The organism is Pseudomonas sp. TE3-3-F2023 (assembly GCF_036784815.1).
In the GTDB taxonomy this organism is placed as follows: Bacteria; Pseudomonadota; Gammaproteobacteria; order Pseudomonadales; family Pseudomonadaceae; genus Aquipseudomonas; species Aquipseudomonas pudica.
Window position 1 is genome coordinate 5,177,166 of sequence record NZ_CP145113.1, and the last position, 115,343, is coordinate 5,292,508.

At 63.5% G+C, this 115,343-nt stretch carries 89 protein-coding genes, 4 tRNA genes and 3 rRNA genes (1 of these 96 only partly in view); 45 read left to right on the plus strand and 51 right to left on the minus strand.

Features of this window, described 5'->3' with window-relative positions; translation table 11 throughout:
- A protein-coding gene (locus V3314_RS23770) for a cold-shock protein (RefSeq protein WP_085600991.1) crosses the window boundary here: on the plus strand, positions 1 to 518 show its 3' portion. It extends 76 nt beyond the left edge of the window; the window shows 518 of its 594 coding nt (coding positions 77-594); its start codon lies off the left edge, out of view; it ends in the stop codon at positions 516 to 518.
- A 62-nt stretch (positions 519 to 580) separates the two neighbouring features.
- On the opposite strand, the gene V3314_RS23775 is transcribed toward V3314_RS23770, so the two are convergent.
- On the minus strand, positions 581 to 787 hold the full coding sequence (locus tag V3314_RS23775) for a SlyX family protein (protein ID WP_046616206.1): 207 nt from the start codon (positions 785 to 787) through the stop codon (positions 581 to 583).
- 1 nt (position 788) lies between these two features.
- Complete coding sequence (locus V3314_RS23780) at positions 789 to 1,208, minus strand: HIT domain-containing protein (protein WP_046616207.1); 420 nt, start codon at positions 1,206 to 1,208, stop codon at positions 789 to 791.
- A gap of 692 nt (positions 1,209 to 1,900) precedes the next feature.
- Between V3314_RS23780 and V3314_RS23785 the strand changes: the two genes are divergently transcribed.
- The 3 genes from V3314_RS23785 (at position 1,901) to V3314_RS23795 (ending at position 6,016) form a co-directional block, all read left to right on the plus strand.
- Entirely contained in the window at positions 1,901 to 3,166 is a 1,266-nt protein-coding gene (locus tag V3314_RS23785; RefSeq protein ID WP_046616208.1) for an OprD family porin, read from the plus strand.
- Between the two features lie 160 nt (positions 3,167 to 3,326).
- Positions 3,327 to 5,042 (plus strand): proline--tRNA ligase, encoded by a 1,716-nt coding sequence (locus tag V3314_RS23790; RefSeq protein WP_046616209.1) that lies wholly within the window; start codon positions 3,327 to 3,329, stop codon positions 5,040 to 5,042.
- A gap of 20 nt (positions 5,043 to 5,062) precedes the next feature.
- Positions 5,063 to 6,016, plus strand: a complete 954-nt coding sequence (locus tag V3314_RS23795; protein ID WP_046616210.1) for a lipoprotein — start codon at positions 5,063 to 5,065, stop codon at positions 6,014 to 6,016.
- A 163-nt stretch (positions 6,017 to 6,179) separates the two neighbouring features.
- On the opposite strand, the gene dinB is transcribed toward V3314_RS23795, so the two are convergent.
- Positions 6,180 to 7,235, minus strand: coding sequence for a DNA polymerase IV (gene dinB / locus V3314_RS23800; protein ID WP_161797636.1), 1,056 nt, complete (start codon positions 7,233 to 7,235; stop codon positions 6,180 to 6,182).
- A 220-nt stretch (positions 7,236 to 7,455) separates the two neighbouring features.
- Between dinB and V3314_RS23805 the strand changes: the two genes are divergently transcribed.
- The 4 genes from V3314_RS23805 to V3314_RS23820 all read left to right on the plus strand — a co-directional run bounded on the left by V3314_RS23805 (position 7,456) and on the right by V3314_RS23820 (position 11,937).
- Positions 7,456 to 7,532: transfer RNA gene (locus tag V3314_RS23805), tRNA-Met, on the plus strand.
- Between the two features lie 134 nt (positions 7,533 to 7,666).
- Positions 7,667 to 7,743, plus strand: a tRNA-Met gene (locus V3314_RS23810).
- A gap of 259 nt (positions 7,744 to 8,002) precedes the next feature.
- Entirely contained in the window at positions 8,003 to 10,645 is a 2,643-nt protein-coding gene (gene mprF / locus V3314_RS23815) for a bifunctional lysylphosphatidylglycerol flippase/synthetase MprF (RefSeq protein WP_153671179.1), read from the plus strand.
- Positions 10,645 to 11,937, plus strand: coding sequence for an AcvB/VirJ family lysyl-phosphatidylglycerol hydrolase (locus tag V3314_RS23820; RefSeq protein ID WP_338459716.1), 1,293 nt, complete (start codon positions 10,645 to 10,647; stop codon positions 11,935 to 11,937). The genes mprF and V3314_RS23820 overlap by 1 nt, the downstream gene beginning before the upstream one ends.
- A 177-nt stretch (positions 11,938 to 12,114) precedes the next feature.
- Here the strand turns inward: V3314_RS23820 and V3314_RS23825 are convergent, their stop codons facing one another.
- The gene (locus V3314_RS23825; protein ID WP_046616214.1) at positions 12,115 to 14,025 is read right to left on the minus strand and encodes a potassium transporter Kup; all 1,911 of its coding nucleotides are present in this window, start codon (positions 14,023 to 14,025) and stop codon (positions 12,115 to 12,117) included.
- Positions 14,026 to 14,261: 236 nt separating this feature from the next.
- On the opposite strand from V3314_RS23825, the gene rimO reads away from it, so the two are divergent.
- On the plus strand, positions 14,262 to 15,593 hold the full coding sequence (gene rimO, locus V3314_RS23830; protein WP_013973825.1) for a 30S ribosomal protein S12 methylthiotransferase RimO: 1,332 nt from the start codon (positions 14,262 to 14,264) through the stop codon (positions 15,591 to 15,593).
- A gap of 71 nt (positions 15,594 to 15,664) precedes the next feature.
- On the opposite strand, the gene V3314_RS23835 is transcribed toward rimO, so the two are convergent.
- The 4 genes from V3314_RS23835 to V3314_RS23850 form a co-directional block, all read right to left on the minus strand.
- Positions 15,665 to 16,414, minus strand: a complete 750-nt coding sequence (locus tag V3314_RS23835; protein WP_046616215.1) for a hypothetical protein — start codon at positions 16,412 to 16,414, stop codon at positions 15,665 to 15,667.
- Between the two features lie 56 nt (positions 16,415 to 16,470).
- Positions 16,471 to 18,144, minus strand: a complete 1,674-nt coding sequence (locus tag V3314_RS23840) for a DUF5666 domain-containing protein (RefSeq protein ID WP_338459717.1) — start codon at positions 18,142 to 18,144, stop codon at positions 16,471 to 16,473.
- Positions 18,141 to 18,986, minus strand: a complete 846-nt coding sequence (locus V3314_RS23845; protein WP_046616217.1) for a DUF6502 family protein — start codon at positions 18,984 to 18,986, stop codon at positions 18,141 to 18,143. Before V3314_RS23845 ends, V3314_RS23840 begins: the two co-directional genes overlap by 4 nt.
- 143 nt (positions 18,987 to 19,129) lie before the next feature.
- Entirely contained in the window at positions 19,130 to 19,852 is a 723-nt protein-coding gene (locus tag V3314_RS23850; RefSeq protein WP_235431430.1) for a hypothetical protein, read from the minus strand.
- Between the two features lie 199 nt (positions 19,853 to 20,051).
- Here V3314_RS23850 and V3314_RS23855 point away from each other — a divergent pair, with 199 nt between their 5' ends.
- The 4 genes from V3314_RS23855 to tsaA all read left to right on the plus strand — a co-directional run bounded on the left by V3314_RS23855 (position 20,052) and on the right by tsaA (position 22,501).
- Positions 20,052 to 20,504, plus strand: coding sequence for a GNAT family N-acetyltransferase (locus V3314_RS23855; protein ID WP_046616219.1), 453 nt, complete (start codon positions 20,052 to 20,054; stop codon positions 20,502 to 20,504).
- Positions 20,505 to 20,581: 77 nt separating this feature from the next.
- Positions 20,582 to 21,292 (plus strand): rRNA pseudouridine synthase, encoded by a 711-nt coding sequence (locus V3314_RS23860; protein WP_046616220.1) that lies wholly within the window; start codon positions 20,582 to 20,584, stop codon positions 21,290 to 21,292.
- A 48-nt stretch (positions 21,293 to 21,340) separates the two neighbouring features.
- On the plus strand, positions 21,341 to 21,802 hold the full coding sequence (locus tag V3314_RS23865) for a DUF1456 family protein (protein WP_013973832.1): 462 nt from the start codon (positions 21,341 to 21,343) through the stop codon (positions 21,800 to 21,802).
- Between the two features lie 6 nt (positions 21,803 to 21,808).
- Complete coding sequence (gene tsaA, locus V3314_RS23870) at positions 21,809 to 22,501, plus strand: tRNA (N6-threonylcarbamoyladenosine(37)-N6)-methyltransferase TrmO (protein ID WP_338459718.1); 693 nt, start codon at positions 21,809 to 21,811, stop codon at positions 22,499 to 22,501.
- Positions 22,502 to 22,735: 234 nt separating this feature from the next.
- Here tsaA and V3314_RS23875 read toward each other — a convergent pair whose 3' ends face one another.
- The 4 genes from V3314_RS23875 to V3314_RS23890 all read right to left on the minus strand — a co-directional run bounded on the left by V3314_RS23875 (position 22,736) and on the right by V3314_RS23890 (position 27,146).
- Entirely contained in the window at positions 22,736 to 24,058 is a 1,323-nt protein-coding gene (locus tag V3314_RS23875; protein WP_019098118.1) for a dicarboxylate/amino acid:cation symporter, read from the minus strand.
- A 311-nt stretch (positions 24,059 to 24,369) separates the two neighbouring features.
- Entirely contained in the window at positions 24,370 to 25,716 is a 1,347-nt protein-coding gene (locus V3314_RS23880; RefSeq protein ID WP_046616222.1) for an ATP-binding protein, read from the minus strand.
- Complete coding sequence (locus tag V3314_RS23885) at positions 25,713 to 26,390, minus strand: response regulator (RefSeq protein ID WP_025340281.1); 678 nt, start codon at positions 26,388 to 26,390, stop codon at positions 25,713 to 25,715. The genes V3314_RS23880 and V3314_RS23885 overlap by 4 nt, the downstream gene beginning before the upstream one ends.
- A gap of 150 nt (positions 26,391 to 26,540) precedes the next feature.
- Positions 26,541 to 27,146 (minus strand): outer membrane beta-barrel protein, encoded by a 606-nt coding sequence (locus tag V3314_RS23890; RefSeq protein ID WP_046616223.1) that lies wholly within the window; start codon positions 27,144 to 27,146, stop codon positions 26,541 to 26,543.
- Between the two features lie 129 nt (positions 27,147 to 27,275).
- On the opposite strand from V3314_RS23890, the gene V3314_RS23895 reads away from it, so the two are divergent.
- Together V3314_RS23895 and V3314_RS23900 are read left to right on the plus strand one after the other, a co-directional pair.
- Positions 27,276 to 28,067 carry a dienelactone hydrolase family protein gene (locus V3314_RS23895; protein WP_046616224.1) on the plus strand — a complete coding sequence of 264 codons (792 nt, stop codon included), beginning with the start codon at positions 27,276 to 27,278 and terminating at the stop codon, positions 28,065 to 28,067.
- Between the two features lie 75 nt (positions 28,068 to 28,142).
- Positions 28,143 to 28,844 carry a 4'-phosphopantetheinyl transferase superfamily protein gene (locus tag V3314_RS23900; RefSeq protein WP_338459720.1) on the plus strand — a complete coding sequence of 234 codons (702 nt, stop codon included), beginning with the start codon at positions 28,143 to 28,145 and terminating at the stop codon, positions 28,842 to 28,844.
- A 3-nt stretch (positions 28,845 to 28,847) separates the two neighbouring features.
- Here V3314_RS23900 and V3314_RS23905 read toward each other — a convergent pair whose 3' ends face one another.
- Together V3314_RS23905 and V3314_RS23910 are read right to left on the minus strand one after the other, a co-directional pair.
- Positions 28,848 to 30,455, minus strand: a complete 1,608-nt coding sequence (locus V3314_RS23905) for an ATP-binding protein (RefSeq protein ID WP_153671174.1) — start codon at positions 30,453 to 30,455, stop codon at positions 28,848 to 28,850.
- The gene (locus V3314_RS23910) at positions 30,452 to 31,150 is read right to left on the minus strand and encodes a response regulator transcription factor (protein WP_108481163.1); all 699 of its coding nucleotides are present in this window, start codon (positions 31,148 to 31,150) and stop codon (positions 30,452 to 30,454) included. The genes V3314_RS23905 and V3314_RS23910 overlap by 4 nt, the downstream gene beginning before the upstream one ends.
- Before the next feature lie 828 nt (positions 31,151 to 31,978).
- Between V3314_RS23910 and V3314_RS23915 the strand changes: the two genes are divergently transcribed.
- The 3 genes from V3314_RS23915 (at position 31,979) to V3314_RS23925 (ending at position 37,110) form a co-directional block, all read left to right on the plus strand.
- Complete coding sequence (locus tag V3314_RS23915; RefSeq protein WP_046616228.1) at positions 31,979 to 34,858, plus strand: ribonucleoside-diphosphate reductase subunit alpha; 2,880 nt, start codon at positions 31,979 to 31,981, stop codon at positions 34,856 to 34,858.
- A 267-nt stretch (positions 34,859 to 35,125) separates the two neighbouring features.
- Positions 35,126 to 36,376 (plus strand): ribonucleotide-diphosphate reductase subunit beta, encoded by a 1,251-nt coding sequence (locus V3314_RS23920; RefSeq protein WP_015271500.1) that lies wholly within the window; start codon positions 35,126 to 35,128, stop codon positions 36,374 to 36,376.
- 197 nt (positions 36,377 to 36,573) lie between these two features.
- Positions 36,574 to 37,110 carry a Bro-N domain-containing protein gene (locus V3314_RS23925; RefSeq protein ID WP_338459722.1) on the plus strand — a complete coding sequence of 179 codons (537 nt, stop codon included), beginning with the start codon at positions 36,574 to 36,576 and terminating at the stop codon, positions 37,108 to 37,110.
- 444 nt (positions 37,111 to 37,554) lie between these two features.
- Here V3314_RS23925 and V3314_RS23930 read toward each other — a convergent pair whose 3' ends face one another.
- The 15 genes from V3314_RS23930 to tagH all read right to left on the minus strand — a co-directional run bounded on the left by V3314_RS23930 (position 37,555) and on the right by tagH (position 56,662).
- The gene (locus tag V3314_RS23930; RefSeq protein WP_046616230.1) at positions 37,555 to 38,016 is read right to left on the minus strand and encodes a hypothetical protein; all 462 of its coding nucleotides are present in this window, start codon (positions 38,014 to 38,016) and stop codon (positions 37,555 to 37,557) included.
- A gap of 31 nt (positions 38,017 to 38,047) precedes the next feature.
- Positions 38,048 to 38,488, minus strand: a complete 441-nt coding sequence (locus tag V3314_RS23935) for a hypothetical protein (RefSeq protein WP_046616231.1) — start codon at positions 38,486 to 38,488, stop codon at positions 38,048 to 38,050.
- Complete coding sequence (locus V3314_RS23940; RefSeq protein WP_046616259.1) at positions 38,485 to 39,378, minus strand: hypothetical protein; 894 nt, start codon at positions 39,376 to 39,378, stop codon at positions 38,485 to 38,487. Before V3314_RS23940 ends, V3314_RS23935 begins: the two co-directional genes overlap by 4 nt.
- Positions 39,379 to 39,504: 126 nt before the next feature.
- The gene (gene tagQ / locus V3314_RS23945) at positions 39,505 to 40,410 is read right to left on the minus strand and encodes a type VI secretion system-associated lipoprotein TagQ (protein WP_046616232.1); all 906 of its coding nucleotides are present in this window, start codon (positions 40,408 to 40,410) and stop codon (positions 39,505 to 39,507) included.
- 72 nt (positions 40,411 to 40,482) lie between these two features.
- Entirely contained in the window at positions 40,483 to 42,279 is a 1,797-nt protein-coding gene (locus V3314_RS23950; RefSeq protein ID WP_338459723.1) for an SUMF1/EgtB/PvdO family nonheme iron enzyme, read from the minus strand.
- The gene (locus V3314_RS23955) at positions 42,272 to 43,474 is read right to left on the minus strand and encodes an FtsX-like permease family protein (protein ID WP_085600969.1); all 1,203 of its coding nucleotides are present in this window, start codon (positions 43,472 to 43,474) and stop codon (positions 42,272 to 42,274) included. Before V3314_RS23955 ends, V3314_RS23950 begins: the two co-directional genes overlap by 8 nt.
- Positions 43,474 to 44,178, minus strand: coding sequence for an ATP-binding cassette domain-containing protein (locus tag V3314_RS23960; protein ID WP_085600968.1), 705 nt, complete (start codon positions 44,176 to 44,178; stop codon positions 43,474 to 43,476). Before V3314_RS23960 ends, V3314_RS23955 begins: the two co-directional genes overlap by 1 nt.
- The gene (locus V3314_RS23965) at positions 44,178 to 47,177 is read right to left on the minus strand and encodes a serine/threonine-protein kinase (protein ID WP_196188648.1); all 3,000 of its coding nucleotides are present in this window, start codon (positions 47,175 to 47,177) and stop codon (positions 44,178 to 44,180) included. The genes V3314_RS23960 and V3314_RS23965 overlap by 1 nt, the downstream gene beginning before the upstream one ends.
- A 14-nt stretch (positions 47,178 to 47,191) precedes the next feature.
- Positions 47,192 to 47,911 (minus strand): protein phosphatase 2C domain-containing protein, encoded by a 720-nt coding sequence (locus tag V3314_RS23970; RefSeq protein ID WP_046616237.1) that lies wholly within the window; start codon positions 47,909 to 47,911, stop codon positions 47,192 to 47,194.
- Entirely contained in the window at positions 47,908 to 48,564 is a 657-nt protein-coding gene (gene tagF, locus V3314_RS23975) for a type VI secretion system-associated protein TagF (RefSeq protein WP_046616238.1), read from the minus strand. Before tagF ends, V3314_RS23970 begins: the two co-directional genes overlap by 4 nt.
- Entirely contained in the window at positions 48,561 to 52,070 is a 3,510-nt protein-coding gene (gene tssM / locus V3314_RS23980; RefSeq protein WP_338459724.1) for a type VI secretion system membrane subunit TssM, read from the minus strand. Before tssM ends, tagF begins: the two co-directional genes overlap by 4 nt.
- Positions 52,067 to 53,374: a DotU family type VI secretion system protein gene (locus tag V3314_RS23985; protein WP_046616240.1), complete on the minus strand. Its 1,308-nt coding sequence runs from the start codon at positions 53,372 to 53,374 to the stop codon at positions 52,067 to 52,069. The genes tssM and V3314_RS23985 overlap by 4 nt, the downstream gene beginning before the upstream one ends.
- 6 nt (positions 53,375 to 53,380) lie before the next feature.
- The gene (gene tssK / locus V3314_RS23990; RefSeq protein WP_338459725.1) at positions 53,381 to 54,715 is read right to left on the minus strand and encodes a type VI secretion system baseplate subunit TssK; all 1,335 of its coding nucleotides are present in this window, start codon (positions 54,713 to 54,715) and stop codon (positions 53,381 to 53,383) included.
- Positions 54,716 to 54,730: 15 nt separating this feature from the next.
- A complete protein-coding gene (gene tssJ, locus V3314_RS23995) occupies positions 54,731 to 55,228 on the minus strand; it encodes a type VI secretion system lipoprotein TssJ (protein ID WP_196174295.1) in 498 nt (165 codons plus the stop codon).
- Between the two features lie 39 nt (positions 55,229 to 55,267).
- A complete protein-coding gene (gene tagH, locus V3314_RS24000; RefSeq protein WP_338459726.1) occupies positions 55,268 to 56,662 on the minus strand; it encodes a type VI secretion system-associated FHA domain protein TagH in 1,395 nt (464 codons plus the stop codon).
- A 395-nt stretch (positions 56,663 to 57,057) separates the two neighbouring features.
- Here tagH and tssA point away from each other — a divergent pair, with 395 nt between their 5' ends.
- The 14 genes from tssA to V3314_RS24070 all read left to right on the plus strand — a co-directional run bounded on the left by tssA (position 57,058) and on the right by V3314_RS24070 (position 75,145).
- Positions 57,058 to 58,095 (plus strand): type VI secretion system protein TssA, encoded by a 1,038-nt coding sequence (gene tssA / locus V3314_RS24005; protein WP_046616244.1) that lies wholly within the window; start codon positions 57,058 to 57,060, stop codon positions 58,093 to 58,095.
- Positions 58,096 to 58,167: 72 nt separating this feature from the next.
- Positions 58,168 to 58,683 carry a type VI secretion system contractile sheath small subunit gene (tssB, locus tag V3314_RS24010; protein WP_025340314.1) on the plus strand — a complete coding sequence of 172 codons (516 nt, stop codon included), beginning with the start codon at positions 58,168 to 58,170 and terminating at the stop codon, positions 58,681 to 58,683.
- 11 nt (positions 58,684 to 58,694) lie between these two features.
- On the plus strand, positions 58,695 to 60,191 hold the full coding sequence (gene tssC, locus V3314_RS24015; protein WP_046616246.1) for a type VI secretion system contractile sheath large subunit: 1,497 nt from the start codon (positions 58,695 to 58,697) through the stop codon (positions 60,189 to 60,191).
- A gap of 71 nt (positions 60,192 to 60,262) precedes the next feature.
- Entirely contained in the window at positions 60,263 to 60,751 is a 489-nt protein-coding gene (locus V3314_RS24020) for a type VI secretion system tube protein Hcp (protein ID WP_046616247.1), read from the plus strand.
- A 70-nt stretch (positions 60,752 to 60,821) separates the two neighbouring features.
- Positions 60,822 to 61,262 carry a type VI secretion system amidase effector protein Tae4 gene (locus tag V3314_RS24025; protein ID WP_025340317.1) on the plus strand — a complete coding sequence of 147 codons (441 nt, stop codon included), beginning with the start codon at positions 60,822 to 60,824 and terminating at the stop codon, positions 61,260 to 61,262.
- Positions 61,259 to 61,699, plus strand: a complete 441-nt coding sequence (locus tag V3314_RS24030; protein ID WP_196183446.1) for a hypothetical protein — start codon at positions 61,259 to 61,261, stop codon at positions 61,697 to 61,699. The genes V3314_RS24025 and V3314_RS24030 overlap by 4 nt, the downstream gene beginning before the upstream one ends.
- The gene (gene tssE, locus V3314_RS24035) at positions 61,693 to 62,208 is read left to right on the plus strand and encodes a type VI secretion system baseplate subunit TssE (protein WP_025340319.1); all 516 of its coding nucleotides are present in this window, start codon (positions 61,693 to 61,695) and stop codon (positions 62,206 to 62,208) included. The genes V3314_RS24030 and tssE overlap by 7 nt, the downstream gene beginning before the upstream one ends.
- A complete protein-coding gene (gene tssF / locus V3314_RS24040) occupies positions 62,205 to 64,067 on the plus strand; it encodes a type VI secretion system baseplate subunit TssF (RefSeq protein WP_085600961.1) in 1,863 nt (620 codons plus the stop codon). Before tssE ends, tssF begins: the two co-directional genes overlap by 4 nt.
- Positions 64,064 to 65,080 carry a type VI secretion system baseplate subunit TssG gene (gene tssG / locus V3314_RS24045; RefSeq protein WP_338459727.1) on the plus strand — a complete coding sequence of 339 codons (1,017 nt, stop codon included), beginning with the start codon at positions 64,064 to 64,066 and terminating at the stop codon, positions 65,078 to 65,080. The genes tssF and tssG overlap by 4 nt, the downstream gene beginning before the upstream one ends.
- Positions 65,073 to 67,748 carry a type VI secretion system ATPase TssH gene (gene tssH, locus V3314_RS24050; RefSeq protein ID WP_196183444.1) on the plus strand — a complete coding sequence of 892 codons (2,676 nt, stop codon included), beginning with the start codon at positions 65,073 to 65,075 and terminating at the stop codon, positions 67,746 to 67,748. The genes tssG and tssH overlap by 8 nt, the downstream gene beginning before the upstream one ends.
- Before the next feature lie 11 nt (positions 67,749 to 67,759).
- Positions 67,760 to 69,697, plus strand: a complete 1,938-nt coding sequence (locus tag V3314_RS24055; protein WP_046616252.1) for a type VI secretion system tip protein VgrG — start codon at positions 67,760 to 67,762, stop codon at positions 69,695 to 69,697.
- 11 nt (positions 69,698 to 69,708) lie between these two features.
- Positions 69,709 to 70,143: a DcrB-related protein gene (locus tag V3314_RS24060; RefSeq protein WP_046616253.1), complete on the plus strand. Its 435-nt coding sequence runs from the start codon at positions 69,709 to 69,711 to the stop codon at positions 70,141 to 70,143.
- Positions 70,144 to 70,152: 9 nt separating this feature from the next.
- On the plus strand, positions 70,153 to 74,553 hold the full coding sequence (locus V3314_RS24065; protein ID WP_135002617.1) for an RHS repeat-associated core domain-containing protein: 4,401 nt from the start codon (positions 70,153 to 70,155) through the stop codon (positions 74,551 to 74,553).
- A gap of 1 nt (position 74,554) precedes the next feature.
- Positions 74,555 to 75,145 (plus strand): hypothetical protein, encoded by a 591-nt coding sequence (locus V3314_RS24070; protein WP_196183442.1) that lies wholly within the window; start codon positions 74,555 to 74,557, stop codon positions 75,143 to 75,145.
- A 1-nt stretch (position 75,146) separates the two neighbouring features.
- On the opposite strand, the gene V3314_RS24075 is transcribed toward V3314_RS24070, so the two are convergent.
- From V3314_RS24075 to V3314_RS24120, 10 genes are all read right to left on the minus strand, one after another.
- On the minus strand, positions 75,147 to 76,043 hold the full coding sequence (locus tag V3314_RS24075) for a LysR family transcriptional regulator (protein ID WP_338459728.1): 897 nt from the start codon (positions 76,041 to 76,043) through the stop codon (positions 75,147 to 75,149).
- Between the two features lie 72 nt (positions 76,044 to 76,115).
- Positions 76,116 to 78,152: a pyridoxamine 5'-phosphate oxidase family protein gene (locus V3314_RS24080; RefSeq protein WP_338459729.1), complete on the minus strand. Its 2,037-nt coding sequence runs from the start codon at positions 78,150 to 78,152 to the stop codon at positions 76,116 to 76,118.
- A gap of 27 nt (positions 78,153 to 78,179) precedes the next feature.
- Complete coding sequence (locus tag V3314_RS24085) at positions 78,180 to 78,809, minus strand: glutathione S-transferase (RefSeq protein WP_046616256.1); 630 nt, start codon at positions 78,807 to 78,809, stop codon at positions 78,180 to 78,182.
- 174 nt (positions 78,810 to 78,983) lie between these two features.
- Entirely contained in the window at positions 78,984 to 79,532 is a 549-nt protein-coding gene (locus V3314_RS24090) for a UPF0149 family protein (RefSeq protein ID WP_046616257.1), read from the minus strand.
- Between the two features lie 184 nt (positions 79,533 to 79,716).
- Positions 79,717 to 81,360 carry an acetolactate synthase large subunit gene (locus V3314_RS24095; RefSeq protein ID WP_338459730.1) on the minus strand — a complete coding sequence of 548 codons (1,644 nt, stop codon included), beginning with the start codon at positions 81,358 to 81,360 and terminating at the stop codon, positions 79,717 to 79,719.
- Between the two features lie 348 nt (positions 81,361 to 81,708).
- Positions 81,709 to 81,824, minus strand: a 5S ribosomal RNA gene (rrf, locus tag V3314_RS24100).
- 131 nt (positions 81,825 to 81,955) lie between these two features.
- Positions 81,956 to 84,847, minus strand: a 23S ribosomal RNA gene (locus V3314_RS24105).
- Positions 84,848 to 85,085: 238 nt separating this feature from the next.
- Positions 85,086 to 85,161: transfer RNA gene (locus V3314_RS24110), tRNA-Ala, on the minus strand.
- Between the two features lie 6 nt (positions 85,162 to 85,167).
- Positions 85,168 to 85,244, minus strand: a tRNA-Ile gene (locus tag V3314_RS24115).
- A gap of 77 nt (positions 85,245 to 85,321) precedes the next feature.
- A 16S ribosomal RNA gene (locus V3314_RS24120) occupies positions 85,322 to 86,858 on the minus strand.
- Together the 16S, 23S and 5S rRNA genes with 2 tRNA genes alongside form the textbook arrangement of a ribosomal RNA operon.
- A gap of 459 nt (positions 86,859 to 87,317) precedes the next feature.
- On the opposite strand from V3314_RS24120, the gene V3314_RS24125 reads away from it, so the two are divergent.
- Positions 87,318 to 88,214 (plus strand): formate/nitrite transporter family protein, encoded by an 897-nt coding sequence (locus V3314_RS24125; RefSeq protein ID WP_196188568.1) that lies wholly within the window; start codon positions 87,318 to 87,320, stop codon positions 88,212 to 88,214.
- A gap of 3 nt (positions 88,215 to 88,217) precedes the next feature.
- On the opposite strand, the gene V3314_RS24130 is transcribed toward V3314_RS24125, so the two are convergent.
- Positions 88,218 to 89,309, minus strand: coding sequence for an MBL fold metallo-hydrolase (locus V3314_RS24130; RefSeq protein WP_135001618.1), 1,092 nt, complete (start codon positions 89,307 to 89,309; stop codon positions 88,218 to 88,220).
- Between the two features lie 130 nt (positions 89,310 to 89,439).
- Between V3314_RS24130 and V3314_RS24135 the strand changes: the two genes are divergently transcribed.
- Positions 89,440 to 90,513, plus strand: a complete 1,074-nt coding sequence (locus V3314_RS24135) for a diguanylate cyclase (RefSeq protein WP_196188578.1) — start codon at positions 89,440 to 89,442, stop codon at positions 90,511 to 90,513.
- A 51-nt stretch (positions 90,514 to 90,564) separates the two neighbouring features.
- Positions 90,565 to 93,150, plus strand: coding sequence for an EAL domain-containing protein (locus V3314_RS24140; protein ID WP_338459731.1), 2,586 nt, complete (start codon positions 90,565 to 90,567; stop codon positions 93,148 to 93,150).
- A gap of 179 nt (positions 93,151 to 93,329) precedes the next feature.
- On the opposite strand, the gene V3314_RS24145 is transcribed toward V3314_RS24140, so the two are convergent.
- Complete coding sequence (locus V3314_RS24145; protein ID WP_085601528.1) at positions 93,330 to 93,665, minus strand: DUF2025 family protein; 336 nt, start codon at positions 93,663 to 93,665, stop codon at positions 93,330 to 93,332.
- A gap of 123 nt (positions 93,666 to 93,788) precedes the next feature.
- On the minus strand, positions 93,789 to 94,697 hold the full coding sequence (locus tag V3314_RS24150) for a LysR family transcriptional regulator (protein WP_108481881.1): 909 nt from the start codon (positions 94,695 to 94,697) through the stop codon (positions 93,789 to 93,791).
- A 111-nt stretch (positions 94,698 to 94,808) separates the two neighbouring features.
- Between V3314_RS24150 and V3314_RS24155 the strand changes: the two genes are divergently transcribed.
- Positions 94,809 to 95,567 (plus strand): SDR family oxidoreductase, encoded by a 759-nt coding sequence (locus V3314_RS24155; RefSeq protein ID WP_046614710.1) that lies wholly within the window; start codon positions 94,809 to 94,811, stop codon positions 95,565 to 95,567.
- A 142-nt stretch (positions 95,568 to 95,709) separates the two neighbouring features.
- Here the strand turns inward: V3314_RS24155 and V3314_RS24160 are convergent, their stop codons facing one another.
- The 7 genes from V3314_RS24160 to V3314_RS24190 form a co-directional block, all read right to left on the minus strand.
- Complete coding sequence (locus V3314_RS24160) at positions 95,710 to 96,579, minus strand: HlyD family secretion protein (protein WP_085601530.1); 870 nt, start codon at positions 96,577 to 96,579, stop codon at positions 95,710 to 95,712.
- A gap of 12 nt (positions 96,580 to 96,591) precedes the next feature.
- Positions 96,592 to 96,798: a DUF1656 domain-containing protein gene (locus V3314_RS24165; RefSeq protein ID WP_046614712.1), complete on the minus strand. Its 207-nt coding sequence runs from the start codon at positions 96,796 to 96,798 to the stop codon at positions 96,592 to 96,594.
- Positions 96,785 to 98,773, minus strand: coding sequence for an FUSC family protein (locus tag V3314_RS24170; RefSeq protein ID WP_338459732.1), 1,989 nt, complete (start codon positions 98,771 to 98,773; stop codon positions 96,785 to 96,787). The genes V3314_RS24165 and V3314_RS24170 overlap by 14 nt, the downstream gene beginning before the upstream one ends.
- A gap of 203 nt (positions 98,774 to 98,976) precedes the next feature.
- The gene (gene ccoM / locus V3314_RS24175; protein ID WP_025340347.1) at positions 98,977 to 99,093 is read right to left on the minus strand and encodes a cytochrome c oxidase subunit CcoM; all 117 of its coding nucleotides are present in this window, start codon (positions 99,091 to 99,093) and stop codon (positions 98,977 to 98,979) included.
- Positions 99,094 to 99,228: 135 nt separating this feature from the next.
- A complete protein-coding gene (locus V3314_RS24180) occupies positions 99,229 to 99,390 on the minus strand; it encodes a hypothetical protein (protein ID WP_178081805.1) in 162 nt (53 codons plus the stop codon).
- A 67-nt stretch (positions 99,391 to 99,457) separates the two neighbouring features.
- Positions 99,458 to 99,787, minus strand: coding sequence for an aspartate-semialdehyde dehydrogenase (locus V3314_RS24185; protein ID WP_085601531.1), 330 nt, complete (start codon positions 99,785 to 99,787; stop codon positions 99,458 to 99,460).
- A gap of 63 nt (positions 99,788 to 99,850) precedes the next feature.
- A complete protein-coding gene (locus tag V3314_RS24190; protein WP_338459733.1) occupies positions 99,851 to 100,546 on the minus strand; it encodes a hypothetical protein in 696 nt (231 codons plus the stop codon).
- Between the two features lie 161 nt (positions 100,547 to 100,707).
- Between V3314_RS24190 and rapA the strand changes: the two genes are divergently transcribed.
- Positions 100,708 to 103,554, plus strand: coding sequence for an RNA polymerase-associated protein RapA (gene rapA, locus V3314_RS24195; RefSeq protein ID WP_046614716.1), 2,847 nt, complete (start codon positions 100,708 to 100,710; stop codon positions 103,552 to 103,554).
- 297 nt (positions 103,555 to 103,851) lie between these two features.
- Positions 103,852 to 106,116: a bifunctional diguanylate cyclase/phosphodiesterase gene (locus tag V3314_RS24200; protein WP_196188579.1), complete on the plus strand. Its 2,265-nt coding sequence runs from the start codon at positions 103,852 to 103,854 to the stop codon at positions 106,114 to 106,116.
- Here the strand turns inward: V3314_RS24200 and V3314_RS24205 are convergent.
- Positions 106,016 to 106,903 (minus strand): NAD(P)-dependent oxidoreductase, encoded by an 888-nt coding sequence (locus V3314_RS24205; RefSeq protein WP_196173680.1) that lies wholly within the window; start codon positions 106,901 to 106,903, stop codon positions 106,016 to 106,018. The genes V3314_RS24200 and V3314_RS24205 overlap by 101 nt on opposite strands.
- A 162-nt stretch (positions 106,904 to 107,065) precedes the next feature.
- A complete protein-coding gene (locus V3314_RS24210; protein ID WP_046614718.1) occupies positions 107,066 to 107,377 on the minus strand; it encodes a DUF2288 domain-containing protein in 312 nt (103 codons plus the stop codon).
- A gap of 359 nt (positions 107,378 to 107,736) precedes the next feature.
- Here V3314_RS24210 and V3314_RS24215 point away from each other — a divergent pair, with 359 nt between their 5' ends.
- From V3314_RS24215 to V3314_RS24245, 7 genes are all read left to right on the plus strand, one after another.
- Positions 107,737 to 108,852: a branched-chain amino acid ABC transporter substrate-binding protein gene (locus tag V3314_RS24215; protein ID WP_024087643.1), complete on the plus strand. Its 1,116-nt coding sequence runs from the start codon at positions 107,737 to 107,739 to the stop codon at positions 108,850 to 108,852.
- 184 nt (positions 108,853 to 109,036) lie between these two features.
- The gene (gene livH, locus V3314_RS24220) at positions 109,037 to 109,960 is read left to right on the plus strand and encodes a high-affinity branched-chain amino acid ABC transporter permease LivH (RefSeq protein ID WP_025340356.1); all 924 of its coding nucleotides are present in this window, start codon (positions 109,037 to 109,039) and stop codon (positions 109,958 to 109,960) included.
- Positions 109,957 to 111,213: a high-affinity branched-chain amino acid ABC transporter permease LivM gene (locus tag V3314_RS24225; protein WP_025340357.1), complete on the plus strand. Its 1,257-nt coding sequence runs from the start codon at positions 109,957 to 109,959 to the stop codon at positions 111,211 to 111,213. The genes livH and V3314_RS24225 overlap by 4 nt, the downstream gene beginning before the upstream one ends.
- Positions 111,210 to 111,977, plus strand: a complete 768-nt coding sequence (gene livG, locus V3314_RS24230; protein ID WP_013973920.1) for a high-affinity branched-chain amino acid ABC transporter ATP-binding protein LivG — start codon at positions 111,210 to 111,212, stop codon at positions 111,975 to 111,977. Before V3314_RS24225 ends, livG begins: the two co-directional genes overlap by 4 nt.
- Positions 111,978 to 112,679, plus strand: a complete 702-nt coding sequence (locus V3314_RS24235; protein ID WP_013973921.1) for an ATP-binding cassette domain-containing protein — start codon at positions 111,978 to 111,980, stop codon at positions 112,677 to 112,679.
- A gap of 239 nt (positions 112,680 to 112,918) precedes the next feature.
- Entirely contained in the window at positions 112,919 to 113,593 is a 675-nt protein-coding gene (locus V3314_RS24240; RefSeq protein WP_108481821.1) for a hypothetical protein, read from the plus strand.
- Positions 113,594 to 113,696: 103 nt separating this feature from the next.
- Positions 113,697 to 115,304, plus strand: a complete 1,608-nt coding sequence (locus V3314_RS24245) for an NAD(P)/FAD-dependent oxidoreductase (RefSeq protein ID WP_046614721.1) — start codon at positions 113,697 to 113,699, stop codon at positions 115,302 to 115,304.
- Positions 115,305 to 115,343: the final 39 nt, after the last annotated feature.

The window sequence follows — 115,343 nt, forward strand, 5'->3', positions numbered from 1 at the left end:
CTTCACCCTTCCTGCAACAACCCGACGCGGTTTACCTGAGCCTGCTCGGCCTGCTCAACCTGGTGCTGGCCCCGGTCGTGCCACTGTACTACCGCGGCGCGCGGCAGCAGTTGCAGCATTTGGCCTGCGCCCTGCTGGTAGTGGCGGTGGTACTGCAGACCCTGACATTGCTGGCCCGCCCGGAAATGGGCAACCTGGCCGCACTGGTCTGCGCGGCGCTGGCCGTGGCCGTGCACCTGGCCGTGGGCTTCGCCCGCAGCCCGCGCAAGGCCCGCGCCAGCCAACATGCTGCGCAGGATACCGGCAATCGTGATACCGGTACCGTGAAGTGGTTCAACACATCCAAGGGCTTCGGCTTCATCTCCCGCGACTCGGGCGATGATATCTTCGTGCACTTTCGCGCCATTCGCGGCGAAGGCCACCGCATCCTGGTGGAAGGCCAGCGCGTGGAGTTTTCCGTTATGCACCGCGACAAAGGCCTGCAGGCCGAGGATGTGGTTGCGGTAACCCGCCGCTGATCTGACTGCAGAAACCATCCCCTGCAGGAGCGGGCATTCCCGCTCCTGCAGGGTTTCAGGTATCAATAATGAGGCGGTGGCGCCTCGTCCCCTTCGCTGCCGTACTGACCAACCATCTCTTCGTAACGCTTGATCAGCTCGGCCATCTGCAACTGCAGCCGCTCGATCACCCGCCCTTGCTCGACCACCACGTCATTCAGCGCCTGGATGGCGTCATCCTGGAACGCCTGGCGGGTTTCCAGTTCGACCACTCGCGATTCAAGCGACATGTCAGGCCTCCTGGTAGCCGGCGAGCTGCAGCCCGCGCAAGCGCTGGCGAATGGCTTGCACTTGATCGTCGGTGTAGGCCACTGCCGGGCACTTGCCCCACACCGGTGCCGGCCAGGCCGCGTCGTCGCGCTGGCGCACGATCACGTGCATGTGCAACTGGCTGACCACATTGCCCAAGGTGGCCACGTTCATCTTGTCGGCGCTGTAGCTGGCTTTCAGCGCTTCGGCCAGGTTGGTGGTTTCCTGCCACAACTGCTGCTGCTCCGCAGCATCGAGCTCGAACAGTTCGCTGATGCCGGCGCGCTTGGGCACCAGGATGAACCATGGGTAGTTGGCATCCTTGCTCAGCAGCAACTGGCACAACGCAAATTCCCCCAGCACCAGCGAATCCTGCTGCAAACGCGAATCGAGGACGAACACGGCAAATCTCCTTCAGGCAGAACCAACCCGCGTCACGCGGAAAACAGACCTGCAAGGATACCGTGCACGCTCCCGGTAACACAGCGCTACTTTTCGCACCAAAATGAGGCTGCCGGCACACCTCGCACCACACTTGCCACCCCACAGGTGACGCTGCATGAACAAGTTGCGGTAACACATTGACTTTCATGACAGCTTTTCAAATTTTAATGATTCTTGACTGTAATACCCTGCCAGGCGGCTCTCGCCCCGTGTTTACGGCACTTTCCGACCCCCGGTAGCAGATTTTGTGAAAATTTCATGAAGCGTTGCGAATTTTGAGCACGCTTGTTGCATTCCTTTCACGCCAAGTCGGCACGACATCTGCATCGGCAGGTGTACGCGACAAATAACAACAGCGGCATTGGTTACCAGGGAGTTTCCGCAACCGGAATCGGTAGTTACAGCTTCGTTACGGTGAAAGAAACAGCGCTGGAGTTGTACGGCCCTTAAACCGGGGCGTGATTTGCGACATGGAAATACCTAAAAGCGACATGGTGAAAAAGTTCCGAAAAGGATGTTTATACCCATATCGCCAACAACAGTCTGCGTGCTATACATTTTCGCCGACATAACAAGAAAGAGCTGCCCCATATAACTAGAAAACTTGGACGCAGCGGTACTCTTCCTAAAAACCAAAGGAGCAAATCACGATGCGCGTGATGAAGTGGAGCATGATCGCCCTGGCCGTTGCGGCAGGGACCTCGCAGTTGGCAGTGGCCTCTTCCCAGGACGAGTCCAAAGGTTTCATCGAAGACAGCAAGCTGAACGTCAAGACCCGCATGCTGTACTTCAGCCGTGACTTCCGTAACAACGAAGGCGGCCAGAGCCGTCGCGAAGAAACCGGCCTGGGCTTCCTCGGCACCTTCGAGTCCGGCTTCACCCAGGGCACCGTGGGTGTGGGTGTCGATGCCATCGGCATGCTCGGCCTGAAACTGGACAGCGGCAAGGGCCGCGCCGGTACCGGCCTGTTCCCGACCGGCTCCGACGGCCGTTCGCAGGATGATTACTCCAAGGGCGGTGGTGCGGTTAAGTTCCGTATCTCCGACACCGTGCTGAAAGTGGGTGACCAGTTCACCGCACTGCCGGTCTTCGCTACCGACGACAGCCGCCTGCTGCCAGAAATCGCTCAGGGCACCCTGATCACCAGCAACGAGATCGAGGGCCTGACCCTGCATGCTGGTCACTTCACCAGCCTGACCGCCCAGGAGCAGACCAACCGCGACAGCTTCGGCCTGAAGGAAGCCAACGTGGTCGGCGGTACCTACGCCTTCACCGACAACCTCAGCACCAGCCTGTACTACTCGAAGGTCGAAGACTACTGGCGCAAGTACTACGCCAACGTCAACTGGGCGCTGCCGATCTCGGACAAACAAGGCCTGGTGTTCGACTTCAACATCTATGACACCAAGAGCGAAGGCTCGGCCGAGTACCGCGCGTTCGACGGCGACAAGCTGGACAACCGCGCGTTCAGCCTGTCGGGCGCTTACAACATCGGCGCGCACACCTTCACCCTGGCCTACCAGAAAGTCACCGGCGACGGCGACTATGGCTATGGCATCGACGGTGGCGGCACCATCTTCCTGGCCAACTCCGTGGCCCGTTCCGACTTCAACGCCGAAGACGAGAAATCCTGGCAGGCTCGCTACGACCTGAACTTCGCCGAATACGGCATCCCGGGCCTGACCTTCATGACCCGTTATGTACGCGGTACCGACGCCAACGTCGCCGGCACCAGCAACGGCAAGGAATGGGAACGCGACGTCGATATCAAGTACGTACTGCAGAGCGGCCCGGCGAAAGACCTGAGCTTCCGCGTACGTCAGGCCACCTACCGCTCTTCCGATGGCGTTTACTACGATTCCCCATCGATCGACGAACTGCGCCTGATCGTGGAGTACCCGCTGAGCATCCTGTAAGCCTGGCTTGCAGTGCCCCGCACCTGAAAAAGCCCGGCGATCACGCCGGGCTTTTTCTTGGCTGACAAGTGTCACGCCCTGGGGCATCCTGTACGCCTTCGTTTCGCCCCCGTACAATGCGGGGTCATTTCAATGTCTTAGGCAATCGACACGGCTCACCATGCGCACCAGTCAATATTTGCTCGCCACCCAGAAAGAAACCCCTGCCGACGCAGTGGTCATCAGCCATCAGCTCATGCTGCGTGCCGGCATGATCCGCAAACTGGCCTCCGGCCTGTACACCTGGCTGCCGATGGGCTTGCGGGTGATGCGCAAGGTCGAGGCCGTGGTGCGTGAGGAAATGAACGCCGCCGGCGCCCTGGAAGTGCTGATGCCCAGCATCCAGCCCGCCGAGCTGTGGCAGGAATCCGGCCGCTGGGAACAGTACGGCCCCGAGCTGCTGCGCCTGAAGGACCGCCACCAGCGCGACTTCTGCGTTGGCCCGACCCACGAAGAAGTCATCACCGACCTGGCCCGCAACGAGCTGTCCAGCTATAAACAGCTGCCGCTCAACATGTACCAGATCCAGACCAAGTTCCGTGACGAGATCCGCCCGCGCTTCGGCCTGATGCGCGGCCGCGAGTTCATCATGAAGGACGCCTACTCGTTCCATGCCGACCAGGCTTCCCTGCAGGAAACCTACGACCGCATGCACCAGGCGTACAGCAACGTGTTCACCCGCCTGGGCCTGGACTTCCGCCCAGTGCAAGCCGACACCGGTTCCATCGGTGGCAGCTATTCGCACGAATTCCACGTACTGGCCGAGTCCGGCGAAGACGACGTGATCTTCAGCGACAGCTCCGACTACGCCGCCAACATCGAGAAGGCCGAGGCCATCCCGCGTGAAACCGTGCGCCCGGCTCCTACCGAGGAGCTGCGCCTGGTCGACACGCCGAACGCCAAGACCATCGCCCAACTGGTGGAAAACTTCGGCCTGCCGATCGAGAAAACCGTCAAGACCCTGATCGTGCGCGGTGCCGAGGAAGGCAAGCTGGTCGCCCTGATCGTACGGGGCGACCACGAACTGAACGAAATCAAGGCGGCCAAGCTGGAACAGGTTGCCGACCCGCTGGTCATGGCTACCGATGCCGAACTGCGCGAGGCCATCGGTGCCGGCGCCGGCTCGCTCGGCCCGCTGAACCTGCCGCTGGAAATCGTCATTGACCGCTCGGTTGCCCTGATGAGCGACTTCGGCATTGGCGCCAACATCGACGACAAGCACTACTTCGGCGTGAACTGGGAGCGCGACCTGCCGGTTCCACAGGTCGCCGACCTGCGAAACGTGGTCGAAGGCGACCCGAGCCCGGACGGCCAGGGCACCCTGGTGATCAAGCGCGGTATCGAAGTGGGCCACATCTTCCAGCTCGGCACCAAGTACAGCGAGGCACTGAAGTGCCAGGTACTGGGCGAGAACGGCAAACCGGTAACCCTTTCCATGGGCTGCTACGGCATCGGTGTGTCCCGCGTGGTCGCCGCTGCCATCGAGCAGAGCTATGACGACAAGGGCATCATCTGGAACGACGCCCTGGCCCCGTTCCAGATCGCCCTGGTACCGCTGCGCTACGAAACCGAGGTGGTTCGCGAGGCGACCGACAAGCTGTACGCCGAGCTGACTGCTGCCGGTTACGAAGTGCTGCTGGACGACCGTGACAAGAAGACCAGCCCAGGCATCAAGTTTGCCGACATGGAGCTGATCGGCATCCCGCACCGCATCGTTGTCAGCGATCGCGGCCTGGCCGAAGGCAACCTGGAGTACAAGCACCGCACCGAGCAGGACGCCCAGGCGTTGCCGCTCAATGAAGTGCTGACCTTCCTGCAGGCCCGCGTTCGCCGCTGATAACCAATGCACGAGTGATCATGTTCAAGCGAAGTACCTTTCCCCTGGGGGGCGCCGCACTGTGCGGCGCCCTGCTCGTCAGCGGCTGCGCCAACCAGATGTCCCAGCGCAGCGACCATGAGGAGCGCGTCGAGCGCAAACTGCTCGAGCACACCCTGCAGATCGATGTCGGCGAGCCGAAGGTGATGGAGCTTCCGCAACGACGTGTGCGCGTGCATGAGCAGAAACGCTTCGAAGTCACCGAGTACGAAGTCACCCGCAGCTATGACCGCTACACGCCTTACCAACCCTGGCGGGAGATCTACGAGATCCCGCTGGGTGCGGTGGCCGTGGTGGCGGGCGTGGGTGCCAACGTGGTCAATGTCTTCGCCCTGGGCAACCTGCCGGAAAGCATCACCCACGACTGGCTCAGCTACGGCGTGGACGGGCTCAACCCGTTCATGAACGTGCCGTCCAACGGCCGTGCCCAGCAGAACCTGGCCGGGATCAGCGAAGTGCAGAAAGGCAAGCGCGAGGAATCTACCAGCGTGCCCTGGAGCGAGCGCCTGGTCGAGGTCAAGGCCGGCAAGATGACTCACGAGCTGACCACCGACAGGAACGGCGTGCTGCGCCTGAACCTGCTCGACAGCCCGTTCTCCGAGCAGAACCTCAACCACATCGGTACCCTGCATCTGCAGGTGCTGGACGAGGACAACGCGGTACGTGGCAATGCCAGCCTGCTGGTCAGTGCCACCCTGCGCAGCAAGCTGCTCGAAGCCCATGAACTGATCTTCGATGACCTCGAAGATGACGATGTCGGCCAATGGGTACACCGGGTCAAGCGCTTGTCCGAACTGGGCCTGGAAGAGGAAGCCAGTGAAATGGAACAGAGCCTGATCGAACTGACGCGCAACGACCCGGAGTTGCAGCAGGAGTTTCTGCAGTCGCTGACCAAGGCCACTGGCCGGTTGGTGGCCGACCCAGGCGCGCAGTAACCTGCATCACGCAATACCTTGTAGGAGCGGCCTTGTGTCGCGATGGGCTGCGAAGCAGCCCCATGATTTCAACCTTGATGCATGAATTGCCGGGGCTGCTTCGCAGCCCATCGCGACACAAGGCCGCTCCTACAGGGACCGCGTTAAATTGGCGGGCCATTTATTAAGGCGGGAACAGCTCCAGCTGCTCATGCGCCCCGCGCAAGTCGCGCAACCTCACGCCTACACCCAGCAAGCGCACCGGCTTGCCACCACGGGCAAACGCCTGCCCCAGCAATTGTCGATAACTCTCCAGGTCCCTGCCCGCCCCCGCCTGCTCCATGGTGGTCTGGCTGAAGTCATGGAACTTGACCTTGACGAAGGGTTTTTCTGGCCGGTAACTGCTGTCCATGCGGGCGATACGCTCGTTCAGGCTTTCCAGCAGCTCGGGCAGCCGTGCCAGGCAACTGGCCAGGTCCGGCAGGTCGGTGTCGTAGGTGTTTTCCACGCTGACCGACTGCCGGCGGCTATCATTGTGCACCGCACGCTCATCGATACCCCGCGCCAGCCCCCACAAACGCTCGCCAAAGCTGCCGAACTCGCGCACCAGCGCCAGGCGCGACCATTCGCGCAGGTCCAGGCAGGTCTCGATACCCAACCGCGCCAGCTTGTCTGCCGTTACCTTGCCCACCCCATGCAACCTGGCTACCGGAAGGGCGGCGACGAATGCCTCCACGTCGCCCGGGGTAATCACGAACAGGCCATTGGGCTTGCGCCAGTCACTGGCGATCTTGGCCAGGAACTTGTTCGGCGCCACACCGGCCGAGACAGTGATATGCAGGGTGCGTGCGACCCGGCGACGGATATCCTCGGCAATGCGCGTGGCGCTGCCCGAGTACCACTGGCTGTCGCTCACATCCAGGTAGGCCTCGTCCAGCGACAGCGGCTCGATCAGCTCGGTGTAGTCGCGGAAGATCGTGTGGATTTCCCGCGAGGCCTCACGGTAGGCCTCGAAGCGCGGCTTGACGATAAGCAGGTCCGGGCACAGCTTCAGCGCGTGCCGCGACGACATGGCCGAACGCACGCCATAGGCACGCGCTTCATAGTTGCAGGTGGCGATCACCCCACGGTGGTCGGCCGAGCCCCCCACCGCCATGGGCCGCCCGGCCAGGCGCGGGTCGTCGCGCATCTCGATCGCGGCATAAAAGCAATCGCAGTCGACGTGGATGATCTTGCGCAAGGACATGAATGACCGTCAGCACTGTAAATTCATACAGATAGTATCGCATGCGCCTTCGGGGTATGCAGCCTGTGCGCGGCACTGGTCGATAATCGGCCTGAAAGCCCCGTCGCGCCTGAGCTGCGCGCCATATTCAAACGCTAAGAGTTTGAACAGGAAAGGTTTTTTCAGAAAAAAGCTTGACACTCACGGGTAAATCCGTAGAATTCGATCTCACAGGCGCGGGATGGAGCAGCCTGGTAGCTCGTCGGGCTCATAACCCGAAGGTCGTCGGTTCAAATCCGGCTCCCGCAACCAGATTCGAGAAAAGGCCACTGTTCACACAGTGGCCTTTTTCTTTTGCATCAAATAATGCGCTGAAAGAAATTTCAAAAAAATCAACGACTAGCGCTTGACATCCATTCTGGAAACTGTAGAATTCGCCCCACTGACGCGGGATGGAGCAGCCTGGTAGCTCGTCGGGCTCATAACCCGAAGGTCGTCGGTTCAAATCCGGCTCCCGCAACCATATTCGTCAGAACGAACCCCGCCTGTGTAACAGCAGCGCGGGGTTTGTTGCTTTTCCCCTCCCGACTTTCGTCGTCCCCATTTCTCCGCCTTTAAGCCAACCTACAGGCTTGAAAGGTCGCTCCCAGGATGAACTATCTTTAACCCTGCCAAGTGGCTGAAAACGCTTGAGGCCGGAGTAACATTGGATACGTTTACCTAAGGGACTTTCACTTGGCCACACTTTTCCCTCACCTCGCGCTGCAAGGCCGGGGCAATCCATGACTTCGCACAACCCCGAACCACCGGTGCCGCTTGCCTCGGCGCTGCCCGGTGCTGTGCAACGCCTGCCCTTGCTGGAACGCTTGAGCCGCTACCGCCAGCCGATCGGCCTGGTAGTGACCCTGGTGTTGTTCACCATGGCCTTGATCGCCTGCCGCCACCTGTTGAGTGAATTGGACATCTATGCCTTGCACGATGCCATGCTCAGCGTACCGACCCGGTCGTTACTTGGCGCCTTGCTGGCTACCGTGCTCGGTTTCGTTGTCCTGCTGGGCTACGAGTGGTCGGCCAGCCGCTATGCCGGCGTGAAGCTGCCGGTGAGCAGCCTGGTGCTGGGCGGCTTCAGCGCCTTTGCCATCGGCAACGCCATTGGCCTGTCGATGCTTTCGGGCGGTTCGGTGCGCTATCGCCTGTATGCACGCCAGGGGGTTGGCGCAGGTGAAGTTGCACGGATGACCGTTTTTGCCAGCCTGTCATTGGGCTGCGCGCTGCCGCCCCTGGCCGCCTTGGCGACCTTGAGCGACCTGCCGGCGGCGTCTGCCGCACTGGGTTTGGCGCCTGGCTTGCTGGCGGGTGCCTCGATAGCCGTGCTGCTGGCATGCAGCGTGCTGGTGTTCGGGTTGTACCGCCGGCGCCTGGCTGAGCAACCACTGGCCAACAGCCTGCTGGTACAACTGGGCCGCCGCACGCTGCGCCTGCCGGGCGCACGCCTGGCAGCCCTGCAATTACTGATCACCGCACTGGATGTCGCCGCTGCCGCCACCGTGCTGTATCTGATGCTGCCCGAAGCACCACCGTTCGGTGCCTTTGTCCTGGTGTACCTGCTGGCCTTGGCTGCAGGTGTGCTCAGCCACGTACCGGGCGGCGTCGGGGTATTCGAAGCGATCCTGCTGGCGGCTTTTGCCGACCAACTCGGCGCGGCACCACTGGCAGCGGCCCTGCTGCTGTATCGGCTGATCTACGTGGTGCTGCCGCTGCTGCTGGCCTGCGTGCTGCTGCTGGCCAACGAGGCCCGACGGCTGCTGTTCGCGCAACAGGCAATCAAGGCCGCTTCCGGGCTGGCCGCGCCGATCCTGTCTATCCTGGTGTTCCTGTCCGGGGTGGTGCTGCTGTTCTCCGGGGCCACGCCCGAGATCGACACCCGCCTGGAGCACATGGGTTTCCTGGTGCCGCACCGCCTTATCGATGCCTCGCATTTCGGCGCCAGCCTGATCGGCGTGCTTTGCCTGCTGCTGGCCCAGGGCCTGCGCCGGCGCCTGTCCGCCGCCTGGCTGCTGACCACCGTGCTGTTGCTGGTCGGCGCCCTGCTGTCGCTGCTCAAGGGCTTCGATTGGGAAGAGGCCTGCCTGCTGACTTTTACTGCCGCCCTGCTCGCTCTGTTCCGCCGTTCCTTCTACCGCCCCAGCCGTTTGCTCGAGTTGCCGTTCTCGCCGGTGTTTCTGGTGGCCAGCGCCTGTGTGGTCGGCGCATCGGTGTGGTTGTTGCTGTTCGCCTACCAGGATGTGCCCTACAGCCATCAGCTGTGGTGGCAGTTCACCCTCGACGCCGATGCCCCGCGCGGCCTGCGCGCCGCCATGGGCAGCGCAGTGCTGCTGGCGGCTGTGGCCCTGACCTGGCTGCTGCGCACCGCACCACCGGTGATCCACCTGCCAGACGAAGAGGAGTTGCTGCGTGCCAACCGTATTCTGCTGGCCTCCGACCAGCCCGATGGCGGCCTGGCCCTGACCGGCGACAAGGCGCTGCTGTTCCACCCTCGCGACAACGCATTCCTGATGTACGCCCGTCGCGGTCGCAGCCTGGTAGCCCTGTACGACCCGATCGGCCCGGCCCAGGAGCGTGCCGAGATGATCTGGCAGTTCCGCGACCTGTGCGACCTGCACCATGCCCGCCCGGTGTTCTATCAGGTGCGGGCCGAGAACCTGCCGTTCTACATGGACATCGGCCTGACCGCACTGAAGCTGGGCGAAGAAGCCCGGGTCGACTTGCGCCGCTTCGACCTCGAAGCCAAGGGCAAGGAAATGAAGGACCTGCGCTACACCTGGAACCGCGGCGGCCGTGACGGCCTGAGCCTGGAAATTCACGAACCCGGGCATGCCCCGCTGGCAGAGCTGAAGGAAATCTCCGACGCCTGGCTTGGCGGCAAGAATGTGCGCGAGAAAGGCTTCTCGCTGGGGCGCTTCAGCCCTGAATATCTGCAGCACTTCCGCATTGCCCTGATCCGCTTCCAGGGCCGCCCGGTGGCTTTCGCCAACCTGCTGGAAACCCATGGCAACGAACTGGCCAGCCTCGACCTGATGCGTGCACACCCCGAGGCGCCGAAGCTGACCATGGAGTTCATGATGATCGGCCTGATCCTGCACTACAAAAGCCATGACTATGCCCGCTTCAGCCTGGGCATGGTGCCGCTTTCCGGCCTGCAGCCGCGGCGTGGCGCGCCCTTGACTCAGCGCCTTGGCTCGATGGTGTTCCGCCGTGGCGAGCAGTTGTACAACTTCCAGGGGCTTCGACGCTTCAAGGACAAGTTCCAACCGGACTGGGAACCCCGCTACATGGCCGTGCCGGCCGGGCTCGACCCGCTGGTGGCACTGGCCGACACCGCCGCCCTGATCGCAGGCGGCCTGACTGGATTGGTGAAACGTTGATGACCCGACGCTTTTGGCTGTACCTGCTGGTGCCCCTGCTTTTATCCGCCCTGGGAGGCGCGCTGGCGTTCTGGCTATGGACGCGCCCGGCCCCCGAGGCGCACCTGGAACAATTGAGCATCAATGACACCCACATCACCCGTGTGACCCCTGGGGTACACCCCAAGGCTCGAGTGGCCATCGGTGTACCCCAGGACCAGGCGCTGACCGACAGGCAACTGCTGGACCTGGCCCAGGCTGGCGAAGCGCAACTGGTGCAGGTGATCCTGCCGCCCAACGACTGCAGCAAGCAACAACAGGCCATGGACCAGGCCATGGGCCAGTTGCCAGAGAAACCGACCCTGGTCGCCGGTATCGGCCCTGGTGCCGCCCAGGCCTGGCGCTGGCTGGCCAGCCAGAACAACGACAAGGCGCGGGCAATTTCCGTGGACTTCAGCCTGGAACAACCCGGCTGCCAGGCAGCGCTGCCGAAATCGGCCGCCCACGGCCACTGGAACGTCGCCTGGAACGACAATCCGGATGACGCCAGCGCCGCCTTCGTACGCGACCAGGCCAATGCCGAAACCAGTATCAGCGACTATGACATCCACCTGCCACAAGTGCTCAAGGCCCAGCTGACCCAGGCACTGGTCGGCCACGACGGCAACGCCCTCGCCATCCCGGTGGTCGAGGTACCAGCCGGGCAGACCACCGACACGGTCACCCTGTTCCTTTCCGGTGACGGCGGCTGGCGGGACCTGGACCGCGACGTGGCCGGCGAAATGGCCAAGCTTGGCTACCCGGTGGTCGGCATTGATACGCTGCGCTACTACTGGCAGCACAAGACCCCGGAACAAAGCGCCGCCGACCTGTCCGAGCTGATGCAGCACTACCGGCAGAAGTGGGGCACCAAGCGCTTCGTGCTGACCGGCTATTCATTCGGTGCCGACGTGCTGCCGGCGATCTACAACCGCCTGCCGGCCGAGGACCAGCAACGTATCGACGCGGTGATGTTGCTGGCCTTTGCCCGCAGCGGCAGCTTCGAGATCGAAGTCGAAGGCTGGCTGGGCAAGGAAGGCCAGGAAGCGCCAACCGGGCCGGAAATGGCCAGGCTGCCTGCTTCCAAGGTGGTGTGCGTGTATGGTGTGGAAGAAACCGACGAGAGCGGTTGCACCGACAAGACTGCGGTGGGTGAACGCCTGAAGCTACCGGGGGGGCACCACTTCGACGAAAACTACCCGGCACTGGCCAAGCGCTTGATTGGCGAGATCGAGACGCGCCAGGGCAAGTCGAGTGTGGCGGCACAGAACTGATAGCCTTGGGTAAACCCGCTCCTGCAGGCTACGCGATCGATGTAGGAGCGGCCTTGTGTCGCGATAGGGCCGCAAAGCGGCCCCAGCTATACTGCGTCGTTGCACAAATCGAGGGGGCGCTTCGCACCCCATCGCGACACAAGGCCGCTCCTACAGGGACCGCGCCTTGGCGCAGGTTCAAATCTCGACCTGGGTCCCCAGCTCGATTACCCGGTTCAGCGGCAGGTTGAAGAAGCGCAAATTGCCGTTGGCATTCTTCAGCAGAAACGCGAACAGGTTGCCCCGCCAGCGCGACATGCCCTCCAGCCGTGAGGCGATCACGGTCTCGCGGCTGAGGAAGAAGGTGGTGCGCATCGGGCTGAAGTCCAGGTCTTCCAGGTGGCACAGCTTCAACGCCGCCGGCACGTCCGGTTCGTCCATGAAGCCGAAGTGCAGCAACACGCGGAAGAACCCGTCGCCATAGGCCTCCACTTCAAAGCGTTCCTGCTCCGGTACCCGTGGCCGGTCCTCGCTGACCACCGTCAACAGCACCACCTGGCTGTGCAGCACCTGGTTATGCAGCATGTTGTGCAACAGCGCATGGGGCACCGCATCGGAGCGCGCCGTCAGAAACACCGCAGTGCCTTCGACCCGGTGCGGCGGCTGAATGCGGATACTGCTGATGAACAGCTGCAGCGGCAGCGCGCCTTCGTCGATGCGCTCCATCAGGATCTGCTTGCCGCGCTTCCAGGTGCTCATCAACAGGAACAGCACAGCGCCGGCCAAGACCGGGAAGGCCCCGCCCTGGATGATCTTCGGCACGTTGGCGGCAAAGAACAGCCCATCCACAAACAGGAAACCCAGCAGGATCGGCACCGCCAGCACCGGTGGCCACTTCCACAGCAGCAACATCACCGCAGAGACCAGGAGGGTGGTCATCAGCATGGTACCGGTCACCGCCACGCCGTAGGCTGCCGCCAGGGCGCCGGACGACCCGAAGCCGATCACCAGCAGCACCACGCCAACCATCAGCGCCCAGTTCACCGCACCGATGTAGATCTGCCCCTGCTCGTCGCTTGAGGTGTGCTGGATCTGCATGCGTGGTATGTAGCCCAGCTGGATGGCCTGGCGGGTCAGGGAGAAGGCCCCCGAGATCACCGCCTGCGAGGCGATCACTGTGGCCATGGTGGCCAACGCGACCAACGGCAGCAGTGCCCAGCCCGGCGCCAGCAGGTAGAAGGGGTTACGTGCCGCCTCCGGGTTCTGCAGCAGTATCGCGCCCTGGCCAAAGTAGTTGAGCACCAGCGCCGGCAGCACCAGAAGGAACCAGGCGCGGGCGATCGGCTTGCGGCCAAAGTGGCCCATGTCGGCGTAAAGCGCCTCGGCACCGGTCAGCGCCAGCACCACCGCGCCGAGGATGGCCACACCCATGCCGGGGTGAACCACGAAGAAGTTCACCGCCCAGACCGGGTTGAATGCCTTGAGTACCTCCGGGCTCTGCGAGATGCCATGCACACCCAGCACGCCCAGCGCCACGAACCAGGTGACCATGATCGGGCCGAACAGCTTGCCGATCTTCTCGGTGCCGTGCTTCTGCACCAGGAACAGCGCCACCAGCACCACCAGCGAAATCGGCACCACCCAGTGGTCGATACCTTCGAAGGCCAGCCCCATGCCCTCCACCGCCGACAGCACCGACACCGCCGGGGTGATCATGCTGTCGCCATAGAACAGCGAAGCGCCGATCAACCCGCACACCACCATCAGCGTACGCAACCTCGGATAGGCCGCCGTCGCCCGCCGCGCCAGTGCAGTCAGTGCCATGGTGCCGCCCTCGCCCTGGTTGTCGGCGCGCAGGATGAACATCACGTACTTGAACGACACCACCCACAACAGCGACCACAGGATCAGCGACAGGATCCCCAGCACGCCGTCATGGTTGACCGGTACTCCGTACCCGCCGCTGAAGACCTCCTTGAGGGTATACAACGGGCTGGTGCCGATATCGCCATAAACCACCCCGACCGCCGCCACGAGCAGGCTCACCGACCGCGTCGCGCCCTGCTTCCCCTCGTGCCCGCCCTCGGCGTGACTGCTTGCCTGAACCATCGACCACTCCCGCAGACGGCCTTGCACGGCCAGTAGAATTCCCCATGCGCCGGATGATACTGATACCCCCCGACGCAATGGCGCGAAGCATAGCGCAGCGTTCGTCGCATTTCTGCTGGTCAAGCGACCCTGCGCTCGCTAGAATTGCGCACTTTTTGATCAGAGGCGCCAAAAGCGCCCGTCAAGATCGCCCCCGATTCCGGTCGGGCGACCTGCATTCAATACCGAGGTTAGTCATGTCCACCACGCCCGCCACCCCCAAGGTAGGTTTCGTAAGCCTGGGTTGCCCAAAAGCCCTGGTCGATTCCGAGCGCATCCTGACCCAGCTGCGCATGGAAGGCTATGAAGTCGTGCCCACCTACGAGGACGCCGACGTGGTGGTGGTCAACACCTGCGGCTTCATCGACAGCGCCAAGGCCGAGTCGCTGGAAGTGATCGGCGAAGCGATCAAGGAAAACGGCAAGGTCATCGTCACCGGCTGCATGGGTGTCGAGGAAGGCAGCATTCGTGACGTGCACCCGAGCGTGCTGTCGGTGACCGGCCCGCAGCAGTACGAGCAGGTGGTCAATGCCGTGCACGAAGTAGTGCCGCCACGCCAGGACCACAACCCGCTGATCGACCTGGTGCCGCCGCAAGGCGTCAAGCTGACCCCGCGCCACTATGCGTACCTGAAGATTTCCGAAGGCTGCAACCACAGCTGCAGCTTCTGCATCATCCCGTCGATGCGCGGCAAGCTGGTCAGCCGCCCGGTCGGCGAAGTGCTGAGCGAGGCCGAGCGCCTGGTCAAGGCCGGGGTCAAGGAAATCCTGGTGATTTCCCAGGACACCAGCGCCTACGGCGTCGACGTCAAGTACAAGACCGACTTCTGGAACGGCCGCCCGGTCAAGACCCGCATGCTCGAGCTGTGCGAAGCCCTGAGCAGCCTGGGTGCCTGGGTACGCCTGCACTACGTGTACCCGTACCCGAACGTCGACGACGTGATCCCGCTGATGGCCGCCGGCAAGATCCTGCCGTACCTGGACATCCCGTTCCAGCACGCCAGCCCGAAAGTGCTCAAGGCCATGAAGCGCCCGGCCTTCGAAGACCGCACCCTGGCACGTATCAAGAACTGGCGCGAGCAGTGCCCGGAGCTGGTGATTCGCTCCACCTTCATCGTCGGCTTCCCGGGCGAGACCGAGGAAGACTTCCAGTACCTGCTGGACTGGCTGACCGAAGCCCAGCTGGACCGCGTGGGCTGCTTCCAGTACTCGCCGGTGGAGGGCGCCCCGGCCAACGATCTGGGCCTGGAAGAAGTGCCGGACGACGTCAAGCAAGACCGTTGGGACCGCTTCATGGCCCATCAGCAAGCCATCAGCGCCGCCCGGCTGCAACTGCGCATCGGCAAGGAAATCGACGTGCTGATCGATGAAGTGGAAGAGCAAGGTTCGGTTGGCCGCAGCTTCTTCGATGCCCCGGAAATCGACGGCAGCGTGTTCATCGATGGCGACCACGGCTTCAAGCCGGGTGACAAGGTGCGTTGCCGCGTGGTGGATGCCGACGAATACGACATGTGGGCTGAACCCATCTAAGGCAGCTGCATACTGAAAAGCCCCTGCCCCGCCATTCCCCACAAGGAACTGCCGGGCCAGGGGCTTTTTCGTCAGAACGCGTGAAAAAGCATCAGGCCGCCTTCTGCATCCGGGCTGGCATCCGAGAAGCCTTTGACTGCATAGAGTTGCACTTTCCACTGCTGGTTGAGCTTGTGTGTCAGGAACAGGGTAAGTTCCTTGATCTGCGCGCCCGTCGAGACGACCTTCTGCCGCCAGTCATAGGAGGCACCCGCGGAAGTGCCTGCAGCCACGGGCATGGCGAAGCCGAGACTGGCAAATATCGGGTCGTCGAAATCGCTGTCGGGCGGATCGCCGAACTTCTTCCAGCCCAGGGTCGCGAAGCCGGTCACCGGGCCAAGGGCCTTGGCGATGTCTACCTGGCCGGTGTAGTCGTATTCACCGGTGCCCAGGCACTGGTCTTCATCGGCAGTGGGGAATTTGACCTTGCCGATCAGGTCCAGCATCAGGCCGCCGTCACTGCCATCGAGCAGGGCATAACCGGCGCTGGCAACCGTGTCCCCCAGCCCGCTTTCCACATCCCGGCAGCCACCGGGCAAGGGGTCACCATTCGGGCCCACTTCAGGGTTGGTGATGCGCAGCCAGGGCACTGTGACCTTGTAGGTCATTGGGCCGGTTTCATACTTGCCGACCACGGGGATGTACCAGATTTCCGAGGTTGTACCCGTGCCATAGTCGCCACTTGAATAGTCCATGCCTATTGCGGCGCTGAAGGTATCGCCCAGCACCGACGCGCTGGCGCAAGACAGCAAACAGGCAAAAAGAGGGAGCGTGGGTTTCATCTGCACCTCGATATCCCCGGACGGGAAAGGTGATGGCACTTACCCAGCCTAGTTGCCTAATGCCCGGATCGCTCTGGATGCTCCACTTTTTCGACTTTCTCTACTGTCTCAGGCCTTTCGACCTTCTCGACTTTTTCTACTTTTTCGATTTTCTCAGGCTTTTCGATCTTCTCAACCTTTTCGGGCCTCTCGGCTTTCTCGATCTTCTCGACCTTTTCGGGCTTGTCGGCTTTCTCGATCTTCTCGACTTTTTCTACTTTCTCTACCTTTTCAAGCTTCTCTGCTTTTTCAATCTTTTCCACCTTTTCAAGCTCGACCTTCTCTACCCGGTCAGAGCTTCCACTATTGCTGCTCTCGGGTTGCTCCACGGTGTCGACATGCTCCGACTTTCCGGACTTGTCCACGCTTTCAGCACTGTCCCGACCACTGGAATCGTCAACACCGCCGTGTCCGCTGTGATCATCGCTGCTTTCGATGCGATCACTGGTCGCATCGCGGCCGCCATGCCCGCTATCGCCGGAACCCTCAGCGTCACGGGTACCGTGTTCGCTGCCACGCCCCGAACGCCCTCTGTCCGGGTTGTCGGCACGGTCGTCGTGGAACTCCACGCGGGTTGCCCGCAGCTCGTGCTTGCCACTGAACACCCCGCTCACCCGCACACGTTGATCGAGCGCCAATGCCGCGGGCTGCTTGCCGACGATCACGGTGCCCTGCCCCAGCGTCACCTTGATACCTGCCACCACCAGTTGCTGAGCGTGGCTGCGCTGCACCAGCCCCTCGATCACCGCCGTCTGCACACGGCCAGCGAAAGGCAGGCTCGGGTCTGGGCGGGTTTGCGCCACTTCCAGCTGGCGTCCGGTCCACTGCCCACGTACCAGCACTTCCCGTGCGGGTGCCACACGGGTCCCCAGCTTCAGCCCCTGTAGGCTGCCGGCACGGTCAACCGCACCGATGGCACTGGCTTCCCTGAGCCCCGGCGCCCGTTCGATACGGCTGGCTATCACTTCGCCCCTGGCATCGCGCAGGCCACTGACCCTGACCGGCTCGCCCGGGCGCAACCCTTCAGCCACCCGCGCCCCTGCAGCAAGCCGCACAGGTTGGCCCATGACCCGCAGAGGGGCCGAAGCATTGGGCAGTGCCGTCAGCGGCCCTTCGTAAACGTTGAGGATCGAGATGCGCCCTGCTTGCAGGCCGCGTTTGCCGGCAAATGCCTCCACCGCGACAACCTGGCCGATTGCCAGGTGAGCGCTACTGGCAGGCGCACCGTTTTCACTCACCGGCACGTCCTTGCCAAAGTGCACTTCCAGGCCATTGACGCAGATCGAGGCAAACCCGGTGATGGTGCCGACAATGCCGGTGCCACCGGTACCGCCCGGGCGCAGGATCGGTGCACCGGTACCGCCTGCCCCGCCGTGATCGATGAAGGTGCCGTCCACACCGTCGGCCACCGCGCCGGTCCCGCCCGTGCCGCCGGGACGCTGCGGCAGCGGCGCACCGGTGCCACCCACTCCGCCGTTTTCGCTGCGTACGCCGGTACCACCGACACCGCCCGTCCTGGCCCCGGTACCACCAATACCGCCTGGGAACTGCAAGCCCGCCGCCCCCGCCATACCCACTTCGTCACGGCTGACACATACCGGTGCTGCGGCCACTTCAGCAGGCGCCACCAGGTTCAACCCGAAACCCAGGACCAGTGTGACGACACTGAGGCAGCGCGCGAGGGAAGTCATGGGTCTGGAGTATTCGACAAATCGGGGTCGGTAGTTTCAGTGTAGAAATAAAGCCCGACCGTGATGCGCTGACGTTCCTCGGCGCTGGGCACATCGGCATCTTCCAGCTCTGCTGCGAGCCGGCTGAAGGCAAGGAGCATCTGCATGCCGTCCTTGTCCACCGTTGCACGCAAATGGTCGACGCTGGCCGGGCTCAAGGCGTCATAGTGCACACTGCGCTCAAAGAACGGCTGGCCGTCCCCACTCAGGTTGTGCACTGCTGCGCAGGCATGGTCATGCAGGTTGTGGCCAAAGTACGCGGCCTTTTCGTCGAAGCCTTTCTGCGGCACGAATGCCTGGGCCTGCAGGTGAACACAGTCCTGGTCGTCGAGCCGGACGATACCCAGGCGCAACCACTCATCCAGCACAACCCGCCCGCGGATGTCGGTGCTGATCTTCGCCACCAGGGCATCGAAGGAACAATCGCCGCCAACGCTCGCCAGGCGCGGCAACGGCAGCGCCTGGCCAGGCGCCGAGCAGAACGGCTTGCCGGTGGTCCACATATTGACCAACTGTGCACCTAACGTGATGTTTTCCGGCAGCGCTGCGAGCGATGTGCCCCCTTCGCTGCGCAAACGCCGGACATCCTTGCGATGCACGCCTGTGAGCAGGCTGATGCGGCTGTCGGTCGGTACCGTACCGTCCAGGCGAAACTCGCGGTGGGCCACATCGACGAACACTTCCTTGAGCAGGTCGGCGAACATCGTGTAGGTGACCCCTTTGCGCAGCATCAGGCGCACCAGAGGACGCATGACACGCCGCAGTGCGCTTAACATCGAAGGGGGGATGGTAGGCGATTGCATTGAGCGCATTCCTTGACAGATGAACCCAGTATACGACGCGGGAAAAGATCCCACACCAACTGTGACAATATCCCGGACGAGATGAGGGATAGTCGTCGGCGCTCATTGCATTCGCGTTGAGTGGGGCTGCCGTTCAGCGCCAGTCAGCTCCTGCTGTTGTCATCACCCGGTTCGCCTGCGGCATGCTCACCGCGGTCATCACCCGGTTCGCCACCCAGATGATCGCCACGATCATCACCAGGTTCACCACCAACGTGATTGCCGTGGTCATCGCCAGGCTCACCGCCAACATGATTGCCATGATCGTCCCCGGCCTCACCGCCAACGTGATTGCCATGATCGTCACCGGGCTCGCCGCCAACGTGATTGCCGTGATCGTCCCCAGGCTCACCGCCAACGTGATTGCCATGATCATCACCCGCCTCAGCGTGGTTGCCGCTGCGCCCAGAGTTCGAGGAGCCGTCATGGCCGCGCCCACTGTTGCCGGCATGGCCATCTCCATCTCCGCCAGCGCCGTGGCCACCGCCTTCACCGCCATGGCCACCACCGCTACCACCGTGACCACCGCCGCCACCGCCATGGCCACCACCGCCGCCACCGTGACCACCGCCACCGCCACCACCATGGCCACCACCGCCGCCACCGTGACCACCGCCACCGCCATGACCACCACCGCCGCCACCGTGACCACCACCGCCACCATGGCCTCCGCCACCGCCTCCGTGACCACCTCCGCCGCCACCATCCTTGGCATAGGCGCTGGAACCACTGGATATCGAGTCTGGGATCAGAACAATGGAAGTCGATAGCACGCCAGCAACGGCAACCGCCAATAGCGCCTTTTTGAACAGCACATGGATTTGCATATTTCGTCTCCAGGTCGTCGCCATGAGAAACGCCAGATCGAACCGGAATCTTGTGTTCGGTTCCTGCTTTTTCTTCTGTGGGAATTTTTCCCACGACAAAGTAATAGACTGCGGCCCCCCGACCTTCAAGCAGCGCCCGGAGAAGCCGACCGGCGGTTGCCCTGCTATGTTTGCCTTACCGTCATGGAGGAACACCGGCATGCATTCGGTACTGACGCTGCAAACCCCGCGCTTTAGTGACTACGGCGAACTGGTACAGGTGTGGGAGGACTCGGTACGCGCCACCCACGACTTCCTGCCGGATTGCTACATCGTCTTGCTGCGCGACCAGGTGCTGCGTCGCTACCTCGATGCAGTGATGTTGATCTGCTGCAAGGACCACCAGCGCATCTGCGGCTTCGCCGGGGTCGCCAACGGGCGCGTGGACATGCTGTTCGTCGCACCGGATTACCGTGGAAAAGGGGTCGGCAAGCGCCTGCTGCACTATGCGATCGACGAACTCAATGCCGAGCGCCTGGACGTCAATGAACAGAACCAACAAGCCTTGGGCTTCTATCTGCATGAGGGCTTCGAGGTGATCGGCCGTTCGGAAACCGACGGCCTGGGGCAACCCTACCCGCTGCTGCACCTGCGCCTGCGCAAAACGGCGTAAATGGAACAGATTCCCAGCCCCTCTGCCGCGCGGGCAGGTACAATGCAGGTCTTTCCCTGCCTTTGCGAATCGCCGTCATGTCCGAACCCGTCCGCCTGTCCAAACGCCTTATCGAGCAGCTTGGCTGCTCCCGCCGCGAGGCCGAGTTGTACATTGAAGGCGGCTGGGTCACGGTCGATGGCGTGGTGGTCGAGCAACCGCAGTTCAAGGTCGAGCAGCAGCGCGTCGAACTGCTACCTGGTGCCCGTGCCGAAACGCTGGAACCGGTAACCCTGCTGCTGAACCAGCCGGCCAGCCTGGACAGCGAAACCGCCCGCGCAAGCATGAACATGGGCAGCCTCAGCGAAGCCCACCGCGAAGGTGTTCGCGCACTGCACGGGCATTTTGCCCGGCAGGCTTGCGTGGCGCCGCTGGAGCGCGGTGCCAGCGGCCTGCAGGTATTCACCCAGGACTGGCGGGTAACCCGCAAGATCGACGCCGACCTGCGCCGCCTGGAACAGGAATTCATCGTTGAAGTACGCGGCGAGACCACGCCCCAGGCGCTGGAACGCCTGGCGCGCGGTGCCACCCGCAATGACCGCGAGCTGCCCAAAGCCAAGGCCAGCTGGCAGAACGAGACCCACCTGCGCATGGCCCTGAAAAATCCGCAGCCAGGGCAGATCGCCGAGCTGTGCGCCTATCTGCGCCTGGAGCTGGTGGGCATGCGCCGCATTCGCCTGGGTGGCGTGTCGATGGGCAAGTTGCCCCTGGGCCAGTGGCGCTACCTGGCCGCTACCGAACGTTTCTAAGCAATACGCCGCGCCGCAGGTGCGGCACCTGAACAGGATTCTGCAACAATGAACCACAACGACGTCCTGCGCAGCCTGCGCTACATGCTCAAGGTGAATGACGCCAAGATGGCCGAAATCATCGGGCTATCCGGCCTCGACGTGCATCCCCTGGTGCTGGCCACCTACCTGAAGAAGGAAGACGAGGAAGGCTTCGTGCGTTGCCCTGAACGGGTCATGGCGCACTTTCTCGACGGCCTGGTGATCCACCGTCGCGGCAAGGATGACAGCCGCCCGCCGCAGCCGATCGAGCTGCCGGTGACCAACAACCTCATCCTCAAGAAGCTGCGGGTAGCCTTCGAGCTCAAGGAAGACGACCTGCATGCGATCCTCAAGTCGGTCAACTTCCCGGTCAGCAAGCCCGAGCTCAGCGCGCTGTTCCGCAAGGCCGGCCATGACAACTACCGCCCGTGCGGCGACCAGCTGCTGCGCAACTTCCTCAAGGGCCTGACCCTGCGCGTGCGCGGCTGATTGGCCATGCAGCATACAGTTACCCCGGTCGGCATCATCCGCTCCTGTTTCAAGGAGAAGTTCGCCATCCCGCGCCAGCCGCAACTGGCGCCCGCTGCACGCGGCGTGCTCGAGCTGCTGCCGCCGTTCGACCAGGGCGATGCGGTCGAGGGGCTGGAGCAGGTCAGCCATGTCTGGCTGCTGTTCCTGTTCCACCAGGCACTGGAAGACAAACCCCGCCTGAAGGTGCGGCCACCACGCCTGGGGGGCAACAAGAGCATCGGGGTGTTCGCCACCCGCGCCACTCACCGGCCCAATGGCATCGGCCAGTCAGTGGTACGCCTGGAAGGCGTCGAGCCAGGGCGCCTGCTGTTGTCTGGCATCGACCTGCTCGACGGTACGCCGGTGCTGGACATCAAGCCGTATGTGCCGTACGCCGACAGCATCGCTGGCGCCAGCAACCAGATGGCCAACCAAGCACCTGCCGCGATCGCCGTGCAGTGGGGCGACAACGCCCTGCCCCAGGCCCGCGAACATGCACTGCGCCTGAGTGAACCGCTGGTCGAGCTGATCGAGCAATGCCTGGCGCAGGACCCACGGCCTGCCTACCAGGTGCCACCGGCCGAGCGGGTGTATGGGGTGAAGTTCTGGGATGTACAGGTGCGCTGGCACTACCCGCAACCGGAGGTTATCCGGGTGCTGGAGGTGGTGCTGGCCTGACCTCTGGACTGTGCGCGGTCTTCGCGCCTGTACGCGGTCCCTTGTAGGAGCGGCCTTGTGTCGCGAAAGGGGCGCGTAGCGGCCCCAGAATCTCGGCCATCCTGCAAGGTTGCCGGGGCTGCTACGCAGCCCTTTCGCGACACAAGGCCGCTCCTACAGAGGACCGCGCACAGGTATGAAGGCACATGAAAAAGGCGACCCTCAGGTCGCCTTTTTCGTTTTACCGCAACGCTATCAGCGAGCCGGGCCTTCAGCCACGCCCAGGTCGTCGGTCGGACGGGTATCGACCAGCGGCGCACCACCGGAGGCCAGCTCCGATGCCAGCTTGTCGTTGTCCATTTCCTTCACCCACTTGGCTACAACCACGGTGGCAACGGCGTTGCCAACCAGGTTGGTCAGGGCGCGGGCTTCGGACATGAAGCGGTCGATGCCAAGGATCAGCGCCAGGCCGGCAACCGGCAGGTGGCCAACGGCCGACAAGGTGGCAGCCAGGACGATGAAGCCCGAACCGGTAACACCGGCAGCGCCCTTGGAAGCCACCAGCAGCACCAGCAGCAAGGTGATCTGGTGAGTGATGTCCATGGTGGTGTCGGTGGCTTGTGCGATGAACACCGCAGCCATGGTCAGGTAGATCGAGGTGCCGTCGAGGTTGAACGAGTAACCGGTCGGGATGACCAGGCCAACCACCGACTTCTTAGCACCCAGGCGCTCCATCTTGGCCAGCATGCGTGGCAGGGCCGACTCAGAGGAGGAAGTGCCCAGCACGATCAGCAGTTCTTCACGGATGTAGCGGATCAGCTTGAGGACACTGAAGCCGTGGGCGCGGCAGATACCACCCAGCACCACCAGCACGAACAGCAGGCAGGTGATGTAGAAGCAGGCCATCAGGTAGCCCAGTTGCACCAGCGAGCCAACGCCGTACTGGCCGATGGTGAAGGCCATCGCACCAAAGGCACCGATCGGGGCCAGTTTCATGATCATGTTGATGATGTTGAACATGACATGGGCGAAGCGGTCGATCATGTCCAGCACCGGCTTGCCGTAGCTGCCCAGGCGGTGCAGGGCGAAGCCGAACAGCACGGAGAACATCAGCACTTGCAGGATGTCGCCGTTGGCGAAGGCGCCGACCACGGTGTTGGGGATGACGTTGAGCAGGAAGCCGACGGTGGTCTGCTGCGCGCCGGCGGCGGCGTAGGCAGCCACGCTGCTGGCGTTCAGGGTGCTGACGTCGATGTGCATGCCAGCGCCCGGCTTGACCACGTTGACGACGACGAGGCCGATGATCAGCGCGATGGTGGAGACGATTTCAAAGTACAGCAGCGCGTAGCCGCCGGTCTTGCCGACCGACTTCATGCTCTGCATGCCGGCGATGCCGCTGACCACGGTACAGAAGATGATCGGAGCGATGACCATCTTGATCAGTTTGACGAAGCCGTCACCCAAGGGTTTGAGGGCGACGCCCGTCTCCGGGTAGTAGTGGCCGAGCAGGATGCCGATCGTGATGGCGACCAACACCTGGACATACAGGGATTTGTACAGCGGCTGACGTGTCGTCATGGCTAATTTTCCTCAAGTGTGCCGGCTCACCCTTCCCAGGGCGATGGGGCACCTGAATCGCTAACCCTCCTGCACCCGGAGGGATTTGTCGTTGTGTTCGAGCTGCCTGGGCAGGCCTCTGCGAGGATCAATAGCAAGGGTGGTGCCAAAATGCCCATCAAGGGTGCAAAGGCTGTATTTGTGAGGGATAAACGCCCAACGACGGGGCGATTTTCCTGAGGAAGGCTGGCGGATTTCCGCCCGGTGGCGGGATTTGTACAGGGGCATTGGCGGGAATCCGCCCATTGCGGTTTGCCGGTACAGGCTACAAATCAATCCAGGTGGAAAGTGATTTTGAACGCCGCGCCGCCCAGGGGCGAATCCCCCAGGCTTAGCTCGGCGTCATAGCTGTCGACGATATCCTTGACCACCGCCAGCCCGATCCCCTGCCCCGGGTGCTGGCTGTCCAGCCGCTCCCCACGCTCCAGAATCCGCTCACGCTGGTCCGCCGGCACCCCCGGCCCGTCGTCCTCGATGCACAAGGTCAACCGCCCAGGCGCCTGCTCCAGGCTCACGCGCACCTGGCCCAGGCTCAGGCGGTAGGCGTTCTCCAGCAGGTTGCCCAGCAGCTCCAGCAACGCGCCCTGCTCCATCGGCACCTGCGCCTCATCGGGCAGTTGCAGCGTCACGTCCACCCGCTTGTCTCGGTACACCTTGGCCAAGGTGCTGCACAGGCTGTCGAGCAACGGCCGCAGCAACACACTATGGCGTACCAGGCCGCTCTTGCGCAGGCTGGCGCGCTGCAGCTGGTAGTCGATCTGCTGGCTCATGCGCTCGATCTGGCTCTGCAGCACACGTGCCTGCTCGCGCTCGCCGCTACGCTGCTGCAGACTTTCGCCCACCCCCTGCAATACCGCCAGCGGCGTCTTCAGGCTGTGCGCCAGGTCATCGAGCGAATCACGGTAGCGCTGACGCTGCTCGCGCTCGCTGCGTAACAGGCGGTTCAGCGAACCGGTCAGGCGCAGCAGCTCCCGTGGGTGTTCGCGGCTCAGGCCGTCGCGCACACCCGACTCCACGTCGTCCAGCTCGCGGCTGAGCCGGCGCAACGAACGCAGGCCCCAGGTCAAACCGGCCCACAGCAGCACCAGCAGCGCCAGCAAGGCCGCGCCAAAGCCCAGATAGAGCTTTTCGCGCAGGCCATCGAGGGTGTGCTGGTATTCGCGCACAGGTTGCAGGGCAACGATGCTGTAGGCGGCGCTCTGGCCACCCAGCAGCTTTATCTCGACGTCATAGACGAAGAACTCTTCGCCATCGGCCTGATGAATGCGGGCGAATTCGTTGCCACGGCCGTCGTAGCGCGGGCGGTAGTTGATGTTCTGCGCGGCGGTGGCACGCGACTGCCAGACCAGCTTGCCGTCGCGGTCGAAGATATAGCCGAGCAGGCCGGTGTACGGCAGGTTGTAACGCTCGTCCGGCAGCAGCGTCGGCATCTGCAGTTGGCCGTGTTCGATGCGCGCAGCGGAAATCAGCGTGGTCACATCCGAGGCCAGGCGTTGTTCGATCGACTCCTGCAGGGCCAGGCTGAAGGCTTTCTGCAAGGCCGGTAGCAGCGCCAGCATGAACAGCAGCGCCAGCACTGCGGCCGCCAGCATCAGGCGCACCCGCAGCGAACGGATCATCGACAGCGCTCGGTGAACAGGTAGCCCAGGCCGCGCACGGTGTCGATCGGCTTGAAGCCGTGCTCGCCCTCGAGCTTGCGCCGCAGGCGGCCGACCAGCACTTCGATGACATTGGGGTCGCGTTCCTCGTCACCCGGGTACAGCTGCTCCATCAGGCGGTCCTTGGCCACCACCTGCTGGTGATGGCGCATGAGGTATTCGAGGATGCGGTATTCGTAGGCAGTCAGGGCCAGGGGCTGCTCGTCCAGCGTCGCCTGCTTGCGATTCAGGTCCAGCACCAGCGGGCCGGCGGCGATGGTCGACTGGGTGAAGCCGCTGGAGCGGCGCAGCAGGGCGTTCAGGCGTGCCTCGAGTTCTTCGAACTGGAACGGCTTCACCAGATAGTCGTCGGCACCGGCGGCCAGGCCCTCGACCTTGTCCTGCCAGTTGCCGCGAGCGGTGAGGATGAGAATGGGGAAGGTCTTGTCCTGGCTGCGCAGGCGCGTGATCAGTTCCAGCCCGCTGATGCCGGGCAGGCCCAGGTCGATGATGGCCAGGTCGAAGTGGTACTGCCCGGCCTGGTACAGCGCCTCCTCGGCATCGGCGACCGCCTCGACCACATGGCCGCTTTCGCCCAGGCGGGTGTAGAGGTGATGGCGAAGCAGGGCTTCGTCCTCGACCACCAGCAGTTTCATGTGCAGCTCCTTGATATGTATTGCCTGTACCGGCCTCTTCGCGGGCACGCCCGCTCCTACAGGGATCGCACAGGTTCCAAGGCTCGTGCAGTCCCTGTGGGAGCGGGCGTGCCCGCGAAAGGGCCGGTACAGGATAACCCGGCTCGCCCGTCAGAACCTGTAGCTTGCAGCCAGGTAGGTCTGCGCGCTGCTGGTCAGGCGCAGGGTGCCGTCCTTCGGCCCGCCGTGCGCCCCCACTTCGGTGGCGGCGTTGGTACGCAGGTAACGGTAGCCCAGTTCCACCGAAGCCTTGTCGGTGATGTCCTGGATCACACCGGCCTGCAGGCCATACGCGTAACCGTAGTCGGTATCCCGGCTGGCACCCGGCGAGTCCTGGGTAAGCTTGGTCACGCCCAGGCTGCCACCGCCAAACAGCTTGGTGGTGTCACCTACCGGCAGGAACAGGTCGTAGCTGCCCAGCAGGTTCTCCTGGCGCAGCTTCAGGCCGCTGTGGTCGCCCGAGACGTTGTCGTAAGTCATGTAGTAGCGGCCCTGATCATTGATCTTGCCCACGCGCACGCCCCAGGTGTCGTCCTTGCCGATGATGCCATCGGCGTTGAGGTGGTCGGTGTTGCGCTGCAGCAGGCCGGACTTGCGAACCTTGTCGCTGGTCTGGCCGTAGGTCAGGCTGGCAAAGTTGTCGTCAGCGGCCTGGGCGGTGGTGATGCCAGCGGCGCAGACGGCCATGGCGGCAAGCAGGGTGTTGAAGGTTTTCATGGCTGGATACTCCAGTTGAGTGCGCTGTTTCGGTCTGGAAGCTAGAGTAAGCAGGGCACCCTGAACCGCGACTGAACCCTGGCTGAACCCCGGCTGAACGAACCGTTTGCAGAACAAGGAGTAGTGACCATGCGTGCCCTGCTGGCCTTGACCCTGATGTGCTGCGCCGCCCTCGCCCAAGCGGCGGTACAAACCCGCGAGATCCCCTACCAGGACGCCGACGGCAACCGCCTGGTCGGCTACTACGCCTATGACGATGCTATCGAAGGCAAGCGCCCCGGCATTGTCGTGGTGCATGAGTGGTGGGGGTTGAACGACTACGTCAAGCGCCGCGCCCGCGAGCTTGCGGCGCTGGGCTACAACGCGCTGGCCATCGACATGTATGGCGACGGCAAGCAAACCGAACACCCTGCCGACGCCAAGGCGTTCATGGCAGAGGCGATGAAAGACCCCAAGGCCGCGGAGCGGCGCTTCGATGCTGGCCTGGAGCTGCTGAAGCTGCAGCCGAACACCAACAAGCATCAGTTGGGCGCGGTGGGTTATTGCTTCGGCGGCAAGGTGGTGCTGGATGCCGCACGCCGCGGCGAAAAGCTCGATGGCGTGGTGAGCTTCCATGGCGCACTGGCCACCCAGACCCCGGCCAGGCCTGGGGTGGTACGCGCGGAGATCCTGGTCGAGCACGGCGCGGCAGACAGCATGATTACCTCGCAGCAAGTGGAGGCGTTCAAGGCCGAGATGGATGCAGCCAAGGTCAACTATGAGTTGGTCAGTATCGAAGGAGCCAAGCATGGTTTTACCAACCCGGATGCAGACCGGCTGAGCCATGGCGAGCATGGTGGGCCGGATATCGGCTACAACAAGGCGGCGGACGAGAGTTCCTGGGCGGACATGCAGGCGTTCTTCAAGAAGGTGTTCAAGTAAACAACGCGAGGGGCCGCTTTGCGGCCCCTGCGATCCGATCTCCCACAGCGTCGCCTCGGCTGGCACAATAGCCCCATGAACACACTTCCCGCCTGCTGCGCCCCGCTCCAGCATCACTGGCCCCTGCCCCGCCCACTGCCCGGCGCGGTGCTGGTCAGTTGCAACTTCGACCATGCCCGCCTGGCACCCGACGACTTCCAGCGCGCCAGCGTCGTGCCGGGCGCCAGCCTGCAGCGTTCGGTGCCCAAGCGCCAGGCCGAGTACCTTGCTGGCCGGGTGTGTGCCCGGGCCGCGTTGCAGCGCCTGGACGGCCGTGACTACGTGCCCGGCACCCACGAGGACCGTTCACCCATCTGGCCCGCCGGCATCCACGGCTCGATCACCCACGGCAAAGGCTGGGCCGCCGCCGTGGTCGCCGCCGAGGGTAGTTGCCAGGGCCTGGGCCTGGATCAGGAAGCATTGCTGGATGACCAGCGTGCCGAGCGGCTGATGGGTGAAATCCTCACCCCACCCGAACTCGAGCGCCTGGACCGCCGCCAGCTCGGCCTTGCCGTCACCCTGACCTTCTCGCTGAAGGAAAGCCTGTTCAAGACGCTCTACCCGCTGACGCGCCAGCGCTTCTACTTCGAGCACGCCGAAGTGCTGGGCTGGTCTGCCGAAGGCCTGGCCCGCCTGCGCCTGCTCACCGACCTGTCGCCGCAGTGGCGGCATGGCGCCGAACTGCAGGGCCAGTTCTGCCTGCAGGACGGCCACTTGCTCAGCCTGGTCAGCGTCTGACCGTCACAACGGTGCCTGCTGCCGCGGCCAGTTCAGGCTGAAGCAGGCACCACCCAGCGCGACGCTGCGCCCCACCGTGGCCCGGCCCGCGTGCCAGTAGATGATCCGCCGCACGATAGACAAGCCCAGGCCATGCCCGCCCGAGGCGCGGGTACGGCTGTCGTCGAGGCGGGTGAACGGTGTGAAGATTCGATCCCAGACACCCTCGGGAATGCCCGGGCCGTCATCCTCTACATCGATGCGGCAGCGTTGTTGCCCCAACTGGTAGCTCAGGCGCACCTCGGCCTCGGCGTGGCGCATGGCGTTGCCTACCAGGTTCTGCAGGGCCCGGTGCAGGTAGCGCGGCTCGGCTTCGACCCAGGCGCCTTCGCCCTCGGCACCCTGGCACTCACCGCGCACCACCCGTACCTCGGCACGCAGCGGCGCAAGCTCTTCGATCACCCGGTCGAGCAAGGCATCCAGGTCGATCCGCTCGAACTTCAGCGCCGGTGCGCCCTGCTCCAGGCGGGCATAGGTGAGCATCTCGTCGACCAGCTTGTCGAGGTCCTGGATATCCCCGTCCATACCCGCCAGGTGCTTGGCCCGGGCCTGCTCGGTGGTGGCACTTTCGATCATCTCCAGGCCAAAGCGCAGGCGTGCCACCGGCGTGCGCAGCTCGTGGGAAACCGCCCGCACCAGCTCGCGTTGCATGGTCAGCGAGCGCTGCAGGTGTTCGGCCATGCCGTTGAAGGCCGCGGCCAGGCGCCCCACCGAGTCGGCATCGCCAGCCGGCACGCGGGTGTCCAGGCTGCCCTGGGCGATGCGCGTTGCAGCAATCTCCAGGCCCGACACGCGTCGCTCCAGTTGGCGCACCAGCAGGTAGACCACCAGGCCGATCAGGCACAGGCCAAGAAAGGTGATCAGAATCAGCAACTGCGGCGGATACGGGTTGAGCTGGTACAGCGGGCCGATTTCCAGCACCCAGGGCGAACCAGCCAGCCCGGCGAACACGCGGATCGAGTCACCATCCTTGCCCAGGGCCATGACCGTGTCGCCCTCCTCGACCCGGCGCCGCTGGTCATCGTCCAGGCTCACCCGCTCGATGCGCTGCAGGGCCACACCAAAGCCAAAGCCCTTTTCTTTCTTGATCTGCGCCAGGCGCTGCTGTTGTTCAGTCACCGGGTAGCGCACCAGTTCGTCAGCCAGCAGATAGAGCGTGGCCCGCGCCAGTTGCTCGCTGATCTGTTTGATCTGCGCTACCAGCATCAGGTCTTCCTGGCCGACCTTGCGCAGCACCTGGGCCGCATGGGGGCCGGTCTTCTCGACCACCACCAGGCCGCGGTACAGGCGCGCCCGCTGGCCGCCATCGAGCGTGCGCGCGGTCATCGGTTGCAACGCCAGCGGCACGCCAAGCAGGCGCTCCCAGATCAGCAGAGAGCGCTTGCGCTCGGTGTCGTTCTGCAGCGCCAGGTTGTCGGCCATCAGGCTGAAGGTACCCTGGGCCAGGCCCTCGCGGTGCTGGGCGGCACGCACTTCGTTGACCAGGTGCAGGCTGAGCCCGCCAAGCAGGGCCACCAGCACCAGCACGGCCAGCATGCCGCCATAGATGCGCAGGAAGATCGAGTTGTTCATGGGGCCTCGCCGACGAACAGATAGCCCTTGCTGCGCAGGGTCTTGATCAGCCTTGGCTGGAGCGGGTCGTCGCCGATCTTGGGGCGGATCCTGGAGATGCGTATGTCGATGGAGCGGTCCTGGCCGTCGTAGCCGACGCCACGCAGAGCAGTGAAGATCTGCTCGCGCGTCAGCACCCGCCCGGCGTTGCTGGCCAACAGCCAGAGCAGGTCGAATTCGGCGCCGGTCAGCTCGATCAGCTGTTCACCCAGATGCGCCTCGCGCAGGCGATTGTCGATGCGCAGCGCGCCGAAGGCCAGGTCCTGGCGCTTGCTGTCTGGTGCTTCGCTGCGGCGCAGCAGGGCGTGGATGCGTGCCAGCAGCAGGCGTGGGCGTACGGGTTTGCAGACGTAGTCGTCGGCGCCCAGGTCCAGGCCCTGGACCTGGTCGAGTTCATCGCTGCGGGCGGTCAGCATGAGGATCGGGCCGGGGTACTGGCTGCGCACCCGGCGGCAGATGCTCAGGCCGTCCTCGCCGGGCAGCATCAGGTCGAGAATGACCAGGTCGGGCTGGCTGTCGACGATGCGCCGCGCGGCGCGGGCGCCATCGGCCTCGACGCTGACTTCGTAGCCGTTGGCCTGCAGGTACTCGGCGGTGAGCTCGGCCAGGCGCTGGTCGTCTTCGACGATGAGGATGCGAGGTGCGAGGTGGTCCATGGCTTTGCCTATGTTTGTTGTTTTTCTATGGCCTGCGCCGGCCTTTTCGCGGGTGAACCCGCTCCCACAAGGACCGCACCGCTTTCTACCCCTGTGCAGTACCTGTGGGAGCGGGTTCACCCGCGAAAGGGCCAGCACAGGCAACATAACCCTTTAACCAAAAAGCAACATCCCCTCGGAATACTACGGCTGCTATCCGGCACTGCCAACCTGCCAGCAGCCCCTCGACTGAACCGTTTTTTGTGATAGGGTTCGCGCCCGAAAAATTCTGCCCCGGGGCAGCAAGGCGCAGAAAAATACTGCAAACCACTTGGCACAAGGCCTACAGCGAATACCCACCATTCACTCACAAAGTACGCACAAGTTATCCACAGGCGCTCGCCTTGCAAAGCCCCCGATACCGCATTATCTTGTATCCCGATCGCAGCGAACCACTAGATATAGGGGTTCGTGCAAAATCACACATAAAAGTCAACCCGCAAAATCAAGCGATTTTTTCGGGTGAACTTCAAGTGATTCCAGCAGCCAAACCGCTCCTGCGGAGGCGACCGAGGCAAGCCCTTGCAGGGCCTTGTTCGGGTATGGGTGTTACAGGCCAGGCCTGGTACCCATCAGCAACAGTTTTTGGGCCCGGCCCAGAACCTTTGACTTCGGCCAGGGAGCGGCGAGCCAATTGCCCTTATTCCTGAGTCTGTCCCGAAGTTGGTACGCCCGCGCGGGCGGATGCGCATGCATTGCCCATCCCCGCCAGGCCATCGAGCAAGTGGACGGAACGGTGGGCGCCCAAAAGGCGCCTGAACAATATAGAAACTGTGGAGACACCCACTCATGCAAACCGACACAACTCGCGAGAACCCGCAGGCCAAGGTGCCGCAGGCCGCCGATTCCAACCAGGATCTGGCCGCCACCGCTCCCGGCCAACTGCGTGTGATCAAGCGTAACGGCACTGTCGTCCCCTACACCGACGACAAGATCACCGTGGCCATCACCAAGGCGTTCCTCGCAGTTGAAGGCGGCACCGCCGCCGCTTCGTCGCGCATCCACGACACCGTCGCGCGCCTGACCGAGCAGGTCACCGCCACGTTCAAGCGTCGCATGCCATCGGGTGGCACCATCCACATCGAAGAAATCCAGGACCAGGTCGAACTGGCCCTGATGCGCGCCGGCGAGCAGAAGGTCGCCCGTGACTACGTGATCTACCGCGAGCAGCGCGCCAAGGAGCGTGCCACCCGCGTCAACACCGAGTCCGTGGTCGAGCCGCACCCAAGCATCCGCATCACCCTGGCCGACGGCAGCCTGGCGCCGCTCGACATGGCCCGCCTGAACACCATCATCAGCGAAGCCTGCGAAGGCCTGGCCGAGGTCGATGGCGACCTGATCCAGCGCGACACCCTGAAGAACCTGTACGACGGCGTGGCCATCAAGGACGTCAACACCGCCCTGGTGATGACCGCCCGTACCCTGGTCGAGCGCGAGCCGAACTACTCGTTCGTGACCGCCCGCCTGCTGATGGACACCCTGCGCGCCGAAGGCCTGGGCTTCCTGAACGTGGCCGAGAGCGCCACCCACCACGAAATGGCCGACCTGTACGCCAAGGCCCTGCCGGCCTACATCGACAAAGGCGTCGAGTTCGAGCTGCTGGACCCGGCCCTGAAAGGCTACGACCTGGACCGCCTGGGCAAGGCCATCGACCACGAGCGTGACCAGCAATTCACCTACCTGGGCCTGCAGACCCTGTACGACCGCTACTTCATCCACAAGGATGGCGTGCGCTTCGAGCTGCCACAGGTGTTCTTCATGCGTGTGGCCATGGGCCTGGCACTGGCAGAAAAAGACAAGGAAGCCCGCGCGATCGAGTTCTACAACCTGTTGTCGTCCTTCGACTACATGGCCTCGACCCCGACCCTGTTCAACGCCGGCACCCTGCGCCCGCAGCTGTCCAGCTGCTACCTGACCACCGTGCCGGACGACCTGTCGGGCATCTACCACGCGATCCACGACAACGCCATGCTGTCGAAATTCGCCGGTGGCCTGGGCAACGACTGGACCCCTGTGCGTGCACTGGGCTCCTACATCAAGGGCACCAACGGCAAGTCGCAGGGCGTGGTTCCGTTCCTGAAAGTGGTCAACGACACCGCCGTTGCCGTCAACCAGGGTGGCAAGCGCAAGGGCGCCGTGTGTGCCTACCTGGAAACCTGGCACCTGGACATCGAAGAATTCATCGAGCTGCGCAAGAACACCGGTGATGACCGTCGTCGTACCCACGACATGAACACCGCCAACTGGATCCCTGACCTGTTCATGAAGCGTGTCTTCGATGACGGCAAGTGGACCCTGTTCTCGCCTTCGGAAGTGCCAGACCTGCACGACCTGACCGGCAAGGCCTTCGAAGAGCGCTACGAGTACTACGAAGCCCTGACCGAGTACAACAAGATCAAGGTGTTCAAGACCATCCAGGCCAAAGACCTGTGGCGCAAGATGCTGTCGATGCTGTTCGAGACCGGCCACCCGTGGCTGACCTTCAAGGACCCGTGCAACCTGCGTTCGCCGCAGCAGCACGTGGGCGTGGTCCACAGCTCGAACCTGTGCACCGAGATCACCCTGAACACCAACAAGGACGAGATCGCGGTCTGCAACCTGGGCTCGATCAACCTGCCGAACCACATCGTCGACGGCAAGCTGGACACCGCCAAGCTGCAACGCACCGTGAACACCGCCGTGCGCATGCTCGACAACGTGATCGACATCAACTACTACTCGGTGCCGCAAGCGCGTAACTCGAACTTCAAGCACCGCCCGGTCGGCCTGGGCATCATGGGCTTCCAGGATGCGCTGTACCTGCAGCACATTCCGTACGGCTCCGATGCTGCCGTCGAGTTCGCCGACAAGTCGATGGAAGCGGTCAGCTTCTACGCCATCCAGGCGTCCTGCGACCTGGCCGACGAGCGCGGTGCGTACGAGACCTTCCAGGGTTCGCTGTGGTCCAAGGGCATCCTGCCGCTGGATTCGCAACAGATCCTGATCGAGGCCCGTGGCGCCAAGTACATCGACGTCAACCTGGAAGAGTCCCTGGACTGGGCCCCGGTGCGCGAACGCGTCAAGAAAGGTATTCGTAACTCGAACATCATGGCCATCGCGCCGACCGCGACCATCGCCAATATCACCGGCGTGTCGCAGTCCATCGAGCCGACCTACCAGAACCTGTACGTGAAATCGAACCTGTCGGGCGAGTTCACCGTGATCAACCCGTACCTGGTCCGCGACCTGAAGGCCCGTGGCCTGTGGGACTCGGTAATGATCAACGACCTGAAGTACTACGACGGTTCGGTGCAGCAGATCGAGCGTATTCCGCAAGAGCTGAAGGACCTGTACGCCACCGCGTTCGAAGTCGAGACCAAGTGGATCGTCGATGCCGCCTCGCGTCGCCAGAAGTGGATCGACCAGGCCCAGTCGCTGAACCTGTACATCGCCGGCGCCTCGGGCAAGAAGCTGGACGTCACCTACCGCATGGCCTGGTACCGTGGTCTGAAGACCACCTACTACCTCCGTGCCCTGGCCGCGACCAGCACCGAGAAGTCGACCATCAACACCGGCAAGCTCAACGCCGTTTCCAGCGGTGGCGACAGCGCCCCGGTCCAGGCAGCGGGCCCAGCGCCAGTGCCGAAGGCCTGCGCGATCGACGAGCCGGATTGCGAAGCCTGCCAGTAAGGCTTGGCTGAGGCTTCCCCCGGGAAGCCTCTTTTCCGTGTAGCCACACGGAACCCTGTGGGAGCGGGTTTACCCGCGAAGAGGCCGGCACTGCCGCCTCCCGCCCCACAGCCAAACACAATAGGCCCGGGCGCCAAAGCCCAGGCCAGCCCCTCAAAGGGCACTCAGATTTGCGTGCACTGCTGTACCCCATCCGGGGCCAAAGCAACGCAACCAAGATCCACCGGCCATACTTCACAGATGGCCCTCAAGCAGGAGAATCTCACCATGCTGAGCTGGGACGAATTCGATAAAGAAGACGGCGAAGTAGCCGCCAAAGGCAACACCCCTGCGCAGGCCGCTGCCGCCGCCACCCTCGACAAGCTCGACAGCGCCGGTGGTGCCGCCGCCCTGGAAGCCCGTGCCGCCACCGCCGACGACTCCGACGCCGTCAAGCGCGCCAAGGCTGCCCTGAACGACCTCGACATCGCCGAAGGCCTGGCCGAGCTGGAAGGCTCCAGCGCCCGCGTGCGTGTTGACGAAAAGCGCATGATCAACTGCCGCGCCGACCTCAACCAGCTGGTACCGTTCAAGTACGACTGGGCCTGGCAGAAGTACCTGGACGGCTGCGCCAACCACTGGATGCCGCAAGAGGTCAACATGACCGCCGACATCGCCCTGTGGAAGAGCATGGACGGCCTGACCGAAGACGAGCGCCGTATCGTCATGCGCAACCTCGGCTTCTTCTCCACCGCCGACTCGCTGGTAGCCAACAACCTGGCCCTGGCCGTGTACCGCCTGATCACCAACCCGGAGTGCCGCCAGTACATCCTGCGCCAGGCCTTCGAAGAGGCGATCCACACCCACGCCTACCAGTACTGCATCGAGTCGCTGGGCATGGATGAAGGCGAGATCTTCAACATGTACCACGAGATCCCGTCGGTAGCGAAGAAAGCCGCCTGGGGCCTGAAGTACACCCGCGCCATCTCCGACCCGGAATTCAACACCGGCACCGTCGAAACCGACAAAGAGCTGCTGCGCAACCTGATCGCCTACTACTGCGTACTGGAAGGCATCTTCTTCTACTGCGGCTTCACCCAGATCCTGTCCATGGGCCGCCGCAACAAGATGACCGGCGTGGCCGAGCAGTTCCAGTACATCCTGCGTGACGAGTCGATGCACCTGAACTTCGGTATCGACGTGATCAACCAGATCAAGATCGAGAACCCGCACCTGTGGGACGCGGCGATGAAGGAAGAAGCGACCCAGATGATCCTGCAAGGGACCCAGCTGGAGATCGAATACGCCCGTGACACCATGCCACGCGGCGTGCTGGGCATGAACGCAGCGATGATGGAAGACTACCTCAAGTTTATCGCCAACCGTCGCCTGACCCAGATTGGCCTGAAGGAAGAGTACCCAGGGACTACCAATCCGTTCCCTTGGATGAGCGAGATCATGGACTTGAAGAAAGAGAAAAACTTCTTCGAGACCCGCGTGATCGAGTATCAGACTGGTGGGGCGTTGAGCTGGGATTGATATCCGAGCGAGCATAGAGAAGGCTGCCGATTGGCAGCCTTTTTTATTGGCAGGAAAAAAGCCGAAGAGGAAGCTTCCTACAAGGTTCTCATTGTGACTTTTGTATCGTCGCCATAACGTCTGTCGGCGCTTAAGAACGCTCACGCAGCGGTATTCCGTTCCCGTTAGCAGCGGCTTTCCAAATCAGGATGGCCAAGATGGACAGTTTCAATACACCTACCCTCTTCACCCGCCACAACCGCCCCCTCCACACCCTCTGGCTCGAATCCCAAGCCTGGTTCTGCGCCCACGAACTTGGCCGGCTGAGTGGTCACTTCTATGACGAACACCGCATGCGCAAGCTCGACCCGGATCAGTACCGCTCCGTGCAGTTGCTGCGCTATGGCAAGTACCAGGAAACCACGATGGTCAGCGAATCCGGGGCCTATACCTTGTTGGCGCATCACCATGTACCGGAGAACCGGCATTTGCGCTGGTGGCTGACGCATGAGGTAGTGGCGGTGCTGCGTGATCGGCAGGCGGACGGGGTGGAGGATGTTCCGCGACTGGGGCAGATGTGCTGGCCTGGGGGGCGGAGCACGACGTTGTTGTATTGGCAGAGTGAGCCTTGGGTGAGGATGAGGGATATGCCGGTGGTGCTGGCTGGGGAAGTGCAACAGCTGCCGCCAGTAGAGAAGCCGAAGTTGAGTTGGCGGGAGTGTGCGCAGCGGGCGCTGCGGTTGCATGGGGTTTAAGCGGCGGGTTTGCCTGGGCGGGCCTCTTCGCGGGTGAACCCGCTCCCACAGGTACTGCGCTGGCTTCGGGTTAACGCTGCACCTGTGGGAGCGGCCATGGCCGCGAACACCGGCGCAGCCGGTGCCAGGCACCGCGTCGCCTGATTCGCGGGCTTGCCCGCTCCCACAGGTACTGCGCTGGCTTCGGATTAACGCTGTACCTGTGGGAGCGGTCGTGGCCGCGAACACCGGCGCAGCCGGTGCCATGCACCGCGTCGCCTGCTTCGCGGGCTTGCCCGCTCCCACAGGTACTGCGCTGGCTTCGGGATCACGCTGTACCTGTGGGAGCGGCTTTAGCCGCGAACACCGGCGCAGCCGGTGCCATACACCGCGTTGCCCGCTCCCCACAAATGCCGGTGACATCCACAGCTAGTTCATTTGCTTGCTACAACCACCACTGCCCTGCTACTTCCCCTCCCCAACCGGCTCCACCCGCTGCACCACGATCTGCATATGGGTCGCCATGTCAGTCAGTATCACTTCCCCCTCCTTGTACTCCGGGGTGATCATCAGCGAGCGGATAAAATGCTCGTTGCCGCCCTCGCGCTTTTGCACGTTCTCGAACGCCACGATGATCGTGTCGTTGCGCCAGTTGCTGATGTCGAAACCGCCCGCAGCAACGAACTCACTAATGTCGCGCTCGTCGTCGAAGACATTGGCAGGCAGGATCAGCAAGCGGTCCTTGAGAAACACTTCATAGTACTGACGTGGCCCCACCGGCCAGTTGTGCGCCACCACGTGCTCGATGCGCCAGTGATGGACATTGTTCTCATAAACCACCACGCGCTCGACCTTGTGCCCGTTGCACGCAGCAAGCAATGGCAACAGCAAACCAGCGAACCCGATACGCATGCAGCGCAAATTCATCCAGAAGCCTCGTCACATCAGCGAAAACACATTACTTGGCAGCTTTCGCCGCCTGGCGGTTGGCCCTGCGCGTCTCCCGGTAGCCGAGCAGGCGCGCGCGCATTTCCCGGTAGCGCTGGGTATTGATGACCAGCAAGGCCAGCAGCCCGAACAGCAGAACCGAGACGTAACCGCCCATGTGCGGCCGGTAGCCGTAGCTGGGCAACGCGGCCAATACCGCCAGCCCGTTCAGCCCGATCAGCCCCCACAGGCCCCAAGCGTAGCCACGCACCAGGGCGATATGCGAAGCAGCGCTCACCATCCCTGCCAGCGCCAACGCCAGTACCGACAGCGACCGGTCCGGGCTGCGCAGATAAGTGGAGAACACCAGCGAAACACAGCCGCCAATGGCAAAGCAGGACAGCATGAACTCGGCGATGAATATGCCGAAATAGCGGGAAAGAAATGCTTGCAGCTCCTGGCCATGGGTCATTCGTCAATTTCCTCGTAAAGCCCCACGGCAACCGATTGCACGAAGCTACTGCTGCCAAAGCCCGACAAGCCGCCTATCGAGTCTTTGATCAAGGTACGCGTGGCATGCTGAATTTCGGTAGGGGTAAAGCGTTTGATCGCAGTACCCGCCGCTTGCTTCAACTTGAGCTGCTTGGCGGTGAGCGACGGATGCTTGATGAGCAGAAGCTCCTCGGCCAGCGCCTTGCGTTGCTGCCGCGACAGGCTATGGAACAGCTCCCTCCAGCCCTTGCCGGTCGCCGCTTTGCGAGCCTGCAGGAACCGCACGGTGTTCAGGCTCGATGCGCCCACACCTGCCAGCGCGACGCCGTCCAGTATGCTCATCACGGTCTGGACCGTGTCGTTACTGTCGAGCCAGTCGTTCTGCCCTGGGTCGAACACTTCGTTGAACACTCGGTACCCGCCCATCATGCACTGCCCGGTACCCGCAGCCGCGGCGGCATAACCGACCGCCGTCAACACCATGCTGGCGCCGCCAGTGAACGGTACGGCAATGGTGCCACTGAACATGACGACCCAACCAAGGTAGGCCGAGAGGCAACCCAAACTGGCGTTCACGGCCTCTGCCATCACCTTGCGCTCACGCGCGCCGGTTTGCAGCTGGGTCATGAACTGTTCAGGCGACTTGTAAGGTGCTGCCTCCTGCAGAATCACACGCTTGGGCGCAATGCTGCAGATAGGCTTGAATTCGCGCAGGACGATCACGTTGTACTCGGCATCGATATAGACAACACCAGCACCCACGATACCCGGGTCGGCATCGATGGCCCTGAACAGCTTCTGCTGGTCGACGGTCAACAACAGCCGCTGACGGGCCATTTGCTGCCGATAGCCGCCCAGGGCGCCGGACATCAGATCAGTCACGACAACTCTCCTTGAATCGTAAAGCCGCTGCGCCGGCTCACGCACGGCCCAGGCAGGTCAGGCGACCTGCGCGAGGGCTGCACGTGCACCAGCGCGAGCGCAACGGTGCGTGGATTACACGTTCGGGCAAGGCACCGGCGCCCAGTCACCCATGTCGGGGCTGCGGCACATCTTGTTGACCTGGTCGACGCCGGCATTGGCCACCTGTTGGGCCTCGGCTTTCTTGGTAGTAGCCTTCTGCAGGGTCTTCTCGGTGGCGACAGCCTCTTGCGGCACGTTCTTGTTCACCTTGACGGCCTGGGTCTTCTTCTTGCCAGTGGTGGTCTTCGGCGGCTCAGCCACGGTTGCCACATCGGTACGAGCCACACCGACCTGCTTGAGGTCCTGCTCGTAGGCCTGGGTGTAATTGTCGAGGTTTTCCGCAACACGGCCATTGACGGTGGCCAACAGCTTGTTCGACTCCTGCAGGCCCGAGACGATCTCGGCCAGGCGCTTGCGCCCTTCGGTGTCGTTGATGCGGTTGGCCTTGCGGCCGTCGATCAGGCTGGTGAACTCACGCTGGTAGCAGCTCTGCGAAGCCTTGGCATAGGCCGTGGTGCGGTCCAGGTCGGCAGCGCTCTTGTCGATGTCGGTGGCGTACGAGGCAATGCGCTGCTTGTCGTCACTGATCTGCTTCTGGCGCTCGGTGTAGTAACCGGCCGCACCGCCCACCAGGGCACCACCCGCCGCACCGATGGCGGCGTTGCGGCCGCGGTTGTCGCCATCGACCAGGGCGCCGGTCAAGGCACCGCCGAGGGCCCCGATGACGGCGCCTGTGGCAACCGAGCGGGTCATGTCACCGTCGGTGGAGCGCAGGTGCTGCACAGGCTCGTAGCAGCTCGGGTAGTACTCGACCTTGGTCGTGGCACCAACCTTGGATACCGGGGAGCTGGAGCAGCCCGCCAGCAGCACGGTGCTGAAACCGGCAGCGAGCAGCAGGGCGGAACGGGCATGGGTAGCCGTGAAGATGGTCTTGGACATGTCACTTTCTCACGTGGGGTGGTTAAAACGGGGGGCTTCATGCCGCCCCGCGGTTGCGTCAGGCAGAAGCCACTACGAAGGCCGCGCGGCGGCCGATGCCAGGAGCTCCTTGAGGATCGTCGCCGGGTCGGCCCGCCGGTTCTGGCGGTACTCCCCAACGTGGCGAACGAACAGGGTCGCGCGGCTTACCAGGCTCTTGCCCAGGACCGGCTTGCGGTTGAGTTCTTCCTTTACCCGCTGGAACTGCGCCTGGATCACCGCGTCGGTGTAGCGCGTACCACTGGCCAGGTTGTCGATGTAGATCGCCACGGCGCCATCGAGGGCGGCGCGGCCGTTGGCGATGGCTGCGGCATACATGCTCACGGTGGTCTGGTCGCCACGCGCCTTCGCCTCGGCCTGGGTGTTGCGCAGGTTGGTCAGGCGAATGTTGTAGTTGTTGATGGTCTCGGCCACCAGCGCGGCAGACTGGATCAGGTTGCCGGCAGCTTCTTCGCGCTGGCGGCCGATCAGCGAAACGCTGCGCTTGAGTTCTTCGTTGACCAGCCCCAGCTCGGCCTGCTGGCGCGGGTCGGCGGTGGCGGCGATGATGCTGTCCAGGCGCTTGGTCGGGTCCTGTACGGCGTCGATATCGTCGGTCAGGCTGGCCAGGCGCCCTTCCTTCTGCCACTGCTCGAACAGTTCCTGGTAACGCGAACGGGGTGCCGACAAGGCGCCGATGGCCACCCGGAAGCCCGTGGTCTCGTTGCGCTGCTCGGTACCGTCAGCGCCGAACAACGGGTACTCGCGGCGCATGCCGGTAAACAGCGTGCCCTCGCCTTCCAGGTAGTTGCCGCCCTTGACCACAAAGCCGCCATAGGCGCCTTGCAAGCGGCCGGCATGCACCAGCTGGAACGACTCCTGAACCATTTCGGCGGCATTGCCGATCACATCGAACAGCCCCAGCGGGTTCGGCAGCCGGGTACCGATCGGCATCAGGCGTGCGGCCTGCCCGGTGCCGCCAGCCACCTGGTTGAACACCGCCCAGTCGCCGAGCGGCCCGTCGCTGTCACTGCCCTGGACCTTGCGCGGGAACAGCCGCCCTTCCAGCTCCTGTCGGCTGACCGCAGAGCCACCACGGGCAGCGAACTCCCACTCCACTTCAGTGGGCAGGCGCACGAAACCGACCCCGCCGTCCTCGGCCTTGCTGCCCCGGCCACTGACCGGCAGCAGGTCGCGGTGATGCTTGAGCAACCAGGCGCTATACACCGCGGCAAAGCGCTCGGCCTCGAAGCGCGACAGCTTGACCTTGGGCAGGCGCCCGGCCGCCGTGGTATCGGGCTGGCAGGCCGGCGGCGCCTCGCTGCTGGCCAGCGACTGGGCCTGAGCCATCACCTGGGCGTACTGCCGGGCGCTGACCTCGTACTTGCCAATGAAATACATCATCGGCTTGAGCGGGCCAGCTTGGTCGAGTTCGGGCAGGTTGGGGGCGACGGCCTTCTGCCAGGCGGGCGAAAGGTCCTGGAGGCTGAACTGGCCATTGATGAAGTCACGCCGATAACCGGAAATGAACGACTGCTGGTAGCCGGCCTCACCCTCGCTGAACGGGTAGCCGAGGTTGACCTCGCGGTCGTCCAGGCTGCCCTGGGCCAGCACATAGACGCTACGCAGCACCAGTTCGCCGCCGCATGGCAGCGGCAGGCTGACGTCGCCTGGCAAAGGCTTGGGGTTGTCCAGCTTGCTGGTGTCGACCGGCTGTGCCGGGGCGCTGGCGGCAGCGGCGTTGGCCGGCTTGGCCGACTTGGCAGGCGGCTCGTCGGTACCCGGCGAACAGGCCGCCAGGCCCAGCGTTGTCAGAAGCAGGGCCGCAGCCCCGAGGCGAAGTTCAGACATCACGGATTCCTTGACTGGCATCGATGCGCGTCACCCGCCAGCCGCCCAGGGCAGCAGCGGCTGTGCTGGCCAGCAGCACCGCAGACAACGCAACGAAGTAATGCATGGGCAACAGATGGCTGGCGTATTCGCCTGGCACCTGCGTGAAAATCCGGTTAAGGCCCTGCTCGGCCAGCAGGTACAGAGCGGCGGCAACTGCGGCCGCCAGCACGCCGCTGTACAGCGCCTGCAGCACCACGAACAGCAGCAGCGCGGCCGTGCCGAACCCCAGCAGGCGCAGCACCGCCAGCTCACGCTGCTTGCGCTGTACCGCCGCCACCGCGCCAGCGGCGACGGCTGCCACGGCACCGGCCACGGCCAGGCTGGTGATGATCCAGAACAGCAGGTCCAGGTTGCGGCTCAGGGCCTGCACCTGGGCGATCTGCGCAGCCTGGGTCGATACCAGCCACCTGCGTTCGGCAAAATAGGTGCGCAACGTCTCGACATCAGCCAGCCCACGGGCATACAGGCGAAACGCCGGGTATATCCGCTGCGCATCAGTGCCTGCGCCCTCACCCGGCCAGCCCAGCGCCGGCACGCCGCGCCCGTCGCGGTAGTCTTCGACCGCTTCGAGCAGGGCCAGGGAAGCAAACAGGCCATCGCGCTCGAACGCCGTCAACGGCAGCACGGCGGCTACCTGCAGGCGCGTCTGGCGCCATTGCACCTGGCCGGCCTGCTGCCGGCTGAAGCTGGCCTGCAGCTCATCACCGGCAGCGGCACCGAGCTTCTCGGCAGCGGTAAAGCTCAGTACCACCTGCTGCAAGCCCTGCGGCGGTGGCACCTGTTGCAACAAAGGGTCACCGGCAGCGGTCGGCAGCATCTCGACGGTTACCGCACGCCCCTTGGCAGGCAGCAGCAGCTCTGCAGTGGCGGCGATCTGCCGGGTCCGCGCGATGGCGAAGGCGACGTCCGGGCGCTGCCCCAGGGCATCGATGAAATCGGCACGGAAACGGCCACCGCCCAAGGGAATGATCTCGCGTACGCTCGGGTCGCGTTGCAGGCGCTCGGTCAGGCTGCCGACCAGGCCGAACTTGAGCCCGAACAGCACCAGCAACGGCGCGATCACCGCGACCAGCGCCAGCACGCTGCACGCCGACAGCCGCGCATCGTTGCGGTAGTCCTGCCAGGCCAGGCCGGCGATCAGCCACGGGCGCATCAGACGGCCTGCGCCAAGGTGGCGGTGACGCCGCCGTCGGCATCGCGCCGGCAGGCCATGCGCAGCACGCTCAACCCGGCCCGGCGCGCCAGCGCTTCGTCATGGGTGGCGAGCACACAGGTCACCTGGCGCGCCTGTGCTTCGCGCAGCAGCAACTGCATGACCCGCTCGGCGTTCACCGGGTCCAGCGCCGCGGTAGGCTCGTCGGCCAGCAACAAGGCCGGCGCATGCGCCAGAGCCCGGGCGCAGCTGACCCGCTGACGTTGCCCCAGCGACAACGCGGCGGGCTTCTTGGCCAGCTGGTCATGCACATCCAGCGCCTCGGCCAGGCGTTCGACGCTGCCGTCCTCGCCCAGCCCCAACAGCTGCCGTGGCAGGCGGATATTGCCACGCACATCGAGGAAACCGAGCAACCCACCGGCCTGCAGCACATAGCCCAGCTGGCGGCTGCGCAGCGCCGCCAACTGATCGAGGCGGCGCTGGCGCCACAGGCCAGCCACATCGGTGCCGGCGAAGACGAAGCCCTCGGCGGCATCCGGCGCCAGCACCAGCGCCAGCAGGTCGAGCAAGGTACTCTTGCCGCAGCCGCTGGGGCCGACCAGCGCCACCCGTGCCCCTGCAGCCAGCTGCAGCCGGTCGATCTGCAGGCTGTAGCGCTGGGCCCCCTGGCCGCGCGTCTTGCGCACCGCGTGCAGGCTGATCATCACGGCAACGTCGACAGCGGTACACGGTACAGGGCATCGCCCGGCTCGGCCTTGCCGAAGCGCACCCAGTTGGCCATGTCGTTGTGGAAGGTTTCGTACAGGCGGATCTTCGAGTCCAGTTCGTCGATGAAATCCTCCTGTTCGGCCACCGACAGCGACAGCCACAGGTCCTCGGTCATGCTCAGGGACTTGCTGCGGTACGGCAGGCCTTCGAGGTATTCGCCCAGTACCCCGCCCTGGGCCAGGTTTGCGCCCTTGCGCAGGGCGCCCGGGTCGCGGCTCATGTAGGCGCTCGCGCTGGCGATCTCGTTGAAGAAATCACCCGGCGAACTGCGGGTCTTGCGCGCGGCGTCGACGATCAGCTTCAGCGACTGCTGCAGGTCATTGAGTTGCAGCTTGGTCAGCATCACGCACACCTGCAGGCTCGGCAACGCCGGGTTGGCCAGGTCATGGTCGGCGGCCCAGGCGCTGACCAGTTGCGGCGCCTGGCTGGCGCCGTTACGGCCGAGGAAGTCCATGTGCATGGCATAACCGATTGCCTGGGACTTCGCCGCCAGGCTCGCGCCCGAACCCAATTGGGGCAACGGCTGTGGCTGTTGTTCACGCACCTGGTGCACCAGTTCGGCGAACGTCGAGCCGATCTCGCGCACGCGCTCGCCAAAGGCGCCCACATCGCCGCCCGGCACCCCCACGTACAGGTCACCGATCTGTGGGTTGCTGTCGGCAGTGAGTACGCGGTACTGGCTTTCCGCAGCGCCATGGTTTTTCGCGCCGGCCGGGGTACGCAGGTGCAGGGCGTAGATCCTGATCTGCTTGCTCAACGCAGCCTGGCGAACCTCGGCCTCGTTCATCTGTGTGCTGCTGTAAGGGTCGTTCTTGCGCAGGGCACCGGCATCGCTGACCAGCAGGACGATGCGCCCGCCATAGCCCGACCAGTCCATGCCCTCCACGGCCTGCATCACGCCGGCAAAGGCATCTTCGTTGAACGAATGGCTGGAGACGCTGGTGGCTTTGACCTGCGCGGCAGCCTTGAGGAAGCGCGCCGGATCGCGGCCCTCCTCCAGGCTGACCAGGGTCTTGCTCAGGTAGTCCAGGCCCGGGGTGCGCTTGACGCTGTTGCGAAAGCCCACCAGGCCGAAGCTGACGTTGTCCAGCTCGCCCTGGGCAGCCAGTTGCGCCTGCAGTTCGCTGACCACCTGGCGCACGCGGTCGATGTAGGGCTGCATCGACACGGACGTGTCGACCACCAGGACGATGCCGGTACGGAAGCGGTTGTCCGTCGCCACGGCCGCACCAGCAGCCGTGGCCGCCTGGCCGCGAACGCTGCTGCCGGGGTCGATGGAGGCGACGTTGAGCAACTGCACCGGCTGGCCGTCGGCGCCGAAGCTTTCGCGGTAGTCGAAGATCGGCATCAGGTAGAACTGGTTCTGCGGCACCGCGCTGGCGGCCGGCTCCAGGGCCAGCACCTGAGGCACCTGATCGGGCTCGTTCTGCGCCTTGAGCAGGTCGGCACGGGCCTTGCCGGTGTCATCGAGCAGCTGCTGCAGGTCGTCGGCCTGGCGCATGAACATCACCGGTGAACGGCCGGAACGCTCGGTGAACTTCAGTACCAGGCTTTGCTTCCAGTCGCTGGTCTGTGCAGCCGGCAACCAGCCGTCGCGCTGGCCGCTGCTGGAGGCGCCCACTTCCAGCCATGGCTGGCCATCGATGTCCTTGCGCTGGTACACGTACAGTACCGAGAACGCCGGCAGTGGCTCACCCGCGCTGTCACCGGGCCGTGCCCGCAATTGCGCTTCGGGCTTGGTCAGCACGCGTTGGAACAGGGTTTTCTTGCCCGGCATCAGCAAAGGCCGGCCGTCTTCGCTGGCAGCTGGCGGCGGAGTGGTTGCCGTAAGCGGATCGCTCGCGGTTTGCACCACCGGTGGCTGCGCAGCCGGTTGGTCGCTGCCACTACGCAACCAGAAGAAGGTCGCGCCCAGGCCCAGCGCCGCGGCGATGGCCACGGCCAGCAAGGCCTTGGCCGGCATGCCCGAGGCTGGTTTCGGCGGCGCAGCAGGCCCGGACCGCGACGGCTGCGTTGCAGGCGCGGGTGAGGCGACCGGCTCGGCCGCGACCTGCGGAATATCGATGGATACCGGCGTCAGCCCGCCAAGGTCGGCCTTGCCCGGCATCGCGACCGGCAAAGGCCGGATCACCGTGGTGTCCTGGTCATCGGCAGGCAAGCGGTCGAGTGCAGCCAGCAACGCGTCGGCATCGGCAAAGCGGTGATCAGGGTCCTTGGCCAGCAGCTTGCGCAGGATGTCCTGGTAGCGCCCGTGCTCGATGGGCAGCTCCGGCAGGGGCTCGGTCAGGTGGGCCAGTGCGGTCGACAACGCATCGGTGCCACGGTAGGGCAGCTCGCCGACAAGGATCTCGTACAGCACCACCCCAAGCGCATACAGGTCGGCGCGGCCATCGATGTCCATGCCCCGCGCCTGCTCCGGGCTCATGTAGCTCGGGGTGCCGACGGCGAAGCCAGCCTGGGTGAACTGGGTGCGGTCATCCAGCGACTTGGCGATGCCGAAGTCCGAGAGCACTGCCGTGCCGTCGGCGCGGAACAGGATGTTGGCCGGTTTCACGTCGCGGTGCACCAACCCCTGGCCGTGGGCATAACCCAGCGCCTGGGCGATCTGCCGCACGTACAGCAAGCCCTGCTCGGGGGCAAGCCCGGCGGCGATGCGCTCCTTGAGGGTCCCGCTGGGCAGGTACTCCATGGCCATGTAGTACAGCTCGCCGACGTTGCCGATGTCATGGATGGTGGCGATGTGCGGGTGCGCCAGCCGCGCCAAGGTGCGCCCTTCGCGCAGGAAGCGCTCGCAGAAGGTGGGGTCGGCGGCAAGGCTCGCGGCCATCACCTTCAGCGCCACCTTGCGCTGCAGCGAGCGCTGGGTGGCCAGATAGACACTGGCCATGGCGCCCTGGCCAATCTCGCTGTCGATGTCGAATCCGGGAATCTGCATGTTCGGTGTGCTCTTCAATTCGCCTTCACCACCACGGCGGTGATGTTGTCAGGGGCGCCACGGGTCAGCCCCAGGTGCACCAGGCTGCGAACCACTTGATAGGGGTCGGCGTGGCCGAGCACGTCGGCGATCTCGTGGTCTTCGGCGGTCTTGTTCAAGCCGTCGCTGCACAGCAGATAGGTGTCGCCGGGCTTTACCTGCACATCCACCGCCTGCAGCTCAAGCTGGTCCTCGACGCCGATGGCGCGGGTGACGATGTTGCCGCGCGGGTGCACGCGGGCTTCGGCCTCGTTGAGCAGGCCGCTGTCCTGCAGTTCCTGGACGTAGCTGTGGTCATGCGACAGGCGCTCGATGCAGCCATCGCGCAGCCGATACAGCCGGCTGTCCCCGGCCCACAGGCCTACGGCGCGGTCCCCACGGGCCGCCAGGACCACCACCGTGCTGCCCATCATCGCCACGCCCCGGCGCAAGGTCTCCTCGCGCACGGCGCGGTTTACCCGTGCCAGGGTGTCACGCAGGGCCTGGGTGAAATCCTCCAGCCCATCGACGAGCGGCAACTGGCGCAGGCTGTCCACGGCCAGGCTGCTCACATAGTCACCGGCGGCATGCCCACCCATGCCGTCGGCAACGGCCCACAGGCCATCCCAGGTCAGCTCCAGGCAGGCGTCTTCGTTGATCTTGCGGACCATGCCTACATGGCTGTAACTGGCCGCGCTGTAGTGCACCCGGCTCATGCTGGTATTGCCTCGCTGCCCAGCAGGAACGCGGCGAACTGGTCGCTGCGCGGCAGGCCCTGGCTACGCAGCAGGCCAGGTGCGATCCGCTCGCTGCCCAGCCCCCACCACAGGCTCATGCCCTCGCAGGCGCATTCGGCCAGTGCCAACGCCCTGCCCTGCGGTGTGATGCCGTCCAGCCGCTGCAACCCGCCCACGGCCACACGTGCCCCCTGCAGCAGCGGCCGGGGTTGGTCGAAAGGCTGCAAGGCTGCCTCGAAGTGCTCGAAGGCTGCATCCGCTTCAAGCGTGCCCAGCAACGCCGCCTCGACACCTTCGAACCACTCATCGGCCCCGCCAACGATGCCTGCGATCGCCACCCCGGGCTCCAGCACCTGCGCCACGCTCAGCGGAAAATACCGCCCCACCCGGTCAATGCTCGGCATCAGCACGCCAACCACCGCATCCGGGCCACACACACCAGGCGCCAGGGCAAAGCGCCACAACGGGCTGACCAGGTAGGCCTGCAGCCAGGCCTCGCCAAGCGCCTGCTGGCTGGCCTGGATACCGGCGGCCAGCCACTGGTCCCAGGGCTGGATGAAGGTCTGCGGCAAGCCACGGCTGACGAAGTCGCCGCGGCAGGCCAGTTTTCCGTAGAAACCCACGTCGTTCACAGATGCTCCGGCAGGCTGAAACCGCTGACCACTCGGCTGCGGAACGGGTTGAAAGCGCTGCTGGCACGCAGCTCGTACGACACGCTGGCGCCATCCACGCGCAAACGCAGGTTGAAACGCTCCGGCGAGCTGCCAGCCACCAGGTCGGCCTGGTCGAGCAGGCGGAACCACGCCCATGGGCCCTCCACGGTCAGCCCCGAACGGCCACTGGCCGATGGCGGCGCGATCGACAGGCGAACCACGCCGATGCTGTTCGGGTTGGGCCACTGCAACGCCACCGGGCGGCTCGGGCCGTGGTCGTAGCTGACCTGCTGACCGTCCAGATCAAGCAGGAACTGGGTGATGCTGGCGTCCATCGCCACCGGCTTGAGCTCGAAACGCACGCTTGGCTGCAGGCCGTTACCGCTGCGGAAGAACGCATCGCGGATGGTCGCCGCGCGCTGGAAGGTGTACAGCACATTGCCGCTGATCCCGAGTTTCTGCGCAGCGCCCGGCTGCCAGCTCCAGGGCGTGCTGGAAGTATTGACGTAGGGCTGCAGGTACTTGCGGAAGTAGTTGTCCATCACCCCGCCGACCCCGAAGAACTGGCCGAAGTCTTCCAGGGTGGCGTCACGCGAACTGCCGGCCACCAGCGGGTAGCGGCCGCTGAGCGACTGGCGGTAGACATTCAGCACTTCGCTGGCCCAGGCGGCATTGAGCTGGTTACGCACCCCGCCCATGACGATGCCATGGGTCGAGCCGAGTACCGAACTGACCAGGTTCTGCACCACCCTGGGCTGGCGCGCCGCACCCAGGGCTACCCGTTGCGCCGCAGCCTGGGCCTGGTTCTTGGCTTCGCCGAGCAAGGCATCGCCGCTGGCACCGACCATGGCGCTGACCTGCACGTACAGCGCATTGAGGTCGGTGAGCAAGCCGTCGATGGCGGCGGGCTGGCCTTCGCCGCTGCCAACCAGCGCGGCCAGTTCGGCGAAGTGCGCGGTCACCGGGTCCTGCGTACGGGCTGCTGGGCTGTCAACGGGTAGCGGCGCGTCGCCGAGCAGCCCGCCAAGGCGCTGGCGCAACTGGTCGACACCGGCCTGCTCGGCCTTGTCCTGGGCCTTGTCGAGCGTGGTCGGCTGCGCCAGGTTGGTTTCACGGGCCACCGCCTGCAGCAGCTGCTTCAGCGGCGAGGTCGGCCCGGACAGCACCCGCAACACATCGGCGGCTTGGCCAACGCTGGTGACAGGCACGACGTCCAGGTCGTCGAGCAGGGCATCCCAGTGACGGATGTAATCCTGGTAGTAGAGTTGTTGCACATCATCGGCCAGGCGTTTGGCATCGCCCGCTTCGCCCGGCGTGCGGCCCAGCACCCAGCGCTCCTCGGCCAGCGTGGTGCTCTGCGCCAGGCTGGCGGCGAGAAATGCCTGCCGGTAGCCCTGAACGGTGAACAGCCCCGGCAGCGGCTCGCTCAGCGGCTTGCCGCTCTTGAAGCGAAACACCAGGGCTGCATCGCGCCCGGCGGCGTCGCTGACGCGGAAGTCTTCGACCCCGCCTGGCAGCTTCTGGCGCTTGACCCGGTCGTAAACACGCTGGGCCACCGGCAACTGCTGCAGCTGGCGACGGGTGTCGTCGATCAGGCGCTGGTCCAGGCGTGCGTTCGGCGGACGTTTCTCGAACAGCGCCGCCAGGTGCTGCCCCAGGGCTTGACGCAGGTCAGGCGCAAGGTCGCGGGGTAACTGGCGCTCCCAGTCGAGGGTGATCCAGGCCTTGATGAAGTCTGGGTCGTAATGCTCGGCATCGGCCAGCATCAGGTAGGCCTTGAGCCCTTCGTAGAGGTAGTCGGACGGCCCCCCGGCATACAGCTGTTCCTCGATGCGGGTGACCAGGCGAGGGGCGAAAATGGCGATCAGCAGCTTGCGGTAAAGGCTCAGCGATTCGCTTTCGAGCATGTCGCCCTGATACAGGCCCAGACCCTCGGCCCAGCTGGGAGGGTTGTCGGCCAAGTGGCGGACGGCGTTGAGCAGCGGCAGCACGTCGACCACGTTGCGCTGCGCAGGGCTCAGGCCTTGCACGCTCTTGCCCAGTGGCTGAAGGCGGCTGTCGACCTCGGCGATGTATTGCTGGTTGGCCCGGTAACTGAGGGCCCACAAGGTCCCGACCAGCAGCACCAGGGCTACGCTCAGGGCCAGCGCACCACGGGCGATCCAACGGCGCCGCCGCTCCACCTTGGGGTTGCTGCCGACCAGGCCGCGCTCGGCGAAGGCCACGGCAGTGAACAGCCGCTCGATGAAATAGCTGCGCCCGCTACCGCTCTGGCGTGCCAGGTGCGCACGGTCAAGGCCCATGCTCTGGGCCATGCTGCCGATCAGTCGGTCGATGGGGCTGCCTTCCTGGGTACCGCTGGTGAAATACACACCGCGCAGCAACGCCCGTGCCTCGAAGGCGTTGGGCTTGAAGATGCCGTCGAGGAAAGCGTGGAGGTTGCCACGCAAGGCGGCGAACTGTTGCACGAAACCGTAGATAAGGTCGCGTCGGGCCGGGTCGCGTTCCTGTTGCAGGCGCTCGACCAGGCGCTCGCCGAGCCGCCGTTCGAGCAATGCGAACTCGTTGTCGAACTGCGCCAACGGGCCGTCAGCGCCCTGCTCGACGGTATCCAGCGGGAAGGTCATGCCCCATACCTGGGCGCGCTCGTCCTTGCCCAGGTTGTCGAAGAACTCCATGAAGCCCGGCACCAGGTCGAGCTTGGTCAGCATCAGGTACACCGGGAAGCGCACGCCCAGCTGGCTGTACAGCTCCTGGATGCGCGCACGGATCGCCACGGCATGGGCGCCGCGCTCGGCGTCGCTGCCCAGCAGCAGGTCGGACAGGCTGATGGCGATGAATGCACCGTCGATGGGGCGGCGCGAGCGCTGGGTCTTGAGCAGGTCGAGAAAACCCAGCCAGGCCGCCTTGTCGACCTGGGCGTGGCTGTCCTGGGTGGTGTAGCGGCCGGCAGTGTCGAGCAGCACCGCCTGGTCGGTGAACCACCAGTCGCAGTTGCGCGTGCCGCCCACACCGCGGATGGCGCCCTCACCCAGTTGCGCCGCCAGCGGGAAGTGCAGGCCGGAGTTGACCAGCGCGGTGGTCTTGCCCGAGCCGGGCGGGCCGATGATCACGTACCACGGCAGCTCGTAAAGGTTGCGACGCTCGTCACCGCCCAGGCGGGCCTTCTTCAACAGGGCCAGGGCCTCGTCCATGCGCTGGCGCAGCGCCGCCAGCTCTTCGGTGGTGGCCACGCTGGCAGGGTCCGGGGCGGTTTCTGCGGCCAGGCTCTGCATGACCTTGGCCGCCTGCCGGCGCGCCTGCACGATGCGCCAGGCGCGGTAGCCGCCCCACAGGGCGAACAACAGGACGATCAGCAGCCAGCGTGGCGTGGGCGACGCCAGCATGTCCAGCAATGGCCCGACGAACCAGATGATCAGGCTCAGGGCGATCAGGCCCAGCAGCGGGATAACCCAGCGAATGACAAAACTGAAAAACGCCTTCACTCGACGCCCTCCGCCAGAACGGTGATTTCAACCCGGCGATTCTTCGCCCGGCCCTGCGCGGTGTCGTTCGACGCCAGGGGTTCGGTGTCGCTCAGCCCTTGCGCGCTGAAGCGCTCGGGTTGCCCGGTGCGCGCGGCGAGGATGCCCTTGACCTCTTCGGCGCGCGCCTGGGACAACGCCCAGTTGGATGGGAAGCGCAACGTCGCGATGCGCTGGTTGTCGCTGTGCCCGGTGACCCGAACATTGCCCTTGACCTTGGCCACAGCCTCGGCGATGCGCAGCATCAGCGGCTGGAAATCGCCCTTGATGCTGGCGCTGGCGCTGGCGAACAGCTCGTCGCCGCGAATGGTCACCACCGAACGGTCGACCGCGTCTTCGACGGAAACCCGGCCGGCCTTGATGTCATCGGCGAGGAACCCGGCCAGGCGCGGGCGCTCAACTGGCTTGGGCTGCAGCACCGGGCGGTCCATGGCTTGTACCGGGATTTCGCCCAGTGCGTGGATACCCCGGAACACCGGCTCGGCATCGGCGGCCAGCTTCAGGCGCAGGCCGAACAGCAGCAGCAACAGCAATGCCACGGCCACCGCCAGGCCCACCCATGGCGGCACGAACTGGGCCAGGCGGTCACGGCTGACGGCCACCCCACGCCAGTGTGGCGAGAGTTCGCGCTCACGCTCGCCACGGGCGCTGCGAATTGCCGCAGCGGTGCGCTCGCGCAGCGCTTCGAGCTGGGCGCGGCCATCGTTCATGACCCGGTAGCGGCCCTCGAAGCCTAGGCTGGTGCACAGGTACAACAGCTCCAGCAGGTTGAGGCGTTCGCGCGGGCTCTGCAGGCAATGCTCCATCAGCTGGAACACCTTCTCACCGCCCCAGGCCTCGTTGTGCACCGTGATCAGCAAGCTCTGGCGGCTCCAGTCGCTGGCACTGCCCCACGGCGTGCTGAGCACCGCCTCGTCCAGCGCGGTGCACAGCGCATAGCGCGCCAGCAGCACTTCGTTGCGCACCACCCCGGCGGCTTCGGCACGGGTCTCGAACTGGCGCAGATACGCCAGCAACTGCGCTCGCAGGCTGGCCGGCGCCGAATGAGCGATGGTGTTGCGCAGGCGGGTAAGCAAGGCCAGCAACGGCCCGGCCGCCTGCTCGAGTGGGTTGAGACCCACGCCCTGGCCAGGCGCCAGGGGCTCGGCCGGTACCTGCAACGGTGGCGGCTGCGGCGCTGGCGCGGCGGGTTGCGGGGCAGCACGGCCACCGGGGCGCGGCATGAACTGGGTACGGTCGTTGGCCTGCGGATCGTCCGGGTGCATCACGGGTTATCCTCGAATGGCCCAGAAGGCCAGGCTCAGGCCGGGGAACTCGCCGGCGACGTAGAAGGCAAAGCCACCGGAGTGTTGCAACTGCTTCCAATGCTCGCTGCCGCGGTCGAGCTCGAAGTAGGTGGAACCGGCATGGAACGGGATCTGGCGGGGCGCCACCGGCAATGGCAACAGGCCGATGCCCGGCAGTTGCAGGTTGACCAGGTCGCGGATGTGCTCCACCGAGCCGATCTTGCTCTGCTGGCCAAAGCGGCTGCGCAGCGTCTCGCTGGGCACATCGGCACGCACCACCAGGACGAAACTGGCGCTGTCGAGCAAACTGCGGTCGGCAAGCATGCCAACGTGGATGCCGTAAGCCTTCTCGACGATGGGGATGGCCACCGCCTTGCTGTCGATCAGCGTCGACAGGGCCTCGCGCAAGGCGGCCATCACTGGCGCGAAGGTCGCCGCCAGGTCGTCGTGCTGATAGACCGGGAAGCTGCGCGGTCGGCGGCCATCGCGGGTGAAGGTGGCGAACTCGCCAGCCAGGGCCACCAGCTCGCTGTACAGCCGCTCGGGGTGCAGCGGGCTCAGCTGGTTGAGGTGCTCGACCAGCGGCTGGGCGCGGTTGACCAGTTGCAGCAGCATGAAGTCGGCAATCTCCGACGCCCCGCCATTGGCCGAGGCGACCACCCTGCCCGCCAGCGCTTCGCCACGCTGGTGCAACAGGCCCAGCAGCTCGCCGCAGAAACCGGACAGTTGTTGGCTGGCCGCCACGTCGAGTACCGGCGGGATGTAGCTGTCATCCACCACCAGCGCGCGGTCGGCGCGCTTTTCGCGGATGCGCAGCATGCCGAGGGCGGCGTAGTCGCTCAGGCCGTCCTCGCTGCGCAGCAGGCGCAGGGCGCGGCTGCCGAGGGCCAGTGGGGCACGGTTCTCGAACGGCGCGTTGTCGTCACGCACTTCGCTGACTCGGCTGATGTAACGGGCGCCAGCGAGGGCTTCGCCCTCGTCGACGGTGTCGCGGGCCCCTGCTCGCTTGAGTGGCAGCCCCAGGTGGACAACGCCATCGCGCAGATCGTCGGGCACTTCCAGCGGCGCGGGTGGCAGGTCGTCGCGGGGAATGTCGAACGGCGTGCCATCGGGCAGCAAGCCGCGGGCACTGATAATCGCCACCTTGCCCTGGGCAAGCAGGCCCTGATCGAGCAGCAGCTCGGAGAACCCCCAGGCGGCCGCGTTCAGCGGCCGGTTGCGGGCGTCGACCAAGTGTTCGAGGTAGCGATCATGCTGTTGGAAATGCTGGGTCGTGATGAACATGCCTTCCGACCACACCACGCGATTGTTCCAGGACATGGGGACTCCGATTGCCTAGCGGGCAGGTTCAGGTTGTGGGGTGGCCACGGCGCTGCGCACGGCACGCACATCGAGGCTGATCTGATAGTCCCGCGGCGGCACCGGCAGCACGCTGCGCCACTGGGCCTGGTCGATCTCGCGGTAACCGACCACCAGGCCGATGTGGCGAGTGGCAGGGTCGAGCGGACGCTCCACGCGCAACTGCCCGCCGGGTTGCAACAGCACTTCGTCCTGGTCGATCAGGTCGGCGCCGAGGGTGGCCTGGGCGCGCTCGGCCAGGGCGAAGTAGTCGGCGCGGGCAAATGCCGCGCTGTTCTTCAACTCGTACAGGCGCACCCGTACCGGCGCAGGCGTGCCGCCAGGGCCTGGGTTCAGCCCCTCGGCGGCACTGAAATACAGGGTCACGGCGGCGCTGTCCGGTGCACTGTCGGCAGCGGGGGCAACCGGCGAGTCCTTGCTGCAGGCGGCCAGCAGCACCAGGCTCAGGGCTGCGACCAGTCTTATTGCTTTCATCCTTGTCCTCTTGACGTACCGTGGTCTTCCTGGGTGCGCTCAACTACGTTGCAAACGGTTGCTGTGGGCCTCGTAGGCGCGGCTGAATTCGCGGCCGAACAGTTCCTGGAAATCGTCTTCGGCTTCACGGGAGATCTGCCCGTAAAGCTCGGTGAACTGCTGCCAGCAGTGGGCCTGGCGCGAGCCACCGAACAACTTGGCCAGCCCAGCCGCAGGTGCCAGGCGCTGCTCCAGGCGCGCCGGCTGGAAACACGCAAGCAGGTGCTTGATGGCGGCCTGCACGCCCGCCATCACCGCCAGTTGGTGGGCGCGCACATCATCGAAGCTTTCACGCACGGCCTGGTCCGGCGCCATGAACGCCTGGTTGCCGTGACGCAGCAACAGCAGCAACGCCTCGTCGGCATTTGGGGCGAACTTCAGCGGGTTGTTCTGCACCGGGGCGATGGTGGTCTGCTGCATGCGGAACTCGCCCTTCAGGCTGCTGCGTGCACGCAACACGTCGATCAGGCCCTCCACCATCAAGCGGTAGCTTTGGCCGATGGCCTCCATCTGCGCGGCGGCGTCGGCGGCGTCGATGCGCAAGTGCTCGACACCGGCGCCGCGCAGGAACGCCTGCAGCAACGCATCGCTGCTTGCAGCTGGCGCAGGCGCAGCGGTGGGTGCTGCGACCGGAGCGCTCGCAGCCGGCTGTGCAGGCACTGCCGGAATGGCTGGCGCAGGCGGCGCAGTCGGGGTCTGTGTCTGTGCGGGTGCGGGTGCGGGTGCCGGTGCCGGTGCCGGTGCCGGTGCCGAGCCGAACAGGTTCCAGTCTTCCGGGATCATCCCCGGCGCAGCCGGTTCGACGGTCGGGGCAGGCACCGCCACGGGGGTTGGCGGGCGAAAGTCGTGCTGCTGAGCCGGCACATGGTCGGGCTGGCTGACCGGCGGCACACTCGAGGGGCCAAGGAAGTCGAACAGGTCAGGCAGCGTGTCGTGGTTCGAAGCGCCTTGCAGGAACGCAGCCGGCGCACCGGAAATCGGCGGGGCGGGAATGGCCGGGGCCGCCACCTGGTTGGCCATCAGCGCCTCGAAACTGTGTGCCTGGGGTTCGCCATCCAGGGTGCCGGGCAGGTTCGCGTCGATGCGCGCCTGTATCTCGTATTCCCCAATACGGATAACTTCGCCATCCAGCAACGGCTCACTGTTACCGCGACGCAAGCGAATACCAGCACGAACTAATTCCACACCGTTCGTACTGTCATCGGTCAAAAAATATCGCCCGTCCTTGAACTGGATCACACAATGCCGGGCCGATACCAACCGCTCGGGGTCCGGAAGTACCCAGTCATTATCCGCCGCACGGCCAAGCGTGATGGCACCGGTTTCCAGCCGCATCTCCGGGCATTGCCCGGGAGTAATCTTGTGGTAACTAGTGATAGTTAGGCAAAGTGCCATCACGCCTCCATGCATCCATTTAAAACACCGATCCATCCATTTGAGTTATTTTTCAACAGCCACTCAAATATGGCTGAACCCCTTGATTTACGGGGCTTCACGCCTGCAACCGAACATACGACGGCTATTCAACGCTAACGCCGAGGTTAACTGAATGGAATCGGACGAGCGGTGCCCGGTTACTGCCAACGAATTCACAGCTGGCACTCGAGGGCGCGTAGCTTACCTTGACACGCGCGAATAAATAAACCATAAATGCGCAACTTCGAAGTGCCAAAATAATATCACCATGATATCACCCCGGCACTCTTTGGAAAGTTTGTGCGCCAGTTCACATTTGCAACTTCGCACAACAACACGCCCTCACCAAGGGCCGATATGGAGATCGAATTCTGGTGAATGCATCGCCGCTGCTCGCCGCTGTTTCCGCTGACTTCCCCTGCGGCGATGACCTGGAATATGACGCCGAGTTTCTGCAACTGGAACGTGACGCCCAGGGCCGCCCCGAGCGCGTCATGGGCGACGCCGTCCAGCCTGCCGAGCCACCGCAGTGGCGCGATATCGAGCAGGCAAGCACGGCCTTGCTGCAACGCAGCAAAGACCTGCGCATCACCCATTTTCTGCTTCAGGCCAACCTGGCCCTGCACGGCCTCCCAGGGCTTGCCGCCAGCCTGGAACTGATCCGCGATCTGCTCGGCGAGTACTGGCTGCACCTGCACCCGCAACTGGACGCCGCCGACGACAATGACCCCACGGTACGGGTCAACGCCCTGGCCGGCCTGGCCTGCGACACCAACATCGCGCTGCTGCGTGACGCGGTGCTGGTGCGCTCGCGTGCCTTCGGCCCGGTTACCCTGCGCGCGGCGCTGCACGCCGCAGGTGTTCAGCATTTCGCCAGCGAACAGCTCAGCGCCGAGGAACTGGCCGCCGCCCTGCGTGATGCCGACCCCGACCAGCTGCAGCAATGCCAAGAAGCGCTACAGCTGGCCCGCGAGGCCGTGGACGCCATCGAGAGCCGAGTCAACGACCAGGTCGGGTCGGCCAGCGGTATCGACTTGTCAGCCTTGCGCCAGCCGCTGCGCCTGGTGCAGCAGGTACTGGCTGACTACTGCCCCGACGGTGCGGGCCCTGCCCCGCAAGCCGGTGACACACCGGCTGCGGAGCGCGATGACGAACAGCAGGCGACCGCCAGCGCCGGCCCCGGCACACGGCCGGCTGCCCGCCCCGGCGAAGTCAACAGCCGCGAAGACGTGCAGCAGAGCCTTGACCGCCTGTTGCAGTACTACGCCCGCCACGAACCATCAAGCCCACTGCCGGTACTGCTACACCGGGCGAAGAAGCTGGTCCATGCCGATTTCGCAACCATTGTGCGCGACCTGATCCCCGATGGCTGGTCGCAATTCGAGAACCTGCGCGGCCCCGAGGACAACTGACGTCCTCGGCCCGCATCAACACCGACGCCCGCAACGAACAGCGCCGCCGTACCGGCGACCAGGAGGAACAACGTGGCGAAAGACAGCTCCCAGAAATTCATCGCGCGCAACCGTGCGCCGCGGGTGCAGATCGAATATGACGTCGAGCTCTACGGCGCCGAGAAGAAAGTCCAGTTGCCGTTCGTCATGGGCGTGCTGTCGGACCTTGCCGGCAAGCCGGCCGAGCCGCTGCCAGCGGTGGCCGAGCGCAAGTTCCTGGAAATCGACGTCGACAACTTCGACTCGCGCCTGAAGGCGATGAAGCCACGCGTGGCCTTCAACGTGCCCAACGAACTGACCGGCGAAGGCAACCTGAGCCTGGACATCACCTTCGAGAGCATGGACGACTTCAGCCCGGCCGCCGTGGCACGCAAGGTCGACGCCCTCAACCAGCTGCTCGAGGCCCGCACCCAACTGGCCAACCTGCTGACCTACATGGACGGCAAGACCGGTGCCGAGGACATCATCCTCAAGGCCATCAAGGACCCGGCCCTGCTGCAAGCCCTGGCCAGCGCACCGAAACCCGTCGACAACGAGCCCAAGGCCTGAGGAGACAGCCCATGAACGATCCATTGCGCGACGCCCAGGCCCAGCCGGAAGCTGCCACCCAGGACCCGAGCGAGTTCGCCGCCCTGCTGCTGCAGGAATTCAAGCCCAAGACCGAACGTGCCAAGGAAGCGGTGGAAAGCGCCGTGCGTACCTTGGCCGAGCAGGCCCTGGCGCAGACCAGCCTGGTGTCCAACGATGCCATTGGCTCGATCGAGCAGATCATTGCCGCCATCGACGCCAAGCTGACCGCACAGGTCAACCAGATCATCCATCACAACGACTTCCAGCAGCTGGAAAGCGCCTGGCGTGGCCTGCACTACCTGGTCAACAACACCGAGAGCGACGAGCAGCTGAAGATCCGCGTGCTCAACGTCTCGAAGACCGAGCTGCACAAGACCTTGAAGAAATTCAAGGGCACCGCCTGGGACCAGAGCCCGGTGTTCAAGAAGCTGTACGAAGAAGAGTACGGCCAGTTCGGCGGCGAACCTTATGGCTGCCTGGTCGGCGACTACTACTTCGACCAGTCGCCACCCGACGTCGAGCTGCTGGGCGAGATGTCGAAGATCTGCGCCTCGATGCACGCGCCGTTCATTGCCGCCGCTTCGCCGACCGTGATGGGCATGGGCTCCTGGCAGGAACTGAGCAACCCGCGCGACCTGACCAAGATTTTCACCACCCCGGAATACGCTGGCTGGCGCTCGCTGCGTGAGTCCGAAGACTCGCGCTACATCGGCCTGACCATGCCGCGCTTCCTGGCGCGTCTGCCTTATGGCGCAAAGACCGACCCGGTCGAGGCGTTTGCCTTCGAAGAAGACACCGACGGCGCCGACAGCAGCAAGTACACCTGGGCCAACGCCGCCTATGCCATGGCCGTGAACATCAACCGCTCGTTCAAGTACTACGGCTGGTGCTCGCGCATTCGTGGCGTTGAGTCGGGTGGCGAAGTACAGGGCCTGCCGGCGCACACTTTCCCCACCGACGACGGTGGCGTGGACATGAAGTGCCCGACCGAAATCGCCATTTCCGACCGCCGCGAAGCGGAACTGGCCAAGAACGGGTTCATGCCGCTGTTGCACAAGAAGAACACCGACTTCGCTGCCTTCATTGGTGCCCAGTCGCTGCAGAAGCCGGCCGAGTACGACGACCCGGACGCCACCGCCAACGCCAACCTGGCCGCGCGCCTGCCGTACCTGTTCGCCACCTGCCGCTTCGCTCACTACCTCAAGTGCATCGTTCGCGACAAGATCGGCTCGTTCAAGGAGAAGGACGAGATGCAGCGCTGGCTGCAGGACTGGATCCTCAACTACGTCGACGGCGACCCGGCGCACTCCACCGAGACCACCAAGGCCCAGCACCCGCTGGCAGCGGCCGAGGTTGTGGTCGAGGACGTCGAAGGCAACCCGGGTTACTACAACTCGCGCTTCTACCTGCGCCCGCACTATCAGCTCGAAGGGCTGACCGTGTCGCTGCGCCTGGTATCGAAGCTGCCTTCGGCCAAAGGGGCCTGACAGCCCTGGGGGCTGCCTGACAGCCCCAACTGCACCCAACCGCCAACCTGACATGTAATACCGAGGACACCATGGCTGTAGATATTTTCATCAAGATCGGCGACATCAAGGGCGAGTCCCACGACAAGGCCCACAAGGACGAAATCGACGTGCTCAACTGGAGCTGGGGCATGTCCCAGTCCGGCAACATGCACATGGGCAGCGGCGGCGGCTCGGGCAAGGTCAACATCCAGGACCTGTCGATCACCAAGTACATCGACAAGTCCAGCCCTAACCTGATGGCCCACTGCTCCAGCGGCAAGCACATCGACAAGGTCAAGCTGACCGTGCGCAAGGCCGGGGGCGAGAGCCAGGTCGAGTACCTGATCATCAACCTCGAAGAAGTCATCATCAGCTCGCTGAGCACCGGTGGCTCGGGCAGCGACGACCGCTTGACCGAGCACGTGACCCTGAACTTCGCCAAGGTCACCGTCGACTATCAGCCGCAGAAAGCCGACGGCACCAAGGAAGGCGGCCCGATCAAGTACGGCTGGAACATCCGCTCCAACGTCAAGATCTGACCGACCGCGCCCGCGCCGCCTTGGCTGGCGCGGGCGCCTTCCCCCACCTCACCCGCTCACGGTGAACCCCATGGCCAAGCCTTCTTTCATCAACCTCTGGAATGCCTACCCGACCGACTCCTCGCCTTGCGACGGCGGCTGGGACAACCAGTGCGCCATTCGCATGAGCATCGCGCTCAACGGCGAGCACACCATCAAGGTGAACGCCGGTACCTACAGCGAACCACGTTGTGCCCATGGCCATGCGCGGGGTGCCGAATCGCTGGCCAACTGGCTGTGGAAGCACCATCTCGGCGCCCCGCTGCAACTGAGCGGCAGCGCAAGCGACCGCCTCAAGCTCGGCGAAAAGCGCGGCATCATCTTCTTCAAGGACTGCTTCGCCCGTGCCGGGCAGGCATTCGAAAACCGTACCGGCGATCACATCGACCTGTGGGACAGAGGCCGGGTCACGGGCTATTTCGCCGACCAGGCCCATCGTTCGAAGGCCGTCTGGTTCTGGGAGCTGAAATGAAACGTGCGCCCAAAGCCATGCCCGCCCTGCTGGTCGCGTTCGCCCTGAATGCCTGTGCACAGCCACCCGCTCCTTCATCGAACGCGGCGCCGGAGGTCTACCTTGCCGGGAAAAAGCTTGTACTGGTGAACCACGAAGGCCGCTGCGCGTTGCGCAAGGCCGATGCCTCGCTGTTGCAACTGGAGATGCCCTGGCCCTGCCAGCTCAGCCCGGAGCGAGATGGCGGCAAGCCTCGCGTGGAGCAGTTCAATGGCGCGCAGATCATCATTGTCAGCCATGTGCAGCCAGACCCGTCACAACCCGGCCGTTGCGAGAGCCAGTACCAGGCTGTTCGACAGCTGGGCGAACGCCTGGAGCCTTCCATCCTGGCACGTGGCGCCAGCTGTTCGAACGGCCCTGTAGACCAGAAGAACTTCGTGGGGCTGTTCGAGTGGTAGCCGAAATCGCCGCCCGCGACCGTCTGCAGCCCTCGCTGCTGGACCGCCTGACCGACGACGACCCGGGCAACCCGCAGGAAGCACCGGACAAGCGCGTGCTCAGCCTGCACCAGCTCAAGGCCTCGGTACTGCGCGACCTCGCCTGGTTGCTCAACACCACTTCGCTGCTCGACAGCGCCGCCACCCTGGGCACCCCCGCCGGGGCTTCGGTGATCAACTACGGCCTGCCGGCCCTGGCCGGCAACAGCGCCTCGAACATCGACCTGGCCGCCCTGGAGCGCATCATCCACCAGGCCATCGCCACCTACGAGCCACGTATCCTCGCCCATACCCTGAAGGTGCGTGCCCAGGCCGCACCCGGCGAGATGAATGCCAACGCCCTGAGTTTCGAAATCGAAGGCGACCTGTGGGCCCAGCCAGCGGCCTTGCCGTTGCTGCTGCAGACCGAGGTGGACCTTGAGTCCGGCCATGTGCGCGTGGCCCCTGCCGAGCGCCGGAGGCGTGCATGAACCCACGCCTGCTCGAGCTGTACAACCAGGAGCTGCAGCACATCCGCGAGAGTGCGGCGGAGTTCGCCCGGGAATACCCGAAGATCGCCGGGCGCCTGACGCTGTCCGGCATCGAGTGTGCCGACCCCTATGTCGAGCGCCTGCTCGAAGGCTTCGCCTACCTCACCGCGCGGGTGCAGCTGAAGCTGGATGCCGAGTACCCGACCTTCACCCACAACCTGCTGGAGATTGCCTACCCGCACTACCTGGCGCCGACCCCGTCGATGACCGTGGTGCAACTGCAGACCGACCCCGACGAGGGGTCCCTGGCCGCCGGGTTCCGCCTGCCGCGCGACAGCGTGCTGCGCGCCAACCTGGGGCGCAACTCGCAGACCCCGTGCGAGTTCCGCAGTACCCAGGACGTCACCCTGTGGCCCTTGCAGGTAGCCCGCGCCGAGTACTTCGGCAACCCCGGCGCGGTGCTCGGGCGCCTGGCCAGCAGCGTGCCGCAAGCCCGCGCCGGCCTGCGCCTGACCCTGCGCAGTGGCGCCGAGTTGCCGTTCGCCAGCTTGCCGCTCAGCCATCTGCCGTTGTACCTCAACGGCGCCGACGAGACTCCGTTCCGTCTCTACGAGCAACTGCTGGGCAGTGCCTGTGCGGTGTTCGTGCGCCAACCCGGCGCCGATTGGGTGGAACGTATTCCGGTCGAACAGGCCCTGCGCCCGTGTGGCTTCGATGACCGTGAAGCGGCGTTGCCGGTGGTGCCCCAGGCCTTCCAGGGCTACCGCCTGCTGCAGGAGTACTTCGCCCTGCCGCAGCGCTTCCTGTTCGTCGATTTTGCCGGGCTGGAGCAGGCCGTACAGCGCTGCACCGGCCAGACGCTGGAAGTGCTGGTATTGTTCGAACGCTTCGACCAGAGCCTGGAGAGCAGCGTCGGCGCGAGCCAGTTCGTGCCGTTCTGCACCCCGGCGATCAACCTGTTCCCGCGCCGTGTCGACCGCCTGCACCTTTCCGATCGGGTGCATGAACACCACGTGATCGCCGACCGCACCCGGCCCACCGATTTCGAGATCCATTCCCTGCAGCGGGTCACCGGCCACGGCACCGGGCCGGATCAGGAATTCCTGCCGTTCTACGCGGTGCGCGACCCGTCGCGCTACGGCCGCGACCAGGCCTACTACATAGTGCGCCGGGAGCCGCGGGTGTTGTCCAGCGACCAGCGTCGCAATGGCACCCGCTCCAGCTACATGGGCAGCGAAACGTTCATCAGCCTGGTCGACGGCCAGCAGGCCCCCTACCGCCACGACCTGCGCCAGCTGGGTATCAGCGCCCTGTGCAGCAACCGCGACCTGCCTCTGTTCATGAGTGTTGGCGACGGGCGCAGCGACTTCAGCCTGGCCGACAGCGCACCGGTCGCCGGCGTGCGTTGCCTGGCCGGCCCAAGCCGGCCCAAGGCCAGCCATGCCCATGACAACCGCGCCTGGCGCCTGATCAGCCAGCTGTCGCTGAACTACCTGTCGTTGGCCGAGCACGGCCAGGGCGCCGCCGCCCTGCGCGAATTGCTGCGCCTGTATGGCGACCCGCAGGACAGCGCCCTGAACCTGCAGATCGACGGCCTGCGCGACGTCAGCAGCAAGCCCTGCACCCGACGCCTGCCGATGCCCGGGCCGATCGTTTTCGGGCGTGGCCTGGAGATAACCCTGACCTTCGACGAAAACGCCTTCCGCGGCACCGGCGTGTTCCTGCTCGGCGCGGTGTTCGAGCGTTTCCTGACCCGCTACGTGTCGATCAACAGCTTCACCGAAACGGTACTGCGCACCAGCGAACGCGGCGAGATCATGCGCTGGTCGGCCAAACCGGGGCGCAGGCCGACCCTATGAACACCTTGCAGGCCATGCAGGACGAGCCCTGGGCGTACGATTTCTTCCAGGCGCTGCGCCGCCTCGAAGCGCAATACCCCGAGCTGCCACGCTTCGGTCATTCCCTGCGCCTGGCCGACGAGCCTGTGCGCCTGGGCCAGCGCCTGGACTGCGGGTTCGCCCCGTCGACCCTGGCCTCGGTCAGCGCCGACGGCAACCAGCCGGCGCGCCTGGAGCAGTTCTTCTTCGGCCTCGGTGGCCCCAACGGGCCGCTGCCACTGCACCTGACCGAATACATGCGCGAGCGCCAGCGCAACCATGCCGATTCGACCAGCAAGGCGTTCCTGGACGTCTTCCATCACCGCCTGCTGAGCCTGTTCTACCGTGCCTGGGCCGAAGCCCGGCCGACCGTCAGCCACGATCGCCCGGGGGATGACTACTGGGCCGCGCGCCTGGCGGCGCTCAGTGGCCGTGGCCAACCCGAACTGCAAGGCCAGGGCGCACTGGCCGACACCGCCAAACTGCACTGGTCCGGCCACCTGAGCGCGCAAACACGCTACCCGGACGGCCTGTGCAGCATACTGAGCGGCTATTTCGGCGTACCTGTGACGCTGGAAGAATACGTCGGCCAGTGGCTTGAGCTGCCCGAACGCAGCCAGCTCGGCGTGCGCGCCAACCGCCTGGGCGTGGACCTGTGCCTGGGCCGCTACGCCTGGGACCGCCAGCACAAGTTCCGGTTGTGCCTCGGCCCGCTCAGCCTCGACCAGTACCACGCCCTGCTGCCCGGCGGGCAGGCCTTCGTCGAACTGGCGGCATGGGTCGCCGAATACCTGGGCCAGGAACTGGACTGGGACCTCAACCTGATCCTCGCGCAGGACCAGGTGCCTGCGCTGCACCTCAATGCCGGCCAACGCCTGGGCTTCGATACCTGGCTTGGCCGCCCTCCGCACGATGCACGCGACCTGAAGCTGGCCCGGTATTACGCCGACCAGCCGGCCGCCGCCCACCATACAAGGAACCAGGACCATGGGTGAAATCAGCCGCGCCGCGCTGTTCGGCAAACTCAACAGCATCGCCTACAAGGCCATCGAGGCCGCAACGGTGTTCTGCAAGCTGCGGGGCAACCCCTATGTCGAACTGGTGCACTGGCTGCACCAGTTGCTGCAACTGCAGGACAGCGACCTGCACCGTATCGTGCGCCAGTTCGATATCGAGCCGGCGCGCCTGGCCCGCGACCTGACCGATGCGCTGGACCGGCTGCCGCGCGGTTCGACCTCGATCACCGACCTTTCCTCGCAGGTGGAAGAAGCCGTCGAGCGCGGCTGGGTATACGGCAGCCTGATGTTCGGCGAGAGCCAGGTGCGCAGCGGCTACCTGCTGGTCGGCATCCTCAAGACACCTGGCCTGCGTCATGCCCTGCTGGGCCTGTCGAGCGAGTTCGCCAAGCTGAAGGTCGAGGCGTTGAGCGAACGCTTCGACGAGTACGTGGGAGACTCACCGGAGAACCACCTGGCCGCCACCGACGGTTTCAGCGCTGCGCAGCCTGGCGAGGCCAGCGGCGCCGTGGCGCCTGCGGCGATGGGCAAGCAGGAGGCGCTCAAGCGCTTTACCGTCGACCTTACCGAACAGGCCCGAAGCGGCAAGCTCGACCCTATCGTCGGCCGTGACGAAGAGATCCGCCAGCTGGTCGATATCCTCATGCGGCGCCGGCAAAACAATCCGATCCTTACCGGTGAAGCTGGTGTCGGCAAGACCGCCGTGGTCGAAGGGTTCGCCTTGCGCATCGTCGCTGGCGACGTGCCGCCGGCGCTCAAGGACGTTGAGCTGCGCAGCCTGGACGTTGGCCTGCTGCAGGCTGGCGCCAGCATGAAAGGCGAGTTCGAACAACGCCTGCGCCAGGTGATCGAGGATGTGCAGGCCTCGCCCAAACCGATCATCCTGTTCATCGATGAAGCCCATACCCTGGTCGGTGCCGGTGGCGCCGCCGGCACCGGCGATGCGGCCAACCTGCTCAAGCCGGCACTGGCCCGTGGCAGCCTGCGCACGGTGGCGGCTACCACCTGGGCCGAGTACAAGAAGCACATCGAGAAGGACCCGGCCCTGACCCGTCGCTTCCAGGTGGTGCAGGTGGACGAGCCGAGCGAAGCCAAGGCGCTGCTGATGATGCGTGGGGTGGCATCGACCATGGAGCAGCACCACCAGGTGCAGATCCTCGACGAAGCACTCGAAGCCGCAGTCAAGCTGTCGCACCGCTACATCCCGGCGCGCCAGCTGCCGGACAAGTCGGTGAGCCTGCTCGATACCGCCTGCGCGCGCGTGGCCATCAGCCTGCACGCGGTGCCGGCCGAGGTCGACGACAGCCGCCGGCGTATCGAGGCGCTGGAGGTCGAGCAAGCGATCATCGCTCGTGAAGCCGCCATCGGCGTGCCTACCGGGCAGCGCCAGGCCCAGGCCGACACCCTGCTGGCCGAAGAGCGCCAACGCCTGGCCACGCTGGAAAGCCGCTGGGCTGAGGAGAAAGCTTTGGTCGACCAGTTGCTGGCCACCCGCGCCCAGCTGCGCGACCAGGCCGGGGTGGTCGACCAGGACGCGCAGGTGCCAGGCAACCCTGAACTGCGCGAAACGCTGGCCGACCTGCAACGGCGCCTGAGCGCCCTGCAGGGCGAGAGCCCGTTGATCCTGCCGACCGTGGATTACCAGGCAGTCGCCTCGGTGGTGGCCGACTGGACCGGGATTCCGGTGGGACGCATGGCGCGCAACGAGATCGAGACCGTGCTCAACCTCGACAGCCTGCTGGCCAGGCGCATCATTGGCCAGGACCACGCGCTCGAAATGATCGCCAAGCGCATCCAGACCTCCCGCGCCGGCCTCGACAACCCGAACAAGCCGATTGGCGTGTTCATGCTCGCCGGCACCTCTGGCGTGGGCAAGACCGAGACCGCACTGGCCCTGGCCGAGGCGCTGTACGGCGGTGAACAGAACCTGATCACCATCAACATGAGCGAGTTCCAGGAGGCCCATACCGTCTCGACCCTCAAGGGCGCCCCACCTGGCTACGTCGGCTACGGCGAAGGCGGGGTGCTGACCGAGGCCGTGCGCCGCCGGCCGTACAGCGTGGTGCTGCTGGACGAGGTGGAAAAGGCTCACCCGGATGTGCACGAGATCTTCTTCCAGGTGTTCGACAAGGGCGTGATGGAGGACGGCGAAGGCCGCCAGATCGACTTCCGCAACACACTGATTCTGCTCACCACCAACGCCGGTACCGAGCTCATTGCGCGCACCTGCAGCGACCCGCAGGCCCTGCCCGACCCAGACGCGGTGGCCAGCCAGCTGCGCAAGCCGCTGCTGGAAATCTTCCCGCCGGCGCTGCTCGGCCGCCTGGTGACAATCCCCTACTACCCGCTCAGCGACGCCATGCTCAAGGCCATCACCCGCCTGCAACTGGAGCGCATCCGCAAGCGCGTGGAAGGCACGCACAAGGTCGGCTTCGCCTACGACGAAGGGGTGGTGGAACTGATCGTTTCGCGCTGTACCGAAACAGAAAGCGGTGGCCGCATGATCGACGCCATCCTCACCAACGGCCTGCTGCCGGACATGAGCCGCGAGTTCCTTACCCGCATGCTCGAAGGCAAGCCGCTGGCCAGCGTGCGCATCAGCCGCCGCGAAAACGACTTGCACTATGACTTCGGCGCAGCCGACTGACAGGACGGACCATGCTGTTCACGCAGTTCACGCGCCTGGCGCAGATCAACAGCCCGTTGGGGCCGGACAAGCTGATCCTGGCCGAAATGGGTGGCAGCGACGAGCTCGGCCGCCTGTTCGACTATGAGCTGCAGCTGACCAGCGACGACCCGGCCATCGACCTCAATGCCCTGCTGGGCAAGCCGATGAGCTTGAGCGTGCAGCAGGGCCTGGGCACCTCACGCTACTTCCATGGCATCGTCGCCCGCTGCAGCCAGTCGGTGGACCAGGGCCAGTTCGCCAGCTACCGGGTCACCCTGCGCCCCTGGCTGTGGCTGCTGACCCGCACCAGCGACTGCCGCATCTTCCAGCACCTGAGCGCGCCGCAGATCATCAAGCAGGTGTTTCGCGACCTGGGCTTTTCCGACTTCGAGGATGCCCTGAGCCGCAGCTACCGCGAACGCGAATACTGCGTGCAGTACCGCGAGACCAGCTTCGACTTCGTCAGCCGGCTGATGGAAGAAGAAGGCATCTACTATTTCTTCCGCCACGAAGCGCAGCGCCACGTGCTGGTGCTGGCCGACGCCTATGGCGCTCACCCGCAGGTGCCTGGTTACGAAAGCGTGCCCTACTACCCGCCGGACGGGCAGCACCGCGAGCGTGACCACATCAACGACTGGCACCTGGCCCAGGAAGTCCAGCCTGGTTCGCTGGAGCTCAACGACTACGACTTCCAGCGCCCCAGCGCACGCATCGACGTGCGCTCGGCCATGCCACGCCCGCACCAGGCCGGTGACTACCCACTGTACGACTACCCCGGCGCCTACCAGCAAAGCCAGGATGGCGAACACTATGCGCGTACCCGCCTGGAATCGCTGCAGAGCCTGCACGAGCGGGTCGAGCTGCGCGGCAACGCCCGCGGCCTGGGCAGTGGCCACCTGTTCAGCCTCAGCGGTTTCACCCGCCAGGACCAGAACCGCGAGTACCTGATCGTCGGCGCACGCTACTACGTGCATCAGGAGCGCCTGGAAAGCGGCACCGGCAGCAGCGCAGCGCAATTCGAAAGCAACCTCAGCTGCATCGACGCACAACAGAGCTTCCGCCCGCAGGGCAGCACCGTGCGGCCGATCGTGAAGGGCCCGCAGACCGCCGTGGTGGTCGGCCCCGCTGGCGAGGAGATCTGGACCGACCAGTATGGCCGGGTGAAAGTGCACTTTCACTGGGACCGCCACGACCAGTCCAACGAGAACAGTTCCTGCTGGATCCGCGTATCGCAGGCCTGGGCCGGCAAGAACTGGGGCTCGATGCAGATCCCGCGCATCGGCCAGGAGGTGATTGTCAGCTTCCTCGAAGGCGACCCCGACCGGCCCATCATCACTGGCCGCGTCTACAACGCCGAACAGAGCGTGCCCTACGACTTGCCCGCCAATGCTACGCAAAGCGGCATGAAGAGCCGCTCGAGCAAAGGTGGCAGCCCGGCCAACTTCAATGAAATCCGCATGGAGGACAAAAAGGGCGCCGAGCAGATCTACGTACATGCCGAACGCAACATGGACACCGTGGTCGAGCAGAGCGAGACGCTGGCCGTCGGCATCAACCGTACCCAGACGGTGGGCATGCTGGAAACCATCACCATAGGCCAGGACCGCATCCGCGCCGTGCGCCGCGACGACATGTTGCTGGTCGGCGCCAGCAAGACCGATAGCGTCAGCACCAGCTACCTGATCGAAGTGGGCGAAAACCTGCGCCTGGTGTGCGGCAAGAGCGTGATCGAGCTCAACGCCAGCGGCCAGATCAATATCAGCTGCGAGCAGTTCAGCTTCCATGCCAGGCAGAACGGCGAGATCAATACCGACGGCACCCTCGACCTGAACGTCGGCAGTGGTGCGCAGACCGCGCCCGACAACCAGGGCGTGAAAAAGACCATCGACGACTCGGTGAAGGCGATCTTCTCCGGCTCCGACCAGTAACGAGACCTGTCATGAGTTATCGCGTCAACGAATTCCGCCTGGCCTTGCCCGATGCCGCCGTGCAGGACAGCAGTATCAACATCCTGCGCTTCGAGGCGCTGGCTACCTCGCTGATCATCAGCCGCAGCCTGCTGGCCGAAGGCGAAACCTTGCAGAGCAATTTCGATGGCCAATTGCAGCGCCTGCAGCAGCAGGTCAAGGACCTGCGCATGCAACCCGCCCAGGCGGTGCAGGTAGGCGCCGGGCAGGCGATCGCCGCCATCGAGCTGAGCAGCCAGTTCAGCAAGGGCCAGGAGAAGGTCTATCAGTACCAGCTGGCCCTGGTGCTGCCTGGCACGCGCAAGATGTTTGCCCTGAGCTACGTCAAGGCCAGCCCGCTGGGTGCGACCGAAGCGGCGCACTGGGCAAGCATCAAGCAGTCGCTCGACTTCGACAACCTGGGCTGATCGCGCACCATGTCCGACGCTCTGTGGGCCGCCCGCGAAGGCGACGCGCTGATGCACACCTCGATGCTGGCCGACATCGTCGGGGGTGTGCTGGAAATCGCCGCCACGGTGGCCATCGGCGCCCTGGCCACCGCTGCCGTGGCGGCGGCATTCGGCCTGACCGTGGCCACCGGTGGCCTGGGTTGCTTCGTGCTGGGCGCAGTGGTCGGCCTGGTGGTCGGTGTGGTCATGGCCAAGACCGGCGCCGATACGGGCCTGAGCCGATTATGCGAGGGCATCGGCAATTTCCTGTTCCCGCCGTCGGTGCAGGCCAACATCATCAGTGGCTCGCCTAACACTCGCACCAACGGCAAGCGCGCGGCCCGTGCCGCCGGCGTCGTCACCGGCCCGCCGGCACCGCTGGAGCAGGCCGGCGCCGAGGCTGGCGAGGCGAAGGAAGAAACCTTCCTCGACATGGCAAAGGGCTTCTTCTCGCAGATGTGGCGGCCGACCGTAGCCACGCCCGCTGCCAATACCTTGCCAGCCCCGGACGACAAGGTACTGTGCAGCAAGCACCCGCCGATGCCACCGCAGTACCTGGCCGAGGGGTCCAGCAAAGTGCTGATCAATGGCCACCCGGCCTGCCGCAGCGGCGACCGCAGCACCTGCGAAGCGGTGATCGTCGATGGCGGCCTGGTGTCGAACAACGTGCGCATCGGTGGCGAGCCGATCGTGGTGCGCGAGATTCGCAGCGGCAAGACGCCGGGCATTGGCCTGGCAGTGACCGCGTTGATGCTGCTGCGCGGGCGTGGCGGCAAGTTCTACAGCAAGTTCGGCTGCATGCTGCTGGGTGGGGTGAGCAGTTTCGTCTCCGGGCAGGTTACCAATGCCATCGTTCAGGCAACGTCCGGCTCACCCAACCCGGTGCACGCGTCTACCGGGGCAAAGATCCTGTGCGGGCCCGACGAGCTGGATTTCAGCCTGCAGGCGCTGCTGCCCCTGGACTGGCAACGGCTCTACAACAGCCGCGACGAGCGCCGTGAAGGGCTGTTCGGCGCAGGTTGGAGCATCGAGTACGAGGTGTTCGTGCAACTGCACCTGGACGCCGATGGCAGCGAGCGCTTGTCGTTTACCGATGAACAGGCTCGGGTCATCGACATGGGCTACATTGCCCGCGCCGATGCCGTGTTCAGCGCCGGTGAAGGATTGAGCGTACGCCGCTCGCAACAGGACGAAATCCTGATCGAGGATATCGACAAAGGGCTGTACCGCCTGTTCCAGCCCTCCCCTGGAAAACCGGGCCACTGGCGCCTGAGCGCCATGGGTGACCGCAACGACAACCGCATCTATCTGGACTATGACGAAAGCGGGCGCCTGATCCGGCTGCGTGACACGTTCGACCTTGTACAGGTCGAGTTGCACTATGCGCCACAGTGGCCACAACGGGTCGCCCGCCTGGAACGTCGCCATGCCGATGGCGACCTGCAGTTGCTGGTCAGTTACCAGTACGACGCCTGTGGCGACCTGGCGGCAGTGTACGACAGCCAGGGCAGGCTGCGCCGCCGCTTTGTCTACGACGAACAACGGCGCCTGGTCGAGCATGAGAACGCTGCTGGTCTGCGCTGCTTCTACGAATGGGCATTGACCGAAGACGACTGGCGGGTGGTGCATTACAGGAGCAGTGGCGGTGATGAGTACCAGTTCGAGTACGACATCCCTGCGCGCACGACCCGGATCACCGATGGCTTGCAACGTGTCAGCACGCGACGCTGGAATGCCCAGTACCAGATCACCGAATACATTGATGCAGTCGGCGCGACCTGGCGGTTTGAATGGGACGACGAGCGTCAGTTGCTCGCAGCGGTCGATCCGATGGAAGGGCGCTGGCAGTACTTTTACGATGCTTCGGGCAACCTGACCCAGACCGTCGACCCGCTGGGGCGCAGCGAATCGACGCAGTGGCTGGAGCATTGGTCGCTGCCGCGCTCGACGATGGACCCGGCCGGCAACAGCTGGCAGTACCGCTATGATCCGCGCGGCAACTGTATCGGCGAAACCGACCCGCAAGGTAACGTCACGCAGTACCGCTACGACCACCGTGGCCAGCCGACCGAGATCATCGACCCCGCAGGGCATTCGCGAACCCTGCGCTGGAGCGACCTGGGACTGCTGCTGCAGGAAACCGACTGCTCCGGCCACATCACACGCTATCGTTATGACCGCAACGGCCATTTGCTGTCAGTGACCGATGCGTTGAGCGAACGTACCGAGTTCGAGTACGACAGCGATGGCCTTCTGCTTGGCGTGACACGGCCAGACGGTACCCGCGAAGGTTATCGCTACGATGAGGCAGGAAGACTGACGCAAGCGATCGACCCCGCTGGTGGTATCACCGCGTACCGCTTCGATGCCCGTGGTGTCCTGCTCCAGTCCATCGACCCGCAAGGACGCACGCTTGACTACCAGGTCGACCCCTACGGTCGACTGCTGTCGCTGACCAACGAAAACGGCGAGCACTTTTACTTCCGGTGGGATGCCGCCAATCGCCTGGTCCGCGAGCAGTTTCTCGATGGAACCGCCAGGGAGTACCGTCACGACCCGTTGCACAATGTGGTGCAGGTGGCCTACACCCCGACGCCCGGCAACAGCTCGGTCGAGCCGATCGTCCACCGCCTGGAACGTGATGCCCTGGGTCGTCTGATTACCAAGACGACCGCGGATGGCGTTACCACCTATGGCTACGATGAGCTCGACAACCTTACCGAGGTTCATTTCGACGATGCTGCCGGCAACAGCGAAACCCTGCAATTGTGCTTTGACGCGCTGGGACAACTGGTCGAGGAGCACAGTGGCAACGGCGTACTGCGCCATCGCTACGATGAGTTGGGCAACCTGTGCCGCACCCAGTTGTTCGATGGCCGCTGGATCAACCGCATGTACTACGGAAGCGGTCACCTGCACCAGATCAACCTGGACGGACATGTCATCAACGACTACGAACGCGATCGCCTGCACCGGGAAGTGCAGCGTACCCAGGGCGCGCTGCTCACACATCAGGAGTATGACCGCAACGGACGTTTGCGCACCCGCAGATGCAGGCCCGCCAGCCAACCCGTGCAATTACCCGCACCTTTCCAGCAACGCTTCGAATACGACCCGCGCGATGACCTGAACCGGCGCGTGCGGCAGGTAGCCGGCCAGGTGCAGCATGACCAGATCATCCAGCTTGATGCTGGTGGGCGCCTGATGGGCAGTCATGACATTGCCAACGGCAATCATGAAACCTACCGCTACGATGCCGCCGGCAACCTGCTGGATGCCACGGCCAATGCGCCAGTTCTGCACGACAGGTTGCTGGCGTACCAGGACAAGCGCTACCGCTACGACGCCTTTGGCCGCCTGGTGGAAAAGCGCAGCAGCCGGCGCGGCATACAGCATTTCAGCTACGACGCAGAGCACCGCCTGGTAGAGGTACGCACTCGCCAGGCAGGGCGGGAACGCAGTGTACGCATGCGTTACGATCCGCTCGGGCGGCGGGTGGAAAAAAGCGAACATGATGGTGCCGGGCAGCTGCTCGATCAGACGCGCTTTGCCTGGGACGGATTACGCCTGTTGCAGGAACAGCGCCATGGCCAGGTAAGCCTGTACCTGTACGAGGGTGACGGCTATGAGCCGCTGGCACGCATCGACGGCAGCGGGCCGAACCAGCAGGTGCTGCACTTCCATAATGACCTCGGGGGGCTCCCGGAGTGGCTGACCGATGAACAGGGACGCGTGGTATGGCAGGCCAGCTATCTGGGCTGGGGTTCTACCCTCGATGAGTCCCGCCAGGCCAGTTGCCTGCAGGAACAGAATCTGCGCTTCCAGGGGCAATACCTGGATCGGGAGACCGGGTTGCATTACAACACCTTCAGGTTCTATGACCCGGAGGTAGGCCGCTTTACCCAGCCTGACCCGATTGGCCTGTCTGGTGGTCACCAACTGTACCGGTATGCGCCAAACCCGGTGACATGGGTCGATCCATTAGGTTGGCTGACCTTGACCGGTTATACCAAGGGCGGTATCAAGCGAACCACCGAAGCCTGGCGCAGCAGGCATGGTCCGGCGTCAATGCGTGACCACCACATGATCCCGCAAGAAATGTGGCGAGAAGACCGCGATTTCCGTAACCAGATGAAAGCTGCCGGAATTCGCAACCCCAAACGCTACATCGACCAGCAGATCTCGCGCATTCCGAACGCATTCCACGCCGACATTCACGCCAAAGGTTGGAACGAGGACTGGAAGAAGTGGTTCAACAACAACGCGAACTTCACCAAGAAGGACCTGCAAAAGCAGATCAAGGTGATGATGCGCCAATACAATGTACCCAAGGCGACGAGGAACCATGTGCGTCGCTACGGCAAGAATGGCAAGGGCTGCGGAGGCTGACATGAACATCTATCACTTGGACAACGCGCCGACTCCCTGGGGAGACTGGGGCGCGGTACTGCTCCAGGGCATGATCGCCTGGGACGAAGATACCGATGTAGACAGCATCGAGCGGGCCGGCCCGTACACCCCGGCCGCCTACATACGTTCGGGTTCGCTGGTGCTCACCCAGCCGGTCAAGGAAGCCCTGGAAAAAAGCGGCCTGAAGGGGATCGGGCGTTACGAGCACCTGGAGAAGACCCATATCGTTCACATCGACTGGCTGCACTGGGATACCAGCAAGCCCATTACCGATTACCTCGATCTGGAAGGCGGGCCGAGCTCGATCATCGACTCCCTGCCGCATGACCCTGAGCTTGCCAAGCGCATGCCGGAGTACTGGCAGGTATTCGTGGTGGGCAAGCTCAACCTGCTCAAGGACCCACAGCATGAACCTGCCGACCTCGGCCAGTATCTCAAGGTGCTCAAGGCCGACGAGCAAGCCGATTTCTTCAAAGGGGATGTCTATCGTGGGTACTTCCTGAGCGAACGAGCCAAGGAGTGGCTGGAACATCAGTGCCCAGGTTGCTTTACATTCACCCTGCTCGGTTGAATCAGTCCAGCTGCCGAGCCCTCAGTTCCTGCGCCAGCATGTCAATGAAGGCGCGGACCTTGGCCGAACCGTACTTGCTCTCCCGGTGCAGTATATGGATTGGCCACGGCGCCTCTTCGTATTCGGCAAGGATCACCTGCAACTGCCCACTGGCCATCTCTTCCGCGACCTGATACGACAGCAGGCGGGCAATGCCCAACCCGCCGCTGGCAGCGGCGATTGCCCCGTCATTGCTGGTCACTGTCAAGCGAGGCTTCATGCGCACCAGAGTCGGCTCATCGGTTACTCCGAAACGCCAGCCGGCTCGCGGCGACAGGTTGGTGGTACCGATCACCGCATGCTCCGCCAGGTCGGACGGGTGCTTCGGCACCCCGTGGCGCGCCAGGTACTCGGGAGAGGCGCACAGCATGCGCCGGACCCTGCCCACCCGCAGTGCTTTGAGCCCGGAGTCAGGCAAGGGGCCGATACGAACAGCCACATCCATGCCCTCTTCGACCATGTTGACGATGCGGTCGAGGAAGTAGGCGGAAACGTCAACCTCGGGGTACTGCTGCAGGTAGTGGACGATGCACGGCATGACGAACTTCTTGCCGAACAGGATGGGCGCAGTGACGGCCAGGTCGCCCTTGGGCGTGGCGTTGATGCCGGCGGCGGCTTCGTTGGCCTCGTTGATGCTGGCGAGGATATGCCGGGTGTCTTCCAGGTAGCGGCCCCCGGCTTCGGTCAGGCGTACGCTACGGGTGGTGCGCAGCAGCAGCTTGACCCCCAGCTGATCTTCCAGGGCGCTGACGGCACGGGTGACCGCGGCTGGGGAGATGTCCAGGCGGCGGGCAGCGGCGGCGAAGCTTTCCAGCTCGCCTACGGCGACGAACACCTTCATCAGGTGGATCTGGTCCATGCGGGCTCCTGGGGCTATGAAGTACCGGAATTATCTTTCATCTGAGCGTTTTGGACAGGGGACCGAGCACGATCAGATATCCAGCACCAACGCCTGCCCCCCCTCCTCGACCCGGGCCGGCACGGCACAGCAGATCAGCACCGAGCCCGCCTCCGGCAGCTCGGCCGGCGGGGTCGGGTAATGCACCTGGCCACTGACCAACCGGGTCTTGCAGGTACCACACGACCCACCTCGGCAACTGAACTCCGGCGACAATCCGCGAGCCTCGGCCAGTTCCAGCAGCGTCCCGCTACCCGGCGCCCAGCGCGCCTCCTTGGCTGAAGCCGCAAAGTACACCGGTACCGGCTCGCTGGCAGCAGGTGGTTGCTGCAGGGTGGGCTGGTCATCGTCGGTGTGCCGCCGGAGCGTCGACGGGCCAAAGGCTTCGGCATGGATCCGCGCATCCGGCACATGCACCCCGCGCAGCCCTTCATACAGGTCCTGAGTAAAACTGCCCGGGCCGCACAGGTAGAAATCGTAGTCGTCCAGCGCCAGCGTCGCCTTAACCTGCTCGATACCCAGCCGACCGGCAAACTCGTAATCACGCCCCGCCAGTGCATCCTCTTCCGGCTGGCTCAGGGCGCGGTGCACGTGCAGCAGGCCGCCGGCCTGTTGCCGCAAGCTTGCCAGCTCCTCACGGAACGGCAGGTCGGCCAGGCTGCGTGCACCATGGAACAGATGAATGCGCCGTGCCTGACCCTTGCTCAACTGCTCGCGCAGCATGGCCAGTAACGGCGTGATACCCACACCCGCGCCAATCAGCACCAGCGGCCGTGTGCTCTGCTGGTCCAGTGTGAAGCTGCCCATCGGCGGGCGCACGTTCAGCACATCGCCTGCCACGACGCGCTCATGCAGGTGCCGCGAGGCCGGGCCCTGCGCTTTGACGCTGATGCGCAGATAACCGTCGGAAGGCGCGCTGGACAGGCTGTAGGTGCGGATCAGCGCCGCTTCGCCGTCGAGCTGGACTTGCACCGGAACATGCTGCCCCGGCGCAAAGGCCATTGCACTGCCAGCAGGAGGCTCAAGGTAGAACGAGCGGATATCACGGCTTTCCTGCTCCACCCGCAGCACACGCCAGGCCTGCCATTGGCGCTGCCGCTGGCGTTGCTGCAGGCGTATGTCGGCCTCGGCCCAGGTGCCGGTCATCAGGCTGGTCGGCGCGTACTCCTTGAAGGCCCAACGCAAGGAAACGGCAGCCGGGCGGCACACCACCTGCTCGATCTCCAGCGTCCACAAGCGCTCGGCACCTTCGAATGCCTGGATGGCGGGGCTGTCCAGCAGCAACTCGGCATGCCCGTATAGCTGCAACACGTTGCCGTTGCTGAAATCGATGAACAGCAACCCTGCTTGCGGGTTCACCAGCAGGTTGCCCAAGGTGTTGAAGTGCAGGTTGCCAGCATAGTCGGGAATGGTCAGGCGGTTGCCTTCGACCTTGATGAACCCGGGCCGCCCGCCACGGTGGGAGACATCCACCGAGCGCTGGCCGTCGTCATGCTCGACATAGCTGGCGACAAAGAAGGTGTCGGCTGCCTGGATCATGCTGACAGCCGAGGCATCGAGTGTCGTCGCATCGACACGCCCTTGGGCGGGTTCCGCGACACGGGTGTAGTCACGCAGCTGGATGTACTGCGGGCAGTTGCCAAAGGATTGCTCCACAGTCACCTGCAGTTGCCCATCGCCGGCCTGGCGGATCTGCCCGTTGAGGCGGTTGCGCCGGCGGGTGTGCAGTTCGATCCCCAGCAGGCCGACCGCCTGCCCGGCAGCCAGCCCCTGGGTAGCGGGATCGTCTGCTGGCAGTTGAGTGTCGATCGTCAGCTGGCGCGGGTCCGGCGAGCTGACGAAACCTTCCGGCCCTTCCAGCAGCGTTGCCCAGGGCCGCCCCAGTGCGTCCACACTGGCGGCGACCATGAACGGCAACTGGTGATAGAAAATACGATGCTGGTCGGGCATGTAGTCACGAATGACCTTCTGCCCGAACGCCTCCATGCGCTCCGCGACACCGACTTTTTCCTGCAGGGTCTTCTCCCCCGCATGCCAAGGCGAGGAGTGGTGGTCCGGGTTCTGTTGCATGGCGGCGTTCCTCGCTGTGGCGGGATGTCAGGCGCTGGTCTGCAGGCCGATCACGGTGCGTGGCATGGGCACGAAGCCCGGCAGCGCCTCGACCCGCGCAAGCCAGCTGCGTACGTTGGCATAGGGCTCCAGAGACACATTGCCTTCCGGTGCGTGGGCGATGTACGAGTAGTTGGCGATGTCTGCGATGGTCGGGGTACTACCCGCCAGGAAGGGTGCCTTGGCCAGTTCGGCGTCGATCACCTTGAGCAAGGTGTGGGCGCGGGTAATCACTTCATCGGTATTGAACGAAGCACCGAATACCGTCACCAGGCGGGCAGCGGCAGGGCCGAATGCCAGCGGGCCGGCAGCGATCGACAACCAGCGTTGTACGCGGGCGGCGGCGGCAGGTTCTTCGGGCAGCCAGGTGCCGTTGTCGTACTTCTTCGCCAGGTAGACGAGAATGGCGTTGGAATCGGCAATCACCGTGCCGTTGTCATCAATGACCGGCACCTGGCCGAACGGGTTCAGCGCCAGGAAGTCGGGCTGTTTGTGTGCACCTTTGGCCAGGTCGACAAAGACCAGCTCGGTGGGCAGCTTCAGCAGCGAAAGCATCAGCTCGATGCGGTGGGCGTGGCCGGACTTGGGGAAGTTGTAAAGCTTGATCGGGTTCGACATGGGCTTGGCTCCTGGTCAGCTCCGGGGTGGGCTGATGGAGCACATGCTGCACGGGTTCGCCTGGCAACAGAATCAGTGCGCCAGGGAAACCATAATTTCACATGGCGGAATAATCGTGGCACACGCGCCGGCCAGAGCCCCTGCAAGCGTCCGCCTCAGGGGCACCCGCTGGATTCAGTGCCGGTTGAAGTACCGGAATAATCCACGTGCAGCCTCGACCACCTTCGGTACGCAGGCCTGGATGTCCTCTTCGCTCATCTGGTCCAACAGCTCGAAGTTATCCTCCAGCCCATGCAGCGAAATGGCCTTGAGCAACTGATCCTGCTCCGCAGGCAGCGGCTCCCAGCCAGCGACCTGAGTGCCGCGCATGTAGCCAAAGCACCACTCCTCCATCACGACCACCGTGCCCTGCTCGCCTTCGCTTTCCTCGAACAATGGCTCGAACCGGTCGATGTCATCGCTCAGCTCTTCGGCTACCTGGTTGGCGTAGCGCAGCATCAACGCCGTATAGGCCTCTTCATGCGCCGGCTTCTTGAATTTCGGCACCTTGCCACCTGCCACCACGGGCAGCCATTGCTCCGGGGTGACGGTGACCGGCGAGCTGGCCAGCGCCGTGAAAAAGCCATTGAGCTCGGCCAGGTTCAGCACCGAGTAATCGTTGCCGTAGGTGATCAGCAGGTCTTCGAGGCGGTCGAGTTCTTTTTCGCTGAGGGCGGGTAGCATGGGTGGACATCCTGGGAAGCAAAAGTGTGTGCACCCTAGCACAGAACCGTCCAAGGGCTACCCGCGGTTGCAGAAACACGGGCAGCCAAGCGTCAACATAAAGGGGTTATTGCCATCAGCCGACAGCCACCGGATCGGGAAATACCGGTGACCGCCGGATAGGCATCAACTGGACTGTTACGCTTTACACCGCCAGCGCGCGCTCACGCAGCTCGCTGTTGAGGATGCGGTCGTTTTCGCTGTAATCGACCGGGCAGTCGATCACGTGCACGCCTGGGGTCTTGATGCAGTGCTCGAGCAGCGGCAGCAGGCCTTCTGCGCTTTCCACGCGGTGGCCGTTGGCACCATAGGCTTCGGCGTATTTGACGAAGTCCGGGTTGCCGTAGTCCAGGCCGAAATCGGTGAAGCCCATGTTCGCCTGCTTCCAGCGGATCATGCCGTAGCCGTCGTCACGCAGGATCACCACGGTGATGTGCATGCCCAGGCGTACCGCGGTTTCCAGCTCCTGGCTGTTCATCATGAAACCGCCGTCGCCACAAACCGAAATTACCGGGCGGTCCGGGTGCACCAGGTGCGCGGCCATGGCCGATGGCAAGCCGGCGCCCATGGTCGCCAAGGCGTTGTCCAGCAGCACGGTGTTCGGCTTGTGCGCCTTGTAGTTGCGGGCGAACCAGATCTTGTAGATGCCGTTGTCCAGGGCAACGATGCCTTCGGACGGCAGCACGCGACGGATGTCGGCGACCATGCGCTGCGGGTAGACCGGGAAACGGTCGTCATCGGCACCTTCGGCGATCTGCGCTTCGTTGGCTTCACGGATCGCCATCAGGCGGGTGAAGTCCCAGTGCGTGGTGTCGGTCAGCGCTTCGCTGATCTGCCATACGGCGTTGGCGATGTCGCCGATCACTTCCACCTGCGGGAAGTACACGGCATCGACTTCGGCAGAGCGGAAGTTGATGTGGATGACCTCGGTGCCGCCACGGACCATGAAGAACGGCGGCTTTTCGATCACGTCGTGGCCGATGTTGACGATCAGGTCGGCGGCTTCGACGGCGCGGTGCACGAAGTCACCCGACGACAGTGCGGCGTTGCCCAGGAAGCGTGGGTGACGCTCGTCGACCACACCTTTGCCCATCTGGGTGGTGATGAACGGAATGCCGGTCTTGTCGATCAGTTGCTTGAGGACCTTGGCGGTCATCTTGCGGTTGGCGCCGGCGCCGATCACCAGGATCGGGTTGCGGGCTTTCTGCAGTTTTTCCACGGCGGCTTCGATGGCCTTGTGCTCGGCCAGCGGGCGACGGCTCAGGCTAGGCGGAATCGGCAGGCTTTCGGTCTGCTCGGCAGCGATGTCTTCCGGCAGCTCCAGGTGGACCGCACCCGGCTTCTCTTCTTCGGCCAGACGGAAGGCTTCGCGCATACGGGCTGGGATGTTGTCGGCGGAAGCGAACTGGTGGGTGTACTTGGTGATGGGGTCCATCATGCCGCACACGTCGATGATCTGGAAACGGCCCTGCTTGGACTTCTTGATAGGCTTCTGGCCGGTGATCATCATCATCGGCATGCCGCCCAGGTAGGCGTAGGCGCTGGCGGTGACCAGGTTGGTGGCGCCAGGGCCGAGGGTCGACAGGCTGACGCCGGTCTTGCCGGTCAGGCGGCCATAGGTGGAGGCCATGAAACCTGCGGACTGCTCGTGACGGGTCAGCACCAGCTTGATCTTCGACTTGCGCAGGGATTCGAGCAGGTCGAGGTTTTCCTCACCGGGAATGCCGAACACATACTCGACACCTTCGTTTTCCAGGCATTGCACAACGACATCGGCGGCCTTGGCCATCTTGCTTGCTACCTCAAGTGATGGGACGGTGGAAGTCCGGAAATGCGCAGCACGGTACGCTGGCATCGCTCAGCACGGGGCCAGGAGTGCCCCGAACCAAAGTCTTGACGTAGGGTAGATACGGGAAAGTCACGTGAATGTGACAGGAATATTGTCGCAGCCTGGGTATTTTGCGGTCGGGCTGGGAGCGGACTGGTGCGCAAAACGGGCGAAGTGGTGGATGGCACCGGCTTTGCCGGTGTTCGCGGGTGAACCCGCTCCCACAGAGGGGGGTGCAGGCCTGGGATTGGTAGGCCAGAAAGACAAAACCCCTACCTGCATGTGCAGATAGGGGTTTTGCGAAATGAATCTTGACGATGACCTACTCTCACATGGGGAAACCCCACACTACCATCGGCGATGCATCGTTTCACTACTGAGTTCGGGATGGGATCAGGTGGTTCCAATGCTCTATGGTCGTCAAGAAATTCTGTTGCCAGAATGTCCAGATGGACAGCCCAGCGAATCCGGATATGCGATATTTGTGATGTTGCGAACTTTCGGTTCTTTCGTCTTCACCACCGCAATCTGCGCTAGCAAATTGCTTGGGTGTTATATGGTCAAGCCTCACGGGCAATTAGTATTGGTTAGCTCAACGCCTCACAGCGCTTACACACCCAACCTATCAACGTCGTAGTCTTCGACGGCCCTTCAGGGGATTCAAGATCCCAGTGAGATCTCATCTTGAGGCAAGTTTCCCGCTTAGATGCTTTCAGCGGTTATCTCTTCCGAACATAGCTACCCGGCAATGCCACTGGCGTGACAACCGGAACACCAGAGGTTCGTCCACTCCGGTCCTCTCGTACTAGGAGCAGCCCCTCTCAAATCTCAAACGTCCACGGCAGATAGGGACCGAACTGTCTCACGACGTTCTAAACCCAGCTCGCGTACCACTTTAAATGGCGAACAGCCATACCCTTGGGACCGGCTTCAGCCCCAGGATGTGATGAGCCGACATCGAGGTGCCAAACACCGCCGTCGATATGAACTCTTGGGCGGTATCAGCCTGTTATCCCCGGAGTACCTTTTATCCGTTGAGCGATGGCCCTTCCATACAGAACCACCGGATCACTAAGACCTACTTTCGTACCTGCTCGACGTGTTTGTCTCGCAGTCAAGCGCGCTTTTGCCTTTATACTCTACGACCGATTTCCGACCGGTCTGAGCGCACCTTCGTACTCCTCCGTTACTCTTTGGGAGGAGACCGCCCCAGTCAAACTACCCACCATACACTGTCCTCGATCCGGATAACGGACCTGAGTTAGAACCTCAAAGTTGCCAGGGTGGTATTTCAAGGATGGCTCCATGAGAACTGGCGTCCCCACTTCAAAGCCTCCCACCTATCCTACACAAGCAAATTCAAAGTCCAGTGCAAAGCTATAGTAAAGGTTCACGGGGTCTTTCCGTCTAGCCGCGGATACACTGCATCTTCACAGCGATTTCAATTTCACTGAGTCTCGGGTGGAGACAGCGCCGCCATCGTTACGCCATTCGTGCAGGTCGGAACTTACCCGACAAGGAATTTCGCTACCTTAGGACCGTTATAGTTACGGCCGCCGTTTACCGGGGCTTCGATCAAGAGCTTCGCTTGCGCTAACCCCATCAATTAACCTTCCGGCACCGGGCAGGCGTCACACCCTATACGTCCACTTTCGTGTTTGCAGAGTGCTGTGTTTTTAATAAACAGTCGCAGCGGCCTGGTATCTTCGACCGGCATGGGCTTACGGAGCAAGTCCTTCACCCTCGCCGGCGCACCTTCTCCCGAAGTTACGGTGCCATTTTGCCTAGTTCCTTCACCCGAGTTCTCTCAAGCGCCTTGGTATTCTCTACCTAACCACCTGTGTCGGTTTGGGGTACGGTTCCCAGTTATCTGAAGCTTAGGAGCTTTTCTTGGAAGCATGGTATCAACCACTTCGTCGCCTAAAGGCAACTCGTCATCAGCTCTCGGCCTTGAAATCCCGGATTTGCCTAAGATTTCAGCCTACCACCTTAAACCTGGACAACCAACGCCAGGCTGGCCTAACCTTCTCCGTCCCTCCATCGCAATAACTGGAAGTACAGGAATATTAACCTGTTTTCCATCGACTACGCTTTTCAGCCTCGCCTTAGGGACCGACTAACCCTGCGTCGATTAACGTTGCGCAGGAAACCTTGGTCTTTCGGCGTGCGAGTTTTTCACTCGCATTGTCGTTACTCATGTCAGCATTCGCACTTCTGATACCTCCAGCAAGCTTCTCAACTCACCTTCACAGGCTTACAGAACGCTCCTCTACCGCGTCATCAAAGATGACACCCGTAGCTTCGGTGCATGGTTTGAGCCCCGTTACATCTTCCGCGCAGGCCGACTCGACTAGTGAGCTATTACGCTTTCTTTAAAGGGTGGCTGCTTCTAAGCCAACCTCCTAGCTGTCTAAGCCTTCCCACATCGTTTCCCACTTAACCATGACTTTGGGACCTTAGCTGACGGTCTGGGTTGTTTCCCTTTTCACGACGGACGTTAGCACCCGCCGTGTGTCTCCCATGCTCGGCACTTCCAGGTATTCGGAGTTTGCATCGGTTTGGTAAGTCGGGATGACCCCCTAGCCGAAACAGTGCTCTACCCCCTGGAGTGATACATGAGGCGCTACCTAAATAGCTTTCGAGGAGAACCAGCTATCTCCGAGCTTGATTAGCCTTTCACTCCGATCCACAGGTCATCCGCTAACTTTTCAACGGTAGTCGGTTCGGTCCTCCAGTCAGTGTTACCTAACCTTCAACCTGCCCATGGATAGATCGCCCGGTTTCGGGTCTATACCCAGCGACTAAACGCCCTATTAAGACTCGCTTTCGCTACGCCTCCCCTATTCGGTTAAGCTCGCCACTGAATATAAGTCGCTGACCCATTATACAAAAGGTACGCAGTCACCTAACAAAGTAGGCTCCCACTGCTTGTACGCATACGGTTTCAGGTTCTATTTCACTCCCCTCTCCGGGGTTCTTTTCGCCTTTCCCTCACGGTACTGGTTCACTATCGGTCAGTCAGTAGTATTTAGCCTTGGAGGATGGTCCCCCCATATTCAGACAAAGTTTCTCGTGCTCCGTCCTACTCGATTTCATTGACAAGAGATTTTCGTGTACGGGGCTATCACCCACTATGGCCGCACTTTCCAGAGCGTTCCACTAATCTCAAATCAACTTAAGGGCTGGTCCCCGTTCGCTCGCCACTACTAAGGGAATCTCGGTTGATTTCTTTTCCTCAGGGTACTTAGATGTTTCAGTTCCCCTGGTTCGCCTCTTGCACCTATGTATTCAGTACAAGATACTCAGCTTGTGCTGAGTGGGTTCCCCCATTCAGAGATCTCTGGATCACAGTCTGTTTGCCGACTCCCCAAAGCTTATCGCAGGCTACCACGTCTTTCATCGCCTCTGACTGCCAAGGCATCCACCGTATGCGCTTCTTCACTTGACCATATAACCCCAAGCAATCTGGTTATACTGTGAAGACGACATTCGCCGAAAATTCGCATGTTGCTCTTTCGAGCAGAACTCACAAATTTTACCTTAGCCTGATTAACCAGCAGTGAAACTGGTCATCAGTCTATATCTATCACATATCCGAATTTTTAAAGAACGATCTGACAAAAGTCAGAAATCAACATTCGAAGCGAATGCTCATTTCTGAGTTTGATCAAGCAGTACAACAAAAGTGGTGGAGCCAAGCGGGATCGAACCGCTGACCTCCTGCGTGCAAGGCAGGCGCTCTCCCAGCTGAGCTATGGCCCCGCATATTGGTAGGTCTGGGCAGATTTGAACTGCCGACCTCACCCTTATCAGGGGTGCGCTCTAACCAACTGAGCTACAGACCTATATAGGGTCTTGATCGTCTTCAACCATGAATCAAGCAATTCGTGTGGGAGCTCATCAGCAGGCTGATGTCGTCGATTAAGGAGGTGATCCAGCCGCAGGTTCCCCTACGGCTACCTTGTTACGACTTCACCCCAGTCATGAATCACACCGTGGTAACCGTCCCCCCGAAGGTTAGACTAGCTACTTCTGGTGCAACCCACTCCCATGGTGTGACGGGCGGTGTGTACAAGGCCCGGGAACGTATTCACCGCGACATTCTGATTCGCGATTACTAGCGATTCCGACTTCACGCAGTCGAGTTGCAGACTGCGATCCGGACTACGATCGGTTTTGTGAGATTAGCTCCACCTCGCGGCTTGGCAACCCTCTGTACCGACCATTGTAGCACGTGTGTAGCCCAGGCCGTAAGGGCCATGATGACTTGACGTCATCCCCACCTTCCTCCGGTTTGTCACCGGCAGTCTCCTTAGAGTGCCCACCATAACGTGCTGGTAACTAAGGACAAGGGTTGCGCTCGTTACGGGACTTAACCCAACATCTCACGACACGAGCTGACGACAGCCATGCAGCACCTGTGTCAGAGCTCCCGAAGGCACCAATCCATCTCTGGAAAGTTCTCTGCATGTCAAGGCCTGGTAAGGTTCTTCGCGTTGCTTCGAATTAAACCACATGCTCCACCGCTTGTGCGGGCCCCCGTCAATTCATTTGAGTTTTAACCTTGCGGCCGTACTCCCCAGGCGGTCAACTTAATGCGTTAGCTGCGCCACTAAAATCTCAAGGATTCCAACGGCTAGTTGACATCGTTTACGGCGTGGACTACCAGGGTATCTAATCCTGTTTGCTCCCCACGCTTTCGCACCTCAGTGTCAGTATCAGTCCAGGTGGTCGCCTTCGCCACTGGTGTTCCTTCCTATATCTACGCATTTCACCGCTACACAGGAAATTCCACCACCCTCTACCGTACTCTAGCTCGCCAGTTTTGGATGCAGTTCCCAGGTTGAGCCCGGGGCTTTCACATCCAACTTAACGAACCACCTACGCGCGCTTTACGCCCAGTAATTCCGATTAACGCTTGCACCCTCTGTATTACCGCGGCTGCTGGCACAGAGTTAGCCGGTGCTTATTCTGTCGGTAACGTCAAAACAGCAAGGTATTAGCTTACTGCCCTTCCTCCCAACTTAAAGTGCTTTACAATCCGAAGACCTTCTTCACACACGCGGCATGGCTGGATCAGGCTTTCGCCCATTGTCCAATATTCCCCACTGCTGCCTCCCGTAGGAGTCTGGACCGTGTCTCAGTTCCAGTGTGACTGATCATCCTCTCAGACCAGTTACGGATCGTCGCCTTGGTGAGCCATTACCCCACCAACTAGCTAATCCGACCTAGGCTCATCTGATAGCGCAAGGCCCGAAGGTCCCCTGCTTTCTCCCGTAGGACGTATGCGGTATTAGCGTTCCTTTCGAAACGTTGTCCCCCACTACCAGGCAGATTCCTAGGCATTACTCACCCGTCCGCCGCTGAATCAAGGAGCAAGCTCCCGTCATCCGCTCGACTTGCATGTGTTAGGCCTGCCGCCAGCGTTCAATCTGAGCCATGATCAAACTCTTCAGTTCAATACTGCTTGGGTTTTTAAGAAACCCTAAACTTGGCTCAGCAATCTCAAATGACTATGTGATTTCTCGCATGGCCACTTGTGATGCTGATAATCTTTGTGGCTATCAGTCCGTACTCACAAGCACCCACACGAATTGCTTGATTCGATTTGTTAAAGAGCGTTTGGTTAAGAGCGTTTGGTCTCAACCGAGGCGCGCATTCTACGCTTTCCTCATTTGCTGTCAAGCGTTTATTTTGAAGTTTTTTACAACCGGTTTCTTTCGAAACCCTTAAACCTCAATAACTTACCGCTTGTCTCGAAGCGTTCAACGCTGCGAGGAGGCGAATAATACGCGCTTTGAGATCAGAGTCAACACCTTGATCTGAAAAAACTTTCTGCCAACGTTTTACTTCCGTCGGCAACTAATGAAAGCGCCGCGAATCTGTAGAGAAACCCCACCCAATGGAGCGTAGCGGCCATGAGCGATGCGCAAAGCGAGAAAACCCCGGGCCTGTCGGCGGACGAGGAGCAGGAAGTCAGCCTCAGTCAGCCGCCCCGAGCGGCAGTACTGCACGAGATCATTCGTTACCAAGGCGATCAGGAGCTGGAACGTACACTCGCCGCACTATGGTGGTCGGCACTCGCCGCGGGCTTGTCCATGGGGCTGTCGCTCATGGCCATGGGCCTGTTCTACGCCCGCCTGCCGGAGGGGGACAGCGCTCAGGTGGTCGCCAGCATCGGCTATAGCGCAGGCTTCCTTGCAGTGATACTGGCGCGTCAGCAGCTGTTCACCGAAAACACCCTGACCGCCGTGTTGCCGGTAATGACTGCCCCTACCCTGGCCAACTTCGGGCGCCTGCTTCGCCTTTGGAGCGTTGTACTGCTTGGCAACCTCGCCGGCACCTTGCTGGTGGCCTGGGTAATGCTGGAACTGCCGATCTTCGACAGCAAGACCGACGTGGCCTTCCTGGAGGTAGGCCGCAAGGTCATGAAGAACGATATCAGCCAGATGTTCGCCAAAGGCATCGTATCGGGGTGGATGATCGCCACCATGGTCTGGATGATCCCGTCGATGGAACACGCCAAGATCTGGATCATCCTGATGATCACCTACCTGATGGCCCTGGGAGACTTCACCCATATCGTGGTCGGCTCGGTCGAGGTGTCCTATCTGGTCTGGGCCGGCGATGAAACCTGGAGCAGCTTCTGGCTCGAGTTCGCCCTGCCGACACTGGCGGGCAACATCATCGGCGGCAGCTTCATCTTCGGCTTGATCAGCCATGCACAGGTGCGCAGCGACAGCGGCAAACCGCCCTCACGGCTACTGAAAGAGGACCAGCTACCCTCCCCGCGCCGCAACAACGGCAACAAATGAACTTCAGCGTGCCGCTACCACGCGCTCGTTCGCCTGGCCGCGCGGACGCACAGGCCGCGGCTGCCACCAGTTCTGCCCGGCGTGCGGAGAATCAAGACTGACGCGCTCTCCCATCTGCGGTGTGCTCAGGCGCACCTGTGCCTGGTTGGCCAGCGCCAGGATGCGCTCGAAGGGCTCCTGCCAGCCGTGGATGGACAGGTCGAAGGTGCCATTGTGAATCGGCAACAGCCAGCGCCCGCGTAGATCCAGATGAGCCTGCAGGCTCTGCTCCGGCTGCATGTGCACATCGGGCCAGGCGACATTGTAGGCCCCGGTCTCGATCAGGGTCAGGTCGAACGGCCCGAATCGCTCGCCAATCTGCTTGAACCCATCGAAGTAGCCGGTATCACCACTGAAGAATACCCGCACATCCTCGTCGACGATCACCCAAGACGCCCACAAGGTCCGGTTGCTGTCCAGCAGCCCACGCCCGGAAAAGTGCTGGGCGGGGGTGGCGACAAAGCGCACGCCCTCGACCTCGCTTTCCTGCCACCAATCCAGCTGCCGCACCTTTGCCGGAGCTACGCCCCAGCTCATCAGCAGGTTGCCTACGCCCAGCGGGGCCAGGAACACACTCGTGCGCGGTGACAGTTGGCGAATCGCCTGTTCGTCCAGATGATCGAAGTGATCATGGGACAGTACCACCGCAGCCAACGGCGGCAACTGGTCCAGCGCCAGGGGCGGCGCATGGAAGCGCAGTGGGCCGGCCCACTGCACCGGCGAGGCACGCTCGGCGAACACCGGGTCGGTAATAAAGAAGCGCCCGCGCAACTTGAGCAATACCGTGGAATGGCCAAGGCGCCACAGGCTGCGGTCAGGTGCGTCAAGCACCTGCTGGCGGGTCATGGGCTGGAGGCTGACCGGTGTGGTCGGCCGGGTCTCCGGCGGCTTGCGCAGGAACAGGTACTTGAGCCCGATGCGCAGCTTCTTCAATACGCCATCCGGTGGCAATGACGCCTGATTGTGAAAACGCCCTTCCCGCTGGGGCGCCGGCTCGCCGGCAAAGTTGGCCAAAGGGACCATCAGCAACACTCCTAGCAACAGGAAAGCGTTCATGCTACCTCACAGTGATCGGATCAACCGTGAATTGGCTTGTAAGGTCATTTTTCGTTGATGAAACACTGTTCAACAATATTCATGCGAGTTATGCGATAAACGGTGCTTCAGCAGAAGAACGATGACCAATATGGATAAACGCAGCGGCAAAGGACTTTCATTCGCCAAACGCATCTACCTGCCGCGTGCCATCGGCCTGGGGATCGGCCTGTTCAGCGTCATGGCCGCCATTGCGCCGCTGTCACCGCCCACATGGGCATGGCTGCTGCTACTGTTCAACGGCTTGTTGTGGCCGCATGTGGCCTACCTGTGGGCCACCCGTTCGGCCGGGCCCTATCAGGCAGAACAGCGCAACCTGGTACTGGACTCCCTGATGGGTGGGTTCTGGACCGCCGCCATGCATTTCAATCCATTGCCCAGCGTGACAGTGCTGTCGATGATGACCATGAACAACGTCGCCGCCGGCGGCAAACGCTTGGTCGTTCGCGGGGTGCTGGCCCAGCTGGCGGGCATGCTCGTCGCCATCCTGCTGCTGGGCCCCGGGCTGCAACTGAACGCGACGCCACTGCAGGTCTATGCCTGCCTGCCGATGCTGACCCTATACCCGCTGGCGCTGGGCTGGGTCTGCTACAAGTTGGCGATCAAGCTGGCCGACCACAAGCGCCGGCTGAGCGCCCTGAGCCTCACCGACAGCCTGACCGGCCTGCTCAACCACGGCGCCTGGAAGGACCTGCTGCTGCTGAAGTTCCAGGCTTGCCAGCAGCAACACGAGCACGCGGTGATTGCCCTGATCGACATCGACCACTTCAAGACCATCAACGACACCTTCGGCCACGTGGTCGGCGATTGTGTGCTGCGCCAGCTCGGCGCCGAGGTGCGGCACAATCTGCGCGAAGGCGACCAGGCCGGTCGCTACGGCGGTGACGAATTCTGCGTGATCCTGCCAGATACAAGCGAAGCCCAGGCCTGCCAGGCCATGGAGCGCCTGCGCGAGCGGGTCGCCAACTACCGCAACCCGCAATTGCCGCACCTGCGCATCAGCCTGAGTATCGGCCTTTCGGCATTCGAGGCCGACCTGGAGTCACCCGAGCACTGGCTCGAACAGGCGGACAAGGCGCTTTACACTGCCAAGCATGCGGGGCGCGACCAGGTCAATTTTGCCCGCAGCGACGCTGCGGCGCTCAGGCTGGCCTATCCTGATTGAACCTCCTTCCTGACTGACTGGCGGGAGGCTGCCTGAAGGAGCCGCTCGCGCATGGCCAGGACCGCCAACCTCCCACCCGCCAGCCCTGCACCGCGCTTCCAGGTGCGTCGACTGATCGCCGGTTTCAGCGCAATTTTCGGCCTGGCCTGCCTGGTCATCCTCGGCGCCCTGTTCAATATCGCAGGTACTCTTGACCATCAGGAGCGCCAGCGCAGTGCCTCTCAGGCAAACAAGGCGCTGGAGCAACGGCTGCTAGCCTCGCGCCAGTTCCTGTCCAGCTACGCCGTGTGGGATGCCGCCTTCGAACACCTGGCGGGCCAGGCCGACTGGAAATGGGCCTATGAAGAAAAGAACGTGGGCGAGTCGCTGTACAGCGCCAGCGGCTATGAAGGCGTGTTCGTGGTGGAGGACGCACGTACCACCTACGGCTTGTTCAAAGGCAAGCCTACCCAGGCGGCGGCCGGTATTTATATTGATGCAGCGCTGCAGCCAATCATCGACCAGGCCCGGGCGGCGGCCATCACCCGTGAACAGATCACCCAATTCGTCCTGTTCAACGGCTGGCCGGCAGTGCTCAGTGCCGCGGCGGTACGCCCGGACCGGGATGTGACCGATAGCGAGGTGCGCCAGGCACCGGTGATGCTGTTCGTCGACCAGCTCACCGAGGAAAAACTGGCGCTGTTGAGCAGCAATGCCGGCCTGACCGGCATGCATGTGGAAAACGATGATGCGGGGGAGCACGGCCACCTGCGCATCGACCTCGGCGATACCGGCTACCACTTGTCCTGGAGCAGCCCGCTGCCGGGGCATCAGCTGCTGCGGGCAGTGTTGCCGCCGCTGGCGGGTGCCTTGCTGATACTCGGCCTGGTCATGCTGTACCTGTTCCGCCATGCCTTGCGCAGTTCGCGGGCGATAGACCTCACGCTCGCCGATCTGCAGCAGAGCAACCAGGCCCTGGAGGCCAGTGAACAACGTTTTCGCGCGGTGGCCGAGTCGGCCTCCGACTGGATCTGGGAAACCGATCGACAACAACGCCTGACCTACCTTTCGCAACGCTTTGTCAACGTCACTGGCTACTCGGTGGACGACTGGCTCGGCCACCCGCTCAATCAGTTGCTGGCCTGCGATACCACGCCGCTCTCGCCGTGGCTGGATGCCCTGGCCGTGGCCGATCCGCAACAACTGGCCAACTTGCGCTGCACCTACCGCGACCAGAATGGCCAGAGCCGCTACTGCCGGATTTCGGCCCGTGCCATCTGGTACGACGGCAAGCCTGTGGGATTTCGCGGCACCGCCAGCGACATCACCGATGAAGTCGACGCTCATGCGCGCATCCAGCACCTTTCGCTGCACGACCCGCTGACCGGGCTGGCCAACCGTAACAAGCTCGCCCGGCATCTCGAGCAAGCCCTGTTGCGCGGCAGTGATTCACCGCCACTGACCTTGCTGCTGCTGGACCTGGACAATTTCAAGCCTATCAACGACTCCCTTGGCCATACCGCCGGCGACGCCGTGCTGCAGGAGGTAGCGACCCGCCTGCGCGACAGCACCCGCGATGGCGACCTGGTCGCGCGCCTGGGCGGCGACGAATTCCTCCTGGTGCTCGGCGGCATGGACAACCGCAGTGAGATCGACCGTTTCTGTGCCCGCCTGATCGCCCTGCTGCAGCAACCGATCATCTTCGACAACCAGCCGCTGCACGTCGGCGCCAGCATCGGTGTCGCCCAGACCCGTACCCAGGGCTTCGATGCCGGTGAGCTGATCCGCTGCGCTGATATCGCCCTGTACCAGGCCAAGGCCGATGGCAAGAACACCTGGCGTTATTTCGCTACCGAAATGAACCAGCAGATCCAGTACCGCCGCCAACTGGAGAACGACATGCGGCGGGCCCTGCGCAACCAGGAGTTCGAGCTGCACTACCAGCCGCGCTACCGCCTCAGCGACCTGCGCATCGTCGCGGTCGAGGCTTTGCTGCGCTGGCAGCATCCGCAGGAGGGGTTGCTGGGGCCGGACACCTTCATTCCGTTGGCCGAACAGAGTGACATCATTGTTGCGCTGGGCCGCTGGGTGCTGCGCGAAGCCTGCCGCACTGCCCATGACTGGCCTGCCGATGTACTGATTTCCGTGAACCTGTCACCGGCGCAGTTCCTGCGTAGCGATGTGGTGGCCGATGTACGCGAGATCCTGCTGGAAACCGCCTTCCCTGCTCAGCGCCTGGAGCTGGAAATTACCGAGAACGTGATGCTCAACGACATCGAAGGCGCGCTGGGCACCATGCTGTCGCTCAAGGAGCTGGGCGTACGCCTTAACATGGACGACTTCGGCACCGGCTACTCGTCGCTGGGCTACCTGCGCACCTACCCGTTCGACAGCATAAAGATCGACAAACGCTTCATCGGCGGGCTGAACAACACCGCCGGCAGCGACCGCGCCGTGGTCCAGGCCATCATCAACCTGGGCGAAGCGATGGGGCTGACGGTGACTGCCGAAGGGGTGGAAAGCGAGCAGCAGCTCAGGGCACTGCAGAAGGACCGTTGTCATGAAGTGCAGGGCTATTACCTGAGCAGGCCGCTGGACAGTGCGGCGCTCGAGGCGTTGCTGCAGCAGGCATCTCAGCGTTCGACACCCTCCCTGTAGCGCGTGGAGGTAACCGTCTTGTCCAGGTTTGATACTTGCACACCCCCTGTGGGAGCGGGTTCACCCGCGAAGAATGCGACGCGGTATATGGCACCGGCTTCGCCGGTGTTCGCGGGTGAGCCCGCTCCCACAGTGATCGTCCAGGTTTTCGGTATTCGAGCGAGGCAGTTACTCCGCTATTACAGAGCGGACTTCCGCTGCAAACTGCGCTCTGCCACGATTTCCGGCAGGTCGCGCCGGCGCAGGTAGGTGCGCAGCGGTTCACCGATGTTCAAACGGTCATCCACATGCTGCTCCAGCAACAGCGCCAGCCGTTCGCGGCACAGGGCCATGCGCTGCCCTTGCTCGGGCCGCCAGACAAACTCGCAGCAGGGCGTGATGCTGGCATCGGCCACATCCATGCCGAACGAATCTTCGGAAAAACGCACGATATGCGCACCGCGCTTGCCATGAAAACCGACAAAGCCCTTGAGCTGGTCGGCTGCGTTGCAGATGTCCTGGGAAGTGATGGCCATGACGTAACCTCGCAATTCAATCGGAAGATACGCACGCCAGGCGGGGAGAGGTTGCCTCTGCCGGGCAACTCGTGACCGGCAGCCTAACGCAAGCCGTGGCACAGGCGCCACGCTTTTCATCGATCAGCGGCCACCGTCAACCTGCGAATGCAGCACCTCGCCCAACCACTGCATGAACGCCTGCACCCTACGTGGCACGTGTCGTTGCCGGGCATACAGCAGTGACACGGGCATGGCCGGGGCCTGCCAGCCTTCCAGTACCGAAACCAGCTCACCGCGCTGCAGGTGTTCGGCCACGCCCACAGCTGGCACCTGGATCAGCCCCAGCCCTGCCAGGCAGGCCGCCGAGTAAGCCTCGGCATTGTTGACCGTGACCACACCGGCCATGGCCTGGAAGTGCAGTTCACCGTCCTGCAGGTATTCGAAACCGGTACTGCGCCCCCCCAGGGTACGCACGTAATGCACCAGATGGTGCTCGGCCAGGTCCTGCAGGGTGCGCGGCACGCCATGGCGGGCAAGGTAGGCTGGGCTGGCACAGTTGCGCATGCTCAGTTGCCCGACCGGGCGCGCCACCACGTCCATGTCATGCAGGGCACCAATGCGCATCACACAATCGAAGCCTTCACGCAGCAGGTCGACCTGGCGATCGGTGCAACTGAGCTCCACCTCCAAACGCGGGAAACGCTGTAGAAACTGCGGCAGCGCCGGGATGATGACCCGGCGGGCCATCATGGTCGGCAGGTCGACCCGCAGGCGCCCGGCAAGCTCGGCATCGTCGGCGCAAAACAGGCTCTCGATCTCATCCATCCCCGACAGCAGGTTCTTGCTGCGCTCGTAAAGCAAGGCGCCATCCTGGGTTGCCTGCACCCGGCGGGTGGTGCGGTTGAACAACTGCGTACCCAGCAAACGCTCCAGCGCCCTGACCTGCTCCGACACGGTCGAACGGGGCAGCCCCAGGCTCTCGGCAGCCAAGGTGAAACTGCTGACCTCACTGACACGCACAAAGGTGCGCAACAACTCCAGCTTGTTCACTTGAACCTCGTCTATCCGGTTTTACCGAACAGTATTTCCATATTTGCTGGATTTAACAGCACAACCACGACCAATAGCCTGTACTCATCAGCCCACCATGAGGTTTTCACCATGACTCGCAAGATTGCCCTGATCACTGGCGCCAGCCGCGGCCTGGGCCGCAACACTGCCGAACACCTGGCCGCACGCGGTATCGATGTCATCGGCACCTACCACAGCAAGGCCGAGGAAGCCCAGGCCGTGGCCGCGCGGCTGGAGCAGGCCGGGGTCAAGGCCGCCATGCTGCAACTGGACGTCAGCGACAGCGCCAGCTTTGCCGCCTTCGCCGAACGCCTTGGAGCAACATTGCAGCAACACTTCGGTCGCGAGCGTTTCGACTTTCTGGTGAACAATGCCGGGATCGGCTTGAACGTGCCATACACCGAAACCAGCGAGGCGCAGTTCGACCAGTTGCTGAATATCCAGCTGAAAGGGCCGTTCTTCCTCACACAGCGCCTGCTGCCGCTGCTGGTCGACAATGGCCGCATCGTCAACATTTCCACCGGCCTGGCGCGCTTTGCGCTGCCGGGGTACGCCGCCTATGCCTCGATGAAGGGAGCGATGGAGGTGCTGACCCGCTACCAGGCCAAGGAACTGGGGGCGCGTGGCATCCGCGTGAACATTCTGGCGCCGGGCGCGATCGAGACTGATTTTGGCGGTGGCGTGGTGCGCGACAACCGCCAGGTGAATGAATACATTGCCGGCAACACGGCGCTGGGGCGGGTGGGCTTGCCGGATGATATCGGAGCAGCGATTGCGCTGTTGCTGGAAGATGGCAATGGCTGGATCAACGGGCAACGGCTGGAGGTTTCAGGCGGGATGTTCCTCTGAGGTCAGTTTTTCCGGGGCCGCTTTGCGGCCCATCGCGACGCAAGGCCGCTCCTAAAAGAATACGCAATCGCACGGGGAATACGCGATCGCCTGTAGGAGCGGCCTTGTGTCGCGATGGGCTGCCCAGCAGCCCCCTTGGCCCTCACGGCCGATTCTGCTCCTCATGCACCTGCACACTGGCCGTCATTCCCGCACTCAGGGTCACCCCCTCCGGCACCTGGTCCAGGCGAATCCTCACCGGTATCCGCTGCGCCAGGCGCACCCAGTTGAAGGTCGGCTCAACCTCCGGCAGCAACTGGCTGTCCGGGTTGCTGTTGCGGTCGGTGATACCACGGCTGATGCTCTCCACATGCCCTTGCATCGGCTCGCCCGCGCCCATCAGCCAAACCTTTACCGCATCCCCCACGCGAATGCGCGGCAGCTTGGTTTCCTCGAAATAGGCCTGGATATAGAAGGTTGAATCGTCCACCAGGGCCATCACCGACTCCCCGGTGTTCACATAGTTGCCCTCGGCCAGGCGCAGGTTGGTGATGTGCCCGCTACGCGGTGCACGCACCTCACTGCGCGCCAGGTTGATTTTGGCAACCTGCAATTGTGCCTCGGCCTCGTGCAACTCACCGCGGGCGATGGCCGCATTGATCTGGGCGTTTTCCCGCAATTCGGCACTGATCGCCTCCGGCCCCAGGGCAGTACGCCGGGCTGCTTCACGCTCGCGCAGGCGCAGTTGTTGGGTACGTGTCTCGGTCACTGCGCTGGCCTGGTCGAAGGCAGCCTGGAAGCGTTCGCGGTCGATGCTCATCAGCAGGTCGCCAGCCTTGACCTGCTGGTTGTCACGGACTTTCAGCTCGCGCACCCAGCCGGATACATCAGGAGCGATCACCACCACATCCGCACGCACACGGGCATCGCGGGTCCAGGGGGTGAGCATGTAGTACTGCCATAACTGATAGCCGGCAAACACGGCAAGGGCTACCACACACAAGGTGATCAGGGTACGTACGGCCGCACGCATCGAAACACTCCTTTATAAAGCTCCCAGCAGTCGCACCACCAGGAACAACACACAAACGAACAACGCCGCGTCGAACAGCGCTTCATGCCAGATCCAGCGCCCCAACGGCGTGGCCTGCACCAGCAGTCGCAGCAACCCGGTAAGTACCAGCGCCAGCAACACATAAACCAGAAAGGGACTGAACAGCACGCCGCCCACTTCCCACTCACGCAACCCCATGGGTTTCCTCCTGCCAGCGGCACCACTTGCCCCAGCTTTTCTGCAGTTGCAGCACCGCCCCTTCGGCCAACCGCAGCGGATCGCTGGAGGGTAGACGGCGCAAGGCGCCAATGAACTGTTCGCTGGCGGCATCCAGGCGCTGCCCACGCCCGGGCGCCGGCCCTTTGGCCAGCACGGCCTCTACCTGCTGCAGGTATTCGCGCTCGGCGCGCCCCAACGGGGCCTGGGCGACCGCCAGGCACATGCGCAGATGCACCAGTTCGTCGCCGATATCCAGGCCGTGCAGGCCATCGTCCCAGCGCTTGCGCTCGTTCTCGGGCAGTTCGCTGGCATGCCGCGCAAGTTGCATCAGGCGGTCGGCCATGCGCCCGCCAAACCAGCTGTCGGCCCCGCGCAGGTCGCGCCGGGTCAGGCGCACCAAGTCGTTCTGGGTCGCCGCGCGCAGGCGCCGGCCCAGCCAGGCCGGGTGGCGAAACACCAACAAACGAAAGGCCATCACCGCCGCCGACACCCCCACCAGCATGGCCAAGGCACTATTGAGCATGGTGGCCACGCCGAACTGCATGGCGTTGAGCGGCGACACCAGCACGATGAAGTGCAGGCAATAGGAGGTAGCCGTGGCCCCGGTCCGCGGGTGAGCCATGCCCAGCGCGCCAAGAAACAGCGGCACGCCCATGCCCAGGCACAGCATGGCGAAGCTGCTCCATTGCGGCAGCAGAATCTGCCCGACCAGAAATGCCGCAGGTATGGCAAGGCAGATTCCGCGCAAAAAGCTCAAGCCGATCTGCGCACCATTCTCGCGGCTGGCGAACAGGCTGCAGACCACGCAGGTCAACACCAGCCCACCCGGTGCCGAAGGCCAGGCGGTAGCCAGCCAGAAGCCGCTCATTACCAGAAAGGCCAGCGCACTGCGTGAGCCGAACAGCAAAGCCCGCGACCAGTCGCGGTGCGCGGCCAGGCCTTGGGACACATCCTTGGGCGCCCTGCCCGCTTCCACATCCTCCAGCGCCTGGCTGGCAGCCATGGCGTAATCCAGCAGCAGCGCCATGCGCGCCAGGCAGAAGTGCTCCGCCGGGCTGATCTGTTCGTCGTGGGCGGCATCCCAGATGCGCTGGCGCAGCAACAACAGGCTCGGCTGGTCGGGCTTGCCCAGCAGTGCGCGCACCTCCTCCAACCAGGGTGCCAGGCTTTCGGCCTGGCGCTCATCAAGTTGCCGCCACTGCCGGCGCACCGAACGGGAAATGCGCAGCAGCACCATCAGTTTCTGGCTCAGGCCGCGAATGGCACGAGCGCGCTGGCGCCCGCGGTTGCCTTCGAACCAGGCGTGTTCGCGTTGGCTGTCGATGGCAACGATACGCCCCAGGCTTTCCAGCAGGCCTTTGCGCGCCTCGTCTTCGCCGCCCAGCATGGCACTGGCGGCCTGCAGGCCGTTCTGCCAGGCCTGGCGGGCCTGCCCGCCCAGTTGCTGCTCTACCCGCATGGGCCAGAGCAAGGCACTGCTGGCGGTGGCACAGAAGATACCCAGGCAGATCTCGGTGCAGCGCGCCACGGCCTGGTCGAAAACCTGCAACGGGTGGTCGATGGCCGGCAGGGCAATGATCGCTGCGGTGTAGCCTGCCAACACGAAGGCATAGGCCCAGGCGCTGCGCAGTTGGGTGGAGGCGGCGGTGCACAGGGCCAGCCACAGGGCCAAGGTGAGCAGGAACAGCCATGGGGTCTGGGCAAACAGGCCGATGAACAGCACCGACGCGAACGTGCCGACCAAGGTACCGGCCAACCGCGCCAGGCCCTTCTGCACCACCATGCCCGACAACGGCTGGGCGACGATGAAAGCGGTCATCAGTGCCCAGGACGGTTGCTCCAGCCCCCAGCGCATCGCCAGCCACAGCGCCAGCCCGCCACCGAGCAGGGTCTTGATGGCGAACTTGAGGGCGAGGCTGCTAGGGGCGAACAGGGCCTGGAGGGTGATGGGCACGAGACGGACCTTGCGGGGATGGTCTTGTAGAAAGATAGACAATGGTGGGAAGGATAAAGCGGAAACGGTTAATTAGCTAGCTAATCATCTTTATGGAGGTACAGATAATCCTGTCCCGACCTCTTCGCAGCACAAGGCTGCAGGCAAAAAAATGGGCGACCGAAGTCGCCCTAAATGCCTTGCGTGCTCGTGTACCCGGAAGGTCAGCGCGGCTTGCGCTTGTTCGAGTCCTTCCAGATGAAAATGCCCAGACCGGCAAAGAAGACGACCATCAACCCGACCGTTACCACTCCGGCGATAACCACGTTGTCGAAGAACATGCTGGCCTCCCCATTCGTTTGCCGTTGTCCGATGGGTGCACGTTAACCAATGTGGGGGCGGGGAAAATTGATCGGTGTCAATGGTGCCCGGGGCCGGGCACGCGAGGCGGGTGCAGGGTTGACCTGCGTCAAGTTTCAGCGCTTCTTCGGCTTGCCCTTGGGCTTCTTTTTCTTGGCAGTGTTCAACGGCAGGGCTTGCTCGAACGCATTGCGCATTTCGTTCAGGCGCTTTTCCTTGAGGTCGTGGATACGCTTGGCGCGTTCGGCATCGAAATCGATGAGGTTGTCTTGGCTCATGGGTGGGCTCGACGATCAACTGAGACTTGCATGATGAAGCCAGGCGCTGGCGCTGACCAGCCCCATGTCAGACTTCGATGTCCACCAGCAGCCCCTGGCGTACATGCTCGCCCATCAACGGTGCCACCGGCACGGTATTGTCGGCGTTGACCTCGTCACCCGGCATAGCACTGTAGCGTTCGTCGTCGCCCTTCTGCCGGCGTTGCTGCTGGCGGCGCTGCTCCTCACGCAGCAGCAGCGCATGCTCTTGCGGGTCACGCTGGTGCTTGAGGTCGATGGCACTTTCACCGGATGCAGGTTGCGTCGGCACCACCGGCTTGATGTCGGGTGTCGGCTTGACCGGGTCCTGTTGCGAGGTCACCGGCGCGGCACTGAGCGGAATGATCGGTGGCAGCATGGACGTTCTCCTATGCCCCCTGTATCGGCAGGCGCGGGTTTACCTTGATGGCTGGCACAACACTTATTCGGTTTCGTCGTCAGGGTCGCCGTCGCTTGGCGGGCTGGCCTCGCTCCAAGGGCGCTTGTACACCTGCTGCCAGACCGCATCCATGTGCTCGCGAAGCACCTGCGGCGCGGCCTTGAGCGAAGCGCTGTCCTCACGCTCACCGCCGATCGGCTCTTCACCCGCCGGGGTAATCAGCGACTGGCCGGTGATGCTATAGCTGGCCTGCCCTTCGCGCATCTCGATGGCGATGTCGTGCGGGTCGATGCCACCGCCGCAGAAGGCATGGCTGGCAACCGTCACCTCGGCGATGCCGTCCTTGTTCAGGTCGCCGACATCGCTGACGTCGTTATAGAAGTCCACATCCAGGTCCAGCCCCGGACAGGTGGTTTCCTGTTCGATCTGCCAGCGCGCCTTGAACGCGTCGTTTTCGGCGGTGCGCCCGTACAGCGTGGCCCTGAGTACCACCTTGTCCACTTCCTGCTCGCTTTCCGGGTCGCTGGCCTGGCCATCGCTGCGGCTCAATACCAGCAGGCCTTCACCGTCGCGGTCACGAAAGTGCACGCTCTTGATCGGCGTCTGCACGCCCAGTACCTCGAGCTGCTCGATCGGGATGGCGGGCAAGGTCTCGAAGTTTTTCTGCTCGCAGGCGGCCAGTAGCAACAGGCTGCCCACGGCCATCGAAGTGCTGATCCAGCGGTGCTTGGCAGACATGTTGATCGGGGGCCCTCGTCGGCAGCACGGTGGGGTGCGATGAAGCGGCTAGACTGTTGCTACCTATCGCACTTCGGCACCTTTCGATGCGCTCGGCACTTTGGTCTGACCGGCCGATCCGTTAACATAATCGGCTTTTTCATCGCGGGAGTTCAGGCAGTATGGCGCAGCAGTATCAACCGGGGCAACGCTGGATCAGCGACAGCGAAGCCGAGCTCGGCCTGGGTACCATCCTGGCGCAGGATGGCCGCCTGTTGACCGTGCTCTACCCGGCCACTGGCGACACCCGCCAGTATTCCCTGCGCAATGCGCCGCTGACCCGCGTGCGCTTCTCGCCAGGTGACCAGATCACCCACTTCGAAGGCTGGAAGCTGACCGTGCGCGAGGTGGAGGACATCGACGGGCTGATGGTCTACCACGGCCTGGACGGGCAGAATCAACCGCGCACGCTGCCGGAAACCCAGTTGTCGAACTTCATCCAGTTCCGCCTGGCCAGTGACCGCCTGTTCGCCGGGCAAATCGACCCGCTGTCGTGGTTCAGCCTGCGCTACAACACACTGCAGCACACCAGCAAGCAGATGCAGTCGGCGCTGTGGGGGCTGGGCGGCTGCCGCGCCCAACCCATCGCCCACCAGTTGCACATCGCCCGCGAAGTCGCCGACCGCAGCGCGCCGCGCGTCTTGCTGGCCGACGAAGTGGGCCTGGGCAAAACCATCGAGGCCGGCCTGGTGATCCACCGCCAGCTGCTGTCTGGCCGCGCCAGCCGCGTTCTGATCCTGGTACCGGAAAACCTCCAGCACCAGTGGCTGGTGGAAATGCGCCGCCGCTTCAATCTGCAGGTGGCCCTGTTCGATGCCGAGCGCTTCATCGAAAGCGACGCCAGCAACCCGTTCGAGGATGCCCAGCTGGCGCTGGTGGCCCTGGAGTGGCTGGTCGAAGACGAAAAGGCCCAGGACGCGCTGTTCGCCGCCGGCTGGGACCTGATGGTGGTGGACGAAGCCCACCACCTGGTCTGGCACGAAGACCAGGTCAGCGCCGAATACGGCCTGGTCGAACAGCTGGCCCAGGTGATCCCGGGCGTGTTGCTGCTCACGGCCACCCCCGAGCAGCTCGGCCAGGACAGCCACTTCGCCCGCCTGCGCCTGCTCGACCCCAACCGTTTCCACGACCTGGCCGCCTTCCGAGCCGAGAGCGAGCACTACCGCCCGGTGGCTGAAGCCGTACAGGAACTGCTCGACGAAGGCCGCCTGTCGCCCAAGGCCCACGCCACCATCCAGGGCTTCCTGGGAGCCGAAGGCGAAGCCCTGCTGGCCGCGGTCAGCGACGGCGATACCCAGGCCAGTGCGCGCCTGATCCGTGAGCTGCTCGACCGCCACGGCACCGGCCGCGTGCTGTTCCGTAACACCCGCGCGGCGATCCAGGGCTTCCCTGAGCGCCAGTTGCACCCATACCCACTGGCCACGCCCGAGCAGTACCGCGACCTGCCAGCCGGCGAACATGCCGAGCTGTACCCGGAAGTCGCCTTCCAGGCCCAGGGCGAGGTGGCCGACGACGAGCGCTGGTGGCGTTTCGACCCACGCGTCGACTGGCTGATCGACACCCTGAAGATGCTCAAGCGCACCAAGGTGCTGGTGATCTGCGCCCATGCCGAAACCGCGATGGACCTGGAAGACGCCCTGCGCGTGCGCTCCGGCATCCCGGCCTCGGTGTTCCATGAAGGCATGAGCATCCTCGAACGGGACCGCGCCGCTGCCTACTTCGCCGACGAAGAGTTCGGCGCGCAGGTGCTGATCTGCTCCGAGATCGGCAGCGAAGGCCGCAACTTCCAGTTTGCTCACCATCTGGTGATGTTCGACCTGCCAGCGCACCCCGACCTACTCGAACAGCGTATCGGCCGCCTGGACCGTATCGGCCAGAAGCACACCATCCAGCTGCATATCCCGTACCTGCAGGACAGCCCGCAAGAGCGCCTGTTCCAGTGGTACCACGAAGGCCTCAACGCCTTCCTCAACACCTGCCCTACCGGCAACGCGCTGCAGCACCAGTTCGGCCCGCGCCTGCTGCCGCTGCTCGAAGGCGGCGAAAGCAAGGCCTGGGAAGCCCTGGTGGCCGATGCCCGAAGCGAGCGCGAGCGCCTGGAAGCCGAACTGCATACTGGCCGTGACCGCCTGCTGGAACTCAACTCCGGTGGTGCCGGCGAAGGCCAGGCGTTGGTCGAGGCCATTCTCGAACAGGACGACCAGTTCGCCCTGCCGATCTACATGGAAACCCTGTTCGACGCCTTCGGCATCGACAGCGAAGACCATTCCGAAAACGCCCTGATCCTCAAGCCAAGCGAGAAGATGCTCGACGCCAGCTTCCCATTGGGCGACGACGAAGGCGTGACCATCACCTACGACCGTGGCCAGGCCCTGTCGCGTGAGGACATGCAGTTCCTCACCTGGGAGCACCCGATGGTGCAAGGCGGCATGGACCTGGTTCTGTCCGGCTCGATGGGCAACACTGCCGTGGCGCTGATCAAGAACAAGGCGCTCAAACCCGGCACCGTGCTGCTTGAACTACTGTTCGTCAGCGAGGTGGTGGCACCGCGTAGTCTGCAACTGGGCCGTTACCTGCCACCGGCGGCGTTGCGCTGCCTGCTCGATGCCAACGGCAACGACCTGGCGTCCCGCGTGGCCTTCGAAACACTCAACGACCAGCTCGAAAGCGTACCGCGCGCCAGCGCCAACAAGTTCGTCCAGGCCCAGCGCGACGTGCTTGCCCAGCGCATCAGCAGTGGCGAGGCCAAGGTCATGCCGGCCCACGTCGAGCGCGTGGCCGAGGCCCAGCGCCGCCTGACAGCGGAAGCCGACGAAGAGTTGGCCCGTCTGATCGCGCTGCAAGCGGTCAACCCAAGCGTGCGCGACAGCGAGATCGAAGCGCTGCGCAAGCAGCGCGAAGAGGGCCTGGCGATGCTGGAAAAGGCCGCCCTGCGCCTGGAAGCCATTCGCGTGCTGGTGGCTGGCTAGTCTTTCCTCCGCCCCCCCTTGTAGGAGCGGCCTTGTGTCGCGATGGGCTGCGCAGCAGCCCCAGCATTTTTGCGGTAGTGCAGAAATCTGGGGCTGCTACGCAGCCCATCGCGACACAAGGCCGCTTCTGCAAAAAAGCGAGCCAATATTCTTGGCGGCGATTGGTTCCATAACCAAATCGTAGAAATCAATTTGCCATTAGTCAGGAAGGCTTAAACACCTCTTCCTATACTGCCTCTGGACAGTCTGCACAGGGTTGTAGCGCAGACGAGTGAAAACTCGATCATGAGGCATTCCATGGAGTGGCTGGGGCTGCAACTGTTCGCCGACCTGCCGGCAACCGGGCGCATCGTCATTGATTGCCGGCATGAACCGCTCCTGGTTCTGCTCGCCTACTTCGTCGCCTGTGCGGCCTGCTTTGCCACCCTGGACATGGCAGAGCGCCAATCCCACAGCGAAGACCCCACCGCCCACCGACAATGGAACATGCTCGGTGCCTGCTGCCTCGCAGGCGGCATCTGGGCCATGCACTTCATCAGCATGCTGGCCTTCCAGGCTCCAGTGGAAGTGCACTACGACGCGTCCTTGACCATCCTTTCGCTGCTCATCGCTCTGGCCGTCGCCTGGTTGGCCATGCACAGCCTCGACCGCAGCCAGATGCGCGCACACCACTACCTGCAAAGTGCGGTACTGATCGGCCTGGGTATCATCGTGATGCACTTCGTAGGCATGGCCGCCCTGGAAACCGGCGCCCGCCAGTACTACCAATCCGGCTTGCTGCTGGCCTCGACCACCATTGCCCTGCTCACCAGCCTGACCGCGCTGTACCTGGCCCGCTACTTCCGGCATGGCAGCGGCAACCTGCACCAGGCCATGAAGTACGGCGCCAGCCTGCTGATGGCCGGCGGTATTGTCGCCACCCATTTCACCGCGATGTCGGCCATGACCCTGGTCATCCCGGCCGACACCGCCCTGCGCCTGCCCTCTGGCGACAACAGCTTGCAACTGGCGCTGGGCATCGGCTTCATTACCCTGCTCATCAGTGCTGCCAGCATCAGTAGCGCACTGGCCGACAAGAAGCTGCAAAGCAAGGAACACGACCTGCGCCGGGTCAGCGTGTTGCTCAGCCAACTCGACCAGGCCCGCGCGTCGCTGCAGCAGGCTGCGCACTACGATGCGCTGACCAGCCTGGTAAACCGTCGCGGTTTCAACCAGGTGTTCGCTGAACGCCTGGCCGAACACAAGGTAACGGAAAGCCACCTGGCAGTGATGTTCCTGGACATCGACCATTTCAAGCGCATCAACGACAGCCTCGGTCACGACGCCGGCGACGAACTGCTCAAGGTGATCGCCAGCCACATCAAGGCCGCCACCCGCAACCACGACCTGGTCGCGCGCCTTGGCGGCGACGAGTTCTGCGTGGTTACCAGCCTCAATAACCGCGACGAAGCCCGCCACCTGGCCCAGCGCATCATGCAGAGAATGAAAGAGCCCATCAACCTGGGCGGCCGACGCATGGTCATGACCACCAGCATCGGCATCAGCATCTTCCCCGACGACGGCACCACCGCCGAAGAGCTGCTCAAGCATGCAGACCTCGCCCTGTACCAGTCCAAGGGCAATGGGCGCAACAGCCTGAACTTCTTCAACGACAGCCTTAAGACCCAGGCCTCGATTGCGCTGCAGCTGGAAGAGGAACTGAGGGTGGCCCTGCTCGAGGAGCATGGGCTGTGCGTGCACTACCAGCCGATCTTCGACATGCGCAGCAGGCAAGTGGCCAAACTGGAAGCACTGGTGCGCTGGCGCCACCCGCAACACGGCTTGCTCGGGCCCGATCGTTTTGTCGCCATCGCCGAAGCCAACGGGCTGATCATCGACCTCGACCTGTGGGTGCTGCGCCACGCCTGCGCCGACATGGCCTATCTGCAGCGCCACGGCCATGGCAACCTCAAGGTCACGGTCAATTGCTCGGCAGTCACTCTCAGCCACGACGAACTGCCCAACGAAGTGGAGAAGGCGCTGTTCCACGCCGGGCTCGCGCCCCGGCAGCTGGAGCTGGAAGTGACCGAGAACGCCCTGATGGGTGATATCCAGCGCACAGTCAACCTGCTCAAACGCGTGCGCGCCCTGGGCGTGACGCTGTCGATCGATGACTTCGGCACCGGCTACTCGTCACTGGCCTACCTCAAGCGCCTGCCGCTGGATGTGCTGAAGATCGACCGCAGCTTCCTGCAGGATGTGCCGGGCAGCCAGAAGGACCGCGAGATCGTCCAGGCGATCATCGTCATGGCGCATACCCTGCATCTTCAGGTAGTCAGCGAGGGCGTGGAAACCGCCGAACAGCTGGCGTTTCTCGAAGCCCACGGCTGCGACTATCTGCAAGGCTACCTGCTGGGTCGCCCCGAGCCACTGGCCGAACTGCGCTCGTTGCTGGAACGGCTGCAGCACCAGGGTGGCGTGTTCAAACCTTGCTGCGATACAGCTCAACCAGGGTCGCCGGATCTTTTTGCAGGTACCCCTGGCTTGCGTGCAGGCGCATCAATTGTGCGGCAAGGCCACTGAGCGGCGTCGCCGAGCCTTGCTCGCGGGAGAACTTGACCGCGCCATCTAGGTCCTTGAGCAGCGTGCGCACGTGCCACTTGATCGGCTCGAAGCGGCTTTCGGCCATTTGCGGAGCGAGGATCTGCAGCGGTTTGGAATCGGCAAAGCCGCCCGCCAGCGCTTCGGCGATCAGCGTCGCGTCGACCCCGGACTGTTCAGCCAAGGCCACCACTTCGGCGATCACCAGGGCATTGCAGGCCACGATCATCTGATTGCAGGCCTTGGTCACCTGGCCCGCGCCCACCGCCCCCATGTGCGTCACGCGCTGGCCGAGCACCTGCAGTACTGGGCGGGCGCGCTCCAGGTCGGTCGCCTCGCCACCGACCATGATCGCCAGGGTGCCGGCTTCGGCCCCGGGCGTGCCGCCGGAAACTGGCGCGTCCAGCCAGGCCATGCCGCACAGCGCTGCCAGTTCGGCAGCCATTTCACGGGTGGCGGTTGGCTCCAGGCTGGAAAAATCGATCAGCAACTGGCCGCTGCGCCCGCCCTGGGCGATGCCTTGCTCGCCGAACACCACCTCACGGACCACGGCCGTGTCGGCCAGGCACAGCAGCAGCATGTCGCTGTCGCGGCACAGTTCGGCAGGGCTGCCGGCCAGGCGCGCGCCGGCGGCGACCAGTGCAGCGCACTTTTCCGGGCTGCGGTTCCATACGGTCAGCGGGTAGCCCGCTGCCAACAGGCGCCGGCACATGGGCAGGCCCATCAGGCCGATGCCGGCGAATCCAAGCGAAGGTAGTGCAGTGCTCATCAATGACTCCTGACTATAAAAACCCCGGGGGCCGCTGTGCGGCCCCATTACGCATCCCGTAAACTGTTACCGCCACGCCGAATTGTTACTTCCCTCTACCCGCCCTGAGCGCCTTCGAGCACCAAAACGGGGCTACTGCGCATTTTTGCGCACCAAAAGCGATCACGCTTCTGCCGGGCGCTTCACCTGGATCACGATGAACGGCGAAACTACTACCGCCCAGATCTCTGGGTCGCGGCTTTGCAGGTCATGGGCCTGCTCGGCGGTCACTGGCCCAACAGTGCCATCACTACGCCACTTGGCGAAGATCTCGCTGCGATTCTCGGCCATCGCCTCGGCAACGGCGATCAGGTCAAGGCTCGGGTCGACCCAAATCAGGTCACCCTTTGCCCAGAAACGCTCCAGCGCTTTCCACTCGATGATTGCCGTCTCGCCAAGCAATTTGGCATAGAGGGTGCTTGTTTGATCAGTCATGGGTGGTATCCGCAAAAATCGGCCAATAAAAAAGGCCGGCATTTTTGCAGAAAAACCCGGTTTCAAATATGTAATTTGGTCGATTGATCCCGATCTTGTGGGGCAGGATCGCAGATGCAGGCAGTTTGATGGCGCCTTTCTGTATCTTTGTGTCGACCAAGCGACAACCCAGGAAGCAGGCACTTTTCGACCGCTTTTCAAGCGCTCGGGCAGCGCTCTACACTGTACCGGTACAGTTCCGGGACATGTTCCGGGGGAAGGTGGGCTTGCGCGTTGGCATGGCCACGCCGCAAATCCCGCCCGGTCTGTAGCCCTGGCCGCCAGGACTATAAGAATTACAACAGAATGAGTGGAGCACTATGATCAAGATTTCCAAGCTGTTCGCCGCAATGGTTCTGGCAGGGGTAGCCAGCCATTCGTTTGCCGCCGATACCATCAAGATCGGGATTGCGGGCCCCAAGACCGGCCCTGTGACCCAGTACGGCGACATGCAGTTCATCGGCGCAAAGCAAGCCATCAAGGATATCAACGCCGCGGGCGGCGTGGATGGCAAGATGCTCGAAGCCAAGGAATACGACGACGCCTGCGACCCTAAACAGGCCGTTGCAGTCGCCAACAAGGTGGTCAACGATGGCGTCAAGTTCGTCATCGGCCACCTGTGCTCCAGCTCCACCCAGCCTGCGTCCGACATCTATGAAGACGAAGGCGTGATCATGATCACCCCAGCCGCCACCTCCCCGGAAATCACCGCCCGTGGTTACAAGCTGATCTTCCGCACCATCGGCCTGGACAGCGCCCAGGGCCCTGCTGCCGGCAACTACATCGCCGACCACGTCAAGCCGAAGGTGGTCGCCGTCCTGCACGACAAGCAGCAGTACGGTGAAGGCATCGCTACCGCAGTCAAGCAGACCCTTGAAGGCAAAGGCACCAAGGTTGCCGTGTTCGAAGGCCTGAACGCCGGTGACAAGGACTTCTCCTCGATCATCCAGAAGCTCAAGCAGAACAACGTCGACTTCGTCTACTACGGCGGCTACCACCCAGAGCTGGGTCTGATCCTGCGCCAGGCTCAGGAAAAAGGCCTGAAAGCCAAGTTCATGGGCCCGGAAGGCGTGGGCAACGACTCCATCTCGCAGATCGCCCAGAACGCCTCCGAAGGCCTGCTGGTGACCCTGCCGAAGTCGTTCGACGCGGACCCTGCGAACAAGAAGATCGTCGACGCCATCAAGGCTGACGGCAAGGACCCAAGCGGCCCGTTCGTGTTCCCGGCCTACTCGGCTGTCGAGCTGATCGCCCAGGGCATCAAGGAAGCCAAGTCCGAAGATGCCGACAAGGTGGCAGCCGCCATCCACAAAGGTACCTTCAAGACCCCGACCGGTGACCTGTCGTTCGACGACAAAGGCGACCTGAAAGACTTCAAGTTCGTGGTCTACGAATGGCACTTCGGCAAGCCGAAGACCGAAGTCTCCCCTCAGTAACTGCGTGACTAATAGCTGACCTACGAGCCCACTGTGCGAGCAGTGGGCTTTGTTTTATGAGGTTCATGGGCCTGATCCCCGCGATCCGGGGGCGGCTCACCTGAAAATCTTAAAACCGTCACCCGCGGTTTCCTGGCCTTACCCCCGCCAGCGAAATGCAAATCAGGTTTTTAGGAGCGCTGTAATGCCTGAGATCTACCATTTCTTCCAACAACTGGTTAATGGATTGACCATCGGCAGCACCTATGCCTTGATCGCCATCGGCTACACGATGGTGTACGGCATCATTGGCATGATCAACTTCGCCCACGGCGAGGTGTACATGATCGGTTCCTACGTGGCCTTCATCGCCTTGGCTGGCCTGGCCATGATGGGTATCCATTCGCTGCCGATCCTCATGACCGTCGCCTTCGTCGCGACGATCTTCGTCACCAGTGCCTATGGCTACAGCATCGAACGGGTTGCCTACCGCCCCTTGCGCAACAGCAACCGCCTGATCCCGCTGATTTCCGCCATCGGCATGTCGATCTTCCTGCAGAACACCGTCTTGCTGTCGCAAGACTCCAAGGACAAGTCCATCCCCAACCTGATCCCCGGAAGCTTCTCGTTCGGGCCGGGCGGCGCGGAGGAAGTACTGATCAGCTACATGCAGATCCTGGTGTTCGTGGTCACCCTGGTGGCAATGACCTGCCTCACCCTGTTCATCTCCCGTTCCCGCCTGGGCCGCGCCTGCCGCGCCTGTGCCGAGGACATCAAGATGGCCAACCTGCTGGGCATCAACACCAACAACATCATCGCCCTCACCTTCGTCATCGGTGCCGCCCTGGCGGCGGTGGCGGCCGTGCTGCTGAGCATGCAGTACGGGGTGATCAACCCCAACGCCGGTTTCCTGGTGGGCCTGAAGGCCTTCACCGCGGCGGTGCTGGGTGGCATCGGCAGCATCCCGGGCGCCATGCTCGGTGGGCTGGTGCTGGGCGTGGCCGAAGCGTTCGGTGCCGATATCTTCGGCGACCAGTACAAGGACGTGGTGGCATTCGGCTTGTTGGTTCTTGTCCTGCTATTCCGGCCGACCGGCATCCTGGGCCGCCCGGAGGTTGAAAAAGTATGAACAGAAATCTCAAACAGGCGTTTTTCAGCGCCTTGCTGGTATGGGCCGTGGCCTTCCCGGTATTGGGCCTGAAACTGAGCATCGACGGCATCAGCCTGTCCGTGCACAGCCAGGGCTCGTTCAACCTCAGCATCATTGCCCTGTGCTCGGTCCTGATGTTCCTGCGCGTGCTGTTCGACAAGCAGTGGAACTCGGTAATGGGCCGCCGTTCGGATCGCAAGCTGATCCCGCCGGCAGTCAGCAACTACCTGACCCTGCCGAAGACCCAGCGCTACGTGATCATGGGCCTGATCGTCGCGGCACTGGTGTGGCCGTTCTTCGGCTCGCGCGGTGCGGTCGACATTGCCACGCTGATCCTGATCTACGTGTTGCTGGGCCTGGGCCTGAACATCGTGGTCGGCCTGGCGGGCCTGCTCGACCTCGGTTACGTCGGCTTCTACGCCGTTGGCGCCTACAGCTACGCCATGCTCTCGCACTACCTGGGCTGGAGTTTCTGGGTATGCCTGCCGATTGCCGGCCTGATGGCCGCTACCTTCGGTTTCCTGCTCGGCTTCCCGGTGCTGCGCCTGCGCGGTGACTACCTGGCGATCGTGACCCTCGGCTTCGGCGAGATCATCCGCCTGTTCCTGCGTAACCTCACCGACTGGACCGGCGGCCCCAACGGCATCAGCAACATCCCCAAGCCAGAGCTTTTCGGCCTGACTTTCGAACGCCGTGCCGCCGAAGGCATGCAGACCTTCCATGAGTTCTTCGGGCTGGAATACAACTCGATCAACAAGGTCATCTTCCTCTACCTGGTGGCCCTGCTGCTGGCCCTGCTGGCGCTGTTCGTGATCAACCGTCTGCTGCGCATGCCGATCGGCCGCGCCTGGGAAGCCCTGCGCGAAGACGAGATCGCCTGCCGTGCACTGGGCCTGAACCCGACCGTGATCAAGCTGTCGGCCTTCACCCTGGGCGCCTGCTTCGCCGGTTTCGCCGGCAGCTTCTTCGCTGCGCGCCAAGGCCTGGTGACGCCGGAGTCGTTCACCTTCATCGAGTCGGCGATCATCCTCGCCATCGTCGTGCTCGGCGGCATGGGCTCACAACTGGGCGTGATCCTCGCGGCCATCGTGATGATCCTGCTGCCCGAGCTGATGCGTGAGTTCAGCGAATACCGGATGCTGATGTTCGGTGCGCTGATGGTGTTGATGATGATCTGGCGTCCGCAAGGCCTGCTGCCTATGCAACGTCCACACATGGAGCTGCGTCGATGAGCCGCGAAATTCTGCAAGTCAGCGGCCTGAGCATGCGCTTCGGCGGCTTGTTGGCGGTCAACGGCGTGGGCCTGACCGTCAAGGAAAAACAGGTGGTGGCACTGATCGGCCCGAACGGTGCCGGCAAGACCACTGTCTTCAACTGCCTGACCGGTTTCTACAAGCCCAGCGGCGGCACCATCCTGCTCGATGGCCAGCCGATCCAGGGCCTGGCCGGGCACCAGATCGCCCGCAAGGGCGTGGTGCGGACCTTCCAGAACGTGCGCCTGTTCAAGGAAATGACCGCGCTGGAAAACCTGCTGATCGCCCAGCACCGCCACCTGAACACCAACTTCTTCGCCGGCCTGTTCAAGACCCCGAGCTTCCGCCGCAGCGAGAAGGAGGCCATGGAGCGCGCGCAATACTGGCTGGAGAAGGTCAACCTGACCGAGTTCGCCAACCGTACCGCCGGCACCCTCGCCTATGGCCAGCAGCGCCGCCTGGAGATCGCCCGCTGCATGATGACCCAGCCGCGCATCATCATGCTCGACGAACCGGCAGCGGGCCTGAACCCGAAGGAGACCGAAGACCTCAAGGCGTTGATCGCCTACCTGCGTGAGTCGCACAACGTCACCGTGCTGCTGATCGAGCATGACATGAAACTGGTGATGAGCATTTCCGACCATATCGTGGTGATCAACCAGGGTACCCCCCTGGCCCACGGCACGCCGGAAGAGATCCGCGACAACCCTGACGTGATCAAAGCCTACCTGGGGGAAGCGTAAATGCTGAAGTTCGAGAACGTTTCCACCTTCTACGGCAAGATCCAGGCACTGCACAGCGTCAACGTAGAGATCAACCAGGGCGAGATCGTTACCCTGATCGGCGCCAACGGTGCCGGCAAGTCGACCTTGCTGATGACCCTGTGCGGCTCGCCGCAGGCGCACAGCGGCAGCATCAAGTACCTGGGTGAAGAACTGGTCGGCCAACCGTCCTCGCACATCATGCGCAAGAGCATCGCGGTAGTGCCGGAAGGCCGCCGCGTGTTCTCCCGCCTGACCGTCGAGGAAAACCTGGCGATGGGTGGTTTCTTCACCGACAAGGGCGATTACCAGGAGCAGCTGGACAAGGTGCTACAGCTGTTCCCGCGCCTGAAGGAGCGTTATATCCAGCGGGGCGGCACCATGTCCGGTGGCGAGCAGCAGATGCTCGCCATCGGCCGGGCGCTGATGAGCAAGCCCAAGCTGCTGCTGCTCGACGAGCCCTCGCTGGGCCTGGCGCCGATCATCATCCAGCAGATCTTCGACATCATCGAACAGCTGCGCCGTGATGGCGTGACGGTGTTCCTGGTGGAACAGAACGCCAACCAGGCGCTGAAGATCGCTGATCGAGCGTATGTGCTGGAGAACGGCCGGGTGGTGATGCAGGGTACTGGGGAAGCACTGCTGACCGACCCGAAGGTGCGCGACGCGTACCTGGGGGGTTGATGGGAAAAGGGCCATCTACTGGCCCTTTTTTCTACCTGTCAGAAATGTATTGCCTGTACTGGCCCTATCGCCGGCAAGCCAGCTCCCACAGGTAACCCACAGTTCCTGAAAGTTGTGGGGGCCTGTGGGAGCTGGCTTGCCGGCGATAGGGCCAGCACAGGCAACCATTAACTTGTGATCCAGCGCCAGCCTGAGTAACGTGGCCTGCTTTCACGGCAAAGACCCCCGGAGCCCGCCCCATGCGCCTCACCCCCACCCTGCTGCTCACCGCCCTGCTGCCCCTGTTCGCCGGCTGCCAGCTCATGGCTGACGCCCCCAGCGACCCGAACATCGGCACCACGCGCATGCAGGGCGAATTGCGTGCCGCCGGTGGCCAATTGCTGTTCAAGCCGTGCAGCGAAAACCGCACCTTCGTGATCAACGACGTCGCCGCCACGGGCATCCTTCAGGAGGCCGCCAACCTGGCCAAGGACGCCAACGACAAGCTGTTCGCCGACGTCCGTGGCCGCCTCACCGGCAGCAGGCAGGCCAACAACGACGGCCAGCTGGAAGTACGCCGCCTGTACCGTCTGGAGCCTTCCACGCGCGCCTGTGAAGACCCCAACTTCAAGCAGCTGACCCTGCGCGCCAACGGCCACGAACCAGAATGGGACATCAAGGCCAGCGGCAAAGGCATGGTGCTCAACCGCGTCGGCCAGCAACCCCTGCCTCTCCCCTTCCTGGAGGAAGAAGTGCCCGGCGGTGGCCTGACCCTGACCAGCGAAGCCAACGGCCAGCACGTGGAGCTGTGGGTCGCGCCACAACGCTGCGTAGACAGCGCCACCGGCGCCATCCACCACCTGCGCGCCGAATTGCGCATCGACGGCAAGACCCTGCAAGGCTGCGGTTACTATGGCGGTGCCCGCGACAACTGATCGCCGGGCGCTTTTATCCTGCCAGTCAGGGCGGCGAACAGCTTATACTTGGCGGTTTGTGTAAAGCCGCCGGCCGCCCATGGCCGGGATACTGGACCCTGCCATGCTACGAATCACCGAACTGAAGCTGCCCCTGGACCATCCCGACGAAGCCCTGCGTGAAGCCATCGTCCAGCGCCTGGGCATCCGTGACGAGCAACTGCTCAGCTTCAACCTGTTCAAGCGCAGCTACGATGCGCGCAAGAAGAACAGCGAACTGCTGTTCATCTACACCATCGATCTGGAAGCCAGCAACGAAGCCGAGCTGCTCAGCAAGTTCGCCGACGATCGCAACATCGGCCCGGCGCCAGACGTGACCTACAAGTTCGTCGGCCAGGCCCCTGCCGATCTGCAGGAGCGCCCGATCGTGGTCGGCTTCGGCCCGTGCGGCATCTTCGCCGGCCTGTTGCTGGCACAGATGGGCTTCAAGCCGATCATCCTCGAGCGCGGCAAGGAAGTGCGCCAGCGCACCAAGGACACCTGGGGCCTGTGGCGAAAGAGCGTGCTCAACCCCGAGTCCAACGTGCAGTTCGGCGAAGGCGGCGCCGGTACCTTCTCCGACGGCAAGCTGTACAGCCAGATCAAGGACCCGCAGCACCACGGCCGCAAAGTACTGGAAGAGTTCGTCAAGGCCGGCGCGCCGGACGAGATCCTGTACATCAACAAGCCGCACATCGGTACCTTCCGCCTCACCGGCATGGTCGAGCAGATGCGCCAGGACATGATCGCCCTGGGGGCCGAAGTGCGCTTCCAGCAGAAGGTCACCGACCTGCTGATCGAGGATGGGCAACTGACCGGCGTGGTGCTGGAGAGCGGCGAACAGCTGCACTCGCGCCATGTGGTGCTGGCCCTGGGCCACAGTGCCCGCGACACCTTCCGCATGCTGCATGCCAAGGGCGTGTACATGGAAGCCAAGCCGTTCTCGGTGGGCTTCCGCATCGAACACCCGCAAACGCTGATCGACAAGGCACGCCTGGGCAAGTACGCCGGCCACCCGAAACTTGGTGCCGCCGACTACAAGCTGGTGTACCACGCCAAGAATGGCCGTTCGGTATACAGCTTCTGCATGTGCCCGGGCGGCACCGTGGTTGCCGCCACCAGCGAGCCAGGCCGGGTGGTTACCAACGGCATGAGCCAGTACTCGCGTAACGAGCGCAACGCCAACTCCGGCATCGTCGTCGGCATCGACCCCGAGCGCGACTACCCAGGTGGCCCGCTGGCCGGCATCGAGCTGCAGGAGCGCCTGGAAGCCCACGCCTATGTGATGGGTGGCAGCAACTATCAGGCTCCGGCGCAGCTGGTGGGTGACTTCGTCGCCGGCCGGCCGTCGACAGCGCTGGGCAGTGTCGAGCCGTCCTACAAACCAGGTGTGACCCTGGGCGACCTGGCCCCGAGCCTGCCGGACTTCGCCATCGAGGCCATTCGCGAGGCCCTGCCGGCGTTCGACCGGCAGATCAAGGGCTACAACCTGCATGACGCAGTGCTGACCGGTATCGAGACCCGCACCTCGTCGCCGCTTCGCATTACCCGCGGTGAGGACTTCCAGAGCCTGAACCTGAAGGGGCTGTTCCCGGCGGGTGAAGGGGCCGGGTATGCGGGCGGGATCCTGTCGGCGGGTGTCGATGGCATTCGCATCGCCGAGGCGGTGGCGCGGGATATGCTCGGCCTCTGATCCTTTATTACATGCCAGGGCCTCTTCGCGGGTAAAACC

Coding starts and splice junctions, on each gene's coding strand:
- V3314_RS23795 (WP_046616210.1), top strand. CDS start 5,063: ATGTTCAAGCGAAGTACCTTTCCCCTGGGGGGCGCCGCACTGTGCGGC.
- V3314_RS24245 (WP_046614721.1), top strand. CDS start 113,697: ATGCTACGAATCACCGAACTGAAGCTGCCCCTGGACCATCCCGACGAA.
- V3314_RS23970 (WP_046616237.1), bottom strand. CDS start 47,911: ATGAGCCGGGTGCACTACAGCGCGGCCAGTTACAGCCATGTAGGCATG.
- V3314_RS23890 (WP_046616223.1), bottom strand. CDS start 27,146: ATGAAAACCTTCAACACCCTGCTTGCCGCCATGGCCGTCTGCGCCGCT.
- V3314_RS23880 (WP_046616222.1), bottom strand. CDS start 25,716: ATGATCCGTTCGCTGCGGGTGCGCCTGATGCTGGCGGCCGCAGTGCTG.
- V3314_RS23825 (WP_046616214.1), bottom strand. CDS start 14,025: ATGGTTCAGGCAAGCAGTCACGCCGAGGGCGGGCACGAGGGGAAGCAG.
- V3314_RS23820 (WP_338459716.1), top strand. CDS start 10,645: ATGACCCGACGCTTTTGGCTGTACCTGCTGGTGCCCCTGCTTTTATCC.
- V3314_RS24030 (WP_196183446.1), top strand. CDS start 61,259: ATGAAACGTGCGCCCAAAGCCATGCCCGCCCTGCTGGTCGCGTTCGCC.
- V3314_RS24165 (WP_046614712.1), bottom strand. CDS start 96,798: ATGGGGTTGCGTGAGTGGGAAGTGGGCGGCGTGCTGTTCAGTCCCTTT.
- V3314_RS23865 (WP_013973832.1), top strand. CDS start 21,341: ATGAACCACAACGACGTCCTGCGCAGCCTGCGCTACATGCTCAAGGTG.
- V3314_RS23845 (WP_046616217.1), bottom strand. CDS start 18,986: ATGCAATCGCCTACCATCCCCCCTTCGATGTTAAGCGCACTGCGGCGT.
- tssK (WP_338459725.1), bottom strand. CDS start 54,715: ATGTCCTGGAACAATCGCGTGGTGTGGTCGGAAGGCATGTTCATCACG.
- V3314_RS23875 (WP_019098118.1), bottom strand. CDS start 24,058: ATGACGACACGTCAGCCGCTGTACAAATCCCTGTATGTCCAGGTGTTG.
- V3314_RS24145 (WP_085601528.1), bottom strand. CDS start 93,665: ATGGCCATCACTTCCCAGGACATCTGCAACGCAGCCGACCAGCTCAAG.
- V3314_RS24240 (WP_108481821.1), top strand. CDS start 112,919: ATGCGCCTCACCCCCACCCTGCTGCTCACCGCCCTGCTGCCCCTGTTC.
- V3314_RS24125 (WP_196188568.1), top strand. CDS start 87,318: ATGAGCGATGCGCAAAGCGAGAAAACCCCGGGCCTGTCGGCGGACGAG.
- V3314_RS23940 (WP_046616259.1), bottom strand. CDS start 39,378: ATGTCCGGCGCCCTGGGCGGCTATCGGCAGCAAATGGCCCGTCAGCGG.
- mprF (WP_153671179.1), top strand. CDS start 8,003: ATGACTTCGCACAACCCCGAACCACCGGTGCCGCTTGCCTCGGCGCTG.
- V3314_RS24130 (WP_135001618.1), bottom strand. CDS start 89,309: ATGAACGCTTTCCTGTTGCTAGGAGTGTTGCTGATGGTCCCTTTGGCC.
- V3314_RS23900 (WP_338459720.1), top strand. CDS start 28,143: ATGAACACACTTCCCGCCTGCTGCGCCCCGCTCCAGCATCACTGGCCC.
- V3314_RS23935 (WP_046616231.1), bottom strand. CDS start 38,488: ATGACCCATGGCCAGGAGCTGCAAGCATTTCTTTCCCGCTATTTCGGC.
- V3314_RS24135 (WP_196188578.1), top strand. CDS start 89,440: ATGGATAAACGCAGCGGCAAAGGACTTTCATTCGCCAAACGCATCTAC.
- V3314_RS24060 (WP_046616253.1), top strand. CDS start 69,709: ATGAGTTATCGCGTCAACGAATTCCGCCTGGCCTTGCCCGATGCCGCC.
- V3314_RS23860 (WP_046616220.1), top strand. CDS start 20,582: ATGTCCGAACCCGTCCGCCTGTCCAAACGCCTTATCGAGCAGCTTGGC.
- V3314_RS23950 (WP_338459723.1), bottom strand. CDS start 42,279: ATGTCTGAACTTCGCCTCGGGGCTGCGGCCCTGCTTCTGACAACGCTG.
- V3314_RS24020 (WP_046616247.1), top strand. CDS start 60,263: ATGGCTGTAGATATTTTCATCAAGATCGGCGACATCAAGGGCGAGTCC.
- V3314_RS24085 (WP_046616256.1), bottom strand. CDS start 78,809: ATGTCGAACCCGATCAAGCTTTACAACTTCCCCAAGTCCGGCCACGCC.
- V3314_RS23955 (WP_085600969.1), bottom strand. CDS start 43,474: ATGCGCCCGTGGCTGATCGCCGGCCTGGCCTGGCAGGACTACCGCAAC.
- livG (WP_013973920.1), top strand. CDS start 111,210: ATGAGCCGCGAAATTCTGCAAGTCAGCGGCCTGAGCATGCGCTTCGGC.
- V3314_RS23925 (WP_338459722.1), top strand. CDS start 36,574: ATGGACAGTTTCAATACACCTACCCTCTTCACCCGCCACAACCGCCCC.
- V3314_RS24190 (WP_338459733.1), bottom strand. CDS start 100,546: ATGTCTGCCAAGCACCGCTGGATCAGCACTTCGATGGCCGTGGGCAGC.
- ccoM (WP_025340347.1), bottom strand. CDS start 99,093: ATGTTCTTCGACAACGTGGTTATCGCCGGAGTGGTAACGGTCGGGTTG.
- V3314_RS23905 (WP_153671174.1), bottom strand. CDS start 30,455: ATGAACAACTCGATCTTCCTGCGCATCTATGGCGGCATGCTGGCCGTG.
- V3314_RS23785 (WP_046616208.1), top strand. CDS start 1,901: ATGCGCGTGATGAAGTGGAGCATGATCGCCCTGGCCGTTGCGGCAGGG.
- V3314_RS23885 (WP_025340281.1), bottom strand. CDS start 26,390: ATGAAACTGCTGGTGGTCGAGGACGAAGCCCTGCTTCGCCATCACCTC.
- V3314_RS24225 (WP_025340357.1), top strand. CDS start 109,957: ATGAACAGAAATCTCAAACAGGCGTTTTTCAGCGCCTTGCTGGTATGG.
- V3314_RS23960 (WP_085600968.1), bottom strand. CDS start 44,178: ATGATCAGCCTGCACGCGGTGCGCAAGACGCGCGGCCAGGGGGCCCAG.
- V3314_RS23790 (WP_046616209.1), top strand. CDS start 3,327: ATGCGCACCAGTCAATATTTGCTCGCCACCCAGAAAGAAACCCCTGCC.
- V3314_RS24210 (WP_046614718.1), bottom strand. CDS start 107,377: ATGACTGATCAAACAAGCACCCTCTATGCCAAATTGCTTGGCGAGACG.
- V3314_RS24180 (WP_178081805.1), bottom strand. CDS start 99,390: ATGAGCCAAGACAACCTCATCGATTTCGATGCCGAACGCGCCAAGCGT.
- V3314_RS24025 (WP_025340317.1), top strand. CDS start 60,822: ATGGCCAAGCCTTCTTTCATCAACCTCTGGAATGCCTACCCGACCGAC.
- tssF (WP_085600961.1), top strand. CDS start 62,205: ATGAACCCACGCCTGCTCGAGCTGTACAACCAGGAGCTGCAGCACATC.
- V3314_RS23840 (WP_338459717.1), bottom strand. CDS start 18,144: ATGACTTCCCTCGCGCGCTGCCTCAGTGTCGTCACACTGGTCCTGGGT.
- V3314_RS23920 (WP_015271500.1), top strand. CDS start 35,126: ATGCTGAGCTGGGACGAATTCGATAAAGAAGACGGCGAAGTAGCCGCC.
- V3314_RS23930 (WP_046616230.1), bottom strand. CDS start 38,016: ATGAATTTGCGCTGCATGCGTATCGGGTTCGCTGGTTTGCTGTTGCCA.
- V3314_RS24155 (WP_046614710.1), top strand. CDS start 94,809: ATGACTCGCAAGATTGCCCTGATCACTGGCGCCAGCCGCGGCCTGGGC.
- V3314_RS24070 (WP_196183442.1), top strand. CDS start 74,555: ATGAACATCTATCACTTGGACAACGCGCCGACTCCCTGGGGAGACTGG.
- tssH (WP_196183444.1), top strand. CDS start 65,073: ATGGGTGAAATCAGCCGCGCCGCGCTGTTCGGCAAACTCAACAGCATC.
- tssG (WP_338459727.1), top strand. CDS start 64,064: ATGAACACCTTGCAGGCCATGCAGGACGAGCCCTGGGCGTACGATTTC.
- V3314_RS24095 (WP_338459730.1), bottom strand. CDS start 81,360: ATGGCCAAGGCCGCCGATGTCGTTGTGCAATGCCTGGAAAACGAAGGT.
- rimO (WP_013973825.1), top strand. CDS start 14,262: ATGTCCACCACGCCCGCCACCCCCAAGGTAGGTTTCGTAAGCCTGGGT.
- tagH (WP_338459726.1), bottom strand. CDS start 56,662: ATGGCACTTTGCCTAACTATCACTAGTTACCACAAGATTACTCCCGGG.
- tagQ (WP_046616232.1), bottom strand. CDS start 40,410: ATGTCCAAGACCATCTTCACGGCTACCCATGCCCGTTCCGCCCTGCTG.
- V3314_RS23775 (WP_046616206.1), bottom strand. CDS start 787: ATGTCGCTTGAATCGCGAGTGGTCGAACTGGAAACCCGCCAGGCGTTC.
- V3314_RS23850 (WP_235431430.1), bottom strand. CDS start 19,852: ATGCAAATCCATGTGCTGTTCAAAAAGGCGCTATTGGCGGTTGCCGTT.
- V3314_RS24185 (WP_085601531.1), bottom strand. CDS start 99,787: ATGCTGCCACCGATCATTCCGCTCAGTGCCGCGCCGGTGACCTCGCAA.
- rapA (WP_046614716.1), top strand. CDS start 100,708: ATGGCGCAGCAGTATCAACCGGGGCAACGCTGGATCAGCGACAGCGAA.
- V3314_RS24205 (WP_196173680.1), bottom strand. CDS start 106,903: ATGAGCACTGCACTACCTTCGCTTGGATTCGCCGGCATCGGCCTGATG.
- tssJ (WP_196174295.1), bottom strand. CDS start 55,228: ATGAAAGCAATAAGACTGGTCGCAGCCCTGAGCCTGGTGCTGCTGGCC.
- livH (WP_025340356.1), top strand. CDS start 109,037: ATGCCTGAGATCTACCATTTCTTCCAACAACTGGTTAATGGATTGACC.
- V3314_RS24215 (WP_024087643.1), top strand. CDS start 107,737: ATGATCAAGATTTCCAAGCTGTTCGCCGCAATGGTTCTGGCAGGGGTA.
- V3314_RS23835 (WP_046616215.1), bottom strand. CDS start 16,414: ATGAAACCCACGCTCCCTCTTTTTGCCTGTTTGCTGTCTTGCGCCAGC.
- V3314_RS24055 (WP_046616252.1), top strand. CDS start 67,760: ATGCTGTTCACGCAGTTCACGCGCCTGGCGCAGATCAACAGCCCGTTG.
- V3314_RS23985 (WP_046616240.1), bottom strand. CDS start 53,374: ATGCACCCGGACGATCCGCAGGCCAACGACCGTACCCAGTTCATGCCG.
- V3314_RS24140 (WP_338459731.1), top strand. CDS start 90,565: ATGGCCAGGACCGCCAACCTCCCACCCGCCAGCCCTGCACCGCGCTTC.
- V3314_RS24065 (WP_135002617.1), top strand. CDS start 70,153: ATGTCCGACGCTCTGTGGGCCGCCCGCGAAGGCGACGCGCTGATGCAC.
- V3314_RS23855 (WP_046616219.1), top strand. CDS start 20,052: ATGCATTCGGTACTGACGCTGCAAACCCCGCGCTTTAGTGACTACGGC.
- V3314_RS24160 (WP_085601530.1), bottom strand. CDS start 96,579: ATGCGTGCGGCCGTACGTACCCTGATCACCTTGTGTGTGGTAGCCCTT.
- V3314_RS24075 (WP_338459728.1), bottom strand. CDS start 76,043: ATGGACCAGATCCACCTGATGAAGGTGTTCGTCGCCGTAGGCGAGCTG.
- V3314_RS23965 (WP_196188648.1), bottom strand. CDS start 47,177: ATGCAGATTCCCGGATTCGACATCGACAGCGAGATTGGCCAGGGCGCC.
- tsaA (WP_338459718.1), top strand. CDS start 21,809: ATGCAGCATACAGTTACCCCGGTCGGCATCATCCGCTCCTGTTTCAAG.
- tssC (WP_046616246.1), top strand. CDS start 58,695: ATGAACGATCCATTGCGCGACGCCCAGGCCCAGCCGGAAGCTGCCACC.
- V3314_RS23915 (WP_046616228.1), top strand. CDS start 31,979: ATGCAAACCGACACAACTCGCGAGAACCCGCAGGCCAAGGTGCCGCAG.
- V3314_RS24200 (WP_196188579.1), top strand. CDS start 103,852: ATGGAGTGGCTGGGGCTGCAACTGTTCGCCGACCTGCCGGCAACCGGG.
- V3314_RS24235 (WP_013973921.1), top strand. CDS start 111,978: ATGCTGAAGTTCGAGAACGTTTCCACCTTCTACGGCAAGATCCAGGCA.
- V3314_RS23910 (WP_108481163.1), bottom strand. CDS start 31,150: ATGGACCACCTCGCACCTCGCATCCTCATCGTCGAAGACGACCAGCGC.
- V3314_RS23895 (WP_046616224.1), top strand. CDS start 27,276: ATGCGTGCCCTGCTGGCCTTGACCCTGATGTGCTGCGCCGCCCTCGCC.
- V3314_RS24080 (WP_338459729.1), bottom strand. CDS start 78,152: ATGCAACAGAACCCGGACCACCACTCCTCGCCTTGGCATGCGGGGGAG.
- V3314_RS24090 (WP_046616257.1), bottom strand. CDS start 79,532: ATGCTACCCGCCCTCAGCGAAAAAGAACTCGACCGCCTCGAAGACCTG.